The following is a 115,343-nucleotide window of genomic DNA, read 5'->3' on the forward strand; positions in this document are numbered from 1 at the left end:
CCGTCGTAGCAGGGCTCATCGCCGCGGTCATCGCTGATGGTCGTACGGATCAGCGGCGAGACCATGACCTCGTCAGCCTTCATCGCCTCTTCGATGGTTTTTGGCAACCGGGGCAACGTAGCCGGCTCGACCGGTTCCTTGATCTGGCCTGACTTCAAGAGATCTTGATAGGTTTCCTTGATGGCAGGACCAAGGGCGCCAAAAGTGGGCGGCACGAGGGCGCCGGCTTTCTTCAGCGCATCGGACTTGGAGCGAGCTGATCCTTCACCCTTCATCCCCTCTTTCGCGCCGGCATGACCGAACTTCATCCCCTTCGGCAAACTCTCCTGACAAAATCCGGAGACCACGGCAATCAACTTCACCCGGCGCTTTTTCGCGCCATACCATTCTGCAGCCCGCTCTTCGAGATCACCGCCCATTTCGCCGACGATGACAACCGCCTTCGTTTGCGGATCGTTTTCGAACATCTCGAGATAACTGACATAATCGGTTCCAGGATAGGCATCGCCGCCAATACCGATGGCCGTCGTGATCCCGTCGGCAAACTGAGAGCAGATCCAGATGATTTCGTTCGAGAGACCGCCGGACTTGGTGATGACACCGAACGATCCTTCGCGATAAAGCTTGGATAGAACAAGATTGTCGAACGCACCGCCAATCACGCCAAGCCGGCATGCTCCGGCGGAGATGATGCCAATGGATGAGGGACCGTTAAAGACCTTCCCCAACTTGCGCGCATGAGCGCCAAGAATCTTGGCATCTTTTTCCGGCACGCCCTCGGTGATCATTGAGACCACCTTGATATGAGAATCGTCCAGCGCCTCAATACCGCCCTTCATCGCACGGTCTGCGCCAATGTACACGAGACTGGTATTCAGGGTCGGATGGTGCTTGGTGGCTTCAGCAATGGACTTGTAGACCGGAATGGCGATCAGACCGCTGCCGTATGGGATCTCATTGCTCTTGCCGGCATCGGGTGGATAGACAAACGCCTCAACGTTGAGCGGACGTTTAATGAGATAACAGAACTCGGCCATGCGGCGGGCAGCGTTGACACCGGCTTGACCACCCTGGATCACCACACGGGTGTCTTTGTTTGCCAGAATACTCATCTCGGGATCTCCCCTTATCTTCGGTTGGTCATAGGCGGCAGGCTACTTCGCTTGGAGTGCCTTGTCGACAATGTCGGTGAGCGGTGTATTGCGGTCGAAGACATTGATGTCAAAGCCTTCTTCTTTCAACGCGCGCATCGCATCAAGCCCCTCTTTTTCCCGCGGCCCACCGCGACGCACCCAAATCTTTACGCTCTTCAACTTCCCTTCGGACTTCGCCTTCCTGAAGCCGTTGATGATCCCTCCGAACGTCTTCTTCACGTCGGTGAAATTGGCGATCGCACCACCAACGATGATGTTCCGGATTCCCGGCAGAGAACAGACCTTTTCCGTGAGGACCTCGACGGCCCAATCGGGTGGATCACCGGAGTATTCGGCATAGTTGGCCAACTTGCCGCCACGCGCCACGACCGCGTCGGAGTAGTACACGCTGGCACCACCGCCCGCCGGCAACATCGCTGTATCCCCACCAGGAATTTCTATAAATTTAACTGAGCCTTTAATCTTGCTGTCGACAGCCATCACCTCGAGCTCTTGCTTGGAATAGGCACGGCCAAATTCCGCCGCAAAAGCGAAGTTCCAGTCCGGATGTCTAAATTTGGCATCGCCGTCGAGCAATGTCACGGCATCAAGCGCCACCAGCTCTTCATCGGCGGCACGAAGGACGACCGGATTCACCTCGAGATACTGCGCATCTTCACTGTCGAAGCAGGCAAACATTTTTCCTGCAAACTCAGCCATCTTCTTCGTGAGCGGCCCGCCAAATCCTGCCTCTTTCGACAGTTTTTCGAGGGATTCAGGAGAAGGAGCTTGTCCGATCTCAAGACACAACCGCTTAACACGTTCCCAATTTGATTCGACTTCGATCCCGCCACAATTGGCAACCAGGATCTCACTGCCTTCGCGCGTTGATTTGACCGCGCAATAATACTCTTCCTTGTGCGGGATCATCTCAGAGACAATCACCTGAGTCACGGTGATGCTGCCGACCTGACGGCCAATCATCTCTTTAGTGGCAGCTTCAGCCGCCTTGAAGTCCAGATCGATCTTCACCAGCCCCAACTTGAAGCGCGACCCGAGAGCCTCGTGTGCCTTCGCAACAAGCTTGGACTTCTTCAACCACTCATTGGCTTGACCCAGCCTGGTCAACTCGTCTACGGAGGTGACGACCACATAGTTGGGAACACTGATTCCCCACTTCTTCATCAGCCCCATCCCGGGACCTTCCAGCACTTTCGCCATGATTGACGACTCCTTGGTGTGTGATAGGGCAGAGAAACGGAGCGGTAGAGTACCGAATTCTGCTGATTAGCTCAATCCTCCAAAAGGCCCAAGCTGCGAGCACAGAAGTCCTACCATAATGAGCACTGAAGATTCATCACCATAAATAATTGATAACGTTATTATTGTTTCCGACGCTTCAAGGTTTGGGGTTAGCGAGACTATTCAGGCCTTGTGGCGCGCCGACGCCCGTTTCGCTGGCATGTGGGACAGTAAAACGAACTTCGTTCGCCGATAGAACGACAGATCACAGCACCGCAGGCATTCGGGCAGGGCTCCCCGGCTTTGGCATACACCAGATGCCTGCGCTTGTACTGGCCTTCGGTCCCATCCGGCGCAAAATAATCCCGCACACTCGACCCACCCATGGCGATGGCTTCCCGTAACACCTCCCCCATGACTTGATGCAACCGCGTGATCGACTTCCCTGGAATCGAATTCGACGGCTGATTGGGATGGAGGCGGGAACGGAAGAGGATCTCATTTGCATAGATGTTGCCGATCCCTGCGATGACCTGTTGACGCATCAGGAGAGACTTTAGCCGACTCCGTGTCGCCCGGAGCACACGCAGGAATTGCTCATGACTAATCGTAAGGGGATCATGGCCGAACCGGCGAGCGACATATCGATCCAGTCCCGCCCAGTCAAGCAGCGATAAGCGACCAAACCGCCGCGGATTCCAATATCTGATATCAGGCTCACAACAACCATCGAGGTGCAGGATAAAGTGGGTATGTTGGGGGTGCTTGGTCAAGGTGGATCGGAACAGCAACAATCCGGTCATACCTAACTCTGCGACGAGAAATCTCGGCTCCTTGCCGCAGAGAAAGTGAAGAATCACGCTTTTCCCCTTCCGCTCGACCCCTGTAATTTTGGCCTGACGATACTGCTCCAGAGAAGGCAACCCTTCTCGCACGATGTCCTCACGGCCAATCCAGCAATCACGGACTGTAGCTCCGACGACCCGTTCGCGCAATTGACGCGCGGCGACTTCGGCTTCTGGCAATTCAGGCATCGAGCATTCTCGAGGTGGCAGAGAGAACCTACTGAAGGCAAATTACGCCATGGGGCCGAGGCAAAATGCAACTCCGACCTGAGATAGTCCAGGAGACATCAATTTGGATGACTATAACGAGAGCGTCCGGAGAGGGATGAGGAACTGACGAAGAAGGACAAATCGGAATGTCCCTGACAGCGCAGCTTCTAAGACGTTGATGAATTCACTTGGGTTTGCCGGCGGCGACAAACATCCTGAATCGTTTCTCGGAGGCGCGGCAACGGCATGCCGCCTGGACGCCTGGTCAACACAAGCTTCACCGCATCGGCATAGGCCATTCCCTCGACACAACATAGATAGGCAATTACCACTGACACCGACCGACCCATGCCAACCCGACAACACACCATCAACCGATTGTCTGCCATATGTGCCGCAATCCATTCCACAGCCTCATATAATGCAGACGCTGCCGGCTCACCAAACTCCTTGAGCGGAATCTTGGCATAGATAACCCGGGAGGGAACTGTCACATTTTGTTCTTCAGCCACCATGAGAACGGCGTTTACCTGGGGGGGAGGATTCCTGGCGTCATCGGCATTGCCGACCAGAAGACGTTTGTTTATCATGTGCATCGTGTCGTTAGTATAGGGGGCGCGTGCTTCCGGTCAAGTGAATCCTCGGAATTCGGACAAGGCGGTTGAACATCACTGAAGCCGGTGCGTATACTCAACTCCGCTATTCGAGGAGGAATTGATGGCTCACACGTCGCTTGAAGCGGTAGAAAAACGGCTGGCGAGTGTCCAGTGCGCAATCTGTAAGACCAATACCTTTGGCGTCGACCGGCGCACATTGCAGCCAGATGGGGAATGTCGGGCGGTCTGCTTGAAATGTCGGTACAATTTTCCCGTCTACACAGATATGGAGTTTTACCTTCGGACTCAACCGGATGTACCCTATCGCCTAAAAGAGATTTCTTGCCCAAACTGCCAGCATCGAGGCGTGACCTTGGACTTTCGGATCACCATGTCCGTCCGCGAGGCGATCTATTTCGTCACCTGCAACGCCTGCCAAACACAGTTCCCTGAACGCTCTTCATTGGAAGCGTTTGAGTAACCCTTCCGAGCGCAGTTTCATGTATACTAAGCTTATTATGAGCACCACACAAAAGCCAGACTCCCAGAAAAATCCTACTCCGGTCACTCAGACTGAAACGAAGCCCCGGAGGGAAATTCCGCTTATTTCAGTTCCAAACGATCGGGACATGATTGCAGCGGAAATGGCCGAACTCTTCGACGAAGATCGAGTATCCCATCAGCACGGTTCCTCAGAACCTGAGGCGGACTAGATCTTCACGCAGAGCGAACGATCTCCACGGTGCCGGACGAGATAATCCGGCCCACCATAGCCGGTCGCCCTTTTCGCTCCTTTCTGACAATGTCGCTCACCCGAATGATGGCCCCGCGATGCCAGCCATCAAAGGCAGTGTTCGACATTGAGCTTTCCTTGTCCTGGCGTCCAATCTCCGACCTCCCCGTTTGATCGCACAACCAAACCCGTTTTTCGCCTTTCATCACGCGCAACTCACTCACCACGCGGTGGTAGTCCGGATCTCGTGGCACGAGCGTTTTTCCGTCCTTGCGAAAAATCACATAGGAAAATTTGAGCGCATCCTTGATAAGTCCGACTCGTCGATCCACTTGGGCAATCCAGGCCGGATTCTCCCACTTCCGCTCTTCATGGCACCAATCGTCCGGCTTAACTAACGCAGAACAGGGCGCGTCATGGAGACAGGGAGCATAGACAGAACAGTGCCGCCCTGCCAGAAGGTTGTCTCGCACCTGGTGCAGTTCCCGAGAAGCAGGCCGCGTGGCTGGCTCGATAAGCATTAGACTCCCTTCAGGGGCCAAGTAATTCAGGAGTTCCCCTATCAACGCAGTCCGTTGTCCCACGGAATCCATACTCCCCACGAATAACTCTGATAGAAGATTCTGAACAATAATAAGCTGGTAACCATTCACGCCACCGCCGTCACGGATAGCGGAGGGCAGGGAACGTTCGAGGTTACACTCCACGGTGTTCAACGGTGGGATGGACTGATCCCGCTGCTGTTCGGAATACGCCCGCCAAATATCAGTAGACACCCTTAAGACATGAGGTGAACGATCAACGGCTATCATACGGAGGGTAGACGGCGGCCTCGCAGACTTTGAAAGGCACCAATCGAGCACTCCCAGGACGCCTGTTCCAGGCCCGCCACCGAGGTCCAATACTCGAAAATCCTGGTCCTGAGCGACGGGAAGCACCGGCTGCAGTTCGTCCAAGAGTATCTGCACTTTGGCGAGATTAACAGGCAGATAGTAGACCAAGTAACCGGCACACAACTGAGGGTCCTCGAAGTAAACCCTGCTTCCCACCTGCCCATTTCGTGTAAACATTTCTGAAAGTCCCGACACCGCCTTAATTATTGATTGGGATGGCCCCTCCGAGTGCTCAAGGAGATTTACTTTGGCCACCTTCGTGATAGCACTCAAAACTGCCGATGATAGTTGGTACATAGACGAACCCTCGGTTGACCCCCCCGAGCAGGCTGGGGTATTCTCATGAGAGAAGGAGCACTTCACATGACTGACCCTATTTTGCAAGCATATCTGGAAGTGGAGATGGCCATGGAGCGCTTCACGCTTGTCCTGCATGACCATGTCGATCATCTCCGTAAGACTGAAGCCCCTGGCTCAGACAAGCTGCACCGTATGGCCAACGGCACCAAAGCCATGCGCGATAGCGCATCGATTTACCTATCCTACGCCAAGTACGTTGCTCACGGGATGCCGGAAAGCCCTGATCTAGTCGAGGAGGATCTTCAGGGCTGAGGAGCCGCACTCAAGCATCTCCCTAAATACACAGGGCCCGTTCGGTATAACCGAACGGGCCCTGCTGTTTCTACCCTGACGTTACTTCTCGGCCTAAATGCTGCGCATGAAATGCCCCATGGCCTCATGGTCAGCAGCTGATGCGCCCATAACTTGTGAAATCGCAACGTTCGTGGACTTCTTTCCGGTCAGACCGGACTCGACTTCGTCCACGATCAATTCCACCGGCATGGACTGCCCACCGTACACTCTCGGGCCACCGATAATCTTGGCATTTGAGAAACCGTAAATAGCGGTTGCCACTTCTTTTGCTAACCATCCGACATAGTTGAATTCAGGCACAACAATTAATTTGGCCTTCCCGCAGAGTTTGCGCAACTCCTGAGTCGGGAATGGGCGGAGCGATCGGATCTTGATCAGTCCGATCTTAATGCCTTTTTCGGCGCAAATACGAACCGCTTCACGTGATTGAGCGGCCGCACTACCTGAAGCGATAATAACCGCCTCCGCATCATCCACATTCTCCGCCGTGAGTAGTCCACCCATGTACTGGTTGATGTATTTACGGGAACGCTCCACGGCAGCCCACACTTCCTGCTGCCACACCGCGTGAATGTTGTAGGCCATGAAATTGGACTTCTGAACGGGAGCATCGCGAGAGAGTCGTGCCGGAGGATTCTCAGCATCAAGCACCGGCACCGCCCCACGCCAAGGTTCGCGTGGGGGAAGCTTCATCCCACGATCTTGCATACGCACATAGCCACGAGCATGCGTCACAAAAAACCCATCGCAGCACACGCCGACGGGGAGGGTCACATCATTCTTCTCGCTGATAATAAACCCAGCCAACGTGAAGTCGTACATGTCCTGCTGATTTTCGGCATGGAACACAATCATGCCGCAATTGAGCAGATAAGAAACTTCGATATTGTCAGGTTGAATGGCCAACGGTGCGTTCACCACTCGGCAAGTGAACATGGCCACGACTGGCAACCGATGCCCCGGCCAAGAAGCAATCCCCTCCAGCCCTCTCAGCGTCCCTGGACCCGCCGTTGCAGTATAACACCGCACTCCCGCCCGTGACCCGCCGGCGATAGCCGCCATGACGCCGACCTCTTCTTCGCCACGGTAGTACTCCTTGACGTACCCTTCACCATACAACACACCGACCAACTGCATAGTTTCACTTTGAGGGGTAATGGGGTACGCAATGGCAAGATCGACGTTTGAGCGGCGAATAGCCTCTTTTGCGGCCTCGCTGCCAGTGATGAACTCCTTCGTGCGAGGAGCTTCCAGGAACATATACTCAGGAGTGACAACTTTCTGCCGCTTTGCATCCGCGTGCGGATCCTTCTTGGTCTCGGCCTTCGGAGCCGACACACTCGTAGTAGGGTCGCCCTCTGGATTGGTCTTTTGTTTGGGTTCCAATGCTTCGCTCATCGTTGCACCTCTTGACTGTATCGCCTTAGCCTAAAACCTTAGCCTTCCCGCTTCATCTGCTCAGCTGAGTGGCCAAATGTAGCCGCGCTGCCTGCGCCTGCAGCGGTAGGCATAAAGGTCATAGGATTCGTATGCGTCTTCCCATTATGGACCTTGGACTGAGTTCCGGTGAATCGCACGTTCTCGCCGTTATCCGGCAACTTAATGCCCATTTCCTCACGGACCTTCTTGAAGATTTGCGCTGTTCTCTTCAATTTCAACGTGTCCGAATCGCGAATTGTCAGCATGGCGTCCTCATGCCCCTGCTCAGCACAAATGGCCATGGTGCAGCAGTTCGTCCCTGCACGAATCATTTTCAGCGTAAGATTGGCATAGTGACAGTGAACGCCGATGAAAATACAGGCCTCAATCTTGTTGCCCCAGATCGTGAGATTGGGGTGATTGGGATTGATGACCTCTTCAGGGTCAATTTTGGGGTACTTGGGGCGATAATCCGGCATGGGAATAATCATCACCTCAGGGATCTGTGCCGCAATTTCCAATACAGCCTTCGCCTTCTCGACAGCATGGTTATTCCAAGCCCACAAGACGAGAGGTCCCGGAAAAATCGTTGCATTCGGGCTTGTCAGCATTTTCCGAGCCATCTCTTCAATCACTATGTCTTCGTTAGGTTCCAGCAGCCCATAGTACAGTCCTTCGCCTGGATCAGGCAGCGCGACCCCTAATTGAGCTGCTGATGGAGGATGGAATCCGGCTGGCCCCGGCACGATAATTCTCTCTCTTGTATCTTGCGTCATTCCCACGCCCACTCCCCTTTCTTACGCTTACCCGACTACTGGGCTCGCCAAGACCGCTGTCGTACTCTTATCGCTATATGTGATGTTATCGGTCAACGCAGCCATCGGTAATTGATCAATCATGATCATTTTAATAGCATTGTTCTTCGCCATGTTGTCGCAGACCCACACACATTGCGCGCATCCTTTACAACGATCTACAGCCACGTATGCAGACCCGTACTTAAAGCCCTTCTCTTTCCCCATCTCCTCGCTATACTGAATGGTATTAGCCTCAGGACAATACTGAGTACAGAGCTTACAGCTCTTCGAGGCACAAATTTCAACATCGATATGGGCGACTAAATACATTGGAACTCCTTCGTACTAAATCCTGGTTAGGCGCTCACAGTCGCACGGATTTCCGACCGTTTGACCGTCGGTGCAGCCCAACCGTGGTCGACTGCGTAGTTCCAGCCGGCCTGAATAACCGCGACATTCTTGTCGATCAACTCCTGCTTCTTTTTAAATTTTCGCTCGACGACACTGTCCAGGGCCGCGGTTCCTCCGGAGACCACAAATCCTTTACCAAGGAACCGATCCTTTACCGACTGCTCCAGCGCTTCAACAGTAGTCAACCCGGTGATCGCTCCGATGCAACCCATCAAGGCCATATTCGTGCACAAGTCCATGCCCGCCACTTCGAGGGATAGCTTAGTAGCGGGAAAATAGTAAAGCCTTGCACGACGCTCTTCTAACTCACGAGCCTGATCCCGATGAAGCTTCATCGGACCATCATTATTGATCAACGCGATGCCGTCTTCCTTCAATCCGAAGTAAAACGGCATCGTATACGATTTTCCGTGAGTAATGACCTGTGGATGGAAAATGATAATGATGTGCGGGAAGGTAATCTCTCCGATTTCGTAGATGGGCTCGTCTGATACTCGCACATAACTCTCCACCGGAGCCATGCGCTTTTCTGATCCGTAGAATGGAACTATCGTACTTTCCCCACCGGCATTAATCACCGCAGTACTCAGGATGTGCGAGCCGGTCACAACCCCCTGGCCACCCACACCCGCCATCCGAATGTTGAAACGTTTCGCCATGCTCAATCCTCCTTAAACGTTGCTCAGGCTTTCGGAAGCCCAGGAGCGGGAGCAGCCGGCTTCGGGAGAAATTCCTTGTAGCCATACCGTTCCGTAAGAAATTGCTTCGCCTCGTCGGTAATATATTCGGAGAACTGATAGCGATCGTTTTCAACGTTCTTCGCGTCTTCCATGACCTTGTCGGTCGGAATGGCATACTCAATGTTGCAGGACGTGTACGCCTGAATGTAAGTCGATCCCACCTCTCTGGCGATCAACACGGCTTTCTTAATGACGCTCTCAACACGGCGAGGATTGTTCGGCACCACCGTCGCGACGTAGGCGCAGCCCGCAACCTTCGCCATCTGCAGCATATCCATCTTCTCAAACTTCTTCCCCAACGGAGCCATCTTGAGCACGGCGCCGCGATTCGTCATGCCGCTCTCCTGCCCGCCGGTGTTCCCATACACTTCATTGTCTAGCATGATCGTGGTGAACCGTTCCTTACGGAACCAGGAGTGGAGGACCTGCTGAAATCCAATATCAGCCGTACCGCCGTCACCCGCCATGACAACCACATCTTTCGGCTTATCGCCAAAACGAAGGCGCAAGCCACGGGACAACCCGCTAGCCACACCATTCTGGTCACCATAGTTGCCGTAGACGAATGGGATGGCGGCTTGCGAAATCGCCAAGCGCCCGCAACCGGCTGTTCCAACAGTGATAGTATCTTCTGGATTGGGGAAGGCAATCATGGCGAGTCGGATAAAGAGGGTCATCGCACAACCGGCACACATGGGGTGCTCTTCAAGCACTTCTTTGAAGGAGCCCATCTGTGAAACGGACACCTTTTTGCCGAAAGGACCATGCTCAACCATGTCCCGATATTCTTTCGGCATGAACTTTTCAAAGCCGCTTGAAAACTTGACGTAATCAAGGCTCATAAGGACTCCCTCCCTTTTATAAGCTGAGGACTTTGTTCGGACCAACAACAGCGGCCAGAAAAAGCCAGGTGCAGATTATCTTGACGTCATATTGGACTAAACACCGAACTGTGCTCCTGACACGGAACGGAATGTTAGTCTTCTTACTTCGTGTAGTCGCCGAGTGTAACAAAGCCCGAAAAAATCTGTCAATCGCAACCAGCACGGCAAAAGCAAAAGATCCCATCACTTCAGGACAATGGCGAGTCTATAGAGTCCACAAAAGCATTGCAACTTTGCAGAAGGCCCACACCAGACGAAAGAAGGCCTAGTAGAGATACCCGTGCTAGGCCCTTGGCCCTAAATCCGCTTGAACGCGAAGATTTTACTCCTCTGCAAGTCCGATCTGTCACGCAATTCAGTTGCAGTTCACCCGAGAAGCGGGTAAACATTGTTGCTTAACGCGTTTCGGTCTACACTCCGCCTATGCCTATACGAGTACTGGTCCCGGGAGAAGAACATGGCGAGCAGCATGCGGGAGGGGTGCACAAGCGACCACCAATTCCGGATGGCTCGCTCAAGGCCGAGTGCCCAAAATTCATGAGCCATGGCCCCTGCGGAGGCGTCCGCAAAGGTGGATTCTGTGAGGTCTACCCGGAAATGACCTGTCCGTGGGTCACGCTCTACAATAAATTGAACGAACTGGGCCAGCTGGAGTGGATGAAGCAAGTCTGACAACAAGAAGGTGGGGGGAGCGGGTGACGGCGAAAGGCAGTAAAAAGCGGAAGCCAGCTAGGGCAACGACAAAGCTGGGATACAACGAGCGGCACGCCAAGAGTGGAATCTCTGCTCCTCTACCCGACATTGAGACATTCCCCAATCAATATAAGGGATACGAAATTACAATCGTCATCCCAGAGTACACAGCCATTTGCCCCAAGACCAACCTGCCGGACTTCGGAACTATCACCCTTCACTATAAACCAGACAAGCATTGCCTCGAGCTGAAGGCTCTCAAAACGTACATCCATGCCTACAGAAATGTAGGAATTTTCTACGAGAATGCCGTCAACCGCATCCTCCAGGACATCGTACGAGCCTGTCGACCCATCAAGGCCACGGTAACCGGTGAATTTGCTGCTCGTGGGGGACTGCGGAGCGTAATCGAAGCAAAATATCCGGCATAAATTGCCTACTCAACAGCCTCCACTTTACGCCGTCGACGGGCTACTTATCCCGCTTCACCTCATCACCAGCACACCCATCGCAACTATCCCAGTAACACTGCGGCAGCTCCCTGCGCGCTACGCATTACCAATGTTTCTCACTGAAACCGCCTAAAGTCCCACTCAAAATCCACCGACATCAGACAGTCAGGGTGCGGCATGGGTCGGCACAGGCTACCCGTGCGTCGCAACAAGGTCGCTATCGAGCAGGAAAAGGACACCGCCTTGCGCACGCACTCCATGGGAACAACCATCGTTCAGGCGGCGGTAGGGCTCTTCGTTGTGATATCGGGAACCAACGACATGTCGGTTCAAACCGCAGAAGCTATCCCCGCCTTTGCGCGGAAATACGCATTGAACTGCACGACATGCCACACGGCTCCACCACAGCTCAATACATTCGGTGAGCGGTTCCTTGAAAACGGCTATCAGCTTCCGGGAACCGAAGATGGAGGCATCACAGGAAAGAAGAATCTCGGCGACCTCAGCCTGGATGATTTTGCGAACTACACAGGTGTCCGGCTCCGTGGAAACGTCCTGCGCGCCCACAATTTCAAGCAGCAGAATCCGCCGAGGGCAGAATCCGGCACGGTCCAAAACAAGAGCGAGCTCGGATTTCCGGAAGTGTTCAGCCTATTCACCGCCGGCACATTGAGCAGAAATATCGGGTTTTTTGCCGAGCTGGAATCCAATCTCGAAGAAGGGGCAACAGGAATCGAGCGAGCCTTCATTACTTTCAACAATGTTGGAGGTGAGAATATCGCCAACATCCGCATCGGGAAACTCGATCCTTCGGCCGTATTCTCCTTTTCCACCCTCCGGCAACAACTCGAATTTATCGGTGAGAGCACAAATTCCTCCACCGATGCGGTCCAGCGGGCAGGGCTCTTCCCGCTTGCCACAGCCGCTAAATTCTACGGTCTGCGCGATCGCTCCGGAGCCGTCATTTCCCCCTATGCTCCCTCGCTCTACAACGCAGTGGCGGAAACCGGCATCGAAGTTCGCGGGCGTCCGTTCGGCGACTGGTTCATGTATCAGGTCGGTATGCTGAACGGCTCGAACGAGGGCTTTGGAGATTCCAACAAAGGCAAAGATTTTTATGGCGCCATCCGCCTTGATTACGCCCGCTCGGCCAACTTTTCAGCAAGCCTTTCGGGATTTGCCTATCTCGGAAACAGCAATGCCACCGTGTTCGACGGCACACGCACTGTCGATGTGAATTGGAATCGCTACGGCGCCGCCGCGCACCTACGCTACAAGATGCTGGATTTCCATGGGATGTACACACTGGATCGAATCAAGCATGTCCCAACAGCGGCCTTGAGCAATTTCGACACCACCGCCAGCGGAGTGACCGTCGCGCTGGATGCCTACGTCACGAACCGAACCCTGCTCTCGCTACGGTACGACAACATGGATGCCGGGGGAGATCTGACCCAGCGCACATCCCAGAGTTTCGCCGGCATGCAACTCAAGCACTACCTACGCTCGAATGTGGCCGTTTACGCCCGACACGACCTCAATTTGCGTCGTGCAGAAGAGGGCAATGCGGCAGCCCACAACCTGAGACATGCAGTTTTTGTGGGAATCGATATCTCTTACTAGACCGGGAAGAATCATGCATCGCCATGTACTCCGATATCTTGCGATCCTCATCGTGACGGGCTTCTGCGCCACGACCGCGCAGGCGCTACTGCCGAAGGACGGGCGGGATACCATTACAGAGGGGCATCGAATCTATGATCGGGCCTGCGCCTGGTGCCATGGCAGCGAAGGGAAAGGGGACGGGCCATCCGGCTGGTCCATCGGTCGCTACGCAGCCCCTCGTCCTCGCGACTTCACCGCGGAGAGCTACAAATTTCGAAGCACCCCCTCGGGTGAACTGCCCACGGATCAGGACCTTTTCAGAACCATCACACAGGGTATTCCCGGCTTCATGCCGTCGTACCGATCCTTGAACGAGCAGGAACGATGGCAGGTCATCGCCTATCTCAAATCGTTGAATCCGGCGTTCGAGCAGGAACAGCCGACGCCGATCGCGCTCCCCTCTCCGCCGCCCCTTCCCTCCGGGAATGGAATCACAAACGGCCGGGCGCTGTACGCCAAGTACGAGTGTCGGACCTGCCACGGGGACAACGGTGCAGGTGATGGACCGGAATCGAAGGCCGGGCACCTGCGGGACGCCCACAACCTTCCCATCACCGCCACGGACCTGACCGATCCATCCTCATTCAAAAACGGGGCGACGCCTCACGATCTCTATCGAAGCATCATGAGCGGACTCGACGGCACCCCCATGCCTGCCTATGCCGATCAATTTGCCGGACAGGAAGAAGCTACATGGGATCTGGTGTGGTACCTCCAGTCCCTATCAGGTCAGCCGGGGCGATAATTCGGCGCCATGAAGCACCCACATTTCATACAACCTGCGAATCGGACGCCCAACGAGGAAATGGAGATGCGGTACATGAAACCGATACTGCTGACCGTGACGCTGTGCTTGATGCTCGGCCAGAGCGCCCTCCTGAGAGCGGAATCTCCCGCCGGCACACTGGTGGGCCGAATCACCTATGCCGGCCCGATCGAATCAGGGCAGGTGGTCGCGGTCACACGCGATTCGTCGTTCTGCGGCGCCACCACCGCCATCCACACCGTGACGGTGAATGCGAAGACGCGAGGCCTTCAAGGTGCAGTCGTCAGCATCGACGGCGACACAGTCCCCATGGCCGATTCGCCACGCCGCCCGCTAGTCCTCACCAATACCCACTGTGCCTTCTCCCCTCGTATTGTCGCAGGTGAGGTTGGACAGCAACTGGAGATCCGCAACGACGACCCCGTCATGCATAACACCCACATTTCCATGGGGCCGAGAACCTTTGTGAACGTCGCCATGATCCCCGCGAGCCGACCGGTCGAAAAGCCGCTCAAGCAGCCAGGCATCTATCTAGTCAAATGCGATGCACACAAATTTATGCGCGCCACTGTGCTCGCCTTCACGCACCCCTTTTTTAGTGTCACAGACGACACCGGCGCGTTTCAGATTGCCCAACTCACCCCGGGAGAGCACGTTGTGAGGGTATGGCACGACACATTAGGAACGTTCCAACAACGAGTCACGATTCCAACCCGCGGCGAAGCCACCATCACGATCGAATACCCCGCTCATGTCGATGCCAATAAAAAATAGGACTGACTGGTTCTGCCGCCCCTGGCGCATCTGGCACGGGAACCTCCGCCTCCGTCTCAGCGTCGGAATGGCGGTCCTGATTACGATCGGCATGGCCGGTTTCGCGACCTTCCGGTTAATTGAAATCCGTCAGTCCATCGAACAGGCCACACAAGCTCGGGCGCTGGCGGTCAGCCGCACGTTTTCAATGGTGGGCGCCGCCGCCGTGTTGGACAATCTCTTTCGCATCCAAGAGGCGTTAGGTCGTTATGCCCAGGATTCGGAGATTCTGAGCATCCTCATCATCGATCCCGACAACATGATCGTCGCAGCGACGAATCCTCAGCAAATCGGACAGCAGCTGACGGATGAGACCCTCGCGCAGGCACACGAAACCAAGGCCGAGACCATTTCCCATGGCCAGACTATGGGCGGCGTGCCGACACTCCTAGTGGCCACGCCGCTCCTGAACGACCAGGACATCGCCGCCTGGGTGCGGATCGAGTTTTCCCTCGCGGCGATGCAGGAGGAACTCACCCGCGAAGCGCGCCGCCTCTTCCTCCTGTCAGTCTTATTCATGGGGGCCACGATTTCGGTCGCTCAACTCGGGATCAGGCGCATGTCCGGCCTGTTTCGAGAAACTGCCAAAAAGCTGCAGGAGACCCTCCATACCCTCCATTGCGTCTCGGAACAGGCGCCCTCCGGCGATGAGACATCCGATAACGGCAACTCCCCTGCCTCACCGTCCTGCAAGGGCGAACTGGAGCAAGTAGTCGATCTGGTTGAGACGACCACCACCCTGCTCACCACGCAGGCACAACGGCTCCAATCCTTCACCGACTCACTGGAGCAGGCTGTACGGGAACGAACCATCGAATTGCGGCAGGCAAAGGAGGCGGCCGAGGCGGCGAATCGTGCCAAATCACAATTCCTCGCGAATATGAGCCACGAAATCCGCACCCCGATGAACGGCGTACTGGGGATGACGGAACTCCTCCTCACTACAACGCTCACGCCGAAGCAACGTTCACTAGCTGACACCCTGCACCGGTCCGGCACCGGGCTCCTGGACATCATCAATCAGATTCTTGATTTCTCGAAGATCGAGGCCGGCAAACTGAAGTTGGAAATGATCGAGTTCGGCCTCAGACAGACGGTCGAAGATGCGGTGGATCTGTTTGCAGAAACCGCCGGTCGCAAACACCTCGAACTCACCTGTTTCGTGCCGCCGAACATCCCGGACACCGTGATCGGAGATCCTGTTCGGCTCCGGCAAATCCTTCTGAATCTCGTCGGCAACGCCATGAAGTTCACCCACACCGGCGACGTGGCCGTCACGCTCGAACTCATCACCCACACCACGACGAACCTGACGCTGAAATTCCGCGTCCGTGATACGGGAGTCGGCATTCCCGAAGCAGCACAAGCACGGCTGTTTCAGGCGTTCTCGCAAGCCGATAACTCCACCACACGGAAATTCGGTGGCACGGGGCTTGGCCTCGCGATTGTGAAACAACTCGCCCTCCTGATGGGAGGCGACGTCGGCGTCGACAGCGTGTCCGGCCAGGGATCCACCTTCTGGTTCACCGTCGAACTGGAACGCGCCGCCCAGCGTACGGCCGCCTCGGGAGCAACCGAAAGACCGTTAGACGGATTCTCCATCTTCATCGTCGATGACAATTCGACGAATCGGCAAATCCTTGAAACGCACTTGACCGCCTGGGGCGCCGCAGTGCTGTCCGCCACCTCCGGCCTGGAAGCGTTGGCGTTGCTCGATCGCCAATGCACCGCCCGGCGCAGAATCCATCTGGCCGTGCTGGACATTCACATGCCGGACATGGACGGCATTACGCTGGCTCGGACCATTAGAGAAGATGCGCGGCTTTCCGGCATGGGGCTCGTCGCGCTCAGTTCGGTCGACCAGGTCACAGATGAATCCCAGCGGTACCCGTCGCTCTTCAGTGCCTGGCTGAGAAAGCCGGTCCACCAGTCGTTGTTGAAAGATTGCCTCACACGCCTGTGCCACCACGTCCCGGCGACCGAGGCACCCGCGCCAACCCAGCCCGACGATCACGCCGTCCCATTCGCCGCCCACGTCCTGCTCGCGGAAGACAACCCCGTCAACCGCGAAGTGGCATTCACGATGCTGGAGCTACTTGGGTGCACCACCACCATGGTTGAAAACGGCCGGGAGGCGGTCGAGGCGCTCACGAATCGGCCATTCGACCTGGTGCTGATGGATTGCCACATGCCGGAAATGGACGGCCTGACCGCCACCGCCCTGATTCGTGAACAAGAAACGCAGGCCGCGCAGCCCCGGCACACGACCATCGTGGCCCTCACCGCAAATGCATTGGAAGGAGACCGCGAGCGGTGCCTCGCGGCAGGCATGGATGATTATCTGTCCAAGCCGTTTACATTGACCACGCTCAAGGAAGTGCTGCACCGCCGGCTTTCGATCAAGGGGCCCTCACGAACAACCGAACCCCTTCTGCGGTCGACACCGCAGGCACCGCCCCCACAGACGGCACCACCGACCGGACCCGCCGCGCCAGGCGACGACCATGTGGACCTCAATGCGTGGCAGGCGATCCGTGCTCGCCAACGACCCGGCCAGCCGGATCTTCTCCACAAAGCCCTCACATTGTATGTGCCCCATGCCGACGCCCAGCTTAGTCAGCTCCAGCAGGCCATGGCCGGCGCCGACATCCAGGCTGTAAAGACCATCGCTCACATGATGAAATCTTCAACGGCGCAGCTCGGCGCACCCCGACTGGCCGACCTGTACGCGAAAATCGAAACAACATGCCGGGCAGGCGCTGTGGACAATCTTCCCGATCTCTGCGGGCGTCTGATTCCTGAACACCGGGCGGTATGCGACCTGATGCGCGAAGAACTCAACCGGGCAGGACGGCCGGCGGCATGATGCACCACCGGAAGGACCAGTCGTGACGATGCGTCGGCTCCTGCAACAACTTAGGCAGAGCGTGCGGCGCGCAAGCAGGCAACTCGCGACCGACTCAGGCGACTCGAAAACCGAACGCCGGAAGATCCCGCCTTCAAACACGCCTACGTGCCTCGACGAAGGCCACGTACTCGACGCCGTCCTCTGCTCGCTCGACGAAGGCCTGTGCATCGTCGATACGCAATGGCACATCCTCAGACTGAATCCCCAGGCCGAGATCCTCTTCGGCGCCCCCGCCCGTGACCTGAAGGGACGCCCCGCGTATCAACTGATTGCTCCCGGCCCGGAGGAATTCCGCCACGAGTGCCTTGTAACCGACAACTCCGTTCCTCCGCTGCAATCCGGGCTCCCCTACGGGACCGACAATGGTCTCCTGCTCAGACAGGACGGCCAGTTGACGCCAATTTCTCTGACGATCACTCCGATGTCGCATGATGGCGTCGTGAACGGAGCCGTCCTGACGTTCCGGGATCTCACAGCCCAGAAGGAGGCGGAGTCACATCAGATCGAAAACTCCGCGTTACTCCGCCGCTTACAGACAGGCATGGTCGGGTTGGCGAGCAATCAGGCAATCTACCGTGGACAATTGTCCGAGGCCTTCCACCTCATCACCCGGGTCACGACACAGAGCCTCCGCGTCGCGCGGGTCAGCATCTGGTTTTATGCGCCGGACCATGCGGTCCTCCGGTGCGCGGACCTCTATGACCAACCGGGCGATCAACACTCACACGGCATCGAGCAACCCGCGGCCCTCTATCCACAGTACTTCTCATCGCTCGAGGCGGGAGAGATGATCGTCGCGAACGAGGCGCAGTCGGACCCGCGAACGGTGGAATTTGCAGCACACCATCTGCGGCCGCTGGGGATCACCTCCATGCTGAACGTGCCTATCCGCGCCGAGGGCATTCTCGTTGGGGCGCTGCACTGTGAACACATCGGAACGCCCAGAGTATGGACGACGGAGGAACAGCAGTTTGCGGCCTCAGTGGCGAACACCGTCTCGCTCGCCGTGGAGGCAGCGGATCGGCATAAGGCTGAAACCGAAACGAAACGTGCCGAACAATTTCTCGACTCGGTGATCGAAAACCTCCCCATCATGGTCTATGTAAAAGAAGCCGACCAGCTCCGGTTCACACGCTGGAATCGAGCCGCGGAAGAGCTCACAGGATTCAGTCGGGAACTCATCCTCGGCCGGACCAGCCATGATTTTTTCTGCAAAGAAGAGGCCGACCGCTTCACTCGTCATGATCGCGAGGCACTCCGCAGCGGCCGCCTCATCGAGGTGGCCTCAGAAGAAATTCACACCCAGCACCGGGGCGTACGACTGCTGCGCACCAAGAAACTGCCTGTCATGGATGAGCAGGGACGCCCCCGCTTCCTGCTCGGCATCGCCGAAGATATCACCGACCGGACCGCACACGAATCAATTCTGCACGAGAGCGAAAAAAAGTATCGCGAGCTGTTCGAGTCCTCGCGCGATGCCATCATGATTTTGTCGTCCCCGAACTGGAATTTCACGGCCTGCAACCCGGCGACCATTCAGCTCTTCGGGGCACGGGACGCCGAGCATTTCACGTCACTCGGACCGTGGGACGTCTCCCCCGAGCATCAGCCTGACGGCGAAGAATCGATGGTCAAGGCGCCGAAGATGATTGGGATAGCTCTGCAGGAAGGCTCTCACAACTTCGAGTGGTTGCACAAACGAGTCGGCGGTCCCAGCTTCCTGGCGAGCGTGCAGTTGACCCGCATCACGTTGAAAGGGCCCCCCGGACTGCAGGCGACGGTCCGCGACATTACCGAACAACGTCGCAGCGAAGCCGCACTGCAGGCCTATTCGACATTCCAGAAGGCCATGCTGGACAACGCCGGTCATGCGATCATCTCCTGCAAACCCGACGGCATGATCCAAGTCTTCAATCCGGCAGCGGAAGCCCTGCTGGGATACAGCGCCGACGAGTTGGTCGGCAAACAGACCCCGGGCATCTTCCACGACTTGGACGAAGTGGTCGCGCGGGCACGTCAATTTTCCAAGGAATTAGGCAGCACGATCGAACCGGGCTTCGACGTGTTCGTCGAAAAATGCCGGCGGAATCTCCCCAACGAGCACGAGTGGGCGTACGTGTGTAAGGATGGCACCAGGAAGACGGTACTGTTGAATGTCACGGCACTGCGGGAGGCGGATGGCCGGATCACCGGCTACCTCGGCATCGCCTCCGATATCACGCCGCTTAAGTTGGCGGCACAGGAGTTGGTTTCGGCCAAGGAAGCGGCCGAGGCGGCCAATGTGGCAAAGTCGAGGTTCCTGGCCAACATGAGCCACGAAATCCGCACGCCACTGAACGGCGTCCTCGGAATGACCGAACTGCTGCTGAGCACCAGCCTGTCGGCCAAACAACAGTCGCTGCTGGAAACCGTCCGCCGCTCAGGCGTGGCCCTCCTCGAAGTCATCAATGACATTCTGGATTTCTCCAAGATCGAAGCGGGAAAGCTTGAACTCGAGCAGGTGGAGTTCGGCCTGAGACAGGTCGTCGAGGAGGCAGTCGAACTGTTTGCCGGGTCGGCCGGCAACAAGAACCTGGAGTTGACCTACTTCATCCCCGCCGACGTGCCGGATAGTCTCGTGGGAGACCCTGTACGCCTGCGCCAAATTCTGCTCAACCTGATCGGCAACGCCATCAAGTTCACGACACAGGGGGAGGTGACGGTCGCGTTTGCGCTGGCAGAGCAACATGCGGACACCCTCACACTCGCTTGCCAGGTGCGCGATACCGGCATCGGCATTCCTGACGCCGCTCAGGCCCAACTGTTCACGGCGTTCACCCAGGCCGACGGCTCCACCACCCGGCGATTCGGCGGCACCGGGCTCGGCCTGGCGATCGTCAAACAACTGGTACAGCTGATGGGTGGTGAAGTCGGCCTGGTGAGTGCGCTCGGTCAGGGCACGACGTTCTCGTTCACATTCACTGTCAGGCTCGGGAGCTCTCAGGCCATATACCTTCCGCTCGCCGGACGGCAGATCCTGATCGTCGATGACACACGGACAAATCTGGAGATTCTGGCCACCCACCTGCGGAGTTGGGGAGCCACGGTCTTCACGGCGGAGTCTGCCGACGACGCGCTCCTCCAATTAGAGCACTTCCAGCACACGCAGCATCGAATCGACATGGCCATCCTCTACCTTCGAATGCCTGGGCGGGACGGCGTCGATCTCGCGCGTTCCATCAAACACCAGGCGGCTTATCAGAACCTCCCCCTGATCGCACTCAGCTCAGTGGAGCGTCTCTCGGACGACAGCGACGTGCCCCACCGGCTCTTTCACAGCTTCCTTCGCAAGCCGGTGCGACAGTCACTGCTCAAAGACCGCCTGACGCGAGTGCTCGGGGGGGCCGCCGGACCAGTGCCCCACAGCCCGGAGTCCGCGGCGACCCCGCGTCCGCGCGTCGACGCCCACATCCTCCTGGCCGAGGATAACCCCGTCAACCAGGATGTGGCGTCCTCCATGCTGGAGATGCTGGGATGTCGCATCACGATCGCACCCAACGGACGGGCCGCCGTCGAGGCAGCCACAACCGGCCGGTTCGACCTCATTCTCATGGATTGTCAGATGCCCGAGATGGATGGGTTCACTGCCACAGCAGCCATTCGCCGGCAAGAAGCGACAGCGAGCGACCGCCGCCATGTGCCCGTCATTGCGTTGACCGCCAATGCCATGGAAGGCGATCGCGCCCGTTGCCTGGCCGCCGGGATGGACGACTATCTCACCAAACCGTTTACCGTCGCGCAGCTACACGCCTTCCTCACACAATGGTTGACGCCACAGTCAGCCAAGGCGAGCGAGACCGACCAGGCCTCCTCCCCCCATACCACCGACGCCGACGAACCGGCCGCCACAGAGGAAGCACCGGTTTCGACAACCATCGACAAGACTGCCTGGGATGCGATTCTGTCGCTCCAACGCCCGGGACGGCCCGACATCTTAGCCCGCGTGCTGGCAACCTACTTGGATGATTCCCGCCTGCTGGTGGAACAGATTCGCTCCGCCGTGCAGTCACAGGATTCGGTCGCCCTTTCTCAGGCCGCCCACCGCTTGAAGTCCAGCAGCGCCCAGCTCGGCGTCCTGGCCACCGCCGCCCATTGCAAAGAATTGGAGACCCTTGGACGGCTTGCCAGGATCGACGAGGCTGCGCACCTTCTGTCGCAACTCATCGAAGCCCATCAGTTCGCCTGCGCCGCGATCACCTCGGAACTACGACAGCGCTCCGCCCGATAAACCAACCGCTCGACCGGCTCTCGCGACTTGCGAATGAACGTCGTCCGCGCTAGTCTGCACGCACTCATGGCTACCTATGCAATCGGCGATGTACAAGGCTGCTTTGCCTCGCTCAGACAGCTCACCAAGACGGTCGGATTCAATCCGGCAGAGGACCGTCTCTGGTTCGTGGGGGATCTCGTCAATCGCGGGCCGGACTCGCTTGGTGTCCTTCGCTATATCCGGGACCTCGGGCCGGCTGCGGTCACCGTGCTCGGCAATCACGACCTGTTCCTGCTTGCCGTGGCGACCGGCCTGACAACCTTTCGGCGCGACGATACGTTGACCCAAATCCTCGATGCCCAGGACTGCGACGAACTCACGGCCTGGCTCAGACAGCAGCCGTTGCTCTATCGGGAGGGCTCCTATGTACTGGTCCATGCGGGGCTCTTGCCGCACTGGACGATCGAGGAGGCCCAGCAATTCGCCATGGAGGCAGAAACGGCACTGCGGGGGGAACAGTTCAACACAACGCTCCGCGCCCTCCACCCCAGCGACCATTTACAATGGGCGCCCGATCTGAAAGGCCCGGTGCGCCTTGCCACCATCATCAAGGTGTTGACCCGGCTACGAACCTGCTCCGACAATGGCATCATGGAATCAACCTTCTCCGGCCCGCCGAAACTCACACCCCAGGGATTTCACCCCTGGTTCGATGTCCCAAACCGACGAAGTGCGACCGCCACGATTGTGTTCGGGCATTGGGCGGCGATGGGTCTTCATCTCACACCGAACCTGCTCGGACTGGACAGCGGCTGCGTGTATGGGCGACGGCTCACCGCGGTGCGACTGGAGGACCGGAAGGTCTTCCAAGTGCGTTGCGAGGAGACGCGTGGAGGCAAGTGAGCTGCCGGTCACGATCGATTGGCCCCGCTACAGTAGCAGGGCGCTGCCTACCTACCGATTCCTCCCGGGCCTGACTCCGCATCCACACCGCGATCCACTGGGGCATTCCTTCGCAGAGCCGGAGCCGCGCCCGCGCCCGTTTGAACACCACCAATGGTCGAACTCGGAGGACTATCTGCATGCGATCGATCTCTACAACTTTTTCTATTGGTGGGAAGCGCACGAAGTGTTCGAGGGTTTATGGCACGCGTGTGGACGCAAGACGACGGCGGGCAATTTCTTCCAAGCCCTCATCCAGTTCGCCGCCGCCCATCTCAAACGCGCACTCGGCAATGAAATAGCCGCGCACAACCTTGTCCGTAGCGGGCTCCTGCGCCTGCAGAACAGTCCCACTCCCTACATGGGGCTTGATACCGTCACATTCGCCGATGACGTCACAGTGTGGATGGAGGACAACAGCCGGCCAGGCGTGCGTATTCGATTGAGACACTATGGCAACGGGCCATCAGTGAACAAGACCCCCTGAGCAATTCATCGCTCCTGGTAGGGTCAGGAACGCCCTAGATGGTTCAAGCAGCTCAGCCGACGAGTCCGCGTTGAGAAGTAAACAGCACCGTCGCTGCTGGCAACGGTAGGGATTGATTCCATCCGGGATCGAAGTTGGGGGGAACGGCAACGGGCTAGTGATAACTTTCAGAATCGGACGGGAAGGTGCCCTGCTCAACCTCATCCTTGTACCGGCGGAGAGCCTGCAGAGCATCGACCTTGAGATGCGCGTAGGGTTTGACGAACTTCGGCACAAACTCATCGAATAGACCCAGCAGGTCATACAGCACCAACACCTGACCGTCGCAATGCGGGCCGGCCCCGATGCCGATCGTCGGAATCGTGAGTGCCTCCGTCACGGTCTTCGCCAACCCCGCAGGAATCGCTTCCAGCACGATCCCTACGGCCCCGGCAGCTTCCAACGCCTGCGCGTCTTCAAGCAGTTGCTGCGCCCGATCCTTGCCCTTCCCCTGAACCTTATACCCGCCGTACTGATGGACCGATTGGGGCGTCATCCCGAGGTGCCCCATCACCGGGACACCAATTTTCACGATCGCCGACACACGGTCCGCAACCGCAGCTCCCCCTTCCAGCTTCACGGCATGGGCTCCGGCCTGAATGAACCGGCCGGCGTTTCGAAGCGCCTCCTCCTGGCTGACCTGGTAAGACAGAAAGGGCATATCGCCGATGACCAACGACCGCTGAGCGGCTCCGGCTACAAGCTTCGTGTGGTACAGCATCTCCTCCATCGTGACGGAGAGGGTATTCGACTTGCCCTGTACCACCACCCCCAGGGAATCGCCCACCAGGATCACGTCAATCCCGGCCTGCTCGACCATGCGCGCAAACAACGCGTCGTACGCGGTGACAACCGCGATCTTCCGCCTGTCGCGCTTGCACTTCTGCAAGTCGGGAACGGTCATTACCCCAGCTCTGCTTTCGTGAGAATCTCCGGCAGCCGTTCCGTCGACTTGATCGCCATGATGTGCACTCCGTCGCAGTACGGCCGCACAGCTTTGATGGTGCGCACGGCAATCTCGACACCGACATCGAGTGCCCGCTTGTCCCCCGCCGCGCGCATTTCGTCGATCATGTCCTGCGGCACACAGACGCCGGGAATGTTGGCGTTCATGAATTCTGCCATCTTCGCGCTACGGAGCAACAGAATTCCGGCCAGCACCTTGACCTTGAATGGACGCACCGCCTCCATGAATTTCTTGAACTGCTCCGGCTGATAAATCGCCTGGGTTTGAAAGAACTCCGCGCCCGCCCGCACTTTGACCTCGAACTTGACCAACATCGGGCCGAGCGGATCGGCTTCGGGAGTCACGGCCCCGCCGATCGTAAAAGCGGTGGACCCGTCGAGCTTGTTGCCCGCATAGTCCTTCCCGTTATTCAATCCCGTGACCAGCTGCATGACTTGAACAGAATCCAGGTCGTACACCGGCTTGGCTTCTTTATGGTCGCCTACGGTGGGATAGTCTCCGGTCAGACAGAGGATGTTCCGGATGCCCAGAATGTGCGCCCCCATGAGATCGGATTGCATCGCGATCCGATTACGGTCCCGACAGGTCAGCTGCATCACCGGGTCATGCCCCAACTCATACAACACACGGCAGACCGGCAAGGACCCGGCACGCACGATCGCGGCCGTGTTGTCGGTGACGTTCACTCCATGCACACGTCCGACGAGCGCCTTGGCACTCTCGACCACATGGGTCAGGTTCGTGCCCTTCGGCGGATTATATTCCACCGTCACGGAAAATTGTCCCTGGGCCAATACGTCTTTGAGTCGCCGCGGCTCTCGGCTCATGCGAGTCTCCTATACATCTCGATCCTTACCTGCCCTTCTCCACTGTCGCAACGGACAAGCCGCTGGCTCCATACTGCGCACGCCTCGCGAGGGCCTACCGAGGCCGCGCGTGATGCGACGCGAGGAATATCGAGGTCCCGTCGGCGCCGGCGAGCAAATCAGCCGGCAGCCTCTCGATCAACCCTATTTCATCCCTGCCATTCTCTTAGCAGATTCAACCGTATTGTCGAGCAACATCGCAATCGTCATCGGTCCGACACCGCCGGGAACCGGACTGATCCACCCGGCCTTGTGGCTGACCGGCTCGAAATCCACGTCGCCGCAGAGCTTGCCGTCCGGCAGCTTGTTGGTGCCCACGTCGATCACGACCGCACCCTCTCGCACCATATCCGCCGTCACGAACTTGGCTTTCCCGATCGCCACCAACAGCAGATCGGCCTCACGGCAGACCGCCGCAAGGTCCTTCGTCTTCGAATGGCAAATCGTAACGGTGGCATTGCGTTGGAGCAACATCAGCGCCAACGGTTTGCCGACGATATTGCTCCGTCCGACGACCACGGCGCGCTTGCCTTCGATCGACACGCCGGTCGATTCGATCATCTTGATGACCCCCTTCGGCGTACAGGCTTCGAAGACCGGGTTGCCTTCGACCAACCGTCCGAAGTTGTAGGGGTGAAACCCGTCGGCATCCTTATTCGGCGAGACCGCCTCCAGTACCACGCGGCTCTCGATGTGCTTGGGCAGCGGCAGCTGGACCAAGATGCCGTGAATCTTCGGATCGGCGTTCTTCTTTTCGATCAATGCCAGCAGCTCTGCTTGCGTCGTGCTAGCCGGCAACTTGTGATCGTCCACATAGATCCCTGCCAATTCGCAGGCCTTCTGTTTATTCCTGACGTACACGTGCGACGCAGGATCGTCTCCCACCAAAATCGTCGCCAGTCCCGGCTTGACTCCTGTTTTGGCCAGCACCGCGGCCGACTCTACAGCCAGTCGTTCCCGGACTTGCTGTGCCAACGCTTTTCCATCGATAATTCGAGCTGCCACGATATCCTCCCTGGCCTGAATAGAATCAAAAAGTGTCGGCACCATAGCAGGCAATTTTTCAACAAGTCAACGCTGGCGGCTCCGCGTAGACCACCGACAACGCCCCGTTAGGAAGCGATATTCCACCGCTCCTCTCCTGTCGCAGCCACTTCGCAATCAGTCGCGCCTCCATGCACCGACCTGCGGCTTCCTTGACAGTCTCCGAGGCCCTTGGCTACGATGCATCTACAGAATCCTCTGTGCGACACCTTCGTTCATGAATTCCAGGACCATCCGCCACAACAGATTCACACGGCTACTGCGCCGCCGCCGTCTCGGTCTGGCGCTCGCTCTGGCCATTGGAATCCTGCTCCATCACCCCTGGGCCTGGGCGCTCCAAGTGAGCGGACTGGAGTCTCCGCATAGTTTTCTGGCCGACCCGGCGACGAGGTCCTATTACATTTCGAACATCAACGGGGAAGCCGACGCCCGGGATAACAATGGATTCATTACCAAGCTGAGCGACGACGGCCGGATCACCGCCTTCAAGTTCATTGAGGGCGGCCGTGGAGACGTCACGCTCCATGCCCCCAAGGGCATGGTGGTCGTCGATGACGTCCTCTACGTCACCGACCTGGATACCCTGCGCGCCTTCGACAAGACGACGAGTAAACCCCTCGCTACTCTGGCGCTCCCACGCCCCGCAGCCGGCGGCGCCGCCCAGTCCCTCACCGATGTGGCCTCCGATGGCCAAGGCCATCTCTACCTAGCCGACCAGGGCAGCAACGCGATCTACCGCGTGGATCTGGGGCCGACATTGACGTTGTCGTTGTATGTCTCTGGTGCCCACTTGGCCGGCCCCTCCGGAGTCGCCGTGCATCCCAAGACCGGGCATGTGGTGGTGGTCAGTTATGATTCCGGAAAGATTTTCGACATCACCCCGGAAGGTGCGCTCACAGAACTGGCATCGAACGGATTTTTTACCGCCCGATTCCAGAATCTCAGCGGCGTGGATTTCGACCGGTGGGGCAGCATGTATGTCTCGGATGGGACGAAGGGCAAGATCTGGCGCATGCTCCCGAACGGGAAATTCCAGGTGATCGCGGAATACCTGCCGGGCCCATCCGATGTGGGAATCGACCGAGTCAACCACCTGATTCTCGTCCCCTACCAAGACTCCAATGCCGCCGAGGTGAACGGCCTCGAATCGCCGACGGCTTCATCGGGTGATCGGGCCAAACGCACACTGGCGGACTATGGATTCGTCGAACCCAAGAAATCCGACAAGGAAGGATCTCCTCGCAAATGAGCCGATGTGTCTACTGCAAGCAACGCAAGGGCAAACGTTCCTGTCCCGCCCTCACCGGTTTGATCTGCAGCCAATGCTGCGGGGAACATCGACTGACGAGAATCTCCTGTCCTCCTGACTGCGACTATCTCGACACCGGGAGTGACTACCAGCAGAAGCGGTTGGGCGAGCAGTTTGCCCCGGTCCGGCGGGAGCTCTACCGGCAACTGAGTGTGGCGGGAGGCGAAAAGGCGGCCGCGCTGTTCAACCTCATCGAGGTCGTCACCTTCGGCTATTTCCACGACCGGCGAGACGGCCAGGATGCCGAAGTCTTTGCCGCCATCCAAGCCCTTCGTCGGACCTTGAGCCCCCTTCATGTGCCGTCGGCCCCGATGCCGGTGTTCGCGGAACGACTCAAGAAGGAATACGACACGTTCGTCAAACAACAGCCTCAACAGGTGAGTGATGCTGGTTCAGCCCCGGAAATTCTCGATCGCGCGGTCGCGATCCTCACAGAGTTTTCAGGCCAGGACTTTCAATCACGCCGCTTCCTGAACGGCATGATCGGCTACGTCAAAACCTTCCACCCCGAGATTGCAGAGCATCTGACCAAACAGCACGAAGCCGGCCGGATCGTGCTCCCGGGCCAACTGACCCCGCCCCCCCAGGAGCCGACCCATGTTCACGGCCCAGAGTGCCATCACCACCACCACTAAACCCGCATCTCGTCGGGCCGGCATCCGTCACTGCCCCGCCATGCTCGTCACCACCCGCTCCTATTAATTCCTGTACCTCCCTACGCTCATTTTCTCTTTAGTTTCGGCTGATTTGTACCGATACAGGCGTGCCAAGGCCTACGACTGCGCGAAAGAGCGCGGCCAGGCGAATCGCCACAACTAACTGAAACTCATGGGCTCTTTCGTTATGGATCTGCTGGCAAGTCTGCCCAAGGGAGATGCACTGGCCGAACCGGCATGGAACTCCCGTCACAGGGGAATTCTTTCGATCCTCTGGCTCCACGTGCTGAGCGTGCCGATGTTCGGTATCTACATGGAGGCAAGTCCCTCCCTCTATCTCGGGGGAGGAGGGCTCCTTGCCTTCATCGCCGTCGCCGCACGGCTTTCCGTTGTCCGCCGCCGTCTCCAATCTGCCATCGCCACCTGCGGGCTCATGACAGCTTCGGCCCTCCTGGTACACCTCTCCGGGGGTCAAATCGAACTGCACTTTCATTTTTTCGTGATGATGTCCGTCATCGTGCTGTACCAGGATTGGTTTCCGTTTCTCGTAGGGCTCCAATTTATCATCCTCGATCACGGGGTGGTGGGCACGCTCATGCCCGACATGGTGTACGGACATGCCCAAGGGCAAACACACCCCTGGACCTGGGCCTTGATCCATGGCGGTTTCATCCTGGCCGAATGTGCGGCCCTGCTCTACTTCTGGCGGGTCAATGAACTCGCACAAAATGAGGTCCGGCAAAGCGAGGCCAGAACTCGCATGATCATCGAAACCGCCCTCGACGCCGTGATCACGTCGGATGCCACGGGGACCATAACCGGGTGGAACACCCAGGCTGAGTTGATGTTTGACGTCCCACGGACCGAGGCGATCGGAAAATACCTGACCACCTACGTATCCGCCTCATACCCCTCAACTGAACCAGGCCCCATCACTCCGTACGCGGGGTTAGTCCCCGGAGCCATCCTCAACCGGCGTAGTGAAATGCTGGGCCACACCTGCCAGGGAACAAGTTTCCCCGTGGAAATCGCCATGAGCTGTCTGACCGTCGGCGGGACGCAGCAGTTCACCATTTTCGTGCAGGACATTTCCGAGCGAAAGCAACAGGAAGAGCGCCTCCATCGCGCGAAGGAGGCCGCCGAGGCTGCCAGCCTGGCCAAATCCCAATTCCTGGCCAACATGAGTCATGAAATTCGAACCCCCATGAACGGCGTCCTCGGCATGACCGAACTCCTCCTGACGACCCCGCTGAACGACAAACAACGCCGATACGCCGACACCGTACACAACTCGGGAACCAGCCTGTTGCACATCATCAATGACATTCTGGATTTCTCCAAGATCGAAGCCGGCCGCCTAGTCTTGGAATACATCCCCTTCGGTCTCCGTCAGATGCTCACCGAAACCATCGGGCTCTATCACGAACAGGCTCGAAAAAAGGGACTGACGCTGAGCGTGACCATTGCGCCGGAATCGCCGGACATGGTCCACGGCGATCCGCACCGGCTCCGTCAGATTCTGACCAACCTGGTCGGCAATGCCCTCAAATTCACCGAGACGGGAAATGTGGCGGTCTTCGTGCGACCGGACGATGGCGATCAGGGACGGGTGCGCATTGAGGTAACCGATACGGGCATCGGCATTCCGCTGCATGCTCAGGAAAAGATTTTCGACTCCTTCTCGCAGGCGGACGGATCGATGACGAGAAAATACGGCGGCACCGGACTTGGACTCGCCATCGTGAAGCAACTGGTCGGCATGATGGGCGGACAACTCGGCCTCACCAGCACACCCGGACAAGGCACGACCTTCTGGTTCACGATCTCCGTAGACAGGAGCGGCTCACCCGAGACGGAGTCGCAGCCGCACAGGTCCGATGAGACCACCCCCACGATGTCCACACGACAGCAACCAGACAACTAGAAGGAGATCCCTCACATGCATGTCGAGACTTGCGCTATCAAAACCGGCAGTTCCTTCTCTCCTGCGTCGCTCTCCACACTGGATTCGGAGGAAACCCTCGTCCTGCTCTTCGGAGCCCCGGACTTGATCGATACGCCGCATCGCATCCGCGAGGTCGTCGACGCCTGCCCCCGGAGTCACGTGATGGGCTGTTCGACGGCAGGCGAAATTCACGGATGCGAAATTTTTGATGACAGCATCGCCGTCGCCGCCGTGCGCTTCGACCACACCCCGATCCGCACGGCCCACGCGGCAGTGCACTCCCCAAACGATTCGTACGCCGCCGGACGCGCGATCGCCGCACAGCTCAGACAACCTTCGCTGCGAGGCGTCCTGGTCCTATCCGACGGCCTGAATGTCAACGGCAGCGAACTCGTGAAAGGACTCAATGACACGCTGGGAGAGGCCGTGGTTGTCACCGGCGGGCTGGCCGGCGATGGGACTCACTTCAAACGGACATGGGTGTTGAAAGATCGCACGCCCCAAAGCGGCTACGTGACCGCCGTCGGATTCTATGGCGACCACATCCGGCTTGGACATGGCTCGAAGGGGGGCTGGGATAAATTCGGCCCGGAACGCCAGGTCACCAAATCGATCGGCAACGTGCTCTATGAGCTGGACGGCCGCGCCGCACTGGGGCTCTACAAAGAATATCTGGGGGATCGTGCCTCCGGACTGCCCGCCACCGGGCTCCTGTTCCCTCTTGCCATCAGAACCTCGCAGGCAGAGGGGAAAGTCCTGGTCCGCACCATTCTGGCCGTGGACGAAGCCACCCAATCCATGACGTTTGCCGGAGACATTCCCGAAGGGGTCTTCGCGCAGCTGATGCGCGCGAATTTCGATCGGCTGATTCAGGGCGCATAGAGGTGGCTCCGGTTGGTTGGACAGTGTCGGCCCATTCTTAAGTGGCGCCTGGCGGATTGTTGACTACGCGGCGGTCTGCCGTGTCGTCAGATGGTCATAGTACACCTGGTCTGGTGTCTGACCGTCAAGGGCCTGATGCGGCCGGGTCTGATTATAGAACGTCAGATAGCGCGCCACCCCCTGATGCGCGGCCTCGACGGTGTCGTACGCGTGTAGATAGACCTCTTCGTATTTAATGCTCTTCCAGAGTCGTTCCACGAACACGTTGTCCCGCCAGCACCCTTTCCCGTCCATGCTGATCTGAATGCCGTGGTGGGTCAGCAGCCCCGTGAACTCCTGGCTCGTGAATTGGCACCCTTGATCGGTGTTGAAGATCTCGGGGCAGCCATACTGCGTAATCGCCTCCTGTACGGCCTCGAGACAGAAGTCCGTCGTCAACGTATTGGACAGCCGCCACGCCAAGACCCGACGACTCGCCCAGTCCAGCACCGCAAAGAGATACAGGAAGCCACGACGCATGGGAATATAGGTGATATCCGCCGCCCAGGCCTGATTCGGACGCGAGATGGTGAGATCCCGCAAGAGATAGGGGTAAATCTGATGGGCTGGATGCCGCCGGCTGAGCGACGGTTTGCGATACAGGGCCTCAATGCCCATGCGGCGCATCAGAGTGGCCACCTGGCGTCGGCCAATGGCGCGGCCCTCGCGTCGCAAGAGATCGCGCAGCATGCGCGCACCGGCAAAGGGATACTGGAGATGCAGCTCGTCAATCCGACGCATCAGCGCCAGCGTCGTCTCTGAAACCGGCATCGGCTGGTAGTACGCGGTCGAGCGGGCCAGCTTCAGCAGCTGGCATTGCCGCACAACCGGGAGGGGATGGGTTCGATCGATCATGGCTTTGCGCTCCGCAAGCCCGCCTTGGTGAGCGCCCCGGCTAAAAAATCATTCTCCAGGGCCAGCTGGCCGATCTTGGCGTGCAGGGTCTTGAGATCGGGCGTCTCTGCTGGCGGGTTCGCTCCGCCAAACACGTCCGCCGCCCGCGCCAGCAATTGCTGCTTCCATTCGGTGATCTGGGTGGGGTGAACCTGAAACTGCTCCGCTAAGTCGGCCAGGGTTTTGTCGCCTTTGACCGCCGCCAAGGCCACCTGCGCCTTAAACGTGGCCCCGTGATTCCGTCTCGTTCTCTTCATCGCCTCGCTCCTTTGTGTCGCCACCTCGCGGGGGCCTCGGTGAAGCCAGGCTACCACTTAGCACACTGTCCGAATTTCCGGAGCCCCTTCTCATCCGAAGCCGCGACGCTCACGTTCGATCACCACAACGGTTCACACGCCGATTCGCCGACGCTCTCCATCGCCATCAGCTGTGTCGGCCGGCGCCTGGTGCTTGGTGAGCGGACCGAAGAGGAAATCGAAGCCACACTGGAGATTCTGCCGAAAGGCAGCCGGCAAATCGGCTTCTACTCCTATGGCGAAATCTCGCCCTACAAGAGCGGCGCCTGCGACCTGCATAACCAAACCATGACGCTCACGACCATTGCCGAACACTAATATCCATGCATCCACTGCTTAAACGACAACTGAAGCGCATCGGGCTGGACGAGGCCACCGTGCCTACCTCGCTCGACGGCTGGCAACAGCTCCTCGAACGGGTGAGCCAGAGCTATCTGGAATCCGATCAAGGGCGCGAACTTCTGGAGCGCTCCATTGCCCTGTCGTCGCGAGAAATGCAGGAGCTGAATGAGCAACTCCGCCGCACATCGGAAAGCCAGCTCGCCGGGGAACGGGACAAATTGCAGACGGTCCTCCGCTCCATCGGCGACGGGCTCTGCGTGGTCGATGGACACTGGAATATCGTGCTGTTGAATCCCGAGGGCGAACGGCTGTGGGGTCTTACTGAAAAAGAGGTCGTCGGTCGCCAGCTGCACGACATGATTTCCTTGTCCTACGGCACGAAGCTGACGGAACCGATCTTCACCCAGATGCTGCTGGACGATACGACGCAGGGAGGCTCGTTCCGGACCGATGACGGGTTGCTGACCTCGATCACCGGGCATTCGTTTCCTGTGTCCTGTGTCCTGGCACCGATCGTTCAGGAGAACCGCTCGGCCGGGGCCGTGCTCGTGTTTCGCGACATTACGGAACGTAAACAGACCGAGGACATCCGTCGTCACACGGAGAGTTTGCTGCGGCGGCAACAGACCACTCTGCTTGAGCTGACGCGCAACAGCATCATTCAGAGCGGTGTCCTGGAACCGGCGTTGCAGGAAATTACCCGCGCGACGGCGATGACCCTCGGAGTGAGCCGGACCAGCATCTGGCTGCTGAGTGAAGACCACGGCTCAATCCGATGCAAAGATCTCTACGAATCGTCGGAGCACAGCCACTCCTCGGGAATTGAGCTCAAGTCGGCCAACTTTCCTGAATACTTCCGTGAATTGCTTTCCGAGCGCGTGATCGATGCCGCAGACGCCAGAAGCGACCCTCGCACACGTGAGTTCACCGCCTGCTATCTCGAGCCCCTCGGGATCGGCGCCATGCTGGATATTCCGATTCGCTTCAACGGAAAACTCGTGGGGGTGCTCTGCAATGAGCATATCGGCCCGCCTCGCCCCTGGATGCTGGAGGAACAGCAGTTCGGCCATGCGATCGCCTCCCTCGTCGCCCTGGCCCTCGAAGCCGTCGAACGGCTTCACGCAGAAGGAGCATTGCGCAAGAGCGAAGGCCGGACCAGACTGATCATCGACACTGCACTGAGCGCGGTGATCGGGATGGACGAGCGAGGCCTTATCATCGGCTGGAATACGCAGGCCGAGCAGATCTTCGGCTGGACCCGCCAGGAGGCCCTCGGCCGTGCGATGACAGACACCATCATTCCGCATGCGCACCGCGAGGCCCACCAACGCGGGCTTGAGCGGTTCCTCAAGACCGGTGACGGCCCGATCTTGAACAAACGAATCGAGATTACGGCGCTGCGACGCGACGGCACAGAGTTCCCGGTCGAGCTGGCCATTACCCCCCTCCGTATCGAAAATGCCTATACCTTCACCGCCTTCGTGGTGGATATTTCAGAACGAAAAGAGGCGGAAGAGGCCTTGCGCACGAGCGAAGCACGGTTGACGATGACCGTGCAGGGCTCGCACATCGGGATCTGGGACTGGAACCTCACCACAGGCGTGATCTATTTCTCTCCGCAATGGAAGAACCAGCTCGGCTACGACGACATCACGCTCCCCAATAACTTCGACGAGTGGCGGACGCGGATCCATCCTGACGACCAACCATTCGTGCAGGAAACCATCCAGACCTGTCTGGATGGCCAACGATCCCAGTTCGAACTTGAACATCGTCTTCGACATCGAGACGGCTCTTATCGATGGATCCTGTCCCGCGGCAGTCTGATTCGAGATGTTTATGGCGTAACCGCGCGCATGGTCGGCATCCACATCGATACCACCGACCGTAAACAGGCTGAGCAGGAGCTCCGTGCCGCGAAGGAAGCCGCAGAGGCCGCCAGCAAAGCGAAGAGCGAGTTTCTGGCCAATATGAGTCACGAAATCCGCACTCCCATGAACGGAGTATTGGGCACAACCGAACTGCTGCTCAACAGTGCGCTGACGGACAAACAGCGACATCTCGCGTCGACCGTGCATCGTTCCGGAAGAACGCTGCTGGCCATCATCAACGACATTCTGGACTTTTCAAAAATCGAAGCCGGGAAACTCGATTTGGAATGCGTCGACTTCGACCTGCAACCGGTGCTCGAAGAATCGCTCGAGCTGTTCGGCGAAGCGGCCCGTCGGAAACAGCTTCGCCTTTCTCAACACATCGACGACGCGGTCCCGCGCTACCTCAAGGGCGACCCGGTCCGGTTCCGCCAGATCCTCATGAATCTGCTGAGCAACGCGATGAAATTTACCGAAACAGGGGGCGTCTCGTTGAGCGCCGAGTATGTGGAAGGAACCACCACCCAGGCCCTGCTGCGCTTCGCCGTGACCGACACCGGCATCGGCATTCCGCCGGCGGCCAAGTCACGCATCTTCGACGCATTCTCTCAGGCGGACGGGTCGACCACCAGACGATACGGCGGGACCGGTCTCGGCCTTTCCATTGCCAAGCAGTTGGTCGGACTCATGGGTGGGACCATCACCGTGGAAAGCACACCGGGAAGCGGCTCCACCTTCGCGTTTACGACGCGGTTGGATCTGCAACCCCTGGGGTCGGGCCTCTCCACGAAGCTCGCGCCGTATATGCAATGGGCAGAGCCCCTTGTCTCGTCCGGACAGACGAGCGACACCCCATGCCCACACGCATCTGAGGCGGGAGCAGCAGCGCCGAGCCCCAAACAGAGCGGGCGAATTCTGTTGGCCGAAGACAGTCCTGTGAATCGCGAAGTTGCCGTCGGCATGTTGGAGCAACTGGGCTATGAAGTCGAGGTGGCGGAAAACGGCAGGCAGGCCCTCGCGGCCGCCGAGCGCGACCGTTTCGACATCGTGCTCATGGACTGCCAGATGCCTGAAATGGACGGGCTCACGGCCACCGGAGAAATTCGCCGTCGCGAAACAGCCTCCGGTCGGCGTCGGCTCCCCATCATAGCCTTGACGGCGCATGCCATGCAGGGGGACCGTGAACAATGCCTCACCGCCGGCATGGACGATTATCTGACTAAACCATTCACCCAGATGGAGTTGCATGGAATCGTCCGCAAATGGCTGAGTCACCATGAGCCCGCCTCGCAGGCCGTACAGCCGAACGCTGCAGCTCCCGGAACTCAATCCGTGCCACCCCGAGCCACGACTGAGCCGGCAGCGGACACCCTATCTGCATCGCCCGGCATGGACCTCAAGGCCCTGGAGGGCATCCGTGCGTTGCAACGTCCCAACCGGCCGAACGTGCTGGCCTCCGTGCTTCGCAAGTATCTCGACAATTCGCGAGAAAGCGTGGATGCACTACGTGACGCCATCCGCGCCAACGACCCGATGGCCCTGGAAGCAATGGCGCATCGCCTCAAATCAAGCAGCGCGCAACTCGGCGCCATTGCCGTAGCCGCCAGCTGCAAAGAACTCGAGGTCATGGGGAACCGAAAACAGCTCGTCGATGCCGACCGAATCTTTGCCCAGTTGGAATCCGACTATCGTGCCGCTTGTACCGTCTTTCGAAATGAGATCGCCAAGGAGAACCAGACATGAACCCGCTGATACCAGGACGAGCACCCTATGCACTGATTTCGGACGACGATATCATCATCCGTATGTTCGCTCGGGAGGCACTGGAGCAAGCCGGGTGGGTGGTCGAGGAGGCTCAAAACGGAATTGAAGCCTGCGAAATTTTTCAGAAGTGTCCGCCGGACGTGGTGCTGCTGGACGTCATGATGCCCGGGATGGACGGGTTCGCCACCTGCGCGGCATTACGCCGGCTGCCGGGTGGCGAACATACCCCCATTCTCATCATGACCGGACTGGACGACTTTGAGTCGATTACGAAAGCCTACGATGCCGGCGCGACCGATTTTATCGTCAAACCACTGAATGCGATGCTGTTGACCCACAGGATTCGCTATATGGTGCGCGCCGCCCAAGTCCTCCAGGAACTCCTGGAGAGTCAGGCCACCCTCACGCAAGCTCGCGATGCCGCAATTGAAGGCGCCCGACTCAAATCCGAATTTCTCGCCACCATGAGTCACGAAATTCGCACCCCGATGAACGGCGTCCTGGGCATGACAGATTGGTTGCTGGACACACCCCTTACCGCCGAACAGCTTGACTGCGCCCAGACGATCCGCTCATCGGGCGATGCCTTGATGGTCATCATCAACGACATTCTGGATTTCTCCAAAATCGAATCCGGGAAACTGTCCCTTGAACTGCTGGACTTCGACTTGCCCACATTTCTAGACCGTGTCCTGGCACTCTTTGGAGAACGAGCACAACGGAAGGGTTTGTTGCTGACTTCGCGGATCGCCGAGGACGTGCCAAGCGGCCTGTGTGGTGACCCGGCGAGACTGCAACAGATCCTCAGCAATTTGCTCGCGAACGCCATCAAGTTCAGTGAGCACGGATCCGTCTCCGTCCTGGTGGAACTCGATCAGCGACCAGCCGAACAAGGCCTTGAGTTTCCTGCGACCAGGTATGGCGAACTGTCGGCGCAGCAGGAGCGGGTGACGCATATCCGATTTTCCGTCTCGGACAATGGAATCGGAATTGAACCCAGCGCCTTTTCAAAATTATTCCAGCCGTTTGTGCAGGCTGACGGGTCCACCACCAGGAAATATGGCGGAACTGGGTTGGGACTGGCCATCTGCAAACAGCTTGTTGAATTGATGGGTGGGCATATCGGAGCGGAAAGCGAACCAGGGTCCGGTTCCGTCTTTCGATTCACCGTGCCGCTTCAACAACAATTACCGAACAGCCTCTCCACTAGACAGGCGGCCTGAGCACCAAGCCTCAAGGCTCCCATAGCACCTCATTTCCCCTCAGCCTATCAGCGCACCAATCATCACCTCATCACCACGCATGGGTGTATCTATTAAGATACTCGATGCGTGAATTCGATGATACGGTCGCGCGAAGTATGCCCGCCTATAATTGCTATCAGATTGAAATGCTTAGCTAAAGTGCATGGCTTAAACTTTGCTTTACTTCGTCCTGCGCACATAGTATACAAAGCGGTCGAAAAGATCTTCTTGGTAGCCTTCTTCAGCATGCATATGGCAGCTCTTACTTTTCTCGCTTAGTAGGCAAAACCCTACACCCAAGGATCACACCAGTGCATTGCCTGACATTCGACATCGAAGAACACTTTCAAGTTTCCCGTTTCGATTCCCCAATTCGTCGACGGCACTGGGGATCATTTGAAAGTCGAGTCACTCCAAACACCTGCAAGGTGCTGGATCTCCTCGCCCGCTACCAGACCAGGGCAACCTTCTTCGTCTTGGGATGGGTTGCGGAGCGTCATCCCGGGCTCATTAAGCAGATCGCCGAATGCGGCCATGAAATTGCCTCACATGGGTACGGCCATGAGCTGGTCACCGCCCAGACGCCTGAATTGTTTCGTGCAGACGTGAGAAAAGCCAAACAGATCCTGGAAGACCTTACGGGCTCTCCGGTCCAGGGCTATCGCGCGCCGGGCTTCACCATTACACGTGAAACGCTGTGGGCCTTGCCGATTCTGGCGGAGGAGGGTTACACCTACGACTCCAGCATCGTCCCGATCCGGCACGACCATTGCGGCCTGCCCGGGTCCGATCCCTGGCACCATCTGAGACAGACCTCTTCCGGCCCCATTTGGGAAATCCCCCCATCCACGGTGAACCTCGGCGGAGTGCGACTTCCCATTGCCGGTGGCAGCTACTTCCGGCTGCTCCCCTTCCCGGCGCTCTGCGGGCTGTTGCGACGGACTGAACAAAAAGGTCGTCCCCTGGTCATGTATTTCCATCCGTGGGAACTCGATCCTCTACAGCCGCACATGGAAGGACCGCTGCTCTCGCAATTCCTCCACTATCTCAACCTCGACAAGATGGAGTTCCGGATTTCTACATTAATGAATACGTTCCGATTCGGCCCCATCGCCGAACAGATCGATCTGTCGCCGATCATGCCTCTCGATCCGACGATCTTCCCAGCTCTTCCTCCTGCCGAAATCGCGCAAGACGTGGCGTAGTCACGTCGATACTTCCCACGCAGGCATTGCCCGACCCACCGGCAGCAGTGCACCATTGCTCACGCTGCGCCAAAGTAGGGATTGCAGTGTGTATGCGGTTTCAGTACGGTAGGGGTCGCCTGAACGAATCCAGCACAACGCCCTCACGGAGACTGACCATGCATCACGGGAGTAGGAACCGGCGACAGCAGTCGCCCAACACAACGGGCCTGGCATGGGCACTAGCCTGCATTATTTTATTACCCGCAGCGGCCGCCGGACAGAGCCTGGATGACACCGTGCAGTTCATCAGCGACATGGCCAATACTCACGGCTTTGTCAGGAGCCTGAGTTGCAGAAATCCGAAGGCGGGAAAACCGACGAAAATTACCGAGATCTACAGTGTCATTCCAACCGGAACCAAACTCGGCACGATCGAACTCAATCACGGACATGATGAGGTCAATACGGGCTTCACGCACTTCGATCTGCACGATATCGACACGATCGAGTATCAGGGCCAAGACACGAAAGAGAACAACCTGGTCCTGTATGGCGTCCGCATCACGTGCAAGAGCAGCGGCCCCTGCATCATGAAGACCAGTTTCTGTACCGGAGCCGTCACCGAACTCGAAGCACAGTTCCCTGAAGATACCTTGCTGTTTCGCTCCGCCTCTCATGCCGAGCGAATGACCAAGGCGCTCGCTCACTTCTTAGGGTTGGTCCGCGCCCAACAGCAGAACCAACCCTTCTGACCGATATCGGTCTGCTCCGGGCCGACACTCGTGAAGAGATCGGCCCGGACACACCGCTGTCTCACCTACTCAATAATCGTCACAGTCATTTCAACCCGATCGATCGGGTTGTCGCATGGCCCCTTATCCGCAGGACTCGGTGCGCCGGTCTGGCACATGACTCGCGGCAGCGCCACGATCTTGTCCGCCACCCCGATGCCTTTGACGACCTCGCCGAAGATCGTATATTTACGATCTAAGAACCGGGACTCCTCGACGACGACAAAAAACTGGGATCCTGCGCTGTCCGGATCCTGCGCCCGCGCCATGGATACCACGCCACGCTTGTGAGGGAGATCGCTAAACTCGGCTTTGACATTGTGCCCCGGGCCGCCCTGGCCATACGCCCCCTTCTTCAGCGAATCCTTTGTGTTGGGATCGCCTCCCTGGATCATGAATCCCGGGATCGCCCGGTGGAAAATCGTACCGTTATAGAACCCCGACTTGGCCAACTTGATGAAATTCTCGACATGCTTCGGGGCGACGTCCGGAAGAAACTTGATCTCGATATCGCCGAACTTCGTCTTGATGACCGCACGCGCGTTACTCGCACTGACAGATTCGCTTCCGGCCGGAGCGGCATCGGCGGCCAGGCCGATTCCCGCGATCCCGACTGTCATGAACAGACTCATCATTCCCGCGATTCTTAAACGATTGCTCCATCGCTGCTGCGCCATCACCATGCCTCCTTCTAGTCGGTCCGCGACCTCTTGCTCACGCCAACTGCGTCAACGCTTCCTTCGCCGCCATTTGCTCTGCTTCTTTCTTACTGCGACCACGCCCGATCCCTCGCATGACTCCCTGAATGGTCAGCTCGACCTCAAAGACTTTCTCATGATCAGGACCCGATTCCCGAACCGTCTCATACTGCGGCAAACTTTCATACCGTTTCTGACAGACCTCCTGCAGCTGCGTTTTGTAATCCTCCATTCCCGGCCGGGCCTGCTCAGCGCGCGTCGCCAGCAATTCCTCCTCCAGCACCTGCAAGGTGAATTTTCTGCTGGCCTCAAGCCCACCGTCCAGGTAGATGGCGGCAATCAGCGCTTCGAGCGCGTCGGCTAACAGCGAATGCTTCTCGCGCCCTTTCGAAAGTTCTTCGCCTTTCCCCAGACGCAACAGCCGACCCAGCTTCATGCGCCTGGCCGCCTTCGCGAGCGAAGCCTCGCTGACCAGATGCGCTTTGAGCTTGGAAAGCCCGCCCTCGTTGCTACCCGGAAACTCGGCCGCGAGATACTCGCTCATGACAAGCGAGAGCACCGCGTCGCCGAGAAACTCCAGGCGTTCGTTCTGGGTTCGATCTTTGCTGCGCCGTTCGTTTGAGTAGGACTTGTGAGTCAGAGCTTCTTCCAACAGACGAGGCTGATGGAAGCGGTAGCCGAGAAGGCGCTGGACCGCCTCAATTGACGTTGCCGGCGTCATACGACCTGACTCGCGCCCTGAAGTGGATTACTGAGCACACCGGCGAAAGAGCAGGCAGGCGTTCACCCCGCCAAAACCGAAGGAGTTTGAAAGGACCACCTGCGTCTGGACGGAACGCGCTGTATTGGGCACGTAGTCAAGATCACAGGCGGGATCGGGATGATCAAGGTTGATCGTGGGAGGCAAAATGCCATGGTGCAGCGCCAAAATGCTAAACACCGCCTCAATACCGCCGGCCGCACCCAAGAGGTGTCCCGTCATGGATTTCGTCGAACTGACAGGAATCCGGTAGGCTTGCTCCCCAAACACATGTTTGATGGCCTTGGTCTCGATGGCATCCGCCATGGTAGATGTGCCGTGGGCGTTGATATAACCGATGTCCGTCTTGGCCACACCCGCATCCTTCAATGCCATTTCCATACAACGGACCGCCCCCTCCCCTTCTTCAGGCGGGGCGGTAATGTGGTACGCGTCGCTGTTCATGGCGTACCCGATCACTTCGGCATAGATGCGGGCGCCACGCGCGCGGGCATGCTCAAGTTCTTCAAGCACCACCACGCCGGCCCCTTCACCCAATACGAACCCATCTCGATCCTTGTCGAACGGACGGCTGGCCTTCGTCGGGTCGTCATTTCTGAAAGAGAGGGCTTTCGCCGAGGCAAACCCTGCCACGCCGAGCGGCGTAATCGCCGCCTCAGCACCGCCGGCAATCATCACATCCGCATCGTCACGCTGAATGAGTCGATAGGCATCGCCGATACAGTGATTACCGGTGGCACAGGCCGTCACGGCGCAGGAGTTCGGCCCTTTGGCGCCGACCCGAATCGCCACCTGCCCGGAGGCGAGGTTGATGATCGTCATCGGGATGAAAAACGGAGAGACCCGCCCGGGGCCCTTTTCCCTGAGTACGTCGTGGTAATGTTCGATCGACCCCAGCCCGCCGATACCGGACCCGATGTAGACCCCGACCCTCGTGGCTTCTTCAGGCGCCACCTTGAGTTTCGCATCGTCCACCGCCAGCTGACTCGCCCCCACCGCATAGTGGATGAAGGTGTCCATCTTCTTGATTTCTTTTTTCTCGATGAACTGAGCCGGGTCGAAATCCTTCACCTCTCCGGCAATCTGCGCATCATAGCCGGTCGGATCGAATCGCGTGATTCGGCCGATCCCCGACTCTCCGGCGCACAGCGCTTTCCAGGTCTTCTCCACCCCGGTTCCAAGCGGAGTTACCAGTCCGAGACCGGTCACCACCACACGTCTGGCAGGTCGATCGTGCATACCTACGGTTCCGTTATGCCTTCTCTTTAATATAATCCAGCGCTTTGCCGACGGTGAGGATCTTCTCGGCATCCTCATCGGGGATCTCGATCTCGAACTCTTCTTCGAGAGCCATCACCAATTCGACCGTGTCGAGCGAATCGGCGCCCAAATCCTCGACGAAATGGGCCTCGAGCGTCACTTCTTCTTCCTCGACCCCCAACTGCTCGGCAATAATTTTCTTCACCCGTTCATCTACTGTTGCCATGGACTTGCCCACCTCCTTCCCCATCTTACTTGACCTCCACATTCCTCACCGGGAGATTCCGGATCGAGGACACCAACCCGGACACCCGACCTGACTCACTTATACCATGAGCATGCCACCGTTCACGTGCAACACTTGCCCCGTGATATACGACGCTGCATCCGACACCAGAAACCGAACCGCCGCCGCAATGTCGGAGGGAAGCCCCAGGCGTCCCAGCGGAATCTGCTTCTGCAACGCTTCCTTGACCTCCGGCGACAGCCCCTGGGTCATCGCCGTATCGATAAAGCCCGGCGCCACCGCATTCACCGTCACCGCACGGCTCGCATACTCACGCGCGACCGTCTTGGTAAACCCGATCACCGCCGCTTTGGACGCCGCATAATTCGCCTGTCCCACATTCCCCATCGCCCCGACGATCGAGGCAATGTTGACGATCCGCCCGTACCGTTGTTTCGTCATCGGGAGCAGGACCGCTTTCGTGCAATGAAAGGTCCCGTTCAAATTGACCTGCAGAACCAGGTTCCAATCTTCTTCTTTCATTCTAAGCAACAATCCATCACGGGTAATACCGGCGTTGTTGACTAGAATATCAATCTTCCCCCACTCCTGCATCACCTGATCGGCCATGGCCTTGGCATCATTCCAATCGGCCACGTTCACCTTCACACTGAGCGCCCGTCGCCCTAACTTCTGGATCGCCGCCACGGCCTCCTGCGAACGCGCCGGATCGAGGTCGGCAACCGCAATGTCTGCCCCATCTTCGGCCAACGCTTCTGCAATGGCCCGTCCGATCCCCTGGGCTCCACCGGTGACAATCGCCACTTTTCCCTGTAATGACATCAGCCTGCTCCCCGCAATCTCAACTCGTCTTACGCCTGACTGTTCACGCCCAGCATTGTGAGCGTCGCCTCCAGCGACTTCGGATCATTGACGTTGGCCGTGACAGCCCCCGGAAGAATCCTCTTCACCAACCCCGTCAGCACGGTTCCCGGCCCGATCTCGACGAAGGTCGTCACGCCGAGCTTGGCCATCGTCTGCACCGACTCTTCCCACCGCACCGATGACGGCAACTGCCGAACCAGTGAGGCCCGGATGTCTTCGGATCGTTGCAGGGCCGTTGCTTCAGCATTATTCACCAACGGCACGGTCAAATCACGCCAGACCACTCCACCGAACTCCCCTGCGAGTCGGTCTGCTGCCTTCTGCATGAGCGGCGTATGGACCGGGACACTGACCGGGAGTGGAATCGCCTTCTTACATCCCTTGGTTTTGGCAATCTCAATGGCCCGTTCGACGGCGGCCTTTTCTCCGGCGATGACGACTTGGCCGGGAGAATTAAAATTCGCGGCCGCCACCACACCGACCGAAGCGGCCTCCTGACAGACCGCCTTGACCACGGCCGCAGAAAGCCCCAGTAGCGCGGCGACGAGTCCGGTTCCAGGCGGAACCGCTTCTGACATATAGCGTCCTCGCTTCTGCACGAGGGCCACCGCATCTCGAAACGACACCCCGCCGGCCGCATAGACCGCCGAATATTCACCGAGACTATGCCCTGCCACAGCCACCGGCTTCAACCCGGCCGGCTCCAATGCCTTGAGCGCCGCCGCGCTACTCACCAGCAACGCCGGCTGGGTATTCTCCGTCAAATTCAACCGTTCAGCCGGACCTTCAAAACAGAGCTGGGCGACGTCGTATCCAAGAATCGAGGAGGCCTCATCGTAGACCGCCTTGACCGCCGGAGACGCCTCGTAAAACCCGCGCCCCATTCCTACAGACTGCGACCCCTGTCCGGGGAACAAAAACCCAATTTGTGACGCCATCATAGCCGCGTAAGGTATCGTAGAAACCACGCTCAATGTCAACGGGAAAAAGCTGAACGAGCCCCGCGCGTCAGTAGCGACCGACCGACCCCGACCAGGCGTTTCCCGACTACCAGCGGACCAATGCGGAGGCCCAGGTTAGTCCCGCCCCGAAGGCGCCGAACATCACCAACTGCCCCTCTTTGACCCGTCCATCCCGCACCGCTTCATCCAGGGCGATGGGAATCGACGCGGCGGAGGTGTTGCCGTATCGATCCATATTCAACACCACTTTTTCCAGCGGCAGATTCAGGCGGTCGGCAACCGCTTTAATGATCCGTAAGTTTGCCTGATGGGGGATATAGACATCGAGTTCATCGACCGACAGGTGATGCGCCGCAAGTGTCTCCCGCGCCACTTCCTCAAGAGTCCGCACCGCCACCTTGAACGTTTCATTGCCCTTCATCTTAATGTACTGCGAGCGCTCGCTCACCATGGCCTCTGACGGGGGAATGCGCGTTCCACCACCGGGCACCACGATCAAATCAGAGAGGCTTCCATCCGAATGCAAGTGAGTGGAGAGCACCCCGCGCTCACCTTCCGATGCACTCACGACCGCCGCACCAGCGCCGTCCCCGAACAGAATACAGGTGTTGCGATCCGTCCAATCCGTGATCGTCGACATCACTTCCGACCCTACGACCAGAATATGCCGCATACCGGTTCGAATATAGGCATCGGCCACACCAAGCGCGTAGACGAATCCGCAGCAGGCGGCAGACACATCACAAGCCGCTGCGCGGGTCGCTCCTAGCCGGTGCTGGAGCAGGCAGGCAGTGGAGGGTAACGGCATATCCCCCGTGCAGGTGGCCAGGAGGATCATGTCGAGTTCATCGGCGGAAATGCCTGCGGCTTTCAAGGCGCGTTCCGCGGCAATCAGGCCCAAGTCGGAACAGGCCTGCCCCTCGGCGGCAATGCGACGTTCGCGAATGCCCGTGCGCTCGCGAATCCACTCATCGGACGTCGCGACCAGCTTCTCCAAATCGGCATTGGTCATCACCCGTTCAGGGGCATAGGACCCGGTTCCGGTGATTCGCGCTCGTATCACGCCTGCTTCCCTTCCGGTCGTTCGTCCTGGTGCCGTCTCAGGCTTTCTTCAATGTCACGCTGGATCAATTCGTCCAGCCTGGTCTCGGCTAAGCCCTTCGCGCGGCGAATCGCATTCTTGATCGCTTTGGCTGATGAACGGCCATGGCAGATCATAGTGGTCCCATTCACTCCGAGCAGAGGCGCCCCCCCGAACTCGGCATAATCGATCTTCCGTTTCAGATTCAGCAACGGCTTCGCAATCAGCGGATAGGCTAATCGCCCGAGCCAGGAGCCGGATATCTCCTTCATCAACAACTTCTTGATGACGTCCGCAACCCCTTCGGAGATCTTGAGCGCCACATTACCGATGAATCCATCGCAGACCACCACATCGGCATTGCCGCTGTACACTTCCCGTCCCTCGATGTTGCCGATGAAATTCAGCGGACTGGCCTTCAGCAGTTTAAAGGCTTCTTTGGTGACCTCGTTGCCCTTGCTGTCTTCCTCGCCGATGCTCAAGAGCCCTATGCGCGGATTCTGCTTGGCGTACACGTGCTTGGCGAACTCGTTCCCCATCAGGGCGAATTGCTCAAGATGCTGTGCCGTGCAGTCGACATTCGCGCCGACATCGAGCATCACCGCGCTGCCCGTCAAGGTGGGCAGCATGGTGGCGATCGCCGGGCGTTCCACACCTTTGATCAATCCGAGCACAAAAAACGAGGCAACCATGCTCGCGCCGGTATTCCCCGGACTCACCACCGCATCGGCTTCACCGGATTTCACCAACTCCGTCGCCACCCAGATGGACGAGTCACGCTTCTTCCGTGCCACGGTCGCCGGCGACTCGTGCATCTCCACCACCTGCGGGGCATGGTGGATCGTGATCCGCGTATCGGTGCAATTAAGTTTTTGACATGCGGCGGCCAGCTCATCCTGCTTGCCGACCAGAATGATCCCGACACCCAGTTCTTGCGCGGCTTGCATCGCGCCTTCAATGACCGGGGCCGGTCCGTGGTCTCCGCCCATCGCATCGACGGCAATCTTCATGTGCGGTTAGCGGTCCACGGATAGAGATGTGAAGAATCGTGTAGAGACGCCTTGCCGGCTAGGACCTGAACGGCCTCACGCATGACATAGCGTCGGATCGTGATCACGGTGCGCAATTGTACCCGAATCACGTCTGGAAAATAAAACTCGGCTAGCTTTCCTCGACGACGATGACGGCCTTCCCTTTGTAGGTCCCGCAATTCATGCACGTATAGTGCGGCAGCTTTAATTCGTGACATTGCGGGCACAGCGAAAACCCAGGGGGAACCAGCCTGGTCTTGGCCGTTCGCCGCATATCTCGCCGGGACCGTGAATGTTTGTGTTTTGGATTTGCCATGACGACTCCTTACAACGGGTACATGCCCGGTTAACAGACTATGCGTTTCCACCCTTGGATAGGCGCCCCCGCAGCACACGAAAGGGACTCGGCCCTTGCTCCGGCGGGCAGCCACAGCGACGCTCATTGAGATTCTGGCCGCACTGCGGACAGAGACCAAGGCAATCTTCCCGACATAACGGCTGCATCGGAGCAGCCAGGATCATCTGCTCGCGCACCATTGGCACCAGGTCGAGGTGTTCGCCCTGATACAGATAGACTTCGTCCGCCTCTTCCGCCTCTTCAACAGGCTCAACCGGCTGGGCACCGCGTCTCGGCCCTCTCCGGCCCTGTTCCGCCGGAGCCGGCTTGGTCGCCAGGCCCGCCTGCGGAAGATACTCAGCATAGAGATTCACAAAGAGCGGATCGGAATATTCCGTGAGGCAGCGGACACACTGACGGATCGCCGTCCCTTCCAACGTGCCGGTCACCGTGATCGGACCGTCGTGTTGGACAAGTTCCAGTTGAATCGTAAGCGGCCCCTCACACTTCTCTTCCGGCTCATCCAAGCCGAGTTCAGGCCCCGTGGCCGTGCACGACAGAGACAGTCCTTCTGGGGCGATATCGACAATCGCTGGCTTGAGCGTATCCATCAGCACCGTCATGACGGGAAGAGCCGCCTCCGAACAGAGCGGGAGACAGACTGCCCGGCTACTTGATCCAAGACTCACCAAAACCTATCCCTCGCCCTATCGCTCTTCAGCGAAACTAACCAAGGCGATCTGGCGCGCCCGCTTTACCGCCACCGTCAACACGCGCTGGTGCTGCAGGCAATTTCCGGAAATGCGGCGTGGGACGATTCGTCCGCGCTCAGTCAGAAAATTCCGCAACAGGCCGACATCCTTGAAGTCAATCGGCGCCTTATCGACACAAAACCGGCACGGCTTGCGGCGCTGAAAAAACCGACCGCCTCCGCCCCCGCCATTCCCGCGATCTCCTCGTTCCATACTCGCCTCCGTCTGCTACAGCTGTTCGTCTTCGTAAGAAGGTTCTTCGTGTAGGCCGCCGCTCTCGCCTCCTGCCTCGCCCCGCTTCGGTAGGAAGGTCACGCCTTGGGCCACGACTTCATGTTTACTGCGTTTCTGTCCGTCTTCGGTCTCCCAGCGTCGCTGCTGGAGCCGGCCATCGATAATGACGCCGTTGCCCTTGCTGAGATACTGCCCGCAATGTTCCGCCTGTTTCCCGAACACCACGATGTCGATGAAACAGACTTCTTCCTTGAGTTCATCCCCCTGCTTAAACCGCCGGCTTGTCGCCAACCCGAAGCTGGCAACCGGCGTTCCGCTGGGCGTATAACGCAACTCGGGATTGCGGGTCAGGTTCCCGACCAGAATGACTTTATTGAACCCCGCCAACGGTGGCTCCTTGTGGTGCGACCACGGGGGCACCTCTGGGCGGAGCAGGCTCCTGCTCCAACTTCACGGTCAGAAATTTAATGATCGAATCTTCAAGCCGGTAGGCGCGTTCGAGCTCAGCGATGACCGCTCCGGGCCCCTTGAAGTAGAAGTAGACATAGGTGCCCTTGCGCTCGCGCTTGATCTCGTAGGCGAGTTTCTTGCGGCCCCAATTCTCGGCCCGCTCGAGCGAGGCTCCGTTCTTGGTCACGGTGCCCTTCATTTTTTCAATCAACGCAGTGGTTTCTTCGTCGCTTAAGGTCGGACGAATGATAAACAGGGACTCGTAGAGTTCCATGCAGAATCCTCCTGGGCATCGGCCCCCATTCACAGATGGGAGCGAGGTGTAGGTACGCCGGACAAGCCGGGACGAGCTGGCGAAGGTAGCACAGCTTCAAAGAATGTGTCAAACAGGTGGGCGGCTTTTCCCGCGATGCCGAGACCGGCACGCCCCAATGCGAGGGCCCACATCCTGTGGCCTGCCGTCGCAGGAAGCAACAGCACAGGAACCATGCGGTGGCTTCGCGATGACACCCAGGCTCACAATTTTTTCTTGAACTGCGGGGGTGCGTGAGGCGGGAGTGACGGACGAGGGCCAGGCGTGCCGGATGGAGGACGCGCTGCGCCGAAGCCGCCATACCCACCATACCAGCCGAACCCGAGCGGCCCGTAGGGACCGCCATAATACCCGAGCGGATGTCCCCAATAGCCGGGACCATATCCAATCCCATACCCGGGCCCGTATCCGGGACCGGGCCAGTAGGAATAGGACTGACTGCCGGCATAGCCGGGATCCACCAGAAAATCACTCTGTGCCAACCGCTCCGCCTGATGGACTGATTGCGCACAACCCGCCAGGAGCAGGATGACGCAGAGCACGATGAACCCGGGCACGAATCGAGTCATGGCTGCGTCCTCAACGACTGACCACGTCACGCTCCTTCATTCAGACACAGACGCTCGCATCGAATCAATATTTCTTCTGAAATTGCGGCGGCGCATTGGCCGGTGGTGTCGGACGTGGTGCGGGTGCGTTCGACTGCTGACTGCCGATGCCATAGCCGCCCCCATACCACCCATAGCCGGAACCATAGTAGCCGAACGGATTCCACCAGAATCCAGGGCCGTTCCAATAGGACGGTGATTCGGGATAACCGGGATTCATGTGGGCGCCCACAGATCCAAGACGCTCTCCCTGGTGAAACGATTGCGCACAGGCCGTCAGGAGCAACAGAGCGCTTGCGACGAAGAGGGAACCGATCGATCGCGTCATGGCTGCACCTCCTAAAAATGATAGGACAGGCCCACAAAGAGTTGATGTGCCCGATAGGTCGCATCAAAGCCGCCGACCGGTCCGAACGCCCCGCCGAAACGAAACGTAGAGTCCGTATATTTGTATTCGGTGAACAACGCCACCTTCGGCGTGACGAATGCTCGAATTCCGACGAGGACATTCCCGCCGACCGACACTTGCGTATCACTCTCCGTGGTCGAGGAGCGGCCGAGTCGCGCGACAAGCAACGCCGGCCCCCCGCCGATATAGGGCTGCCAGGTCACGCCGGGATAGCGCAACACCACATGGGCACCGATGTTGGTTACGGAGAGATGGGTCCCCGGCACATCGTCGAGGTTCTTGATATGCGGGGTACTGTGCGAGACGTCCAGCTCAATCCCGAACAATCCATGGCCGGGAAAGACACCCAGCTTGCCTCCGAAGGCAGGGCTTGTTTTTAGATTGAAATTCGGAGCATCCAGACCAGCCAGGGTCCCGCTCCCTCGGACATTCCGGAGGGGATCGGCAAAGTTTGCCCCAAGCTGCGCGGCCACATACCATTCAGCGCGGATCGGTGAGGGAGAGCACAATAGAAGCACGAAGCCCAACAACCCGGCACTCAACCTGCTGCACACAAACCTAGTCCACACCATGGTGCTGACTCCATGGGCGAGGCCTATCTGGATCTTATCAGGCAATCTGCGCGGCAGACTGGACAACTTTGGTGTGAGCGAACGAGGGATGTCCAATGCGTCACGGACGGAACGCTATTCGCTCGGGTGCTGGGATGTTGAGAGAGTTATTTCGATCTCCTGCTACGGCTCATTGCGGGCGGAGGAATTATAGAGCAGGTACAATGCGATCCCGCCGGCCACGGCAATGCCCACCCCCGCCAGAGCACGTGTACCGAAACTCAGCGGCCCCACGACAAACTCCGCTGCACGAGGCAATGCCACCGTCGCGATAATGACCAGCAGTAACGCAAGCAGATGAATCCAGAGGTAGATGGGTTCGCCGGGTTTTCGCATAAATCAGCGTGACGCTTCACGCAGTGTACGAACTCTGGCCCCATTATTCCACTGTAGAACAAGGGGCGTCAGGAGCGCAGGCCTGAGGCTCAATCGAGTGTGAACCGCTTCGTCTCTTCAAGGTGCTTGCTCAGGTAGGGCATGAAGGGCGTGCCGCCGGTGCCGACAGCGGTGGGATTGCTGGCGTGCGACTGGTGTTGCCGGAAGATATACCGCTCGGCGTACCCGATGTGAATGTCTCGAAACTGCGCGAGTAAATCCACACAAGTACAAAAGGCTTTCCATAGATCAGGATGCGTCGCTTTGCGATCGCGCGCATAGCCGTAGAGCAACGGGCGCTGCTGCTCATCCGTGCGTGCTTCGAGCGCCGCCAGAAACGTCCGGTGGCGCGGAGGCATATAGTCACGCATCTCCACGAGGTACTGCGTCAGCGGGTCGTCCGCATGAGGGATTCCAAGGCCGGCATCCAGCGCCGGCACAATCGAGCTTTGCGAGCCGGTTTCCCCGCGGAATTGTTGAGGTCGCTGCGCGTAGTCCGCGACCCCTTCGTAGACGACTCCCTGAGGCAATGACGGGCTGTTCTTCCAGCCATGGATATAGGGCCGCACGCGGCTGTAATAGATGTACGGATCACAACGCTCGGGCATGCGAAGCAGCGTCTCCCGCATCGCTTCCTGCGCGGCTGCCAGCGCATGGAGTCCTTGCAACACATCGTCGGGCTTATTGGCTCGCGCAGCATTGTGAGCTTGAACCAATCCCACCAACCCCGGTCCTGCCTTCGCCTCAATGTCGATATGGATCAGGACAAACCATTCTTCATCCAGGCCCCCAAGAAAGTTCTGCAGGAGCACCACGTTGCCCAACTCAATGGGCTTCTGCGGATCGAGGCGCCGCCAGTTGTGCAGGGCATAGGAAGCATAGGACAGCACGGGCGGCCGGCCGAGCTGTTGCGCAACGGCACACCACGGCAGGGCCAGACTGGCCGGGATGAGTGACGCGGGGTGGTCGGGATCTTCCCAGACAAATGCGTGACCGACAAAGGAGAGGGTGCGCATCGCGCAACGAAAGACATCGAGGCCCCAGTCATCTGCCACCGGCCCCATGACCTCTCGATGGTCATTGACGAAAGATCGAAACTGTCGCGCCGTCAGGAATTTTGGAAGCTCCGCGCCGATCTGATTCAAGATCGGCTCATCCGGGAGCTGCGCCAACGGATCTGTCGCCGGAAGGAACCCGCGGTCAGGTGAAAGATCGAACTGCGCAAGTGAGAGAAGCTGATGGCTAGATGTCGTCATGGTCGCTTCCACGGGAGACGCACACAATTCACTCTACCACAGTGCAACGATTTCCAGCGCAGCACCGCACTGCGCCCGGCTCGAGTGAATCCACCGGGGGACTGAAAGGCAGTTCTTGACAGGAGCTCTAACTCGGGCGCTCGCCGCCCTCGGCTTTTTCCCGCACGTTGAATTGATTCATCGCCGTGGCGACATCGCGGTTGAGGAGCAATTCGAGGGCATCGACGGCTCGCTCCAGGCAGGGGACATAGATCGCCCGCTCTTCAGGTGAAACCTGTTCCAGCACGTAGTCGGCCGTATCCTGCCTTGGTGCCGGACGACCGACGCCGATCTTCAGCCGCACGAACTTCGGCGTGCCCAATGCTTCAATGACAGATTTGATGCCGTTGTGGCCGCCGCTGCCGCCGTCTTGCCTGATCCGCAAACGACCCGGTTCTAGATCCAGATCGTCCTGCACGACCACCAGGGCTTCCGGAGTCAGGCCTAGTTCGCGGAGGAGTCCCTTGAGGGGAGGACCACTGAGATTCATCCAGTCGAGGGTACTGGCGAGTTCGACGAGTTTGGAACCGGCGCGACCCGAGCCTCGCTGGGCCGCGCCTTTCCTGGTGAGCCGTATCGACCAACGCGCGGCCGCCCGTTCGATCACCCAACAACCGATATTATGCCGTGTGTCGGCATAGTCGGCTCCGGGATTGCCCAATCCAACGAGCAGGCGCAACGCAACTACTTCTTCTTTTCCGCTTCCTTCTTCGCAGGCGCTGCTCCGGCCTTGGGCGCGGCAGCCCCAGCCTTCGCGTCTCCCGCCTTGCCGGCCTCCGCACCCGCCGCTCCTTCAGCCACCGCTTTGCCCTTCACCGCCACTTCGGGCTCCTTGGCCCCCTCAGCGCCAGGTGCTCCGGCTGTGAGCAACGCTTCGAGCTTGGCATCGGTCATCGGCGCAGCCACACTCACGACCATGTGCTCGAGGTCATCCAAAAACCGCAACCCCTCGGTCTTCGGAATGTCCTTCAGGTGGATGCCCTGGTTGATTTGGAGCTGCGATGCATCGACCTCGATGAAATCGGGCAGGACAGACGGGAGACATTCGATGTGCAGCTGACGCAACACATGATGCAGCACCCCGCCTTCTTTCAGCCCAAGCGGCTGACCACCGGTCAAGTGCACCGGCACTTTGACGCGAATCGGCTTATCCATCGCCACTTCAAAAAAATCCGCGTGCAGGACGCTGCCCGTAATCGGATCGACCTGGAACTCCCGCAGCAACGCAGTACGCTTGGCCTTGCTCTTCGCGCCGTTGATGGCGAGGGAAATGAGCGCGGTGGATCCGGCTTGAGAGCGCAGAATTTTCACCAACTCATCGGGCTTGACTGAGAGCAGGAGACATTCCCCCTGCCCGTACAACACGGCCGGGACCCGACCTGCACGACGAAGTTGACGCGCGGGACCCTTGCCCCCACCCTCTCTGCTTTCAACGGTTAAATCGAATTTCATAATACTCCTCCTCGACCAGTCGCTCGACGCGGACGGCCTACACGAATAACGAACTTACTGATTCATCTTCATGGATACGTCGAATAGCTTCCCCGAAGAGAGGCGCCACCGACAACACCTTGAGTTTCGGACACTTCTGTTCCTTGCCACGCAGGGGAATCGAATCGGTCACCAGCACTTCCGTCAGACCGGACTGTTGGAGCCGCTCCAATGCGGGCCCCGATAACACGCCATGTGAACAACCGGCCCACACCTCACGCGCGCCTTTATCCAGGCAGGCCTGGGCGCCCTGCACGATCGTTCCTGCGGTATCGATCATATCGTCGAGGAGCAAGGCGCTCTTTCCCTGCACATCGCCGATGATATTCATCACCTGCGCCTGATTCGGTCCTTCGCGGCGCTTGTCGATAATGGCGAGGTTGGTCTGTAACCGTTTGGCAAACGCCCGGGCGCGCTCCACCCCTCCGGCATCCGGCGACACGACGACCAGATCTGCAATCTTCCGTTTCGTAATGTAGTCCATCAGAACAGGCAAGGCGTAGAGGTTGTCGACCGGAATATTGAAAAAACCTTGGATCTGGCTCGCATGGAGATCCATCGTCAACACCCGGTCGGCGCCGGCGGTGGTAATGATGTCTGCGACCAGTTTCGCGGAGATCGGCACACGCGGCTGATCCTTGCGGTCCTGCCTGGCGTAACCGAAATAGGGAATCACCGCCGTGATGCGGTTGGCGGACGAGCGTTTCAAAGCATCGATCATGATGAGCATTTCCATGATCGAGTCGTTCACCGGAGCACAGCAGGATTGGACGAGAAACACGTCCGCCCCACGGACATTCTCTTCTACACGAACCCGGATTTCCCCGTCGCTGAACGAGGATACCGTAGCCGCGCCGAGGGGCAGGTCGAGATACGAGCAAATCGCCCGCGCAAGCGCAGGATTGGCGCCGCCCGAAAAGAGCTTGAGTTCCCTGTTCATTCCACCCCTTCGATGCCGTACGAGGCGATGCCGATGCTGTAACGGTGCTTGTCGAATTCGTAAAAAAAAACGGTGGGCACGGACAGGACCCGCTGTGAGCCCCGCTGACCTCGCGCACTTGTCAGGACAAGAGGACGCCTACCCAAGCACAGCACAATAGCGAAAACGCTGGGAAGTTGTCAACCAATCTGCGGCAGGCGAAGCGTCCACCGTGCGATGTGGGTGGGGCGCTCAGCCACCTTTTGATAGATCGTGGCCTTGCCCTCTCTGGCCTTGCCCTTGAGGACTACGGTCTCAAGACTCAGACCGCGCTCGTGACCGGAGTACCCGCCGCCGGTACGGCGTAGGCCTTCATCTTCGGGTCAAGGGCAAACACAGAGGCAGCCCGCTCCGCATCGGCCTGCCCGGGAAATACCCCGAACATCGTGGCACCGCTCCCGGACAACAGGGCCACTTCAGCTCCCTGACTCAGCAATTGGCTCTTAATCTGGGCCAATACCGGATACTGCAAAAAAACGGGCGCCTCAAAATCATTCTCTACCAGGGGAATGATCTCGGACCAATCCACTGCAGCACGGCTGCCCAGTTGCTGCAATGCCGGAGAGAGAGGACGCACCCCCGCCCTGGTGGCAGACAGCTGCTGATAGGCCCACCTTGTTTCAACAGGAAAACCGGGATTCACCAGCACGATCCAGCGAGTGCCCGTCATCTGCATTGATCGCACCTGTTCACCTCGACCGGTGACGCAGGCGGCGGGCCCCATAAAAAAGAACGGCACGTCACTTCCCAGCTGTTGCCCCAACTCCGCCATCTGCTCAATCGGCCAGTTCAATCCCAACAGGCGAGTCAAGCCAAGAATGGTTGCCGCCGCGTCGCTGCTGCCGCCCCCCAAGCCGGCCCCCAGCGGGATGCGTTTGGTCAGGCTGATCGACAGATCGACGGGTCGATCGATTCGCGCCAACACGAGCTGCGCGGCTCGATAGACAAGATTACTCTGATCGGCCGCCAGTGCGGCATGGTCGCAGCGCAAGGCAATACGGGAGGTCGTGCCGGGCTGGACGGTAAGAGTCAGCTCATCGTCGAGTCCGACCGTGTGCATCAGCGACCAGATCGCGTGAAAGCCGTCAGGACGCCGTTCAAGCACGCGGAGGATCAGATTCACTTTCGCAGGAGTCAGAACACGCAGGCTGGTAGAGTTCACTCGCAGATTACTGGGCGGCGCTAATCCCGGCCTCCTTTGATTTCGTATTTTTCGAGACGGTACCGGAACGACCGGGTATTCAACCGCAACAACCGCGCGGCTCGCTTCTTGACCCACTGACTCCGTTCGAGCGCTTTCAACAGCAGATCCTTCTCGATCGTGTTGATGAGCCCTTCCAGGTCCAGGCCATCTTCAGGCAACTCAGACGGCAGGGCCTGCTGATTGCTCACCGGCTTGTGGAGCCATCCGCGAATATCCGCATCCGTCACCGACGATCCCGTTGTGAAGGCCACGACACGTTCGACGACGTTCTCCAATTCCCGAACGTTGCCTCGCCACTCATGCGCCAACAGCACGCGCATGGCCTCCTGGCTCATCGTCGGCACTGGTTTACCACTTTCTTTGGCAAATTTCTCCAGGAAATGTTGGCTCAACAACGGAATGTCGCCGGTCCGCATGCGCAACGGGGGAAGCTTGATCGGGATTACATCCAGCCGGTAGTACAGATCTTCCCGGAAGGCGCCCTCTGCGACGGCTTTCTCCAAATCACGGTTCGTGGCCGCGACGATGCGGACATCCACCTTCACATCCTGGGTCCCGCCCACCCGTCGGAACTCACGCTCCTGAATCACCCGCAGCAGCTTCACCTGGATGGCCGGTGTCGTATCGCCGATCTCATCGAGGAAGATCGTCCCGCCGTTCGCCACCTCGAACAGACCGGCTTTATTGGAGATCGCCCCGGTGAACGAACCCTTCATGTGGCCGAATAGTTCACTTTCAAGCAGAGTTTCCGGTACCGCGCTGCAGTTCACCGTCACGAACGGCATGGAAGCGCGCGCACTGTTGAAGTGGATCGCCCGAGCGACCAACTCTTTGCCGGTCCCGCTTTCCCCGCCGATCAACACATTGCTTTTCGAATCGGCCACCTTCTTGATGACGTCATAGACCTTCTGCATCGCCTCGCTCTGACCGATGATCCGAGAGAACGACGACTGGCTGGCCAGCTCCCGCTTCAGGAGCATATTCTCCGTCGATAATCGGCGCCGCTCGATCGCGTTGCGGATAATCAGTTGCACTTCATCGACCTGGAACGGCTTGGTGAGATAGTCGTAGGCGCCGTGCTTCATCGCCTCGACCGCCGAGTCGGCGGACGCAAAGGCCGTGATCATCAGCACCACGGTGTCCGGAGACGCAGCCTTGACGGCCTTCAGCACCTCGAGCCCGCCCACTCTGGGCATCTTGAGGTCGGTGATCACGAGATCGAAAATTTCCTTCTGCACTTGCGCGATCGCTTCATCCCCGTCCGAGGCCACGGTCACGGCATATCCGGCGCGCTTGAGCATGATGCTCAACACATCGCGCAAGCCCTGCTCATCATCGACGACTAAAATCTTTTCCACGGTTCCCTTCCTTCATGCCGGAGCCGGACACCCGTCTCTGCGGACTGCGGGAGACACACGACGAACCGTGCCCCGTGCCCGACCTCGCTCTCGACCTTGATCCACCCCTCGTGCAACTCCACAATGCGATGAACCTGGGCCAGCCCCAACCCGGAGCCTTCTTTTTTCGTCGTAAAAAACGGCAGAAAGATCTTGTCGAAATTCTGTTTGAGAATGCCTTCCCCGTTATCCTGGAACGCGATTTCGATGACGTCGGATCGGCGACCACCGACCTCCACCCGCCGCACTCCGGTGGCGATCGTCAGCGTCCCTCCGGCGGACATCGCATCGAAGGCGTTGGTGGCTAAATTCCAGAAGACCTGCTTCAGCTGGTCTTGATCGACCTGTGCCATGAGTTGGTTCGGCGCCATGCGGGAGACGATGGTGATGCCGGTTCGAGACCGCGCTTCATGTTGGATCAGATCCAATGTATCGGCAAGGACTTTGTTCAAATCGTGCTCGGCCAAATTCAACGCGGGGGGGCGGGCATATTGCAGAAACTCGGTGATGATATTGTCGAGCCGCTTGGCTTCCCGAATCGCGATATCCATCAAGCGCTGACTGGTGTCGTCTGACCCGACATCCTGCCGCAGCATCTGCATCGCCCCCGCAAGCGCGCCGAGCGGATTGCGGATTTCATGCGCCATGCCCGCCGACATTTCACCGAGATTGGCCAGCCATTCCCGCCGGCGCATCTCCTGCTCCAAGTAGCGGAGTTGCGTTAGATCCTTGAATACACAGACCAGGCCGCGCTGCGTGCCCTGTTCATGTAGCGGAGATACCGTCATTCCAAGTACCAAGCGGCTGCCGTCCGCATGCGAACATTCCACTTCAAATCGCAAGGGAGAGAGGGACGTCAAGGCGGCTTCCTCGGAGGGGGTACCGGGGTGCCAATTGAAGACATCCCGCCAGAGGCGCCCCTGCACGTCGGCAAAGGCATAGCCGGTGACTTCATGCGCCGCGGGGTTGAAGGACGTGATCCGCCCCTCCTCATCGGTCGTGAACACCCCGCTGCTGATACTTCGCACGATACTCTCGTGAAACACCTGCAGCCGGTTGAGCCCCTGTTCCTTCTCGCGCAACGACTGATCCGCATGACGAAGCTGGTCCGCCAACACTCCGCTTAAAAATCCCACCACCAGAAATGCCAACCCGTAGACCCCGAAGGTTTGCAGTGTCTCGGCGCCTTCCAGCCGGCTCGCAGGCAGCCAGCCGGAGGCATGCAGCAGCCCGAAATATTGGACCGCCGTGACCAGACCGAAGAGGAGCGTGCAACCGGCGCCGGTGACCAGCCCCACGCGTCGATGCGGGACGAGACTGGCGACGGTCACCGTAATGACATAGAGCACCGCAAAGGGACTTTCGATCCCCCCGGTCCTCGCGACCAGGACAGTCTCCAGGACAAAATCCAGCCCCACCTGCACCCATGTAAACGCCGTGAGCGCAGCGGGGGCGCTCAGCCGTCTCAGTAAGAGCGCGTAGGCGATGGTGGTGGCATAGGTGAGGATGATCAGGGCGGAGAAGGTCGGCACCAGTTCGCCGCGAGTGGACTGAAACGCCAGGGACAGCCCCAGCATCAGCGTCACCACGACCACACGAAGCCCCATGAGCCAATGGAGTCTGGTCTTCAGCTCAGGCATCGAGCGCTCGCCCGGCGACGTCCGGTACGGATCTGTCAGTGGCGATGTCTGGGAGGTCGAGCTGGAGGACGGCTCAGCACCGGTGGTTCGAACTGGAAGGGTCGAGGACAGCATGGGGGGCGCGTTGCCCTGATGGATGTGCAGCGCATGGCCCGTTTCGAAGATCGGACCATGCGCCGGAGAACGGACGCGACGGTGCAGCGTCGCTATTGGATGGCCTGCGCCATCGTGAAGATCGGAAGATACATCGCAATGACGATAAATCCGATGATGGTACCCAACACCACCATCATGATCGGTTCGAGCAGCGAGGTCAGCGTCTCGACCGCCTGATCGACTTCGTCCTCATAAAAGTCGGCGATCTTGCCCAGCATGGCATCGAGCGCGCCGGTGGACTCGCCGACCGCGATCATGTGCGTGACCATCTTGGGAAACACGTTACACTTGGCCAACGGTTCGGAGATCGTTTTTCCGCCGCTGATGCTCACCCGAGCATTCATCAGCGCTTCCTCGATCACCTTGTTGCCGGAGGTCTTGGCGCAAATGCTCAACCCCTCGAGCAACGGCACACCGCTGGTGATCAAGGTTCCCAGGGTGCGGGTAAACTTCGCGACGGAGGCTTTTCTGATCAGATCTCCGACAATCGGAACCTTGAGCAACAGCCGGTCGATCACCACACGCCCATTCACGGTGGCATAGTACCGCTTGATCGCAATGGCCGCGGCCACCATGGCCCCGCCCATGGCATACCAGTAGCTCTGGAAAAAATTACTCACGTTGATCACGATCTGGGTCGGACCAGGCAATCCGACTTTTCCGCCCGACATTTCCAGAAACATCTGGGCAAACACGGGAATGACCCACACCATCAAGACACTGATGATGATGACGGCCACCCCGACGATCGCGGTGGGATAGACCATGGCCGACTTGATCTGCCCCTTCAGCTTCATCGCCTTTTCGATGTGCTTGGCCAGACGAGTCAGAATCGTATCGAGCAGACCGCCGACCTCACCGGCATGGATCATATTCACATAGAGGTCGTCGAACACTTTCGGGTGTCGCTTCAACGCATCGGAGAATGTGGATCCTGCTTCCACGCTGTTTTTCACATCGCCGACCGTTTCTCGCAGCACTTTATTTTCGGACTGGGTGGAGAGAATATCGAGACATTGGATCAGGGGCAATCCGGCATTGATCATTGTGCCGAATTGACGGGTGAAGACCACGAGATCCTTGTCGGTCAGGCCGCTCCCCAGGCTAAACTTGAACTTTCCGCCCATGCCCGACTTTTCTTCCAGGCTGGTCACGACGACCTGCTGCTTGCGAAGCTGGTCCACCGCCTCATCTCGGGTCTTGGCGGTGAGCTCCCCCTTCTTCACAGCACCCTGGCGGTTCCGTCCGACATAGGCGAATGTACTCATAACGCGGTTTCCACTCCTTTGAACACCAGGCAGGATACGTACGGATGCAGCGGAAAACTATGATCGAAGTCTATAAGACGACCTAAAAACTGTCAAACGAATGCACGAAAGCGGACCCGCAGAAGAACATGAAAGAAGCGGCACCCAAAGCGGCGGCGCGCTATACCTGGCTGGACGTGATGCGGCAATAGCCGCGGGAGAGATAGTGCAGGCCGGACATCAGGGTCACCCCGCCCATGAGATACAGGAGCGGGTCAAGCGTGGCAAGATCAAGACGGCGAGAGGCAAAAAAGATAATGGCCACCAGCGTCGCGAGCTGAACCAAGGTGGTGCCCTTCCCCAGTACAGTCGGCGAAATATCGACCTGGGTATGGGTGAAATGGGCAACGGCCGCCCCCAGCATCAACATCAAATCACGGCTGACCACCAGAATCGTGAGCCAAAGCGGGACGAGATGCATCACGGAGAGCGTAATAAACCCCGTGGTCAGCATGAGTTTATCCGCCAGGGGATCCAGGACTTCTCCGAGTCTGGTCCGCTGATCGGCCACACGCGCGATGATTCCATCAAGCGCATCCGTCAATCCGGCAATGAAGAGCGTCGCCAGCGCATAGTCGAATTGCTCATAGTTGAGCAACCCCACATACACCGGGATCAACAGGATGCGCAGCATCGTCAGACTGTTGGGAACGTTCATGTTCATCGAAACAGCTGGTGTTTGAATCGGCCCCTCGACTGGCGAACGATGTCACGCGAATCGCGCATCATAGAAACCCCTGGAGAACCTTGTCAACGACGGTTGCACTCCGGAAGGGAGGTCCCTATAATCGAGACGCGTAAGACGCTCCCAGCAGATGATAGACGGAGGTTTGTATGAGTGGACTCCCCCTCCTCTTTAAGAAAGAGGGCTTAATCGAACGGCATCAAGTCGAGGGGATCGACCCGAGCGACCGATATTTTAATCGAGCGGTGCTCGTCAGTCGTGTGGCGGCGGGCTATACGGGGAAAGTCACCTATGAGGCCTATGCTGTCGAAGGCTCCGCTCACTCCACCACGGGTGCTGCCGTCAAGGCCGTCGTCGAGAAGTTGATGGGAGTCGGGTTTACCCGATTGCGCACTCGCCTGAACTTCAAGGGCAACCGCTACCTGGCCGAAAAAGAAACCTGGACCGACTATCCGGACCTGCCAGCCTAATCTCCCAGAAATTCCCGGCAAATCAGATCGTGAATGAGCGGACGGAATGTCTTGATCCGTTCATTTTTCCTCGTCGGATGTACCCGGTTGGACAGCAGCACTACCTCCAATTCCTTAACCGAATCAATCCATAGCGAAGTCCCGGTATAGCCGAGATGCCCGAATGATTCGGGCGTGAAGCGCGTTCCGGAAGAAGACGGGGCTGACGGCGTATCCCACCCCAAAGCCCAGCCGGCATTCGGTATTCCCTGCTGACGGGTCGTAAACAGGGTGACGAGGTCAGGCTGTAGCAATCCCGTCTTCCCGCGCCGGCCATCCATCCACGCCTTCGCCACCGCGAGTACCGCGCGCGCCGTGCCGAACAACCCGGCATGGCCGGCCACACCGCCCAGAGCAAAGGCATTCTCGTCGTGCACTTCGCCGCACAACATGCGTCCCCTCCAAGGATCGTCTTCAGTCGGAGCGATCGCATGTGATTCCAATGAGGCGGCAGGCATGGCCTGCGACTCGCGCGGGACGTACGCAAGCGGCTGTGCCTCCAGCGGGCGATAGATCTGGTTGTTGCAAAATTGGTCCAGCGACTCACCTGCCAGCCGCTCCACCGCCCATCCCAGCAGCATGAACCCCAGGTCGCTATACAGACTGCGAGAGCCTCGTTCATAGACCAACGCTTCTTGTGCGATATACCCCAGCACTGCCTCGCGCGCCGCCGTACGTCCCGGAAATCCGGCCTGTCCTGCCTCAAGCGAAGCCAGCCGCTCGTAATAAGGTCGCCACCCGGGAAGCCCTGAGCTATGCGTGAGCAATTGATGAATAGAGGCCGCCCCCGCTGCACTGCCCTGCAGCGCAATCAAGATGCGATCGATCCGATCATCCAGCGTCAGCTTGCCGCGCTGCATCAGCAACAGCAACGCCGTGGTGGTCGCCAGCACCTTGGTCAAAGAGGCCAGGTCGTAGCAGGTGTGGATCGTCACCCCCTCGCCCGGAATCTGCGGGGACAGGCGGCCGACAGCACCTTCATAGATCAACGTTCCTCGCAATCGGACAGCCAACACCGCGCCGGGAAAGGCGCCGTCGTCGACGGCTGCCTGTAGGGCAGCCTGAAGGGGATTTGTTGTGGCCATGAATACGCGCCTACGTGTGATGCACAGGGAGATGGAGGGAGAACGGAAGGGCGGAGCCCCCTTGGTAGCCCCCGCTCGCAGGCGGAGATGGACGCCCAAGGGAGTGCAGAATGCTCAACGCGCCGTGCTTGATTCGCCGGTTAACTTCCCTTCGACCGAAGCCGCATCCGACTGATACGCGTCGCTTTCTTCCACTTCCAACATACGTTCAAACGATCGCAGGGTTGAACGGAATCGCTCCACCATCATCAGACGCTGTTTCTGGAGATCCGCGAGACCACGTTGCATGTCGGAGAGACTCACCCGCGCCTGCCGGATGATCTCACTCGCCTTCAGCTCCGCTTCCTTCACAATCAGGTCGGACTCGCGCTGCGCAGACCGTTTCACATCCTCGGCCAACGTCTGGGCTGAGACCAAGGTATTCGAGAGCGTCGTCTCCGTGCGTCGCAAGTCGGTGACCTGCTGCTCGGTTGCGGTCAGCTTTTCACGAAGCGCACTGTTCTCTCGATTCAAGTTCTCGACGGTCAATGCCAGCTCCTCGAGGAACCGGTTCACTTCGTCCCGGTCATAACCCCGGAACTTGACCTGAAAGACCATCTGCTGAATGTCGATGGGAGTGATTTTCATACGACACCTCTTCCCCGACGGTTAATGCATCCGCACGGCGATATCCCGTAACGATTGAACCACGGCATATTGCAAAAAGACAAGAATCAGAATCGCGATCATCGGCGACAGATCCATGCCCATGCGCCATCCTACCAGCCGACGGATCGGCGTGAGCACGGGCTCCGTCGCGCGCTCCAAAAACTGCACGATCGGGTTCCACGGATCCGGATTGACCCACGAAATCAACGCGCGGGCGATGATGACCCACATGTACAGCCACAACACCGTATCCAACACCGTGGCAGTCCCCTGCAGCACATTGCTCATCACAAACATCAGCGTCCCAACTCCTGTGAACGTTTTGTGGCCGCCTCGACGGCCGCCATCAGACAGCTCCGCAGCCCACCGGCCTCCAATTGATATAACCCGGCAATCGTGGTGCCGCCCGGCGACGCCACTTGGTCTTTCAACTTGGCCGGATGTTCGCCCTGCTCCAAAACCATCCGCGCAGCTCCCAGGACCGTCTGCGCAGCCAGGAGTTCCGCGGTCGCCCGCGGTAAGCCCATCCGGACGCCGCCGTCGGCCAATGCTTCAATCGCGACGAATACATAGGCGGGTCCGCTTCCGCTCAGACCGGTCACCGCATCCATGAGTCGTTCCTCGACCGACACGACCGACCCGACCGCCTCAAATAATGTCCGCACCGCAGCCAGATCGTCAGATTGGAGATCAGGCTGACAGGTCAACGCCGTCACTCCTTCTCGCACGAGGGCCGGCGTGTTGGGCATCGCCCGTACGATTCCTCTGGGCGTCACGATCCGCTCGCGAATCCAGGCGGTCGTCACACCGGCGGCGATGGAGACGACCAATTTCCCGGCGCAGGCCTGCCCCGCATCACTGAGCACCGCCGGCATCGCCTGCGGTTTCACCGCGAGAACCACCAGATCGGCCTCCCGAACAGCCTTCGCATTCTCATCGCCGACGCGAATGCCGAAGCGCGATTTCAACGCATCGCGACGCGCGGCGACCGGATCCGTCGCGCAAATGAACGCAGGCTCACAGGCCCCCGCGGCCAGCAGCCCGCCGATCAGGGCCTCCGCCATTTGCCCGCCTCCGAGGAATGCAATCGGTTTTGTCAGCATCGAACTACTCACCTCGCGCTCCGAAAATCGCCGTTCCGACTCGCACGTACGTCGCCCCCTCCTCAATCGCAACGGGATAGTCGTGCGACATGCCCATCGAGAGTTCCTGCATATTAATGTTCCTGTGCCCCCGCGCTGTCAATGTCTGAGCGAGGGTCCGGAGTTGTCGAAAGTAGGGACGCGCGTCTTCCGCCGTCGGAGTGGGTGGGGGAATGGCCATGAGGCCGCGAATATCCAGATGCTCAAGCCCGTTCAGGGATTCCAGGGCCGCCCCCAGTGTCGTCGACTCAAATCCTCCCTTGCTGGCTTCTCCAGCAAGATTCACTTCCAGCAGAACACGTTGCCGCAGCCCCGCGGCCTTCGCCTGTCGGTCGATCTCTTCCGCCAGGGCGAGACTATCGACGGAATGAATCGTCTCAAATCGCCCGATGACCGATTTCACCTTGCGCCGTTGCAGGCTGCCGATAAAGTGCCACACGACCCCTTCGCGCCCTAACGTGTCGATTTTCGGCAAGGCCTCCTGGAGACGGTTTTCTCCAAGATGTCGGATGCCGGCGTCCACTGCCTGACGCAATCGTTCAACTGACACGGTCTTGGACGCGGCGATGAGACGAACAGACTCCGGCGGGCGCCCCGCACGGGCGGCCGCACGTTGCATTTCGTCGAACACCGTTCGAACCCGGTCCGCAATCGTTCCCAGCGCTGCATCCATCCTGCCGCCTTGCGGATTGCTCCACGTGTACTATCACCCGATGCCGCCGTGAAGACGCAATAGGACAGGCTCCGGGAATGAAGTCCGTAACGAGTCGATCTCAACCCGGCCGGCGAGGCAGGAGAGCAATGCCACTCACCATCGTCGCCTTGACCACGCCTTCGCGACGATAACTATAAAATCGCTCGGGCTGACAGATGGTACAGGCATCAACCGTGGCGACCCGCTCTGCGGCCAACCCGTCAGCCAACGCTTGCCGGCGCACAAAGGCGCGCAGATCCAGATGCGCCTTCTGGCTACTCACCGGTTTCACGACAGATCGCCACTCGGGAAAGACCTCCCGCAGTCGCGCAAGGACCGGCTCATCCACTTCGTAACAGCAGGAACCAGCGGAAGGACCGATCGCCATCTGCAGCCGATCCACGGTCGCCCCGAACCGGCTCACCATCAAGGCCACCGTCTTCGGCACAATACCGGCCACCGCACCCCGCCAGCCTGCATGGATCGCCGCAACCACCCGTCGCTCCGGATCGTGCAGGAGCACAGGCACGCAATCCGCGGTCCGCACGGTCACCATCAGCCCCGGCTGATCGGTCACCAACGCGTCCCAGCCTCCTTCGAAAGCGTCGCCCTCCTCGACCGGCCGATCGACGATCAGCGCATCCGTCCCGTGAACCTGTTTGACGGACAGAATGACGCTCGCGCCCCGCTCGCGATGCAGAGCCCCTGGCACAGCGGCACGACCCGGTGTCACCGAGACGGACGACAACCGGGTGCCGAAAAAATGTTCCACCCCATCCGCAGGCGTCGCAAACGACGGCGCGGTGATGACCTCTGACACCATCCCCGTTCCAGACCTCGCAGTGACCGATACCGCTCCGTGCTCAGTCGGCCTGCTTCCGTAGGAAGGTCGGCACATCCCATTCGTCATCGCCGACCACCGCGATCCGCTCCACGGCTTCCCGGGTCTCGCCCATGCGGCGAAGGAAGGTCGGACGATCCAGGTCTTTATGAGGCCGATCCGATCCCGCGGCATGCACGCCGGTCAGCACCTGTTGCGCCGGGCGTCCATTGGGGGTCCGCGCCGCGGGACGTTCGGCCGTGACGGTCGGTCGCGCAGTCGCTTGTTCTTCGCGCTCGAAGCCGGTCGCAATCACGGTCACGATCAGATCATCACCGATCTCAGGATTGATGACCTGTCCGACGATGATGTTCGCTTCGGCATCCGCCGCATGCTGAACGATCGAGGCCGCTTCTTCCACTTCATGCAGCGACATATTCGGGCCGCCTGTGATATTCAGCAGCACTCCACGGGCACCTTCGACACTGCCCTCTTCCAACAAGGGACTGCAAATCGCCTTCTGCGCCGCTTCCTGCGCCCGGTTGGCGCCGCGTCCGATGCCCATCCCCATCACCGCGCGCCCCGTGTGGGCCATGATGGTCCGCACATCGGCGAAATCCACGTTGACCAACCCGATGGTCGTAATCACGTCCGCAATGCCCTGGATCGCCTGACGCAGCACATCGTCCGCCACCTTGAACGCATCCAGCAACGGGGTGGCCTTGTCCACGATTCCCAGCAACCGTTGGTTCGGGATAATCAGGAGCGTATCGACATGCCTCCCGAGATCGCGAATGCCTTCCTCGGCGTGGCTCATCCGCCGGTGTCCTTCATACTGGAAGGGTTTGGTCACGACCGCGACGGTCAGGATGCCCAGTTCACGCGCAATGCTGGCCACGATCGGAGCCGCGCCCGTCCCGGTGCCGCCGCCCATGCCGGCGGTGACAAACACCATGTCGGCGCCGACCAGACTCTCGCGAATCTCATCTTTACTTTCCAACGCGGCGTCGCGTCCCACTTCAGGCTTGGCACCGGCGCCGAGGCCGCGAGTCCGTTCCGGACCGATCTGAATCTTATACGACGCCTGGGACCGCTCGAGTGCCTGCACATCCGTATTCGCGGCCACGAAATCGACCCGGCACAATCCGCCGGTGATCATCGTATTGACGGCGTTGCACCCCGCTCCTCCGACACCGATCACTTTGATGCGAACGGGCGATTGCGGCTCCTCTTGAAATGAAAACATCGTGGCACCTCCCTTGACGATGGTGCGGACGTGGTCTTAAGCCGTCCGCAAAAGTTAGAAAAACTCGAACATCCACGATCGCATGCGATCGAACACTTTCCCCAACCCTTTGCCATGACGGATGCCGGCGGCCTCCAAGTTGTCGGCATGTTGACGTGCATGCAACAACAGCCCAACACCGGTCGCGTGCATCGGGTTGCTGACGATATCGCGCAGCCCACCGATGCCCGTCGGCATGCCGCGACGAGCGGGCAGATTCAGGCCTCGCTCGGCAGCATCCGGCATCCCTTCCAATAATGAGGTTCCGCCCGTGATCACCACGCCGGCACCGAGCATGCCTTCATAGCCGGCTCGCACGATTTCGCGTTTCACCAGATCGAACATCTCCTCGACGCGCGGTTCGAGAATCTCCGCGATATCACGGCGCGTGAATTGCCGCGGCGGCCGATCGCCGACCGACGGCACTTCCACCATTTGATGCCCATGCACCAGCTCGGTCCTGGCAATCCCATGTTGCACTTTGATTTTCTCGGCGTCGGTTTGCGAGGTGAGCAGACCGATTGCCAGATCTTTGGTCAAATTCTGGCCGCCGATCGGGAGCACCGCCGTGTGCCGGATGCTGCCGTCGAGGAAGATCGCCAGGTCGGTCGTGCCGCCGCCCAGATCCACCATGGCGACTCCCAACTCCCGCTCTTCGGCGCTCAGGACGGCTTCGCTTGACGCGAGGGGCTGCAGGATAATGTCCACGACGTCGAGCCCGGCCCGGTTCACACTCTTGATGATGTTTTGCGCCGACGTTACCGCGCCGGTGATGACATGGACGTTGACCTCCAGCCGGTTGCCGGACATGCCCAGGGGCTCGCGCACGCCTTCCTGATCGTCGACCATGAATTCGCGCGGTAACACGTGCAGAATGCGGCGCTCGTGAGGAATCACGGCAAGAGTTCGCGCACTCTCCACCGCACGGCTGATGTCGTCGCGCGTGACTTCCTGTTTCTTGAGGGCCACGACGCCCTTGAGGTTTTCTCCTGAGATATGACTACCGGCGATGCCCGTATAGACCGAATTGATCTGCACGGCCGCCATGAGCTCCGCTTCCTCAACCGCCTTCTTGATCGACTCCACCGTACTCTCAATATTGACCACCACACCCTTGCGAAGCCCGCGCGAGGGGCAGGAGCCGACGCCGATGATATTCAGCGGGCCCTCCTCCGGCACTTCGGCGACAATCGCACAGATCTTGGTGGTCCCGATGTCGAGTCCGACCAGGATATGATCCCGCTTAGACACTCGGCTCACCCCCTTCCCCGAACAATGACGCGGTCGGCAAAGCGAAGATCGATTTCATTCGCCCTGGCGCCCTCGCCGTCAAAGGCCACATCACGCAGTGCGGGCCGCATTTTGAGAAACCGGTACCATTGCTGATTCATCGACGACTCACTGAATTGAAACGTCACACCCTGGACCTCGACTACCAGATTATTGAGATTCCCCACATTGATATCCGGCCGTCCTCCGGTCGTCTGTCCGACCATGCGGGCCAGGGCCGCGCCGACCTGCACGGGGCGACGATCGTCCGGTTTTCCCTGCACCAGCCGCTTGCCGTCGACACCGGATAACATCGGTAGGGTCGGATCATCCGCCGACCCGAGATGCGCCAGCAAGAACCCGTCCGAATCGGCCAGGAGATTCTCCGCCAGCGTGCGTACCACGACCGCAGGTTCCCGCTCAACGATGTCGATATGAATTTCATGTAAGGGCTTCAGCACCACCGTCGCATCCTTGATCCAGGGATGGGTCTTGATCCGGTCGGCCAACCAGGACGGGTTAATGGAGTAGAGCGCGGTATCAGGCTTCAACGCCAATCTCCCGATCACTTCTTTCCTCGTCACATGGTGCAACCCGCTCACCGACACGGAGCGCACCAGAAACCATTCCCGCGTCAGAGGTCCCACTTCCCGCGCCAGGACAAACAAGCCCGAACAACCGCCGACCAGCACAGTCACTGTGGCGACCACCCGCAAGGTAATCAGCAGGCCCCGCCCCAGCCTGGACCAGTACCCGCCCGTCTCACCGGCCCGATGGCGGCCCAGCGCGGATTCCGAACGGGCATTCGCCCGCGGGTTCACTTTGACCGGGCGTACCTTGCGCCACCGCAGCGACATCGCTACCTCACGGCTCGAAATGATCCGACTCCGGCCCGCCCGAGCGCGGACTGGAGAATCCGCTCCGTCAAGGCGTCGTACGACAATCCGGCCTTCCCCGCCGCCATCGGCAGCAGACTCGTCTCCGTCATTCCCGGCACGGTGTTGATCTCAAGCACAAACGGCTTGCCCTTGGGCGTGATACGGAAATCGACCCGGGCTGCCCCGCTGCATCCCAAGGCCTGATAGGTCCGGATTGCCAGTTGCTTGATCTGCCGAGTGACTGCGGCCGGGAGCGGCGCCGGGCACAGGTACTGGGTTCGACCTTTCTCATACTTGGCCGAGAAGTCATAAAATCCATCCGGCGCCACGATCTCCACGGCCGGCAACCCGGTCACCACCCCGTCGGGGCCGCCCAACAGCGACACCGTGACCTCATGTCCCGGGATAAACGCCTCGACCATCGCTTCTTCGTCATACCGGTGCGCCACACGAAGCGCCTCTTTCCATTGCGACGGCTTCCGGACAATGGTCACTCCGATCGTGGATCCCTGGCTCGCCGGCTTGACGACCACCGGCAACTTCAACTTACAGGTGCTCAGCACTCGATTCAGACTAGGAGCCGTGCCGCGAAACACCACCGTCCCGCGCGGGACCGGAATGCCCTGAGCGGCCAATTCCGTCTTGGTCACCACCTTATGCATCCCAATGGCACTGGCCCGGACACCGGAACCCGTATAGGGAATGCCGAGGGTCTCCAAAAATCCCTGAATCGCGCCGTCTTCGCCTCCCGGTCCGTGCAACGCCAGAAACCCGATCTCAACCGCCTGCTCCTGCAGCGTCTTGGACAGATCCGGACCGACATCGATGGCCACCGCGTCGTAGCCGCTTCGCACCAGCGAGCGATACACAGCCTCCCCGGTCTTCAGCGACACTTCCCGTTCAGACGATTGACCGCCCATCAAGACCCCGATTTTCGAACGTGTCAGCGGCTTCCGTTCCGTCACATCCACTCCCTTCATCGATCCGCGTCAGGCCTCACCGACCACCTTCAGTTCCAATTCCAGCTTCACGCCGGACACTTTTTTCACGGCCGCCCGAACCTTCCTGATCAACGCCAGCACATCGGCCGCGCGCGCATGACCCACGTTCACCATGAAGTTCGCGTGTTTTTCCGAAACCTGCGCATCTCCGATGCGGGCCCCCTTCAGGCCCGCCGCGTCCACCAGGCGGCCTGCGGAGTCCTGCGGAGGGTTCTTAAACACACACCCGGCACTCGGCAACGTGAGCGGCTGAGTATTCTTGCGATACTGAAGATACTCCTTCACTGTCTTTTCAATCCGGTCGTGATCGCCGGGCCTCAACTGCACCCAGACTCCCGCCACGATGCCGCGCGGCAGATGCGCCCGTCGATAACTGAACGGAATATCCGCGGCGGGAATATCCACCACCCGGCCGCGAGGATCCACCATCCGGACGGCCTTGACGGACTCCTTCATTTCGCCCAAGCGCGTGCCTGCATTCATCACGACGCACCCCGCCACGGTCCCGGGAATCCCAACGCCCCATTCCAAGCCGGCGAGCGACCGTCGAATGGCATATCCAATCAACGTCGGCATGCCCACGCCCCCTTCTGCATAGAGCACGTGGTCCGGTTCCTGGCGGATGGCTTTGAATTGCCGCAGGCTAACCACGATCCCGCGGATGCCCCCGTCACGAACGAGCAGATTGGTCCCCCCCACCACAAAGACCGGAATGTGTTCCGCACGAGCCTGTGCCACCACCCGGCAAAGGTCCTCCACATCGGCCGGCTCCACCAGCACTTCCGCCGGGCCACCGATGTGGAATGAAGTATAGGCCTGCAGCGAGGCCTCGTACGTGATTGTTCCACGAACCCCTTCAAGAATACGCGCCCAGTCTTTCCTGGTTCTTGCCGCATGATCTTTGCCCGCCACACGTGACACGGTTGTTCGCCTCGTCGCCCCCTAAGCCGGCAATCGCTCAAGAATCGCCAATCCCGTTTTCCAGATATCCCCTGCGCCAAGGGTAATCACAAGATCCCCGGATTTCAGGGTCGGCAGCACCTGCTCCGCCAGGGTGTCCTTGCGCTCCACGAAAGTGGCCGAAGGATGCCCGGCCGCCTGCACCGCCTCCACCAGCTTCGCGCCGGACACGCCGGGAATGGGCTGTTCACCCGCCGCATAAATTTCCGTCATGAAGAGCGCATCCGCCTGGTCGAACGCATGGGAAAATTCCTGCATCAAATCGCGAGAACGGCTGTAGCGATGCGGCTGGAACAGCACGACGACGCGTCGATCCCACCCTTGCTTCGCGGCGGCGATCGTGGCCCGCACCTCGGTCGGATGATGCCCATAGTCGTCCACCACCATGATGCCGGCCTTCTCTCCGCGCAGATGGAAACGCCGCTCCACCCCGCTGAACGCCGCGAGGCCTTTCCGGATCAGATCGACCGGAATATCCAACTCCATGCCGATGGCAATCGCCACCAAGGAATTCGACACATTGTGAATGCCGGGAATGGACAACCGGAACGGACCGAGGTTGCGTCCGCGGAAGAACACCCGGAACTCAGACCCCCATTGCCGCAGGCTGATATCGGTGGCGCGAAAGTCGGGAACATGGCCGGGGTGTTCGTGCAGACCGTAGGTCTGATAGCGCTTCACTACGCGCGGCAGTAGATTTCGTAACCGTTCATCGTCGGAGGACAACACGGCCAGGCCGTAGAACGGCACCTTGTTCACGAATTCCAGAAAACTGTCGTTCAGCTTCTCCATGGTCCCGTAGTGGTCCAGGTGCTCACGGTCGATATTGGTGACGGCGGCAATGGTCGGTGCGAGGCGCAGAAACGACCCGTCACTTTCATCCGCTTCCGCAATGAGTAGATCACCGCGCCCCAGCCGTGCATGGCTCCCAAGGGCATTCACCTTTCCGCCGATCACCATGGTGGGGTCCAATCCGCCCTGTGCGAGGACATTGGCCACCATCGAGGTCGTCGTCGTCTTTCCATGAGCGCCGGCGATCGCCACGCCGAACTTGAGTCGCATCAGCTCCGCCAGCATCTCCGCACGCGGGATGACCGGGATCTGCCGCGCTTTCGCCGCCACCACTTCAGGGTTGGTCGCCGCCACCGCGGAAGAGATTACGACCACCTGCGCGTCACCGATATTGGACTCATGGTGGCCGATCGCGATGCGCCCCCCTAGTTCCTCAAGCCGGCGCGTCGTTTCCGACTGACTGAGGTCCGAGCCGCTGACCTTATACCCGAGCGTCAACAACACCTCAGCGATGCCGCTCATCCCGGATCCACCGATGCCCACTAAATGAATATGTTGTGTCTTTCTGAACATCGCCGTCCGCCTTAGCTCCTGTCCTCGAAATGATCGCTGCCCACTGCTCCTATCCTGTTGCTGTGTCTCCCGCTCTCGTTGTTCATAGGGCGCGAGCGCTGTCGCTGGCCTCATGGCGCCTCCTTATGACGTCGTAACACTCACGAACGATGGTTTCTGCCGCATCACTACGCCGCATATTCCAACTCTGTTCACTCATGGTCTGAAGCCGATGCGGCTCCTTCAAAATCTGCGTGACGGTTTGCGCCAGTCCGGGCCCGGTCAATTCCGCTTGCGGCAGGAGCACTGCGCCGCCCGCCTTGGCCATGACCTCGGCATTCCGCAGTTGATGGTTGTAGATCGCCGTCGGCAGCGGAATCAGAATCGCCGCCTTTCCGCAGACGGTGAGCTCGGCAATCGTCATGGCTCCGGCCCTCGCGACCACAAGATCGGCGCCTCGCAGCACCGTGGGCATGTCGTAAAGAAAGGACACCACCTGCGCGGGCATTCCAGCCTGTTCATACGCGGCCACGACTCTGGCGTGATCCGCCTCACCCGTTTGATGGGTGATGGTGAGCTGGCCCTTCATGGAGCGAAGCAACGGCAAGGCCTCGATCACCGCCGAGTTGATGGCCTTCGCACCCTGACTGCCGCCGAAGATCAACAGGTGTCGAGCGGTGCGTGCCTCCGCTTGCCCCGCATCCGGAGCGGCAGATTCCACAAACGCCTGCCGAACTGGTGTCCCCACTACGCTGGTCTTGCATCGATCGAAAAATGTCACCGTCGATTCGAAGGCCAGGAACACCCGCTGCACGAACGGCGCAACCGCCTTGTTCGCCATGCCGGGATAGGCGTTCGGCTCGAGAATCACACCGGGGATCCGCCGTAGAAACGCCGCCAAGAGCATCGCCGGACTGGTGTACCCGCCGACGCCGAACACGAGATCGGCACTCTGCTTCTTGAGGATCCCCAGTGATTGCCATAAACTTTTTGGCAGGGTGATCAGGGCCTTCAGGATCTCCAGCAGACTCTTGCCCATCAAAGGATTGGCATCGATGCACTGCAAGGGAAAACCTTCGTGGGCCAGCACTTTGCGTTCGATTCCACGCGTCGTGCCGACAAACAGAATCCGGGTGGATGGATCGCGCTTCAAAAACTCGCGCGCGACGGCAATGGCCGGATACAGATGGCCCCCCGTTCCGCCTGCCGCAATCACCACATTCATTCCGTCACCACCCCGCGCTTGCGCACCACCCGCGGCCCACTGCTGTCCTGCCCGCCCTGCCGGTCGCGTGAAATGCTCAACAGAATCCCCACGCCGAACAAATTGGCCATCAATGAGGAGCCGCCGTAGCTGACAAAGGGCAGGGTCAAGCCTTTGGTCGGAAGCAGTCCGGTGACCACTCCGGCATTGACCAAGGCCTGCATGCCGACGAGGAGCGTGATGCCCATTGCCAGGTGCCGACCGAACGGGTTGCGAGCCCGCCTCGCGATCTGAAAGCCCTTGATGACGAACAGACCGAACAGCAGCACGATGGTCACGGTGCCCATCAGCCCCAATTCTTCGCCGACCAGGGCCAGCACAAAGTCGGTATGCGCTTCCGGCAAGAAAAACAACTTCTGCTTCCCTTCGCCCAGCCCCACACCGAACGGGCCGCCGCTGCCGAACGCCAGAAAGGATTGATGGATTTGATATCCGGAACCGGTCGGATCTTTGGCCCCGTACAGATATTCGATCACTCGTCGACGCCGATAAGGAGACCCCAGAATCAAGGCCGCCACCGTCGGCAGCGCACAGAGCGCCAGGAGGCCCAGGTGTTTGATTCGCGCCCCTGCCAGGAACAGCATCGCCACGACCACCAGGCCCATCACCACGACCGTTCCCAGATCGGGCTCCAGCAAAACCAAGCCGCTCAGCAACCCCAACACGATCAGCGGCGGTAAGAGGCCTCGAGAAAAATTGGTGATCTGATCCTGCTTCTTGGTCAGGTAGGCCGCGATGTATATGGCCACCGCGTACTTCGCCAGCTCGGCCGGCTGAATGTTGAGCGGACCGAGGTGCAGCCATCGCCGCGCCCCCTTGGCCACGCTGCCGAACGACGGAACGAGCACCAACATCAGCAGCACCGTCGTCCCGAACAGCAGCGGAATCGCTAACTTTTTCCATATGGTGTAGTCGATCTTCGAAATGAGATGCATCACCAAGAGGCCGGCGCCCAACCAGGCCAACTGGCGCTTCAGGAAGTACCAGGGGTCGTGAAACCGATTCCCCGCGACCACCGCGCTGGCACTGAACACCATGACCACTCCCACCAGGGCAAGAATGAGCGTCACGGCCAGCAGGGCCGGATCGACCGGCACGCGTTTGGTCGCCCGCTGGGTCGAGGTCGACCAGGGCAACATCAGTGTTCCGAGCGCATACTGTGCCATCGATCAGCTGTCGTTCCTCCCACACGGCTTCCGCCTTACGCCGGCAGCCCTTGTACCAGGGCCTTAAACTGCCGGCCCCGGTCTTGATAATCCGCGAACATGTCGAAACTGGCGCAGGCCGGCGAGAGTAAGACCACCTCACCGGGCTGCGCCTCGCGAGCAGCAAGCTCCACGGCGTCGCGGAGGGTCGCTGCAGGACGACACCGGTCAAAATCTCCCATCGCATCCTGAATACGGCCGGCTGCCTCTCCGATCAGAATCAGCCCTTTCACCCGTTCCCGTATTGCCCCTTCGAGGCGGGAAAAGTCACCGCCCTTGTCGCGGCCGCCGGCGATCAACCAGATCGGCTGGTCGATTCCTTCGAGCGCCTTCAACACCGCATCGACATTGGTGCCTTTGGAGTCGTTCACGAAGCGAACCCCGCGACGCTCGCGCACCACCTCCAGGGCATGTTCCAGCCCGGGGAAGGATCGCAGCACGGCACGAATGGCCTCGATTGAACAGCCACAGAGCAGCGCATACGTCACCGCCGCCATCACATTTTCGACGTTATGGAGGCCGATCAGCCGCATGTCGCTCCGGCGACAGATTTCCTCCCGCCGCCCCCGAACCGTCGTCACGATCAGATCGCCGTCCAACACCGTCGCTCCCGCCACCCCCGACACCGTGGCACCGCTGCGGCTGAAGCCCAGGACGGTGCCCTTGGTACGCCCGCGAAGCGCAGCCACGCGCGCATCATCGAGATTGAACAGCGAATAGTCGCCGGCCGTTTGGTTGGCGAAGATGTTCGCCTTCGCCGCCACATAGTCATCCACCGAGGCATAGCGGTCCATATGGTCCAAGGTCACATTCAAAATCGCAGCAATCCAGGGATGGAACTGCTCAGTCGTCTCAAGTTGGAAACTGGAGACTTCCAGCACCACATACTCATAGGGTACGACCGTCCCCGCCTTCGCCTGCACAGAAGACAAGGCCGCCTCGCTGGCCGCTATCCCGAGATTCCCGCCGACGAAGGCGCGCTTTCCGCTCTCCTGTAGAAATTTGCCGATCAGCGTCACCGTCGTGCTCTTCCCGTTGGTCCCGGTCACGGCCACCACCGGCGCCGTCAAAAAGCGGGACGCCAATTCCAGCTCCCCGATGACCCGGACCCCGCGGGCCCTCACCCGATTGAGCGCATCCAGTTGAGTCGGCACACCCGGGCTGATCACGACAAGATCAGCCCCTTCGAGTGCGGACTCGTACTGCGCCCCCACCTTCACCGCGATACTCGACCGGTCCACCTGCGACAGGATGACGGTCAGTTCCTGCGCCTCCTTCCGGTCGGCCAGGGTGACTCGGGCCCCGAGATGGTTCAACAGGCGTGCCGCGCCCACTCCGCTTCGGGCTAGTCCGACAACCGTGACTTGGAGATCTTTTACGTTCACTGCTGTTCGCCTACCGTAATTTGAGCGTGCTCAAGCTGAGCAACGCCAGCAAAATGGCAATGATCCACAGACGCACCACGACCTTCGGCTCGTCCCACCCCTTCATCTCGAAGTGATGGTGAATGGGCGCCATATTGAAGATGCGTTTCCCCCGGAGCTTATAGGATCCCACCTGCAGGATGACCGACAACGCTTCGATGACGAATACGCCGCCGACCAGGAGCAACAGCAGTTCGTGCTTGCTGATCACGGCCACAGTACCGAGGGCTGCCCCCAACGGGAGCGAGCCCACGTCGCCCATGAAGACGGAGGCCGGATAGGTGTTGAACCACAAAAAGCCCAGACTGGATCCCAAAATGGCTCCGGTGAAGATGGCGATTTCTCCCGCGCCTTCGATGTAGGGGATAAGCAAATATTCGGCCATCACACGGTTCCCGGTCACATAGGCCACGATCGTATACGCCAGCGAGGCGATCATGACCGGACCGATCGCCAGCCCATCGAGCCCGTCCGTCAAATTGACGGCGTTGGAGCTGCCGACAATGACAAGAATGACGAACACAATGTAGAACCAGCCGAGGTCCGGCGTGAAAAATTTAAAGAACGGCACGCTGAGTTTCGTCGTATAGCTGGGCAACGTGTAGAGAAAGACGCCGATGGTCAGCGCGACCAGAATCTGGCAGGTGAATTTTTGTGCCGCCGAGAGGCCTTTCGATTGGCGCTTGATGAACTTGAGATAGTCATCCGCAAACCCGATCGCGCCGAAGCCCACCGTCGCCACCACGACCAGCCACACGTACCGGTTGGTCATGTCGGCCCACAGCAACGTGGACAACACTACCGCAAAGATAATGAGTATCCCACCCATGGTCGGCGTGCCGCTTTTGGCCAAATGCCGCTTCGGTCCATCGTCGCGAATCTGCTGGCCGAGCTTGATCTCCTGCAATTTTCGGATGACCCAGGGGGCCATCACAAACGCGATCAAAAACGCCGTGACCGCCGCATAGATAATCCGGAAGCTCTGGTACCGAAAAACGTTCAGGAATGAAAACTGTGTGTGAAGGGGGTATAGCCAGTTGTATAACATCCTACGGCATCTTTGCCCGCATGGATCAGCGGGCCCTAAAGTTCCTCTGTATGTGCCTGCCGACTAGCAGGCCTTTCGCGCGACCCGGCGCATTCCCGTCAGGGCGTCCACCACTTGCTCCATACGCATCCCGCGCGAGGCCTTGACCAGCACCACGTCGCCTTGCCGAACCATCCGTGCCAGGGCAACGGCTGCCGCCGCCGCATCGGGCAACTCCGTGATGCTATCGGACGCCATCCCGGCCTGCCGGGCTCCTTCGGCCAATTCTCGTCCCAATACACCACAGGCGAGCAGATGTCCGATTCCTTGCGCGGCCAGAAACGCTCCGACCTCCCGGTGCATCCGCTTGCTGTCCGTGCCCAGCTCCAGCATGTCGCCCAGCGCCGCAATCGACCGTTTTCCCCGACCGAGCTCCGCCAGCAGTTGAACGGCCGCTTTCATCGAGGCCGGATTGGCGTTGTAGCAATCGTTAATCACCTGCACCCCATGGGACATGCTGATCTGCGATCGCATCGCGGCCGGCCGAAATTTGGCCAAACCTTCGGCAATGGCCGTTCCCGATAAGCCCAACGCATACCCGACCGCAGCCGCGGCGAGGGCATTGCTCACATTGTGTTGCCCCTGCGTCCGGATGCGAATTTCAGTCTGACGACTCTTTCCCGGCACCACCAGGCCGAACACCGTTCCACCCTTTTCATCGACCCGAATATTGACGGCGCGGATTGCTGCCTTGGGAGACACCCCGAACGCCACGACCCGGCACTGCGCCCGGGCCGCGAGATAATCGAAATATTCATCATCGGCGTTCAACACCACCGCCCCGTCCTGCGGCAAATGGTCGAGCAACTCGGCCTTGGCCTGCGCAGACCCTTCCATACTGCCGAAAAACTCCAAATGGTCCGGGCCGATGTTGGTAATCACGCCAATCGTCGGTCTCGCGATTTCACACAGCCGGGCGGTCTGCCCCTGCTGATCCACCCCCATTTCAATGACGGCGGCCTGATGGCGCGGCGCCAACTGAAACAGAGTCTGCGGGACTCCGATCCGATTATTGAGGTTGCCCTCGGTCTTGAGCGTTTTCCAGCGCTGTGCAACCACCTGGGCGACCATTTCCTTCGTCGTCGTCTTGCCGTTGCTCCCCGTGATGGCAATGACCGGAATGGGAAACCGGTTTCGATAATGCGTGGCCAGCCGTTGATAGGACTCCAGCGTATCTCTCACCCCGAGCAGCATGGGTACGCCGGTACGTTTCGGCGCCGGCGGCAGGCGATAGTCCTCCTGCACGATGGCACAGACCGCCCCCTGGGCCAACACCTTCGGCACGAAGGTATGCGCGTCAAACCGCTCGCCCTGAAATGCGATGAAGAGATCGCCTTTGCGCACCAACCGCGAATCAGTCACCACACGACGAATGCGTTGTTTCAAGTCCTGAGGCGTGACGCCGGCCGGCGGTCTGACACTCAAGACCTCACAGATTTCCTCGACCGTAAACAGCGCCATCACACCGCGATTCCCATGCTCCCGCATGCGTTCCCTCGCTCAGGCTCCGGATCGGAGCGCGCCGATCGCGTCGCGCGCCACTTCCCGATCGTCGAAGTGATGTTTCGTGGTTCCCACGATCTGATAATCTTCGTGACCTTTCCCCGCGATCAGCACCATGTCCCCGGTCTTCGCCTCACGAATGGCCGCCTCGATGGCCTCCCGACGGTCTGCAACCATGCGATAGCGAACATGACCCCGGTCCGCCAGCGCCTCCTTGACCCCGACCTCGACCTCGCGCAGGATCGCAGCAGGATCTTCGGTACGCGGGTTATCCGATGTCAAAATCACCACATCACTATACTGCACAGCTGCACGTCCCATTTTGGGGCGTTTGGTCCGGTCACGGTCCCCGCCACACCCGAAGACAGTGATGATGCGCCCCGTGCGAAGCGCCTGGGCTGCGGTCAACAACCGAACCAGCGCGTCTTCGGTATGCGCATAGTCCACCACCACGGAAAAGTTCTGACCGGCCTCGACCAATTCGAACCGCCCCGGCACGTTCGTGACCGTCTCGACAGCGGACCGTACCTGCTCCAGCGTCAGCCCTTCATGCAACACCACTCCGATGGCAGCCAGGAGGTTCGACACATTATGCTCTCCGACCAGACGGCTCTTGATCGGGCAGGTCCCGACGGGACTGCGCAACGTAAAACTGGTGCCGGCCGGCGAAAGCCTCACGCCTTCGGGGTAAATATCCGCTTCCCGGTGAAGGCCGTAGGTCCAAACGGGAACGGTGGAGGCCGCTTGAATTCGCGCGCCCCATGGATCATCCACATTGATGATCGCCCGCTTCCGCTGCTTCACCGCGCCCGTCCTTCCTAACTCGACGAAGAGTTTCAGCTTCGCCTGGAAATACCGTTCCATGTCGAGATGAAAGTCGAGGTGGTCCTGCGTGAGATTCGTAAAGACGGCGACATCGAACTCGGATCCGGCAGTCCGATCCAAAGCTAACGCATGCGACGAGACCTCCATCACCACCGTATCCAACCTCGCATCGCGCATTCGTGCAAATAATTTCTGCAACTCCAACGCGCCAGGCGTCGTATGCGAAGCTGGAATCGATTCCTTCCCGACGAGATAGGCGACCGTCCCGATCAGTCCGACCTGGCGCTGCGCTGCTTCCAACATGGTTTTGACGACATAGGTCGTCGTGGTCTTCCCATTGGTGCCCGTGACTCCGATCATCCTCAACGCAGCTGACGGATCGCCATAGAACCGGCTGCCGAGGACCCCCAATGCCGCGCGCGAGTCCTGCACGCGAATGCAAGGAATCGCACCGACGTCGCCGCTTCGCTGCACCACGACGGCCGCCGCCCCCGCCGCGACCACAGGGTCGAGAAACTGATGGCCATCGACGCGCTCTCCCTGTACAGCCACGAAGAGGGACCCGGGTCCCACCTTCCGCGAATCGTCAGTCAAGTCGGCAATGGTCACGCGCTGGTCTCCGTTCCGTTCCAGCACTCCGAGACGCCCATGAATCGGACTGATCAATTCATCGAGTGTCATATCAGGACTCAAGGCCGGCCATGGCTAACTTGACCGGCTCATCCACTGCCACGCCCAGATAGTTGAGTACCTGCTCACCGACCCGACGGAATACCGGCGCAGCCACGACGCCGCCCCAGCCTTCACCGCGCGGCTCGTCGATCACGACGATCATCGCCAGTCGCGGATCTTCCGCCGGCACATACCCGAGAAACGACCCGACCAGCAGCGTGGAGGAATAGGCGCCGGTGCGGGGATCAACCTTTTGAGCCGTACCGGTCTTGCCGGCCACCCGGAAGCCCGGGATCGCCGCTTTGCCGCCGGTGCCGTTCGTGACCACTCCCTCCATCAACGTCGTCAGTGTCCTCGCCGTATCGGCAGAAATGACTCGCCGCTTCGCTTGCGGCATGGTCTGCGCCACCAATTGCCCCTTGGCGTTACGGATCTCTGAGACCACGAAGGGCTTCATCAACACGCCCCCGTTCGCAATAGCTGAGACGGCTGTGACCATCTGCAGCGGCGTCACGCCGACCTCTTGTCCCATCGAAATCGAAGCCAGAGAACGCTTGCCCCACTGGCGCGGTCCCCGCAGCAACCCCACGGCTTCCCCGGGCAAATCGATGCCGGTCTTGTCGCCGAACCCGAAGTCTTTGAGATAATCGAATACCCGCCACTCACCCAAGGCCATGCCGACCTTCGCCGCGCCGATATTGCTCGACTTCTGAATCATCTGCGCGAAGGTCATCCAGCCGGTTTTTTCGTGATCGTGAATCACGGTGTTGGCGATCGAGAGTTGCCCGTTCTCTCCATAGATCATGCTCCCGGGCGTCATCACCTTCTCTTCGAGCGCCGCTGCCGCGATCACCGTCTTCATGGTGGACCCAGGCTCATACGTGTCCGTCAGGGCGCGGTTGCGCCACCGGTCCGGAGCCAGCGCGCGGACCGTGTTGGGGTCGAATCGTGGGCTGACCGCCATAGCCAACACGGCCCCGGTTTTCGGGTCCATGACAATGATCGTGCCTGACTTGGCATTCGATCGACTCACGGCCTCATCCAGCTCTTTCTCAGCGATGTACTGAATCACTTCGTCGACGGTGAGGGTCAGACTGTGCCCGGCTGCCGCGCCCTCCTCATTGAGTCCTTTCGGGAATACGGCGCGTCCCAACGCATCACGCTGCAACACCACCGCCCGCTTTTCACCACGCAGATATTGCTCGTAACGCAGCTCCACGCCTTCCAACCCACGATCGTCCATGCCGGCAAAGCCCAGCACGTGCGACAACAGCGGCCCCTTGGGATAGAAGCGGCGCCCTTCCATCACAACCCCGACTCCATCGAGAGCAAGTCGTTCAAGCCGCCGCCCCTGCTCCGGCTCAAGCTTTCGCGCCAGCCACACAAAATGCTTTTCCTGCTTCAGTTTCTTTTCGAGCTCCGTCGCTTTGACGTGCAAGATCGGCGAGAGATTGCGCGCCGTCGCACCGGGATTCCCGAGGGAAGCCGGAACTCCGAATACGGACGGCACGTCCATGTTCATCGCCAGCACCTTGCTGTTTCGATCGTAGATCGTCCCCCGCGCGCCTTCCAGCGTGACATTTTTCTGATGCTGTCGATCGGCCTTCACGGTCAGCTCCGCCGACTGCATCACCTGGAGATTCACGAGACGGACAATGACCAGCATAAACGCGACCACCAGCCCGCAGGCCACCACAATACGGCGACTGCGAAAAGGGGGCGAAGCCACTATCGCGCTCTCCGCGTTACGATGTTTTTGGCGATCCGCACCTCACCCTCCGCAACGACGGGATTGGTCGGCGCTTCCGGCTCGATATTGATGACGACGACCTGGCCCTTCTCCGGCTGCATCATCCCCAACTTGTCGCTGGCCAGACGCGCAATCCGCTCAGGTGCCGTGAGGCCGGAGATCTTCACGCGCAATTCATCGCGCTCCCGCTCCAGGAGGACCTTCTGCGCCTTCAGCCGTTCGATGTGGTAGCCGATGCGAACGATGTCCACCCGCTCCCACACAAAGAGCAACACCAGCGACGTGACCGCGGCAAACGCGACGGCTTTCATTTCACATACTCCTTGGAGATCCGCTCCACGACTCGCAACTTTGCGCTCCGTGACCGCGGGTTTCGGCTACGCTCGCTTTCCGAGGCGATGACCGGTTTTTTCGTCAACACCCTGACCGACGCTTCGGGGCCGTTCGCCAGCGACCGAAACGTATGCTTCACGATCCTGTCTTCGAGCGAATGAAACGAGACGGCACAGACACGCCCGCCCGGCGCCAGAATGTCCACCGCATCCCGGAGCGCCGGCTCCAACACGTCCAACTCACGATTCACGGCAATCCGCAACGCCTGAAAGGTGCGCGTGGCGCAATGAATTCGTCCGTGCCGATACGAAGCCGGCACCGCGCGTCCCACCACTGCCGCCAACTGCCAGGTTGTTCCGATCACCCCCTGCATCCGGGCCTGCACGATCGCGCGGGCAATTCTGCGCGAGTACCGCTCCTCACCGAGCTGATAGATCAGATCGGCCAACTCGGTCTCGGGCAGATCGCGAACCAGGTCTGCAGCCGTGCGTCCCTCGCGCTGATCCATGCGCATATCCAGCGGGCCGTCTTCCCGAAAACTGAAACCGCGCTCCGCACGATCGAGCTGAGGCGAGGACACGCCCAGATCGAAAATCACGCCATCCACCCGCGACACCCCGCTCCCCATGATCAACGCTTTCAGGTCGCAGAAATTTCCGTGTCGGAAATGCACCCGATGCGCGACCTCTCGCAGACGCATTTGCGACTCCGCGAGTGCCGCGGCATCGCGATCAATCCCCACAAAGATGCCATCTGGAGCGGTGCGATCGAGGAGACGAGCAGCGAGCCCTGCATATCCAAGAGTGCAGTCCACGTAAACACCACCTGGTTTACACTGCAACCAGAACAAGATCTCTTCGACTAAAACCGGCTCATGGGAATCGCGAGCAGAATCTATTTCCATTTCCACCCACTTTACCCCACTCATTGGGTGGAGTATACACCCAACCAAATGACTGTCAACAGAATTAACCCCTATTTATCAAGAATATTGTTCAGTTTAGACACATGTCTAATTTGGCCGGAATTTGCAGGAAAGTTATCCACATTTGTGGACAAGTCTGTGGGAAACTCGCCCACCTGACAATTATCTTCGGGCAAGTTTCTGTCAGGGGAAAATGGGGATCATCAAAAAATCAGATGGATGAAATACCTGCATTTCGGTGGTCGCTCGGGCCGAAATGCAGGCAGAAACGGAAGGACTCGCCGCTATGGATAAAGTCGATACAACATCCGCGGAAAGGGAATCGTTTCCCGCACGTGATCGAGCCCACAAATCCAGGCCACGGCACGCTCAATACCCATTCCAAACCCCGCATGCGGAACCGAGCCGAACCGGCGAAGGTCGAGATACCATTGAAACGCCTCAACCGGTAGATGGTGCTCCTGAATGCGTCCCAAGAGTTTTTCGTGAGAATGGATGCGTTGGCCACCGCCGATGATTTCTCCATAGCCTTCCGGCGCCAGCACATCCATACAGAGGGCCAGATCAGGCCGCTCCGGATCCGTCTCCATATAAAATGCTTTCAAGGCCGCAGGGTATCGATGCACGATCACCGGCCGATCGAATTCATTGGACAGAATCGTCTCATCATCGGCGCCAAAATCGTCACCAGGCTTGGCAGGATTTCCTTTCCGCTGCAGAATATCGATGGCTTCTTCGTAGGTAATACGAGGAAACGGCGCCGTCACACACTCCAGCTTCACGAGATCCCGTTCAAGCAGGAGCAGCTCGGCACGACGCCCCTTCAGCACCGCCGCCACAATATGAGACAGGAACTGTTCAGCCAGATCCATCATATCGGGCAATTGCGCAAAGGCCACCTCCGGCTCCACCATCCAAAATTCCATTAAATGCCGGCGCGTCTTGGACTTTTCCGCGCGAAAGGTCGGACCGAAGCAATACACCTTTCCAAACGCCGCGGCTGTGGCCTCACTATAGAGTTGCCCGCTCTGAGTCAAATAGGCCGTCTCATCGAAGTATGGCGTTTGAAATAAGGTGGTCGTGCCCTCACAGGCATTCGGCGTAAAAATCGGCGCGTCGACCAGCGTAAAGCCACGATCGTCGAAAAAGTTCCGACAGGCTCGAATAATTTCATGGCGAATGCGAAGCACGGCATGCTGTCGGCTGGAACGCAACCAGAGATGGCGATGCTCCATCAAGAATCCCGTGCCGTGTTCTTTCGGTTGGATGGGAAAAGGCTCCGCTACCTGCAACACTTCAAGACGCAGCACGTCGAGCTCATACCCGCCCGGCGCACGCGCATCCTGCCGTAACGTGCCGGTGAGGACGAGACTGGACTCCTGGGTGAGTTCCGCCGATCGAGCAAACTGTGCATCACCCACCGTCGCTTTGCTCACGACCGCCTGAATGTCCCCGGTTCCATCTCGCACGATCAGAAAATGGAGCTTGCCCTTGTCTCGACGACTGCGGAGCCACCCCCGAATCGTCACATCCTGTCCGGCATGGGCGGCCGCTTCATCGATATACATCACAGGCATGGGTCATCCTATCCAAATAGAGGTGCGCTGGAGAGGTCTACGGCCGGAGGGTAACGAACAGTCGCGGGCTTTTCAAGCGCATCACAAATCCCCCCTTTCGTTGACACAATGTCATGCCAGGGGCATCATCACATCATGATGCACACCACATTGCTCCACCATCCCCGATCACGTACACCGCTACTCGCCGCGCTTCTCCTGCTGGGCCTGTTGCCCTCCGCACTGGCAGGTGAATTCCGAACCGACAACCCGTTAAACCGGCCCGGAAAAATCTATTGGTGCCCGGACCGCACGGCAGACAAGCGGATCACCGCCACTCCCGATGCAGGCTGTACGGCCCTGTACGATGAGGAACGCGACGCGAAGAAACCGGAGAAACTGGACCCGTCTGATCATGACGCCTCCACTCCGAAGGAGCCGCTCAAGATCGTCGACATCCAAAATGAAGCGTCGAAGTTTACCCGCGAATATCGAGAATTTCTGGAATGCTGCGCCGGCGAGTTCGATTCCGTCGAACGCATCGACGAACTCCTGGACCAGTCGAACCACATTCTGATGTCGGTGCAACAAAAAGGCATCTACAACAGTGCGGGCTTCGGCGTGGGAAGCGGAGCAGGAGGACTCGGCGGCGGCCCGGGTCAATCGCCGAAACTCGGCACCTTTGCCCGCCAGTGGACACTCAGCGAGATCGTCGGAACCGTCGCGATCGCTCGGGACGACCTCACGAAAATCAAGACGCGCATCAAGGCTCTGGGTGAGCGATTCGAGAAGCTCGATTCATTGGACTATGAGCAGCGCGGGAGAGAAGCGCGGCGCATCGACGAGGAACGCGAAGCCATTGCTCATGACGTTCGGGCCAAGAGGCCACCGGCCTCAGCACCGACAGGCATGGACATCCAGGACACCACCATCCCGACCAGAATCGGCGGAGACATCGAGAACACCCATTTGAATCGATCCCTCAATCCAAGCTTCGGCGCCGACATCGGAGCCACGGTGTCGCCATACAGCAACGTCAACGAATCTCTGCGACCCCGCAGAGGGGAAGACCTCAAAGACAGTACCTTACCGGACCGGGTGGGCACTCACACCCAGGACAGTACCCTGCCGAATGCATTCGGCTTCGACATCAATTCAGCGCAAAACGCCGAACGCTCGTCGTCGGTGCAGACGCGGGGCGTCGGCGCCGAAATCGGCGACTCCTCCCTCAATAACCAGTCACGCCGGTAGACTCGCGCCGGCCGAATCTACGCCCGGTTACTCCTTAGGAAAGACCGACGGAAGCGCCTCCCAATGCGCCCCTCCGTCCGTGCTCCGGTACAATCCACTGCCGTTTGTGCCGGCGTAGAACAGCTGTGGATCCAGCGCGCTCTGCGCAAGCGACCGGATATTGGTGGTCGCCAACCCCTCGTTCAATGCCACCCAACTCGTTCCGCCATCCTCGCTCCGGTGGATGCCATCCCGGGCTGCCACATACATCACTCCGGACCGCGCACGATCGAGTACCATCGACACGATCATCTGATCCTGCAACGATTCGCCGATACGTACCCAGGAAACGGCGCCGTCGGTGGTTTTATAGAGCCCGGCCAGGGTCGCAGCATAGACCGTCTCCGTCGTGAATGGATCGACCTGCACCGACGTGACGCTCAGTGCGCGCGATGTTTTCACCATCCCCTCCGGCACCAAACCATGATTCACCTGCTGCCAATGCGCCCCTTGATTCACCGACTTGTAGACGCCGCCGCTGGTGCCGGCATAGAGCACGGATGATCTCGTGGGATCCATGCCCAGCGTGACCACCATCAACACTTCCTTCATTCCGTCCATCCGCTTCGTCCACCGCTCACCGGCATTCTTCGATTCGAACACCCCCATGGTCGTAGCCAGAAAGATATGAGTATCGTCTGCGGGGTCGAAGACAAATTGGTTCACGACTGAGGAAATCGTGGCGTCGTCGAGCCCGCCACGTATGGACGTCCAGCGCTGCCCCCCGTCGTAACTTTTATAGACGGCGTCGCCCTTCGTGCCCGCATAAATCGTCGCGGGATAGGCCGGATCAATCGCCATCGCAATCACGCGCGAGTGGCTCATCCCCTTCGAGAGATTGCTCCAGGTCTTGCCGCCGTCACGCGATTTGTAAATGTAGTCGTTCGTGGCGATGTAGAGAATGTCAGGATTGGTCGGGTGCAGTTGAATGACGACGATCGGGTCGCTGCCGGTGCATCCGCTGAGAGACAGCGCGGCCAGAAAAAGGAGCGCGAGGAATTGCTTCATGCAACTCGCGCGCTGCACTCTTTCCAGGATGCTCAAACGGGCCATCCAACAAGGCCGCAGAGAGGATTGGTTGCTGAGGCGTGCTGTCCTGCACGTTGAGGCAACCAATCGACCGAGAACGCCGTTGGGGGCCCGTTTCAGCATCCGGGGCTAGCGGTAGTTGGTGAATTGAAGATCAATCCCAAAATCCTTCCCCTTGAGGAAGGCAATCGCCGTCTGCAGATCATCTTTACTCTTGCTGATCACGCGCACCTGCTCGCCTTGAATTTGCGCCTGCACCTTTATCTTGGACTCTTTCACGGCCTTGGTGATTTCCTTGGCCTTCTCCGATGAGATACCGCTTTGAATCTTGATCACCTGCCGGACTGTAGCGCCGAGCGCCTCCTCGATTTTGCCGTACTCGAACGCCTTCAACGAGACCCCGCGCTTCACACACTTGGTCTTAATAATTTCAATGACCGCATTGAGCTTGTACTCGTCGTCGGAGAGCACCACTAGTTCCTTTTCTTTCTCCTTCAGCGTCAGCTCGGTCTTTGAATCTTTGAAATCGAAGCGTTGCTTGATTTCCTTCGTCGCCTGATCGACGACGTTCTTCATCTCCTGCATATTCACTTCCGACACCACATCAAACGACGATTGGTCCGCCACGATCCCCTCCTCCTGCTGTTTCGTCAGGTCTTCCGCCCTAACAGCACCCTCCGTCAGGCGGCAATTTAAACCCGCGCTCATCATGCCGGTGAATCGCCGTCTGCACGCGACCGGCCGATCCACCGCCGGCCCTGGCCATCACTTCACTGCTGCTGAACGGCCGCTTCAAAATCACATACCCATACCACTGCTTCATGCTGTCGCTCAAGACGACCAGGCCCAACATCGCGACCACCGCCACCAGCACGGCATCGAGATACAATGCAAAGGCCTGCCCCGCCGCAAGTGTCGCCGCCTTCGCCAAAAACATCCAAAACATCTCATATGAGCCAGCCAGCGTAATGCCTCCCACGAACAACATCGGCAGAGCCGTCACCCAGAGATAGGGCGACTTCCACATTTTGATCAACACCGTCGTGCCGATACAGAGCGCGAGCGTGCCCAGCAATTGATTGGCTGCGCCGAACATGGGCCAGATAGTCGAAATGCTGCCCGTCCCGATCAGATAGGCCCACGACCCCACCACAAAGGCGCTGCTCAATAGAACGCCCGGCCACCAGTTCATCTGTCGAAACGGCGCATACACCCGCCCGGCCATTTCCTGAATGAGATACCTGGCCACACGGGTCCCCGTATCGATGGTCGTCAGAATGAACAGCGCCTCGAACACGAGGGCGAATTGATACCAATAGGCCATCAGCCCGGCCATGCCGGGCAGCGCCGAAAAGATGGAGGCCATGCCCACTGCCAACGACACCGCCCCTCCCGGCCGCCCCGCCACATTCACTTCAACCAGCTGCGACAACTCCGCGATGCGGGAAGGCGCAAAACCCATCGCCGTCAACGTCTCGGCCGGCAACATGGTGTTGATCGCCAGGTAATCGCCGGGGATCAGCACCGACGCCGCAATCAACGCCATCACGCCGACGAAGCTTTCCAGCAACATCGCCGCATAGCCCACCACTGCCTGCGACTCCTGCTCGATCATCTTCGGTGTCGTGCCGGAGGACACCAGCGCATGAAAGCCGGACACGGCCCCGCAGGCAATCGTAATAAAGAGAAACGGAAACAACGTGCCGGGAATAATCGGCCCGCCGCCATTGGCGAAGGCAGTCACACGGGGCATTTCAATGGTCGGCGCCATGAGGATGACCCCGAAGCCGAGCAGAAACACCACGCCGAGCTTCATGAACGTGGAGAGATAGCCACGCGGCACCAACAACATCCAGCCCGGCAACACCGAGGCCAGGAATCCATACCCCGCCAGCAGCCAGACCAGCGCCGGCTTCTCGAACTCGAAGAGCCAGGCAAGAGACGACTGTCCGACCACACGCCCGAAGAGCACCGCCGCCACCAACAGCACCACCCCGATCACCGACACTTCAGCCACCGCGCCGGGGCGAAACTTCTGGAGATAGAAACCCATGATGAACCCGATGGGAATCGTCATGGCGATGGTGAACGTACCCCAGGCATTGTGGTAGAGCGCATTCACCACCGCGAAACCCAGTCCCGCCAATGCCACGACGACAATAAAGAGTACCGCCACCGCCGTCGCCGTCCCGGTGATGGAGCCCAGTTCGTCATGGGCGATTTCAGGCAATGAACGGCCGTTGCGTCGCATCGAAGCGACGAGGATGATGAAGTCCTGCACCGCCCCCGCCAGCACCGCGCCGATCACGAGCCAGAGAAAACCGGGAAGAAAACCGAACTGCGCCGCCAACACCGGTCCCAGCAACGGCCCGGCTCCGGCAATCGCCGCAAAGTGATGGCCGAACAAGACGACTCGGTTGGTGGGGTGGAAATTGACGCCGTCATTCAAACGCACGGCCGGGGTCAAGCGGGCATTGTCCAGTTGCACCACGTGCCGAGCCAGCCAACGACCGTAGAAGCGATAGGCCAACACATAGATACAGGCCGCCGCCACGACCAACCAGAGACCATTTACTTTTTCCTGGGGATTGACGACGCCTGTAACATGGGCGAGGGCGACAGCGGCAAGAATAGAGAGGAGCGCCCAGAGCACACGAGTAGCTATTTTCATGCGCGGCATACTAACAACCCACCTGTCGCTTGTAAATCGAGCGTCTTCCCGCTATTTTCCTATGCTCTGGCGAGTTGAGGGGGCATTCAACCGGTATTGTAGCCCTGGACTTACACTGCGGAGAGGTAACCATGCCTTCGGCCAAAGAACAGATCGCCAAGGTTCTTCAGGATCAGCCAGACGACAGGTCTTACGATGAGATTCTACGAGAGTTGGCCTTCGCTCGAATGGTCGAGAGGGGGCTTGCTGACTCCGATGCCGGGAAAACGATCAGCCACGAAGAGATGGGACGCCGCATCAAGACATGGCAGAAGTGATCTGGACGGCTGAAGCCGAACATAGCTGCACGACATCCACCAGTTCATCGCGCAAGATAATCCCCTCGCCGCAACTCACGCCGTTGAAACGCTCTACCAGAAAACAGAGATCTTGAGAGAGTTCCCCGAATCAGGCTACCGGTACTGGCAACGACCGGACCGGCACATCCGCATTCTTCTTCATGGACACTACCGAATCGCCTACGTGATCAAAGATTCAGGAGCGATCGCGTCCTCGGCGTTTTCCACGGCGCACTCAGCATTGATCGCTATTTGCTGTAACAAACCTGTCAGACCTTTCTGGTTTTCATACGCAATCGGGCGCGGATAGCCCGCCCGGACAAGCACCCAGAAGCGGTGCAGTTTTCCTGACCGCTGCCGAGGCAGGTCGCCCGAACCAGCTCGCCATACTCTGGCAAAGAGCCGCAATGACTCAGCCGCGCGCCAGGTGTCGTCGGAGTCGTCATTTGGCATACCATTTGACGACAGAGGCGACACGTGATACCGTTCCGCCATGAATCCGATACCGGTCATCCCACGCCACCTTGCCCTAGATAAACTCCTGGAAAAGAAATCCTACTTCCTTCTCGGCCCTCGCCAGACCGGGAAAAGCTTCCTTATCGGCCAGAGCCTCAAAGGTGCCCGCGTCTATGATCTCTTGGACAACTCGATGTATCTCGCCCTCAGCCACCGTCCACAACGACTGGCTGAAGAAATCACGCCCAAGGATCGCGTGGTCGTTATCGATGAAATTCAACGGCTGCCTGCGTTGCTGAATGAGGTCCATCGCCTCATCGAACAACGAGGCATCCACTTCCTCCTGACCGGGTCCAGCGCAAGGAAACTCCGCCATGGAGGGGTGAACCTATTAGGCGGACGGGCCAGAACCAAATATCTGCATCCCCTCACCTATCGAGAATTGGGCGAGCACTTTAACCTGGACACCTTCATTTCGCACGGAGGGCTGCCGTCCATCTATTTTTCTGACGACCCGCGCGCCGATCTTGGTGCCTATGCCGGGTCCTATCTGCAACAGGAAATCGTCGCAGAAGGCGCGACCAGGAACATCGCAGCCTTCAGCCGATTTCTCAAAGTGGCCGCCTACTGCAATGCCACCATCGTCAATTTCACGAACGTCGCCACGGATGCCCAGGTGCCGCGCACAACCGTCTACGAGTACTTTGAAATCCTGAAAGACACCCTTGTGTTGCATGAGCTACCGGCATGGCGCGAGACCAAAAAACGCAAACCCCTGGCCTCATCGAAATACTATTTCTTCGACATCGGCGTCGTGGCGGCCATTCAAGAACGTCGCTATCGGCGGGGCACGCCGGAATACGGCGAGGCCATGGAAACATACGTCATGCACGAATTGAAGAGCTACACGGATTATGTTTCAGGAGAACCACTGGCTTATTGGAGATCAAAGTCAGGGTTTGAGGTGGATTACATCCTCGGCGACCATACCGCCATTGAGTTGAAAGCCAGCGAGAACGTTGCCGCCAACGATCTCAAATCGCTGAAGGCGTTGGCGGAGGAAGGAAAGTTAAAACGTTATCTCTGCGTCAGTCTGGAAGCTCGCCGCCGACAGGTGGGCGAAGTGACGATCTTGCCGGTGAGGGAGTTTCTGGACAACCTCTGGGATGGGGCTTACTCCTAACTTTCCCTCAGAGTCGAAAGATCTTCTATCAGCAGAGGAGCCAACAATGAACGACATCACGAGGCAGGGCCTGTCAGATTTTCTGTGTGTGAGGCGGGTTAGTTTCACGCCACACTCGGATTGAACCGCTCTGCATACAGGATGGCGAATTGATTCATCGCCGCCTTCCAGTCCCGCGTCGCCCGGCTCCAGCCGGCCGTAATATTGCGCAGCGCCAGCCACAGCAATTTGGTCGCCGCTTCGTCGGTCGGGAAGTGACCGCGCGTCTTGATGATCTTGCGCAGCCGCATGTGCACCGACTCAATGGCATTGGTCGTGTAGAGGATCCGCCGCACCTCCGGGGGGAACGCAAAGAAGGGCGTCACGTGGTTCCAGGCCCGTCGCCACAGGCCGCGAATGGGCGCATACTTGGTCCCCCACGGACCGGCCTCGAACGCGTCCAGCGCGGCGTGAGCCGCCGCCTCGGTCGGCGCGGTGTAGATCGGCCGGATTGCGGCGGCCACCGCCTGGCGGTCCTTCCAGCTCACGTAGTCCAGTGAATTGCGGATCAGGTGCACGATGCAGGTTTGCACGGTGGTCTGTGGAAACACCGTGCCAATCGCCTCGGCGAGCCCCTTTAAACCATCCACCACCGCGATGAGCACGTCCATGACCCCACGGGTGCGCAGCTCGTTGAACACCTTCAGCCAGAACTTTGCCCCTTCGGTCTGCTCGATCCACAGCCCCAGGATCTCCCGCGTCCCATCGGCGCGCACGCCCAGCGCGAGATACACCGCCTTGTTCCGCACCACCGCGTCTTCACGGATCTTCACCCGCAACGCATCGAAGAACACGACGGGGTACAGCGGCTCCAGGGGCCGACTCTGCCAGGCCGTCACCTCGGCCAGCACGGCCTCGCTCACGGTGCTGATGAAGTCGGGCGAGACCTCCACCGCATACATCTCGGACAGGTAGCCCTGGATCTCCCGGACGGTCATCCCCCGAGCATACAAGGCGATGATCTTGTCATCAAAGCCCGTGAAGCGCCGCTCGTGTTTGCCGATTAACTGCGGCTCGAAGGTCCCGCTCCGATCCCGCGGCACCTCGAGCCGCACTGCCCCCTCGTCGGTGAGTACGGTCTTCGGCGTCGTGCCGTTGCGGTGGTTGCCACGGGGCGCGCCGGGGGCCTGCTCCGTCCCCAGGTGATGCGTCAGCTCCGCCCCCAGGGCACGCTCCAGCACCGCCTTCTTCAGGCCCCGGAACAGAGTCTCAAATTGTGCCGGCGTCAGCGGCCCAGGCACCAACTGGTCCAACAATTCCTGGCTTACCGGCAGCGCCGGGGCGAGGTCCTTCGTCGTGTTCGTCTTGCGAGGCATCGAGGCTCCTTTCAGCCACACTATGCCTCACACACAAAATTTCGGACAAGTCCCACGAGGCACTCCCCATTATATAAGGCAGGCGAAAGAACCGTGGGCAACCTGGTCGATCTCCTGTGCTCGCGCAACGCGCGGCCTCAGAAGGCCCTCGTTGGACGCGCGCAGTGGGAGATCAACCAGGCCGCCCATGCAGGCAAATGAACACGTGCGGGCTCAATAAGCATGAGATCTCACTCAAAGGCTTCGGCAGAAAAACCTCCCTCTGAATTGCGGTCATGCAGCCATATATTCACATCCCCATATCTATCTCCAACAACTTCCCCAATCTTTCTAATGAGTGAGATTGCCGAGTCCATCAACCTTTCGCAGCTCCCATGCTCCAGCATATATAATCGAGACTCACGCGGTGCGAGCTGCCGTTCGACTTCGATATGTGTCTCAACTTTGGGATGCACAAGTGAATGTCGTAGCTCTTCCTCGCTCTCAACGATAAACTTTAACTCGGGGCAATTGGTTTCCAGTAGAGGCGGATATTGTTTCCCGATCGCGATCTTAGGGTACTTGTGTAGCTTATCTCGAAGACCCAGAGTTCTCTGCCTTTCCGTTTGCTCATCCCACTCGCTCAGCCAGATCTTTTCGTCCTTGGTCAAAGCACTACCTTTTAACTTTTGAATATCCCAGGATAATGCATTTAGATAACCTTCCAGGAGAAAGAATGCCGATCTAACTGTCGCACGCAAGAGAGCCTCTTCTCTCTTGGTGCTCTCCTTCGTATCCTTCTTGTGCCTGGCTTTCTTCGCATCACACGCAGCATTCCATAATAACCCCATATCCTCAAAAAGCCGCGCTTCCAGAACTGTCCACGGAACCTCCCTCCCACCACATTTACTTACTCCGTTAATATCTATGCCAATTCTGCCGTGCGGTGGAAGCTTCACAAAAAGAGGACATGCTTTCTCATAACGGCTAAACAGATGTTCCTGCATGTACCATTTGGGCACCCATAGAATCTTTCCTGGCTGATCGGAAGCCATCTGGAGTATCTCATCATAAGCTGAGAGGTCTCCCTTCGCTCCTATCCACTCTTTGATAGAAGCGAGTCTCCGTTGTAGATCGGAGTAAAAAACCCTGAGAGCAGCTTTCGACAGATTAGGAATGTTCTCAAGGGACAAATTCATTTGCTCATATCCAGAATCATCCAGTCCGTTACTAAGAACATAGATGGCCCGGTACTCTCTGTATGCCCGTTGAGCCTTTTCTTTCAGATGTGTAACTCTCCGCTGTGCTGGTTTGTTTTTCATACGCCTGGCATTGCATCTTATTCTTTCTCCTCGAATCGGGAAAGAGCCCCTCGCGATGGCTAATTCATACCGCCGGCTCATTCCTGCTGTTCCTGTAGCCTTGCGCTTTCCCCTCGCTTCCGGCATATAGACCCCATGCCCACTCTGATCCTGTTTCCTTGGTCACCATTCTGCACCACGGTGCGGCGTTTTCTGGGAAGGCACGGCATTTTGTTCCGTCGGCGCAACATCCCCTTTCACAAGCGGGCTTCCATCATCAGAGCCACGAACGGGCTTGGCCACACGGTGCCCTGTAGCCCGACGTTCTCTACCGTGCCTATCTGACATGAACACCGGGACACATCGTTGGTCCGGAGCCCGGCGATCATGCACATCTTCATGCTTAAGGGCCGATGTGTCTGCCAACTTTGTTATACTTGCCTCCACCATGCCGCCCGACATGCCTTCACAGCCGTCCGGGAGAGAACGCCGCGAATTTTATCGCATCACCGTGCTTCTGCCCATCTGCATTCGGCACGAGACCGACGACACGGTAGGTGAGTGCACTGAGAAATCGGTCAACCTCAGTGGCGGCGGTGTCGGCGTGACGGTCACTGAGAGTTACACACCCGGTGAAGTCCTTTCCCTCACACTGCTGCTCCCCGAGCAAGTTCCCTTCACATCTTCTATCGAGGTACTGCGGCTTGATCCCCTTCCGGTCCCAGGCGGTGCGTACCGCCTCCACGCCCGCTTCGTCAGGATGACCACCCAGAATCGGGAGCTGCTGATCAGATACATCGTGCGTTTTCAGCGCGACCACCTGCAGGAACACTATTCCGTCTGAAGCGCAGAGAAGGCTTGGCGGCTTGGCAGCCCCCGCACACGAGGGCAGAGATGTTCATTGGGAGTGCCGCTCGCCCGGTCTTGGGCGACACTTCGACTCGTCCCGGTTTGCTTCTTCCATCCATGACAGGTGATCATGTCCCCATGCGTGGACTCAAATGGTTTCTCGGCCTGTTGGTTGCGCTGGCGACAATCGGTGCGCTGTATCAGATCGTCGGGATGGTGCTCGATCGGAAACAGCATCCGCCCATCGGCCGGCTTATCGACATCGGCGGTCATCGACTCCATCTCTACTGCATAGGGCAGGGCAGTCCGACGGTCGTGCTGGAAGCAGCCGCTCCCGGCTGGTCGCTCTACTGGAGCACGGTGCAACCGGAGGTGGCACAAGTCACGCGCGTCTGCGCCTACGATCGCGCTGGCCTCGGCTGGAGTGAGCGTGGCCCGTTGCCCCGCACCGGCCGGCGGCTGGCGCGAGAGCTTCATCAGTTGCTGAGCCGCGGGGGCATCCCCGGCCCCTACATTCTCGTGGGCCATTCGCTCGGCGGCTTCGTCACCCGGCTCTACCGCGAAGAACATCCCCTGGAGGTCGTCGGTATGGTGCTGGTCGATGCGGGACATGAATCGGAAATGCGCCAGGCCGAATTTCGATCTTTCGCCAACGCCGGCAAATCGATGCTCCCCGTCATTCGCGCCATGACGATGCTAGGCATTCCACGCCTGATGGCCTCGTATGACCAACTGCCACCGCTGTTGACCGGACAGGAAGAGAAGGTACCCACGGAGATTCGACCAATGCTACGTGCAGGTTGGCTGCGGACCGGCTATTTCTCAACGTTGACTGATGAAAGCGATGCGCTGATTGAAACCCTGGAACAGGTGCGCCACACCGGTTCACTCGGCGATCTTCCGTTGGTCGTCGTCACCGCAACCGGCCCCCTGTGGTGGCCGGACATGCCCGGCCAGGTGAACCCTGCCAAGTTCAGAAAAATGTGGCTGGATCTACAGCAGAATTTAACAACACTCTCCTCCAACAGTCGCCAGGTGTTTGCCGACCAGAGCAGTCATTTCGTTCAATTCGATCAGCCGACGCTCATCAGCGAGACCATTCGTCAGATGGTCATTGCCACCCGCCTGGCATCACGTACCAAATAGACATGAACCTATGCACGCGCGCGAGGAGGAAATTTTTGCGGCGTGATAGTTACCGGCGCACGGGCTCGTAGATCTGGTAGCGCCCGATGCTGGTTACGAGTCGCACCCGGTTTTGCGCGATCAACGGCTTGTAAAATCCGGCCCATCGGCCGTACTCCCCGACCACGAGATAGTCCGGCCTGCTTTCCAACGGATCGTACGTGACGGCCTTCGCCTCTCCCTGTTCGCGCCGGATAATCTCAACCAGGGCGCGGGGCGGGGCATAGGTATAGGGTCGATGCAGGAATAGAAACAGTTCGCTGTCATAGGTCTCGATCACTGCCGTCGGCGGCGTAGCCGTATTCAGGTAGTGCGTCACCGCAAACAGGTCACGATCGTCCTCACGCGCGCGAAACGCATAGCGCTCCTGCACAGCAACCCACCCCATCATCACCAGGAGCATGACGACGACGACCGCCTTGATTCCCTGCCTCGTCACATGCCTGCTTCGCAGGAGGCCGGTCAGAGTCCTCGTCAGGAACGCCACATCGAATCCTCTGGTGAAATCGTGAAAGAGCGCTGCCGTGAAGGGCGCCGCAAGAAACAACCCGGGCAGGGCATAGCGCGGTTCACCGGCGCTGAGAAACGCAAACCAGGCCAACCAACTCCCTGCCAGCAGCAGCAGCATGGTCTGCACCGTCTGTTCGACAGAAACCTTGGCAACGGAACCGGAAGTTCCACCTACACGCCAGGCCGCATAGGCAAGCCCGAGCGGATACTCCGGCCACGACACGAACAGGTATCGGATCGTCTCAAGACGAATGGACGGCACAAATACCAACGCAATCGCTTCTGTCATTCCGTCTACGGGCGGATGCGGCATGATGTGGCCTGCCAACAGCCAATCCTTGACATACAGAAGAAGCCGGCACCCACCCCATGAACCGATCATGGCGACGGCCAGCCGGCCGACAACCGACCAGTCCCCGCGAAGGCTCATGACCACCATGGTCCCGGCAATGGAGGCGACGAGAAACGGCGCGACCTGCGCCTTGGTCATCCACGCCAGCGCCCAGCATCCAATCGTAGCGACCTGCCAGAGCGGACGGTGCGTGCTCCGGAGAAAGCAGACATACCCGGCCAGGAGGAAGCACAAGAGTGGCATCTCGCCCAGCACTTGTCGACCAATATACAGGGGATGGATCGACCACTTCAGAGGCACAAGGAGCAGCAGCGCCAAGGCGGCAATCGCGATAGATCGACCGTAGAGGCGACGGGCCAACGCATAGAGCAGCAGGAAGGCGCCGAGGGTATAGAGCAATCCCACCAGTCTCGTCTGCCAGACACCGACGCCGAACAGTGTGAAACTTGCCGCCACCGAGGCCACCACCGGAAAATGCGCCGCCAATGAGGGCGGCGCCGGCTCACCGCGTAGCAGGCACCCGTAATGCCCCAGCTCGACCCATGTGCGAGCGACACAGACTGTCCAGCCTTCGTCGAACCACAGCGGAGGGAAACTCTCGATATGTATCAGGCCGCTGCCGAACACGAACAAGAATAAGAATCCGGCAACCACTCCGTCCACAACCGATGAAGCGGAGTCGAGCCGTTCGACCACGGAACCGGCCGCAGGTGAGGCACCGGCCGCCACGGAGTCGAACTCGTTAGGGCGTGCATCATGACCGTCGTCAGGCGGTAACGGAATGTGAGAGGCGCTAGGCATAGCGGATGAAGTTCTAGCAGGCTGCGAAAAACTCGATCATTGCGCAATATACGACGATCAACTCATGCGCGGTGTCGATATGACAATGACCCGCAGGATGCGAAAAAAGTCCGTCCAGCAAGGCCGCAAGTAGCGAAGAGGCGAATCGTTCATTCGTACCCGCCCACCCCGAGCCTGCCAAGACAGGCTCTTGTCCCGTGGCCGTACGGTGAGCCTCTGAGGTTCACGACGCGCGGAATAACCCGCGTCACGTTTGTGAACGCCGCCGAGACGGTGAGGCGGCCGTGTCTTGCGAGAACGCCGCTGGCGGACTTTTTCCGCGTCCTGCCAGAAACGGACCGGTCGTCGAAGCATCGCGGAGCACGACATCCTCCGCTCCTTCCTTTTTAGGCCGAGGTCGGTTGCCTGGTGAGGGTCGGCTCCGACACTCCAACCTCCTGCCCCAGTACGGCTGCGGTTGGAATGAGAAACGGCGCGCATCGATAGACCGCCACGGTCACAGGTCCCTCGCCATGGCGCGCCAGAAGGGCGGCCCTAAGAGCCGGCCAATCTCCGAATCGCTGCGCATGGGGGAACATGGACGTTAGGTCCTGCCCATGCAAGCCTGGCGACAACACCATGAGGTGATGCTGCTTCCGGCGGATTAATTGGGCCACCGTCCTCAGTTTCTCAAGGGGCCGATCGAGATCGGCCAGGCGAAAATGGCTGAGCCGTCTGGCAATGCGCGACCAGAGCGGACTGTCTACGGGAAACAATTCATGGGTGCCCATGCCGAGAGGACAGGCGGCAATGACCACCCGGGAGACTTCTCCTGTCGCCTGCTCAACCGGCCACATTCCTCGATCCTGCGCAAACTGCCAGCTTGTGTCGAAGGGATACATGTCCGCCACCACGACCTCCGCTTCCGGACACATCGGCACGGCGTAGAGCCGCTGCGCTGCGCGGACGCCTGCTTCATGCGCCTGAACGACATCCCCCGCGAACAGACCGCAGATGGCGCGATGGCGATTGAGGGTGACATTGACAATACCATCGAGCCCGACCCGTCGTGCCACGGCGACCATATCCTGCCGTAACTCCGTCTGGATGGACCCGCCGCGCTCGTGCGAACCGCGCAGATAGTCGTGCATCATCCGCGTGGTCTCCACGCCACAGACGGCCGGGAGTATGATCTTGGCGCCACCGGAAAACCCCGCCACCGGATGGGGATAGATGCAGCCCACGCCGATCTTGACCTCGCTCTCCATCACCCGTCGATTGATATGGAGCGGGAGCCCGGCAGGCGACCGGCCACAATTCACCAGATCGCCCCGACTGTCATGGGCCAGGACCTTCACCGCCGATGACAGCCCGGATCCGACCTTCTTGGCCCTCTCGTCGGCCGAGGCAGGCGGGTGCGTACCGCCCGCCAACATCACCGTAATGTCGTGCGCAGGGATCCCCCCGCTCGTCAACTCCTCCACGAGGAGTGGAAGCAGATCGGCACCCGGCGTCGGCCTCGTCAGATCGTCGACCATGATCACGGCATTGCGCTTGCCCCTGGCAATCTCAGACAACCTGCGCGTCCCGATCGGCCGAGAGAGGCACTCCCGCATGGCCTCCACCGTCAGCGCCGGTTCATCCCGGGGACCGATTTCGATCAGCTTCCACGACGCGGGGAAGTCGATCGTCAAGTCTTCATCCCCGAACCATGCTTTGGTGCGCAACTGCATCCTGGTCATGACTTGGGCCCCATCGCCGCAGACCCGGCGCTTTGCGGATCCGCTCGGCGAGGGACAGGCCGTTTCGACATCACACCCGTCATCAGCTCCCAGAGGAATCCGGCCGCCTGACATTTTTCTCCAAGCCAAAACACCCAGAATTGTCGCCTGGACTGAAACCCCTTCCCGTCAAATGGGCCGATGAGCTTGGTCCACAGGGCCTGGAACCAGCGGGGATCTGTCCTCCGCCCTCCCTTCCCCCACAACAGGCTATCCTGCGGCACGACCCCGCTCTGGTCGCAACGCATCACTAGAAAAAGCCTTGCGATACCGACTCCCCGTTGAAACGAATGGCGCAGATGCTGCCCGACCGCCGCTCGCCGCAGATGCTGTACCTGGCTGGGCACGTAGACCATCCTGGCCCCTCGTTTCCGCAGTCTCCACATCAATTCCCAGTCCTCCCCGGAACCCCCGAAGCAGGGGTTGAACACATGCCCATCCTCCTGCTGACATCGCGCCAGCCACTCCCTTCGAATCATCAGATTCCCGCTGTTGCCGACCAATCCTCCGTGATCCATCTGTTCCCGTTCGGGAAAGGGATTACGGCGACGGATCGCGTCCAGCAGCGGATCGGTCTCCTGGAACGTGCCCCCCGACGCTGCGGCATCGCAGCGATCGAGGGCCCCGACCAGCCGTTCCAGCCAATCCGCCGGTGGAATCACGTCGTCATCCGCAAACGCGATCACGTCACCTGAGGATCTGGCAATGCCCTCATTTCTAGCCCATACCACGCCGCGTCGGAATTCATCGACGACGATAACAATCTCATCCGGCGGCCTGGTCTGCCGTTCCAACGCAGTCCGGCACAGTGCCAACGAGTCTCGCCCCACCGTGGGAACGATGACTGAGATCTTGTGTCGATCCAAAGGCATAGACCACCTAACTCCAAGCTGCGGCTTTGAGTCGCAGCAACACCGGTGCGAGGTACCGGAACAGCCGTTCCCCTGTCAGGCGGAACGCGCCCGGCAGACTGCTCACCATGAGTTCGATTTCTTCGACCCGCACAAGCCCAAGCCGGAAGACGCCACCCCAGTACAGGACTGTCCCCACCACCGCCCCGACAAGAATTGAGAGCAGCGGAGGCGTCACCCATGCCGCAACCAGAGCGATAGCCAGGGCCGTGCCCATCGACAACAGCAGCCATCTGAACAGATGAGCCTGCTCAAAGACTTGAACCCGCCGCCGATGCAGCATCCAGACATATCCCACTGCCACCAAGGCAAACGAGATGGACGTGGCCATCGCCGCACCTGCAGCGCCCCAGAGCGGAATCAAGCCGCCACAGAGCCCCACATCCACCAGCACGATCATCCCGATGAGGCGGACCAAATGTCCCCCCTCCCCGCCCGCTTGAATGACCGGCCACAACACACGCGCCACCGCGTAACACAAGGCCCCCGGAACCAACAGGCGCAATCCCAGAGCGGCATCGGCAAAACGAGGGCCAAAGTAGACTGTCACGATCTGTTCGCCCAGGACTGCGACCAACAGGAGTAGGAACGTCGTCCCCACCAACACATATCGCACCAGCCGGCCGACCAACTGGCTCACCTCATCCACCCGCTGTTCCGCCCACAGGCGCGCCGTCGCCTGCAACATGACGCCTTCGACCGCAATCGGAATGAACCAGACGAATTGCGACCATTGAATCGCCGCCGCGTAGAGACCTGCCTGCGCCTCGCCGGCAAGGTGCCGAACCAGAATCACATCCAACGAGCAGAGGGCCATATTAAGCACCGAAAACAGCATGGCCGGCAGCCCGAAGCGCAACAAAGGTCCGGTCACTGAGGAGACAGTCCGACCGGACTCCCGGCATTCGCTCCCGCTCAATACCTTCAGTACCGCCCTGAGACAGGCCATGGCCACAAAGAGATTAGCCGTCAATAACCCGGCAAACACGCCGGTCACTCCCAAACCGGCCGTGGCCGCCAGCACGCCCAACAGGCCTGCCGATACCACGCCGATCATGCCTGGGATCGCCGCACGCGCCTCATGTCGAAGACCGTGGAGTACACCGCGCGCATAAAACCACACCTGGTCGAACATCAACACGCCGACGATCACCAACGCGATAGGCAGGGCCGCCGTCCCGGCCGGAGCAGTCGTCCCGACCACCAGGCCCACCACGACACTCACCGACAGCAGGCCTACCGCATTGATCAACGCACCCGCGTGCGCCACGGCCCGGCACCAGGCCACGTCCTCCGGTCGCTCCGCGATACGTTTCGTCATGGTCTGCATCATGCCGACATTGGCGAATTGAGAGGCGAGCAACAGGAGGGCCATGTAATAGGCATACTGTCCGTAACCTTCGATGCCGAGCATGCGGGCGAGGATCGGCAACACCAAGGCCGAGGTGGCCATTTTCACCACCGACCAACTGCCGATGGATAGGATACCTTTAGAAACCGCTTGCGCCGACATGAATCTTGTTTCCGATCGACCGCAGAGGCCTCATGGAGGAGACGAGACGAACGCCTGAACGATCAGGCCGCAAATCGCTCGTACTGTTCTTGATGCGCCGCCAGGGCCTTGGAAGTTTCGTAGGTCTCTCGCACGTAGTCGTAGGCGGCCCGCCCCTTCTCCAGGGGGTTATCGGCAAGCAAGTGTCGAATGGCCGACGCATAGTCGTCGTCTGTCACCTGCTTGCCGAACCGGCTGGCGAACTCGTCCGGGTCGACCCGGCTGATGATGGGACACCCATAAGCCGCCGCTTCCAGAAACGTCAAGGGAAGGCCCTCGCGCACCGCCGTGCTCACAAAAATCCACGTGTCCGACAGAATCCGGTGCATCCGCTCCGGCTCGCGAAAACGATTGATCAGCCCCGGCATTTCCAGGTTCGGCACATCACGAAATCTCCGACGCAATTGAGCATCGAAACCGGATTCGGCCGAGGCACTCCCCTGCCCTACCGCCACAAACCGATACTCCGGGAACTGCGCGGCCAATTCCAGGAACAACCAGGGGCGTTTGCGCTTATCCCAGCGCGCCACAAAGGTGATCGTAGGGCGTGCGCTTTTCTGCGGCAACGACGCGGGGACGTCGATAAGGTTGGGCAACAACGTCGGAAGAACCGACAGGCCATACAGCCGCTTCACCTTCTCCTTCAGAAAATGGGCCGGACAGAACACTGCATCCGCTCGCCGCACGGCCCGCCGCACCAGCAACCCGGACTCGGTGAAGTAGTTGAGAGGCGTCAACAGGCGGCGCATCGGGGTCGCGTAACGGAATTCAACCCACCAGTCGCTCAACTCGCGCGGGTCGCGGCTCGTTACCAGGTGGGCGCGGCGTGGGTGGAGACGTTGCGCCAGATAGGTCAGGACGGTCGGATCCTGCGAATGGAAAATATCGGCAGTGGATTCACGAATCAAACGGCAGGCCGCAACGACGTTCCGTGGTGAAAAACTCCGGATCTCCACCCCACTGATCGTTTCACTCGGCTGTTGTCCCTGTCGCCCGGGAACAATGACGCTGACCCGATGGCCGGAGCGCACGAGACTCTCGGCCAATTTCCTGGACATGCTCCCGAATCCGCCGTAGATCCCCCAGTCGAAATACTGGCTCGTCAGAATGCATACATGCGGCCGCGCCTTCATGCCCGTGGCTCCCGCTGCCACCCGCCACCGGCATCCGCAGTGGAGCGACCGGCCACCGACCTGGCTGCCGGCGCGGGTGCCATCACCCTCGCACACAATTCGAGGTACCTGGTCGCGAGCGCGGGCCACCCGAATCGGAGCGCCCGCCGGCGATTCTCCGCACCCATCCGTCGTCGCAGATCGTCCGCCGGCAGCAATTCCCGCAAGGCGCGCACCAGCGCCGGCACATCGGCCCAGGGCACGATTTCGCCGTTCTCCCCCTTCGTCACTAACTCCGCGGTTCCTCCCGTGTCGGTCACAATGACCGGCAACCCGGACGCCATCGCCTCCAACAACGCAATCGACATGCCCTCCTGCTCGGACGGCAACACGAACACATCCGCCTCCTGGTACACAGCCGGCATCCGGTCCCGCGCAACGAATCCCTTGAAGGTCACAGAGTCTGCCACTTGGAGACGGTCCGCCGATTCCCGTAAGGCGGTCTCGGCATCGCCGGTACCCACGAATAGCAGCCGTAGCGGCTGCTCGCAGGTGGCCCGCAATTGCGCGAACGCTTCCAACAGATGATGCTGTCCTTTGCGCTCGATCAAACGCGCGACGCAGACAATCGTGAATGGCCGCTTGGATTCCAGGTGGATGGGAGTGAACAGAGTCGTATCGACCCCATTGGGAATCGTCACCAGCGGCAGGCCCGGCAGCGTGCGATGCGCTAAGGCTTCCTGCTCCGCACTAATGGCCGTCACGGCTTCCGCATGCCGCCAGATCCGTTTGATCAACGGCGTCAGCACCGGATACAGGTACGCATAGCGCGCCTCGAAGCCGGGCACGTCGGGCCCTTGGAGCGACAGCACGTACGGCACACCGTGGGTCAAGCGCAGCAGATAACTGATCGCCCCCGCCGGCACTCCGGCAAAGGCAAAGCTAACATCGTACCGATGGGCGCGCAGCAGACGCTGCGCCATGCGCAGACCGCGCCAGCTGTACCGCATCAACTCACGATTGGTCGCATGGTGGATGTTCCGATTGTCGACGGGAACTTTATAGATCGTGATCCGCTCCGCAAACCGCTCGGTCTCATACCTCGCTTTGGTCCGTGAAGAAGTCACCAGGTCCACAACCACATCCCGATGCGACGCCATCTCCTGCAACAGGTGATAGTTCACCACGCCGGTGCCGCCGCCCAGCGGAGGAAACTCATTATCGAACATGAGAATGCGAATGGCGGCTATCTCCTCGTCACCCGACGGGCCACGTAGAGAGGGCGCCGTTTGACCTCGTCGGAAATCCGGCCGATGTACTCGCCGATGACCCCGATCGTCACCAGTTGAATGCCTGCGAGAAAGAAGATGGAGACGACCAGTGTGGTAAAGCCGGGCACGCCGGTGCCTAGCGTGAACTTCTTGACTAGATAGAACAGCGCTACAAGGAACGACAGGAACGACACGGTGAACCCCAGGAGGGTAATGATGCGTAGCGGCATATGGCTGAAGGAGATCAGCCCGTCCAGCGCGAGATAGAGGAGCTTCCTGAACGTATACTTGGGCGCCCCCGCATGGCGGGCGTGGCGTTCATAGGGCACGCCGATTTGTTTGAACCCCACCCAACTACGAATCCCCCTGACAAAACGATTGCGCTCCGGCATGCGCACCAGGAGGTCCACCACCCGCCGGTCCATGACACAAAAATCTCCGGCGTCCAACGGGATGTCGATATTGGCCACCCGCTGCAGCAGGCGATAAAACCCGGCATAGGCCAATCGCTTCCCCCACCACTCTTTACGCTCGGTCCGGATGGCATAGACGACTTCCCAGCCCTCCCGCCACTTGGCCAGAAAGGTGTGCAACACCTCAGGGGGATCCTGCAGATCGGCGTCCATAATGCAGACGACTCGTCCGCGGCACTGCTCAAGCCCGGCACTGATCGCCACCTGATGCCCGAAATTCCGCGCAAACTCCACGATGACGATCCGTTGATCCTCGGCCTCCATCCTTCGCAAGATGTCCGGACTCTGGTCCTGACTGCCGTCGTCCACCAGAACGATTTCATACTCCATTCCCAGATTCACCAACGCCCTGGTGAGGCGGCCATGCAACGTGGGGAGGTTCTCCGCCTCATTGAACACCGGAATGATCACGGACAGCTCAGGTCGCCCGGTCGATGGCTCCGCCTGTCCCATCATGGCCGCGAAGTTTGCCGGTGTGAGGGCATGTCTCTCGCCGTCGGAGGCACGTTCAAGCGCCGAAGCCAAGACGCGACAAAATCGCAAGGCCTCGGCCGGGTCCTCCAGAGGCGGCAGCATTCGGTCGCCTACCCGATCCGCGCTGGTCACAGTCTTACGCTCCTGCACAGCCGGTGGGGCTGGAGGAGCGCGCTTATATGGTGGTTGCATGGTTTTCCCTACAATGTCAGGCCTTCGGTCTCCCGACAGCCGCGCTGCCGGTCGGCACAAGGAATCTCCAACCACATAAGTGTAGCAAGAGAATCGTTTTCATCCAGTTCACGCTATAAAGCGCAAAAAATGGTTTGGATAGGCAACAAACATCGTCCCGTGACGAGGCAGGTGTAGGAAAAAGGGCGGGTATTTTTGTGTGAAATGGACGACGGCCGGAATACAGATCAGGGGGCAGGAACTGGAGGCTCTTCGCCCTTTGGGAGCATGGCAAGGCACGCCAACCCAATGGCAATCCAGACAAATTCCCGAAAGCGCCGCAACAGGGCAAAGGTGATTCCGGTCACATCTCCATATCCGAAAGCCGTCAGCAGCAAGAGATTGCCGGCGTCCTGCGCGCCTAAGCTACCCGGGATGAAGAAGGTGCCCCCTTTGATCAGCACCGCGAGGGCTCCGATTGCCAGCGCCGACAACACTGTCACCGGTTGGCCCAGACAGAGGATCATGACGAAGACTTCCAGCGCTTCCGCGAGCCATCCCAGGAGAAACAGCCCGGTCGAAAGGAGAAAGGCGAAGCGCTGCGTCGCATAAAATCCGGCGATGGTGCGATCCAAGTCGAGCAGTTGTTGCTCACGCGATTCCAAATAGTGGATGCGCAGGCCGAGGCGCCGCAGCATCTTCAGGATCCACCCGAACATGCCCTGGCGTTGCACCACCACGAAGGCTCCGATGCCGAACACGAGCAACCCCACACTCACCAACCCTGCCGTGATGGTCTGGCCGGCCGATCCGCATAGCCCGTGGCAACGCGGCACCAAAGAGAACACCAAGGGCTTATTGCGCCAGTACTTGCCCAAGGGCACGGACTTGTCGGGCAACACCCAGCGCGAGTTGAACGCCATCGCCTGAACTGGCACTTCGTCAGAGCAGCGCTGCAAGTTTCTGCCACATCTGCGTACAGAGCTGTTTGGCAAAAATGACGGGAGGGCTTTCTCGCCAATACCAGACGCGTTCGGGGTGCCTGTCAAAGTCAATCAAGTCCGAATTCCAATCGCCAGAATAAGCGAATCCAATAGCGTGCATGCCGAGCGATAGTCCCGCCAACCCCACCACTACATACTTCAGCCAGACCCTCTGGTGAATTCGGTCGAGGGCGGGGCCCAGTAAGAAACAGAGGAACGGGGTGCTATCCGCCAGAAGCCTTGGACCATAGCAAAGCCCTCCCCACCAGCTCCCAAGCATTGCCACAGGAACGAGCAAGAAAAGGGGCGCCAGGCTCAGATACTTCAGAAGCACCTGTTCCGGTTCTCTCCAGACCACCACCATGCCAGCCAGCGCACAAAGAAAAATCGGGGAGTAGATGAACAGCCCGCGTGCTGGGGAAAAGAGCACGCCTGCAAGCCCTTCAAACAGGGGTGTGTTGAACCAGGAAAGATGGTGTCCGACCAAGGAAGAGGGACTGACCACGGTCGCACCAAATCCTGTCTGAAGAGGTGAGCCAAAGTGCACTGCGTTGTACCACAGAAACAATAGTAGAGGAGGAACACCGGCAATCATGAAACCAATACACTGACCACGATGCTTATGCACAATATACAGTACGATTGGCACGGCCATGACAAGATTCAGTGGGCGACACATAACCGCAACCCCAAGCGGAAGCCCCGCCCACGCACTAAAGACCGGAGTTTCCACGCCCCTCACCAAGCAGTACAGCGTGAGCGAGAGAAAGAGTTGGCTCGGCCCATGCTGCCACAAGGCCTGACTATTAAGACTCAGGCAGTTCGTTCCGAAGGCATAGACGAACGCGACAAACCATGCTACGCGCGGCCTCGTCACGCGGCGTAACGCGAGAAACAAGATGAGCACCGACAACGCCATGATGAGCACAGCTGCTCGTTTTTCCAGGTCGAACATCCCAGCGCCAGCTCCTTTGAGCACCGGAATAACATACACCGGCAGGGCAAGGATGGCTCCCCACGGTGGGTAGCTTGAAACCAGGTGACCATTGACAAGCCGTACGAAGTATTGATCCTCATATAGATGGATCGTCGAGGCCCACTCATCAAGATAGAAATCGTGGTCCGTGAGGAGGCTTACAGGGAGAAAACGTGCAGGGAACGTATCGCCCGTTTCGAAGGTATGCCCATTGGAGTAATACACAGTCACCGCCCCTAGGAATAGCAGCAGCGGAGACTGCATTCCTTCGAAAGTCGACCTGGCGCCCCGTCTTTCCTCCAACCAGGCTTTGCTTAACGTGAGTGCAAAGCAGAGGGCAAGCCAGTTTCTCAGAGAAGTGGCGTGGACATGAATGGGGCCAACTTGCACATCGTAGCCTCCCTGCATGAGGAACAGGACAAGGACATTGGCACAGGTCACATACCATAGCACCAGGATGCAGCTCTCGAAACGAGAGGGTGCCTGGGCATCGGTTGGAGCAACACGCTGTAGGAGTTGGCGAAACGTCACAATTTGGACTCAGTCAGGTTTTCCTGTCATTGATCTTCCAGTGGATGAGGCACTGACTTAGTGCCTCACAGCGGACAAGCAGCGACCAACCACCGCCGCGGCCCTTGCGGGATCAGCTAGATCTCTACGAACACAATTCCGTCAAGGATGCCAGGTATCCCATTTCGATACGCTTCCTTGACCAGCGGCGAGACCGCCGATCGGTCCCCTTGCGCATTCGCATTGGCACTGACCCAGGTTAAAAAGAATGAGCATGCGCTTAAGAAGTCACCAGGCTGCTGTATCCACGAGAGAGAAACATGCCAGTCTTCTGGCTGGTGATCGTCCGGCGATGCTCTTCTGTGTTTCCGTAGCCCGGCGGTGATGGATAGAGCAAGGTAGACGCCCGCGCAAAGGGCCACGATGCCCCACTCACCATATCGATGGATACTCGTGATCAAACGTTTCTCCCTCACATGAACTACTGACTCACCTGTACCACAGTGCCTCCACCGGTCATCTGAGGTGAAGGGCGTAGGACAACCATACCAAGACAAAGGTGACGCCGCTGTAGATGTAATAGAACCCGTGCATCGGAACTGTCACGGCCGAAAACAACACACCCCTTCGGCGGAGAAAAAAAACAAACAGGTCACGGTTCAGAAGCAGAAAGATGCTTGCTAGAAAAAGACACCCGTAGGCCAGCGGGGGAAAAACCGGGGTCAAGGGCAGCATCGCCAGGAAGAGTCCTGCCACTGCGGCACTGGCTCGATGCGATAATTTTAAATTGAGGTCGTTGACCAATCCCTGCCGCTCGTGAATAAGCCGAGACCAGGGAATGGCACGATACAGGATCTCCGCGCGTAAGAGCGACTTCCACCGCCACTCCTTCAAATGAGTTGCCTGAAGACCTTTGTCCAGCCAGATCCGATACCCCAGGCGATGCATGCGGTCTCCCAGCTCAATATCCTCGATGGATGGCGTGGGATATTTCTCTTGGTCAAACCCACCGACGTTCACAAAGACATCTTTACGGATAGCCCCACATCCCCCCCAAAACGTGGTGGCCCGGTTATTCGCCTGCTGGTGCACATAATGATGCAGCAGATTTTTGTATTGCGAGAGAAAATTCTTAGCCGGCGGGCTGTCATCGTATGACCCGAAGACCGCTGCCAGTTCAGTATCCTCGATAAACCTTGCAACCACCCGATTGAGCACATCGTTATGCACCACCACGTCGGCGTCCACAAACAAGAGAATCTGTCCGGTTGCCAACTTCACTCCTGTGTTACGAGCCGCGCCGGGGCCACTCGGACCTGGACAATGCGCCACCAGAGCACCGTGCGCTTGCGCAATCGCAACGGAATTGTCCGTTGATCCATTGTCGACGACGATCAACTCATACTCACGATACGACGAGCGCTGAATTCCTGCCAGACATTGACCCAGACACCAGCCGCCATTGTATACAGGGACGACGACTGACAGAAAATTCTTGTTACCCATCTCGCTCCCCGTCTTGGCTTGCTTATTTTCTGCTGGAAAACACCACAACGTTGAAATACGGACCGACCACATACAGGATCAACCGTAGAACAGGAATTTGTTTGGCCACATTGTAGATGGCAAGCTGCATGCGCTGAAAAGGAGAAAAGTACTGGGCTTCTTCGCAGGAGATAGACGGGAGCAGAATTCGATGGTTGGTAAACAGGCACTTATTCAACAGTCTTCTCAATTCCATGAATGACAAGACTTTGATATTTTCATAAGAAATCCCCTTCACGAGCTTGACGTAGCCGTTCATCCACCTTCTTGGTAAAAATCCCACTCCCCACACACGGACATGAGGCTCCGGGGTCAGACTAAAACGATTGGGAGTTGCCAGGAAGAGCATTCCCTGCTTCGTCATCACGCGACGACACTCCGCCAGAGTGCTTTCTTGACTTCTCACATGCTCGAGCACATCTTCGGCTAAGATGATGTCAAATCTTGTGCCCGGAAATGGAAGATACTCGGCACAGCAGCAGACCAAAGGTACATTCATCTTGAGCTCTTCCAGCCTTTTCCTCGCCACGACCAGCCAACGAAACGCAATATCTGCGCCAACTACATGGTCGTATTTTCGTTTTGCAGCCACGAGAAATCCGCCGGTTCCGCACCCGATCTCCAGTACTCTATTAAACCCGCGGAGCTTCTCGGTCTCAGCTAAGGACTCAATCAAGCTCAGACATTCAGCCCCCTTTTCAACTAAAGCGGCCGTGCGTCTAATGAATCGTTCGGCGCGATCCTCCGACACTTCTGGCGTCATCTTCCAATAGAGACGGACCAATCCCATAAAGTCGAGCTTGTGGTACTGCTCGGCTAAATGCCCGGCCTTCTTGTGATCATCTTCAAAATCAATATAGGGATCAGGGAACACACGAAAATCGGGAATGCCCAGGATGACAGGGTATTTCTTGGAACATGCCGAGCAAGCATACTCACTTTCTTGAAAACTAAGTACCCCCTTGCACGTTGGGCAACAGAACTCCTCAACCTGCAACATAACTTTCACCTCCTGTTTCTATACTTTCACGCAAACCATGCTTTGGTCGCCCGCATCGCCCGCCGGACGCCTAAGTACAGATCCATCCCTCTCGTGTCGAGCGATTCCATCAACCACTGCGAAGAGAGGTAATACATATCCACCCTGGGAAGCAGAGCCGAATCCGCCTCTGACGTGACTTTTCCTAAGATCGTTGAACAGGCCCCGGTGAAATGCTCCTTCGCGAGATCGACCACCCACGAGGCATACTTCCCGTAGGGATAGGCAAATACCTCTACGTCCCCGCCCAATCGCTCCTGGATCGTCTGTTTCGACTCTCGCATCTCCCGCGCCGCTTCATGACGCGTCACGCAGGCCAAGTCAGGATGCGTCACCGTATGGGAGCCAAACTCGATGTGATGCCGCGCCATTTCCTCGATCTGTGTCCAGGAGAGCAACAACTGCTCACCGACCGGAGATACATGACCAGGCCAGGAATTCTGTTTACCGCAATATCCGGTAATCAGAAAGACTGTTGCTGTAAAACCGAGTTCTTCTAGAACAGGAAAGGCTTCCCGATACACGGTTTCATAGCCGTCATCGAACGTCACCACGCAGGTCCGTTCACGAAAGGGCTGTCCATCTCGCACCAGCCTCGCCGCCTCTGCCAGAGACAGCGTCTGAAACCCCTGCTGATGCAGCCACTCCATCTGCCGCCGAAAGATTGATGGAGTAGTCGAGATCACAGACCCGCTGGAATCCAGCGAATGGTAGGTGAGGATGGGAAGCCGGTATGGAGTCATCTGGCCCTTTTGATCAATGGAGAAGCACCGTTGCTTCCCACGATCCGCAGTCTCCTCAGCCGTAGAGACATAGCCTCATGGGCTTCGACTGTTCGCCGTAGAAAACCTCGCGAAGTGTCTATCTTCTCTCGTGGCTTGGCAACGAAATACGCGCCATTCGTACTAAACCTGGAATCGGCCAATTCGATCGTAAAGCCAGATGATATGCCGATAGTGTGCCGTTGAAGCCAGCAGCGTCGTCGAAGAGAAGCCGTCACTCCTCGACACATTCTCCTCCGGCGACCAGGTGGAACCCCTGTCGGTTGAGCAGCGGTAGTTGATTTCACTGTTGCCGGGGTCCCGCGATCGTGCCATGCAAGGTGGACAAGCCCCCCGCGACAATTAAAGAACTGTGCTGGGAATCGCCTGGCGCATTCGAAAGGCGGAGGTTCGGCTCCCAGGTCTCTCTCCCGTCGATGGAGCGCAGTAGATGTTCACCATCACTGGAATCCAAATTCATTCAACCACTTCGCAAGCAGGACGCCGGTCAGCTGATTACCGATCCGGTTCATGTGACTGTCCGGATAGAAATACAATCGCTCGGCAGAATGGCTTTTCTGGTACGCACGAAACTCCGGCAACAAATCCAGGATGGCCACGTGTTTCTCGGCGGCCCAGTCAGCGAGGAAGCGCTGTGGCCTGTCGAGGTCCAGCGCCTCATCGTTGATCCGGTAAGCCTCCTTCCATTTCGCCAGTTCCCAATCGTAAATCTGCATGCTCCTCGGCTGGACCAGCAGCAGCATTTCGGCGTTGTTTTGCCGACACCATTGATGGATGTCGTCCAAGGCAGTCCGCGTGCGGGCAAAGGCCTCAACCGTTTCGGGAGGCGGCTGGCGCAGGTGGACTTTGGCAAATTCCCAGAGCCAGCGGTCGACAGCGTTGAGGCCAGGATTGCTGCGATTTTGCGGCGCAACAAATGTATTCTGCAAATACCACAGCACCTGGGCCAACCGCTGGGCCAGGAGGGAGGTGCGCTTGAGTTTTTCAATCGCTTCTCGAGCTGGCGAGCTACGCTCGGTGCCGTCCAGCGAACGCCTGACCATCAAACCGTCCTTGATGGTAAACTGTTTCTTGAACCCACCCATCTGGACGTCCGTGAAGTCGTTGCCGACGAAAAGCGATACGATCACGAGACGCGGCGCATAGGTTCCGCCGTATTGACGCAGCCAGTGTAGTTGGTCGGTGGTGCCGGTGCCGGGAATACCGGCCTTGATCACGCGGATGGCCTCCGATCGCAACTGTTCTTCCGCAAGGTAGAGATAAGTCTCCGGCAATTCGACGCCCCAGCCAAACGCAAACGAATCGCCGAGTGCCAGGATGCGACCTCGCGTGTCGGGCACGGGACTCGGCCGGTCACGGAGTCCCTCGGAATTGATGGCGACAGTCACATTCCACTCGCGGGTGAAATGCCGACGGGTGACATTCGGCTTGAGCGACACCTGGTCGTAGGGATCGAGCTGATAGATGTCCATGGACAGCGGTGAATCGTTCTGGGCAACCAATCGCAGAATCGCTTCGCAGAAGATCAGACTTAACGCCAGAGAGCCTAGAAGGAGTGAGAGATTAACCAGAAGGCTTTTCCAACGATATCTCATGAGCGCTGACCGCCTTGCTTGCGAATCAAGCATTTCGCGTTGTGAAGCAAAATTTATACCATGGCATGTTCGGCCCGTTTCCGCTCGCCGATCCGACTGATGAGCGCCAGATACCGATCGAGATGCTCTTCTTCGGTCCACTGCTTCCGATAGGCCTCATGACCTCGTTTCCCCAGCTCTGCCTTCAGCTCAGGATTCGTACGCAGCGACTCGATCGCATCGCCCAGTTCATGGCCATTCCGGTAAAGGAGCCCGCCCCCGCTCGTTGTCACCAGTTCCGACAACGCGCCAATGTCTCTCGCAATCACGGGCGTCTTAAACGAGAAGGCCTCCGCGACCACCTGGCCAAAGGTCTCGTAGCAGAGCGACGGCACGATCACCGCGACCGCATGGGCATATAGTTGCCGTAACCGCTCGAATGGCAGGGCCCCAAGAAATGTCACGCGCGGACTGTCCTGGGCGAGGCGTTTTAGCTCAGACTCATATTGACCGGTCCCTGCCACCAGAAGATCGGCCTGGTCTTGCTGTGCAAAAAATGGAATTACCTCTTGCAGCCCCTTGAGCTTTTCCAAGCGTCCGACATAGAGGAAATATGGCAGCTGACCATCCGGCAGGGAAGCGGGCAAGAATTCGCCGCGCTCTTGTTCTGCCTGCCGGCTGGGAACGAACATCGGTATCACCGTCTTCTCAACATTCAGCCCCATATGTCTGTGTGCATCGGCGGCAAATTGGCTGGGCGAGATCACCGCGTCGAGCTGCCTGAGCGCACGATCCATTATGCCGGTGTAGCGCCAGAGTTGCGGGGGCTTCCGACAGGACAACTGGCACATCAGGCAGCTCGGCTTCGTGCAGGCCTCCTGGTTGAACTTAAAGAGCACATGCGTCGGACACAGCAACCAATACTCATGCGTCGTGTACAGCTTGATCGCACAGCCATATTCGAGGACTTTCGGCCCTCCGACAAGCGACACATTATGGTAATGGATCACGTCGAACCGGCCCTCGGTAAGAATCCGCTTGATCTTTCCGGCCTTCAAACCGGGAATGCCCAATTGCTGGGTCAGGAGCGGCGACAGGATGCCGGCCTTGCTCTTGAGGCTGTGCAACGTAATGCGAGGGTGGTTTGGCCACTCGCCGACCGGCTCTGTGGCATGCTGCGCGTAATAGGCATCGCGGCAATGAATCACGTCCACGGAATGGCCTCGCTCCGCCAGCAGATTGGAGAAGCGATACACAAACATGCCGTCCCCGCCAAAACTATAGGGGGGATAAAATGTCGTGACCATGCAGAACCGCAGCGACGGCCCCATCAACGAACCTCATTGAGCACCCGTTCAAAGAGAGCTGCCGTGGACTGTGCCGCCAGCTCCCACGTAAATAACTTTGCCCGTTCGAGCCCAGCCAGGCTCATACGATCCCTGATCGACTCGCTGCTCAGCACGTCGCGAAGAAGCGTCACCAGCACATCCGGACGACTCGGATCAAAAAACAAGCCGACCTGCCCCACCACTTCCGGCAGAGAGCCCCGGTCGCTGGCAATCACCGGAGCTCCGCAGGCCATAGCTTCTACCGCAGGAAGCCCGAATCCCTCTTCCAGAGAAGGCAGCACCAACGCCCGAGCGAGGTTGTAGAGCACCGCGAGTTCGCTGTCGGGCACAAACCCTGTAAACAGCACGCGGGCAGAGAGACCTCGCTGTTCGATGTCCGCCTTCAATTCCGCATAATGGGAAAAAAACACATCGCCCTTGTAATCCCCCACCAACACGAGCTTGTGATCTGCGAAACGGGGGTCTTCCATGAGCCGATGAAACGCATCGACCAGCACCCCTAAATTTTTGTGCGGGCTGATGCCCCCGACATAGATTAGAAACGGTTCCCCGGATCTCAATCCATATTT

Annotated in this window: 105 protein-coding genes and 4 pseudogenes (2 of these 109 only partly in view); 27 read left to right on the forward strand and 82 right to left on the reverse strand. The window is 58.9% G+C overall.

The features are described 5' to 3' along the window. From NSND_RS09785 to NSND_RS09810, 5 genes are all read right to left on the reverse strand, one after another. On the reverse strand, nt 1-1,112 hold the 5' portion of the coding sequence (locus NSND_RS09785) for a citrate/2-methylcitrate synthase (RefSeq protein WP_080878834.1). The gene continues 709 nt to the left of window position 1, outside the view; 1,112 of the gene's 1,821 nt are visible here — the first part of the coding sequence; it begins with the start codon at nt 1,110-1,112; its stop codon lies beyond the left edge, outside the window. A gap of 42 nt (nt 1,113-1,154) precedes the next feature. After that, nucleotides 1,155-2,354 (reverse strand): ATP citrate lyase citrate-binding domain-containing protein, encoded by a 1,200-nt coding sequence (locus NSND_RS09790; RefSeq protein ID WP_080878835.1) that lies wholly within the window; start codon nt 2,352-2,354, stop codon nt 1,155-1,157. A 200-nt stretch (nt 2,355-2,554) separates the two neighbouring features. Next, nucleotides 2,555-3,409, reverse strand: a complete 855-nt coding sequence (gene mutM, locus NSND_RS09795) for a bifunctional DNA-formamidopyrimidine glycosylase/DNA-(apurinic or apyrimidinic site) lyase (RefSeq protein ID WP_080878836.1) — start codon at nt 3,407-3,409, stop codon at nt 2,555-2,557. Between the two features lie 188 nt (nt 3,410-3,597). Beyond that, nucleotides 3,598-4,020, reverse strand: a complete 423-nt coding sequence (locus NSND_RS09800; RefSeq protein WP_159450726.1) for a protein-tyrosine phosphatase family protein — start codon at nt 4,018-4,020, stop codon at nt 3,598-3,600. A 723-nt stretch (nt 4,021-4,743) separates the two neighbouring features. After that, a complete protein-coding gene (locus NSND_RS09810; RefSeq protein WP_080878839.1) occupies nt 4,744-6,102 on the reverse strand; it encodes a small ribosomal subunit Rsm22 family protein in 1,359 nt (452 codons plus the stop codon). Between NSND_RS09810 and NSND_RS09815 the strand changes: the two genes are divergently transcribed. Then, complete coding sequence (locus tag NSND_RS09815) at nt 6,016-6,264, forward strand: hypothetical protein (RefSeq protein ID WP_080878840.1); 249 nt, start codon at nt 6,016-6,018, stop codon at nt 6,262-6,264. The two genes, NSND_RS09810 and NSND_RS09815, sit on opposite strands and share 87 nt — an antisense overlap. Nucleotides 6,265-6,357: 93 nt before the next feature. On the opposite strand, the gene NSND_RS09820 is transcribed toward NSND_RS09815, so the two are convergent. The 4 genes from NSND_RS09820 to NSND_RS09840 all read right to left on the reverse strand — a co-directional run bounded on the left by NSND_RS09820 (nt 6,358) and on the right by NSND_RS09840 (nt 10,515). Further along, a complete protein-coding gene (locus NSND_RS09820) occupies nt 6,358-7,704 on the reverse strand; it encodes a transketolase C-terminal domain-containing protein (RefSeq protein ID WP_080878841.1) in 1,347 nt (448 codons plus the stop codon). A 38-nt stretch (nt 7,705-7,742) separates the two neighbouring features. After that, a complete protein-coding gene (locus NSND_RS09825; protein WP_235000218.1) occupies nt 7,743-8,501 on the reverse strand; it encodes a carbon monoxide dehydrogenase beta subunit family protein in 759 nt (252 codons plus the stop codon). A gap of 377 nt (nt 8,502-8,878) precedes the next feature. Then, nucleotides 8,879-9,592 carry a 2-oxoacid:acceptor oxidoreductase family protein gene (locus NSND_RS09835; RefSeq protein WP_080878843.1) on the reverse strand — a complete coding sequence of 238 codons (714 nt, stop codon included), beginning with the start codon at nt 9,590-9,592 and terminating at the stop codon, nt 8,879-8,881. Between the two features lie 23 nt (nt 9,593-9,615). After that, a complete protein-coding gene (locus NSND_RS09840; RefSeq protein ID WP_013247415.1) occupies nt 9,616-10,515 on the reverse strand; it encodes a thiamine pyrophosphate-dependent enzyme in 900 nt (299 codons plus the stop codon). Nucleotides 10,516-10,980: 465 nt separating this feature from the next. Here NSND_RS09840 and NSND_RS09845 point away from each other — a divergent pair, with 465 nt between their 5' ends. The 9 genes from NSND_RS09845 to NSND_RS09880 all read left to right on the forward strand — a co-directional run bounded on the left by NSND_RS09845 (nt 10,981) and on the right by NSND_RS09880 (nt 23,532). Then, nucleotides 10,981-11,229 carry a methylenetetrahydrofolate reductase C-terminal domain-containing protein gene (locus NSND_RS09845; protein WP_013247414.1) on the forward strand — a complete coding sequence of 83 codons (249 nt, stop codon included), beginning with the start codon at nt 10,981-10,983 and terminating at the stop codon, nt 11,227-11,229. A gap of 23 nt (nt 11,230-11,252) precedes the next feature. Next, on the forward strand, nt 11,253-11,681 hold the full coding sequence (queF, locus tag NSND_RS09850) for a preQ(1) synthase (protein WP_080878844.1): 429 nt from the start codon (nt 11,253-11,255) through the stop codon (nt 11,679-11,681). A gap of 198 nt (nt 11,682-11,879) precedes the next feature. Then, entirely contained in the window at nt 11,880-13,325 is a 1,446-nt protein-coding gene (locus NSND_RS09855) for a hypothetical protein (protein ID WP_143833493.1), read from the forward strand. 13 nt (nt 13,326-13,338) lie between these two features. Continuing rightward, a complete protein-coding gene (locus tag NSND_RS09860) occupies nt 13,339-14,112 on the forward strand; it encodes a c-type cytochrome (RefSeq protein WP_159450728.1) in 774 nt (257 codons plus the stop codon). A gap of 75 nt (nt 14,113-14,187) precedes the next feature. Continuing rightward, complete coding sequence (locus NSND_RS20945) at nt 14,188-14,907, forward strand: cupredoxin domain-containing protein (RefSeq protein ID WP_143833494.1); 720 nt, start codon at nt 14,188-14,190, stop codon at nt 14,905-14,907. Beyond that, nucleotides 14,885-17,812 carry a hybrid sensor histidine kinase/response regulator gene (locus NSND_RS09865; protein ID WP_080878847.1) on the forward strand — a complete coding sequence of 976 codons (2,928 nt, stop codon included), beginning with the start codon at nt 14,885-14,887 and terminating at the stop codon, nt 17,810-17,812. Before NSND_RS20945 ends, NSND_RS09865 begins: the two co-directional genes overlap by 23 nt. Before the next feature lie 28 nt (nt 17,813-17,840). Continuing rightward, nucleotides 17,841-22,121 carry a PAS domain S-box protein gene (locus NSND_RS09870; protein ID WP_080878848.1) on the forward strand — a complete coding sequence of 1,427 codons (4,281 nt, stop codon included), beginning with the start codon at nt 17,841-17,843 and terminating at the stop codon, nt 22,119-22,121. A gap of 66 nt (nt 22,122-22,187) precedes the next feature. Next, nucleotides 22,188-23,006, forward strand: a complete 819-nt coding sequence (locus NSND_RS09875) for a symmetrical bis(5'-nucleosyl)-tetraphosphatase (protein WP_080878849.1) — start codon at nt 22,188-22,190, stop codon at nt 23,004-23,006. Beyond that, entirely contained in the window at nt 22,993-23,532 is a 540-nt protein-coding gene (locus tag NSND_RS09880) for a DUF309 domain-containing protein (protein WP_159450729.1), read from the forward strand. Before NSND_RS09875 ends, NSND_RS09880 begins: the two co-directional genes overlap by 14 nt. Before the next feature lie 154 nt (nt 23,533-23,686). Here the strand turns inward: NSND_RS09880 and panB are convergent, their stop codons facing one another. The 3 genes from panB to folD all read right to left on the reverse strand — a co-directional run bounded on the left by panB (nt 23,687) and on the right by folD (nt 26,409). Then, nucleotides 23,687-24,475, reverse strand: a complete 789-nt coding sequence (gene panB / locus NSND_RS09885; protein ID WP_080878851.1) for a 3-methyl-2-oxobutanoate hydroxymethyltransferase — start codon at nt 24,473-24,475, stop codon at nt 23,687-23,689. Continuing rightward, entirely contained in the window at nt 24,475-25,365 is an 891-nt protein-coding gene (locus NSND_RS09890) for a methylenetetrahydrofolate reductase (RefSeq protein WP_080878852.1), read from the reverse strand. The genes panB and NSND_RS09890 overlap by 1 nt, the downstream gene beginning before the upstream one ends. A 183-nt stretch (nt 25,366-25,548) precedes the next feature. Further along, a complete protein-coding gene (gene folD / locus NSND_RS09895) occupies nt 25,549-26,409 on the reverse strand; it encodes a bifunctional methylenetetrahydrofolate dehydrogenase/methenyltetrahydrofolate cyclohydrolase FolD (RefSeq protein WP_143833496.1) in 861 nt (286 codons plus the stop codon). Nucleotides 26,410-26,665: 256 nt separating this feature from the next. Here folD and NSND_RS09900 point away from each other — a divergent pair, with 256 nt between their 5' ends. From NSND_RS09900 to NSND_RS09915, 4 genes are all read left to right on the forward strand, one after another. Beyond that, nucleotides 26,666-27,697, forward strand: coding sequence for an NHL repeat-containing protein (locus NSND_RS09900; RefSeq protein WP_080878854.1), 1,032 nt, complete (start codon nt 26,666-26,668; stop codon nt 27,695-27,697). Then, nucleotides 27,694-28,392: a hypothetical protein gene (locus NSND_RS09905; RefSeq protein WP_080878855.1), complete on the forward strand. Its 699-nt coding sequence runs from the start codon at nt 27,694-27,696 to the stop codon at nt 28,390-28,392. The genes NSND_RS09900 and NSND_RS09905 overlap by 4 nt, the downstream gene beginning before the upstream one ends. 193 nt (nt 28,393-28,585) lie before the next feature. Further along, nucleotides 28,586-30,337 (forward strand): hybrid sensor histidine kinase/response regulator, encoded by a 1,752-nt coding sequence (locus NSND_RS09910; RefSeq protein WP_080878856.1) that lies wholly within the window; start codon nt 28,586-28,588, stop codon nt 30,335-30,337. A 15-nt stretch (nt 30,338-30,352) separates the two neighbouring features. After that, nucleotides 30,353-31,240 carry an FIST signal transduction protein gene (locus NSND_RS09915; RefSeq protein WP_235000219.1) on the forward strand — a complete coding sequence of 296 codons (888 nt, stop codon included), beginning with the start codon at nt 30,353-30,355 and terminating at the stop codon, nt 31,238-31,240. A 63-nt stretch (nt 31,241-31,303) separates the two neighbouring features. Here the strand turns inward: NSND_RS09915 and NSND_RS09920 are convergent. Further along, nucleotides 31,304-32,430 (reverse strand): IS3 family transposase gene (locus NSND_RS09920; protein WP_369974229.1). Its coding sequence is split into 2 segments (ribosomal slippage): nt 31,304-32,172 and nt 32,172-32,430, totalling 1,128 coding nucleotides; the frame shifts between segments, so codons are not numbered across the junction. A gap of 147 nt (nt 32,431-32,577) precedes the next feature. Between NSND_RS09920 and NSND_RS20950 the strand changes: the two are divergent. From NSND_RS20950 to NSND_RS09945, 5 genes and pseudogenes are all read left to right on the forward strand, one after another. Further along, nucleotides 32,578-32,787: pseudogene (locus NSND_RS20950) on the forward strand (FIST C-terminal domain-containing protein); the annotation flags it as partial. Between the two features lie 5 nt (nt 32,788-32,792). Beyond that, nucleotides 32,793-36,425, forward strand: coding sequence for a PAS domain S-box protein (locus tag NSND_RS09930; protein WP_080878858.1), 3,633 nt, complete (start codon nt 32,793-32,795; stop codon nt 36,423-36,425). Then, a complete protein-coding gene (locus tag NSND_RS09935) occupies nt 36,422-37,669 on the forward strand; it encodes an ATP-binding protein (RefSeq protein ID WP_080878859.1) in 1,248 nt (415 codons plus the stop codon). Before NSND_RS09930 ends, NSND_RS09935 begins: the two co-directional genes overlap by 4 nt. Before the next feature lie 332 nt (nt 37,670-38,001). After that, nucleotides 38,002-38,895: an XrtA system polysaccharide deacetylase gene (locus NSND_RS09940; protein WP_080878860.1), complete on the forward strand. Its 894-nt coding sequence runs from the start codon at nt 38,002-38,004 to the stop codon at nt 38,893-38,895. A gap of 158 nt (nt 38,896-39,053) precedes the next feature. Beyond that, nucleotides 39,054-39,629: a hypothetical protein gene (locus tag NSND_RS09945; RefSeq protein ID WP_080878861.1), complete on the forward strand. Its 576-nt coding sequence runs from the start codon at nt 39,054-39,056 to the stop codon at nt 39,627-39,629. 65 nt (nt 39,630-39,694) lie between these two features. Here NSND_RS09945 and NSND_RS09950 read toward each other — a convergent pair whose 3' ends face one another. From NSND_RS09950 to NSND_RS10075, 26 genes and pseudogenes are all read right to left on the reverse strand, one after another. Continuing rightward, nucleotides 39,695-40,261, reverse strand: coding sequence for a peptidylprolyl isomerase (locus tag NSND_RS09950; protein WP_369974245.1), 567 nt, complete (start codon nt 40,259-40,261; stop codon nt 39,695-39,697). 121 nt (nt 40,262-40,382) lie between these two features. Then, entirely contained in the window at nt 40,383-41,087 is a 705-nt protein-coding gene (rnc, locus tag NSND_RS09955; RefSeq protein ID WP_080878862.1) for a ribonuclease III, read from the reverse strand. Nucleotides 41,088-41,114: 27 nt separating this feature from the next. Further along, a complete protein-coding gene (gene fabF, locus NSND_RS09960) occupies nt 41,115-42,365 on the reverse strand; it encodes a beta-ketoacyl-ACP synthase II (RefSeq protein ID WP_080878863.1) in 1,251 nt (416 codons plus the stop codon). 13 nt (nt 42,366-42,378) lie between these two features. Then, complete coding sequence (acpP, locus tag NSND_RS09965) at nt 42,379-42,612, reverse strand: acyl carrier protein (protein WP_013247391.1); 234 nt, start codon at nt 42,610-42,612, stop codon at nt 42,379-42,381. 99 nt (nt 42,613-42,711) lie between these two features. Further along, a complete protein-coding gene (fabG, locus tag NSND_RS09970; RefSeq protein ID WP_080878864.1) occupies nt 42,712-43,455 on the reverse strand; it encodes a 3-oxoacyl-[acyl-carrier-protein] reductase in 744 nt (247 codons plus the stop codon). A 29-nt stretch (nt 43,456-43,484) separates the two neighbouring features. Continuing rightward, nucleotides 43,485-44,438 carry an ACP S-malonyltransferase gene (fabD, locus tag NSND_RS09975; RefSeq protein ID WP_235000222.1) on the reverse strand — a complete coding sequence of 318 codons (954 nt, stop codon included), beginning with the start codon at nt 44,436-44,438 and terminating at the stop codon, nt 43,485-43,487. Nucleotides 44,439-44,544: 106 nt separating this feature from the next. Beyond that, nucleotides 44,545-45,522 (reverse strand): beta-ketoacyl-ACP synthase III, encoded by a 978-nt coding sequence (locus tag NSND_RS09980; protein ID WP_080878865.1) that lies wholly within the window; start codon nt 45,520-45,522, stop codon nt 44,545-44,547. After that, the gene (plsX, locus tag NSND_RS09985) at nt 45,519-46,550 is read right to left on the reverse strand and encodes a phosphate acyltransferase PlsX (RefSeq protein WP_080878866.1); all 1,032 of its coding nucleotides are present in this window, start codon (nt 46,548-46,550) and stop codon (nt 45,519-45,521) included. The genes NSND_RS09980 and plsX overlap by 4 nt, the downstream gene beginning before the upstream one ends. A 151-nt stretch (nt 46,551-46,701) precedes the next feature. After that, complete coding sequence (rpmF, locus tag NSND_RS09990; protein WP_080878867.1) at nt 46,702-46,887, reverse strand: 50S ribosomal protein L32; 186 nt, start codon at nt 46,885-46,887, stop codon at nt 46,702-46,704. A 38-nt stretch (nt 46,888-46,925) separates the two neighbouring features. Further along, the gene (locus NSND_RS09995) at nt 46,926-47,597 is read right to left on the reverse strand and encodes a YceD family protein (RefSeq protein ID WP_143833497.1); all 672 of its coding nucleotides are present in this window, start codon (nt 47,595-47,597) and stop codon (nt 46,926-46,928) included. A gap of 18 nt (nt 47,598-47,615) precedes the next feature. Further along, nucleotides 47,616-47,870, reverse strand: a pseudogene (gene rpsR, locus NSND_RS10000) (30S ribosomal protein S18); the annotation flags it as partial. 18 nt (nt 47,871-47,888) lie between these two features. Further along, nucleotides 47,889-48,281: a single-stranded DNA-binding protein gene (locus NSND_RS10005; protein WP_013247383.1), complete on the reverse strand. Its 393-nt coding sequence runs from the start codon at nt 48,279-48,281 to the stop codon at nt 47,889-47,891. Next, on the reverse strand, nt 48,265-48,618 hold the full coding sequence (rpsF, locus tag NSND_RS10010) for a 30S ribosomal protein S6 (RefSeq protein WP_013247382.1): 354 nt from the start codon (nt 48,616-48,618) through the stop codon (nt 48,265-48,267). The genes NSND_RS10005 and rpsF overlap by 17 nt, the downstream gene beginning before the upstream one ends. Before the next feature lie 242 nt (nt 48,619-48,860). Continuing rightward, a complete protein-coding gene (locus tag NSND_RS10015) occupies nt 48,861-49,226 on the reverse strand; it encodes a hypothetical protein (protein ID WP_080878869.1) in 366 nt (121 codons plus the stop codon). A 64-nt stretch (nt 49,227-49,290) separates the two neighbouring features. Then, a complete protein-coding gene (locus NSND_RS10020; RefSeq protein WP_080878870.1) occupies nt 49,291-49,593 on the reverse strand; it encodes a hypothetical protein in 303 nt (100 codons plus the stop codon). 11 nt (nt 49,594-49,604) lie between these two features. Beyond that, nucleotides 49,605-50,246 carry an outer membrane protein gene (locus tag NSND_RS10025; protein ID WP_080878871.1) on the reverse strand — a complete coding sequence of 214 codons (642 nt, stop codon included), beginning with the start codon at nt 50,244-50,246 and terminating at the stop codon, nt 49,605-49,607. A 162-nt stretch (nt 50,247-50,408) separates the two neighbouring features. Beyond that, a complete protein-coding gene (locus NSND_RS10030; protein WP_080878872.1) occupies nt 50,409-50,621 on the reverse strand; it encodes a hypothetical protein in 213 nt (70 codons plus the stop codon). 89 nt (nt 50,622-50,710) lie between these two features. Next, nucleotides 50,711-51,916 (reverse strand): PrnB family protein, encoded by a 1,206-nt coding sequence (locus NSND_RS10035; protein ID WP_080878873.1) that lies wholly within the window; start codon nt 51,914-51,916, stop codon nt 50,711-50,713. 127 nt (nt 51,917-52,043) lie between these two features. Beyond that, complete coding sequence (gene pth / locus NSND_RS10040) at nt 52,044-52,634, reverse strand: aminoacyl-tRNA hydrolase (protein WP_080878874.1); 591 nt, start codon at nt 52,632-52,634, stop codon at nt 52,044-52,046. Nucleotides 52,635-52,639: 5 nt separating this feature from the next. Continuing rightward, on the reverse strand, nt 52,640-53,407 hold the full coding sequence (locus tag NSND_RS10045) for a 50S ribosomal protein L25 (RefSeq protein ID WP_080878875.1): 768 nt from the start codon (nt 53,405-53,407) through the stop codon (nt 52,640-52,642). Nucleotides 53,408-53,444: 37 nt separating this feature from the next. Next, complete coding sequence (locus NSND_RS10050) at nt 53,445-54,386, reverse strand: ribose-phosphate diphosphokinase (RefSeq protein ID WP_080878876.1); 942 nt, start codon at nt 54,384-54,386, stop codon at nt 53,445-53,447. A gap of 301 nt (nt 54,387-54,687) precedes the next feature. Continuing rightward, the gene (ispE, locus tag NSND_RS10055) at nt 54,688-55,587 is read right to left on the reverse strand and encodes a 4-(cytidine 5'-diphospho)-2-C-methyl-D-erythritol kinase (protein ID WP_159450730.1); all 900 of its coding nucleotides are present in this window, start codon (nt 55,585-55,587) and stop codon (nt 54,688-54,690) included. A gap of 20 nt (nt 55,588-55,607) precedes the next feature. Next, nucleotides 55,608-56,987 carry a sigma-54-dependent transcriptional regulator gene (locus NSND_RS10060; protein WP_080878878.1) on the reverse strand — a complete coding sequence of 460 codons (1,380 nt, stop codon included), beginning with the start codon at nt 56,985-56,987 and terminating at the stop codon, nt 55,608-55,610. Then, on the reverse strand, nt 56,972-58,666 hold the full coding sequence (locus NSND_RS10065; protein ID WP_159450731.1) for an ATP-binding protein: 1,695 nt from the start codon (nt 58,664-58,666) through the stop codon (nt 56,972-56,974). The genes NSND_RS10060 and NSND_RS10065 overlap by 16 nt, the downstream gene beginning before the upstream one ends. Nucleotides 58,667-58,872: 206 nt before the next feature. Beyond that, nucleotides 58,873-60,090 (reverse strand): type II secretion system F family protein, encoded by a 1,218-nt coding sequence (locus NSND_RS10070; protein WP_080878880.1) that lies wholly within the window; start codon nt 60,088-60,090, stop codon nt 58,873-58,875. Nucleotides 60,091-60,250: 160 nt separating this feature from the next. Beyond that, nucleotides 60,251-60,793, reverse strand: coding sequence for a CDP-alcohol phosphatidyltransferase family protein (locus NSND_RS10075; RefSeq protein ID WP_080878881.1), 543 nt, complete (start codon nt 60,791-60,793; stop codon nt 60,251-60,253). Between the two features lie 170 nt (nt 60,794-60,963). Here NSND_RS10075 and NSND_RS10080 point away from each other — a divergent pair, with 170 nt between their 5' ends. Continuing rightward, the gene (locus NSND_RS10080) at nt 60,964-61,284 is read left to right on the forward strand and encodes a hypothetical protein (protein ID WP_080878882.1); all 321 of its coding nucleotides are present in this window, start codon (nt 60,964-60,966) and stop codon (nt 61,282-61,284) included. On the opposite strand, the gene NSND_RS10085 is transcribed toward NSND_RS10080, so the two are convergent. The 22 genes from NSND_RS10085 to asnS all read right to left on the reverse strand — a co-directional run bounded on the left by NSND_RS10085 (nt 61,281) and on the right by asnS (nt 85,014). After that, a complete protein-coding gene (locus tag NSND_RS10085; RefSeq protein ID WP_080878883.1) occupies nt 61,281-62,408 on the reverse strand; it encodes a serine hydrolase domain-containing protein in 1,128 nt (375 codons plus the stop codon). The two genes, NSND_RS10080 and NSND_RS10085, sit on opposite strands and share 4 nt — an antisense overlap. Nucleotides 62,409-62,522: 114 nt before the next feature. After that, a complete protein-coding gene (locus tag NSND_RS10090) occupies nt 62,523-63,035 on the reverse strand; it encodes a DivIVA domain-containing protein (RefSeq protein WP_080878884.1) in 513 nt (170 codons plus the stop codon). 21 nt (nt 63,036-63,056) lie between these two features. Next, nucleotides 63,057-63,353 (reverse strand): YggT family protein, encoded by a 297-nt coding sequence (locus NSND_RS10095; RefSeq protein ID WP_080878885.1) that lies wholly within the window; start codon nt 63,351-63,353, stop codon nt 63,057-63,059. After that, entirely contained in the window at nt 63,353-64,159 is an 807-nt protein-coding gene (gene proC / locus NSND_RS10100) for a pyrroline-5-carboxylate reductase (RefSeq protein WP_080878886.1), read from the reverse strand. The genes NSND_RS10095 and proC overlap by 1 nt, the downstream gene beginning before the upstream one ends. 4 nt (nt 64,160-64,163) lie before the next feature. Then, nucleotides 64,164-64,871: a YggS family pyridoxal phosphate-dependent enzyme gene (locus NSND_RS10105; protein WP_080878887.1), complete on the reverse strand. Its 708-nt coding sequence runs from the start codon at nt 64,869-64,871 to the stop codon at nt 64,164-64,166. 100 nt (nt 64,872-64,971) lie between these two features. After that, nucleotides 64,972-65,715: a peptidoglycan editing factor PgeF gene (gene pgeF, locus NSND_RS10110; RefSeq protein ID WP_159450733.1), complete on the reverse strand. Its 744-nt coding sequence runs from the start codon at nt 65,713-65,715 to the stop codon at nt 64,972-64,974. 40 nt (nt 65,716-65,755) lie between these two features. Then, nucleotides 65,756-66,958, reverse strand: a complete 1,203-nt coding sequence (ftsZ, locus tag NSND_RS10115) for a cell division protein FtsZ (RefSeq protein WP_080878889.1) — start codon at nt 66,956-66,958, stop codon at nt 65,756-65,758. A gap of 54 nt (nt 66,959-67,012) precedes the next feature. Then, the gene (ftsA, locus tag NSND_RS10120) at nt 67,013-68,257 is read right to left on the reverse strand and encodes a cell division protein FtsA (RefSeq protein ID WP_013247359.1); all 1,245 of its coding nucleotides are present in this window, start codon (nt 68,255-68,257) and stop codon (nt 67,013-67,015) included. Next, nucleotides 68,254-69,123 carry a cell division protein FtsQ/DivIB gene (locus NSND_RS10125; RefSeq protein WP_080878890.1) on the reverse strand — a complete coding sequence of 290 codons (870 nt, stop codon included), beginning with the start codon at nt 69,121-69,123 and terminating at the stop codon, nt 68,254-68,256. Before NSND_RS10125 ends, ftsA begins: the two co-directional genes overlap by 4 nt. Nucleotides 69,124-69,125: 2 nt before the next feature. Beyond that, the gene (locus NSND_RS10130; protein ID WP_080878891.1) at nt 69,126-70,124 is read right to left on the reverse strand and encodes a D-alanine--D-alanine ligase family protein; all 999 of its coding nucleotides are present in this window, start codon (nt 70,122-70,124) and stop codon (nt 69,126-69,128) included. Nucleotides 70,125-70,133: 9 nt separating this feature from the next. Continuing rightward, complete coding sequence (murB, locus tag NSND_RS10135; protein ID WP_080878892.1) at nt 70,134-71,066, reverse strand: UDP-N-acetylmuramate dehydrogenase; 933 nt, start codon at nt 71,064-71,066, stop codon at nt 70,134-70,136. A 21-nt stretch (nt 71,067-71,087) separates the two neighbouring features. Continuing rightward, nucleotides 71,088-72,470, reverse strand: a complete 1,383-nt coding sequence (murC, locus tag NSND_RS10140) for a UDP-N-acetylmuramate--L-alanine ligase (protein WP_080878893.1) — start codon at nt 72,468-72,470, stop codon at nt 71,088-71,090. 82 nt (nt 72,471-72,552) lie between these two features. Next, complete coding sequence (gene murG / locus NSND_RS10145; protein ID WP_080878894.1) at nt 72,553-73,674, reverse strand: undecaprenyldiphospho-muramoylpentapeptide beta-N-acetylglucosaminyltransferase; 1,122 nt, start codon at nt 73,672-73,674, stop codon at nt 72,553-72,555. Beyond that, the gene (ftsW, locus tag NSND_RS10150; RefSeq protein ID WP_080880853.1) at nt 73,671-74,852 is read right to left on the reverse strand and encodes a putative lipid II flippase FtsW; all 1,182 of its coding nucleotides are present in this window, start codon (nt 74,850-74,852) and stop codon (nt 73,671-73,673) included. The genes murG and ftsW overlap by 4 nt, the downstream gene beginning before the upstream one ends. Before the next feature lie 62 nt (nt 74,853-74,914). After that, nucleotides 74,915-76,303 (reverse strand): UDP-N-acetylmuramoyl-L-alanine--D-glutamate ligase, encoded by a 1,389-nt coding sequence (gene murD / locus NSND_RS10155; protein ID WP_080878895.1) that lies wholly within the window; start codon nt 76,301-76,303, stop codon nt 74,915-74,917. Nucleotides 76,304-76,313: 10 nt separating this feature from the next. Continuing rightward, nucleotides 76,314-77,390 (reverse strand): phospho-N-acetylmuramoyl-pentapeptide-transferase, encoded by a 1,077-nt coding sequence (gene mraY, locus NSND_RS10160; protein ID WP_013247351.1) that lies wholly within the window; start codon nt 77,388-77,390, stop codon nt 76,314-76,316. 63 nt (nt 77,391-77,453) lie between these two features. Beyond that, nucleotides 77,454-78,917, reverse strand: coding sequence for a UDP-N-acetylmuramoyl-tripeptide--D-alanyl-D-alanine ligase (gene murF, locus NSND_RS10165; protein ID WP_080878896.1), 1,464 nt, complete (start codon nt 78,915-78,917; stop codon nt 77,454-77,456). Between the two features lie 12 nt (nt 78,918-78,929). Continuing rightward, the gene (locus NSND_RS10170; RefSeq protein WP_080878897.1) at nt 78,930-80,438 is read right to left on the reverse strand and encodes a UDP-N-acetylmuramoyl-L-alanyl-D-glutamate--2,6-diaminopimelate ligase; all 1,509 of its coding nucleotides are present in this window, start codon (nt 80,436-80,438) and stop codon (nt 78,930-78,932) included. Between the two features lies 1 nt (nt 80,439). Further along, nucleotides 80,440-82,158 (reverse strand): peptidoglycan D,D-transpeptidase FtsI family protein, encoded by a 1,719-nt coding sequence (locus NSND_RS10175; protein ID WP_080878898.1) that lies wholly within the window; start codon nt 82,156-82,158, stop codon nt 80,440-80,442. After that, a complete protein-coding gene (locus NSND_RS10180; RefSeq protein ID WP_080878899.1) occupies nt 82,158-82,490 on the reverse strand; it encodes an FtsB/FtsL family cell division protein in 333 nt (110 codons plus the stop codon). Before NSND_RS10180 ends, NSND_RS10175 begins: the two co-directional genes overlap by 1 nt. Continuing rightward, nucleotides 82,487-83,416: a 16S rRNA (cytosine(1402)-N(4))-methyltransferase RsmH gene (gene rsmH, locus NSND_RS10185; RefSeq protein ID WP_080878900.1), complete on the reverse strand. Its 930-nt coding sequence runs from the start codon at nt 83,414-83,416 to the stop codon at nt 82,487-82,489. The genes NSND_RS10180 and rsmH overlap by 4 nt, the downstream gene beginning before the upstream one ends. Before the next feature lie 305 nt (nt 83,417-83,721). Beyond that, the gene (gene asnS, locus NSND_RS10190; protein WP_080878901.1) at nt 83,722-85,014 is read right to left on the reverse strand and encodes an asparagine--tRNA ligase; all 1,293 of its coding nucleotides are present in this window, start codon (nt 85,012-85,014) and stop codon (nt 83,722-83,724) included. Nucleotides 85,015-85,149: 135 nt separating this feature from the next. On the opposite strand from asnS, the gene NSND_RS10195 reads away from it, so the two are divergent. Continuing rightward, a complete protein-coding gene (locus tag NSND_RS10195; protein ID WP_080878902.1) occupies nt 85,150-86,244 on the forward strand; it encodes a hypothetical protein in 1,095 nt (364 codons plus the stop codon). A 27-nt stretch (nt 86,245-86,271) separates the two neighbouring features. Here NSND_RS10195 and NSND_RS10200 read toward each other — a convergent pair whose 3' ends face one another. From NSND_RS10200 to NSND_RS10210, 3 genes are all read right to left on the reverse strand, one after another. Next, entirely contained in the window at nt 86,272-87,291 is a 1,020-nt protein-coding gene (locus tag NSND_RS10200; protein WP_159450734.1) for a WD40/YVTN/BNR-like repeat-containing protein, read from the reverse strand. A 150-nt stretch (nt 87,292-87,441) separates the two neighbouring features. Next, a complete protein-coding gene (locus NSND_RS10205) occupies nt 87,442-87,939 on the reverse strand; it encodes a YajQ family cyclic di-GMP-binding protein (protein ID WP_041186949.1) in 498 nt (165 codons plus the stop codon). A gap of 37 nt (nt 87,940-87,976) precedes the next feature. After that, on the reverse strand, nt 87,977-89,983 hold the full coding sequence (locus tag NSND_RS10210; RefSeq protein ID WP_080880854.1) for a carbon starvation CstA family protein: 2,007 nt from the start codon (nt 89,981-89,983) through the stop codon (nt 87,977-87,979). A gap of 131 nt (nt 89,984-90,114) precedes the next feature. Between NSND_RS10210 and NSND_RS10215 the strand changes: the two genes are divergently transcribed. Both NSND_RS10215 and NSND_RS22125 read left to right on the forward strand, forming a co-directional pair. Then, the gene (locus NSND_RS10215) at nt 90,115-90,300 is read left to right on the forward strand and encodes a hypothetical protein (protein WP_080878904.1); all 186 of its coding nucleotides are present in this window, start codon (nt 90,115-90,117) and stop codon (nt 90,298-90,300) included. A 46-nt stretch (nt 90,301-90,346) separates the two neighbouring features. Beyond that, nucleotides 90,347-90,463, forward strand: a pseudogene (locus NSND_RS22125) (type II toxin-antitoxin system RelE/ParE family toxin); the annotation flags it as partial. Between the two features lie 38 nt (nt 90,464-90,501). On the opposite strand, the gene NSND_RS21665 reads toward NSND_RS22125, so the two are convergent. Next, nucleotides 90,502-90,834 (reverse strand): hypothetical protein, encoded by a 333-nt coding sequence (locus NSND_RS21665; protein WP_235000223.1) that lies wholly within the window; start codon nt 90,832-90,834, stop codon nt 90,502-90,504. Between NSND_RS21665 and NSND_RS10225 the strand changes: the two genes are divergently transcribed. Further along, entirely contained in the window at nt 90,815-91,960 is a 1,146-nt protein-coding gene (locus NSND_RS10225; protein ID WP_080878905.1) for an ATP-binding protein, read from the forward strand. The genes NSND_RS21665 and NSND_RS10225 overlap by 20 nt on opposite strands. Before the next feature lie 104 nt (nt 91,961-92,064). Here NSND_RS10225 and NSND_RS10230 read toward each other — a convergent pair whose 3' ends face one another. Both NSND_RS10230 and NSND_RS10235 read right to left on the reverse strand, forming a co-directional pair. Then, entirely contained in the window at nt 92,065-93,315 is a 1,251-nt protein-coding gene (locus tag NSND_RS10230; protein WP_080877471.1) for an IS256 family transposase, read from the reverse strand. A gap of 230 nt (nt 93,316-93,545) precedes the next feature. Then, the gene (locus tag NSND_RS10235) at nt 93,546-94,697 is read right to left on the reverse strand and encodes a hypothetical protein (protein ID WP_143833499.1); all 1,152 of its coding nucleotides are present in this window, start codon (nt 94,695-94,697) and stop codon (nt 93,546-93,548) included. 358 nt (nt 94,698-95,055) lie between these two features. On the opposite strand from NSND_RS10235, the gene NSND_RS10240 reads away from it, so the two are divergent. Both NSND_RS10240 and NSND_RS10245 read left to right on the forward strand, forming a co-directional pair. Then, the gene (locus NSND_RS10240) at nt 95,056-95,439 is read left to right on the forward strand and encodes a flagellar brake protein (protein WP_159450735.1); all 384 of its coding nucleotides are present in this window, start codon (nt 95,056-95,058) and stop codon (nt 95,437-95,439) included. A 143-nt stretch (nt 95,440-95,582) separates the two neighbouring features. Then, entirely contained in the window at nt 95,583-96,590 is a 1,008-nt protein-coding gene (locus NSND_RS10245) for an alpha/beta fold hydrolase (RefSeq protein ID WP_159450736.1), read from the forward strand. A gap of 49 nt (nt 96,591-96,639) precedes the next feature. Here the strand turns inward: NSND_RS10245 and NSND_RS10250 are convergent, their stop codons facing one another. From NSND_RS10250 to NSND_RS21265, 8 genes are all read right to left on the reverse strand, one after another. After that, entirely contained in the window at nt 96,640-98,220 is a 1,581-nt protein-coding gene (locus NSND_RS10250) for a glycosyltransferase family 39 protein (protein ID WP_159450737.1), read from the reverse strand. A 458-nt stretch (nt 98,221-98,678) separates the two neighbouring features. Beyond that, nucleotides 98,679-100,013, reverse strand: a complete 1,335-nt coding sequence (locus NSND_RS10255) for a lactate racemase domain-containing protein (protein WP_159450738.1) — start codon at nt 100,011-100,013, stop codon at nt 98,679-98,681. Further along, nucleotides 100,010-100,924, reverse strand: coding sequence for a glycosyltransferase family 2 protein (locus tag NSND_RS10260; protein WP_080878911.1), 915 nt, complete (start codon nt 100,922-100,924; stop codon nt 100,010-100,012). Before NSND_RS10260 ends, NSND_RS10255 begins: the two co-directional genes overlap by 4 nt. A gap of 7 nt (nt 100,925-100,931) precedes the next feature. Then, the gene (locus NSND_RS10265; RefSeq protein ID WP_080878912.1) at nt 100,932-102,476 is read right to left on the reverse strand and encodes an oligosaccharide flippase family protein; all 1,545 of its coding nucleotides are present in this window, start codon (nt 102,474-102,476) and stop codon (nt 100,932-100,934) included. Between the two features lie 62 nt (nt 102,477-102,538). Next, nucleotides 102,539-103,648, reverse strand: a complete 1,110-nt coding sequence (locus NSND_RS10270; protein ID WP_080878913.1) for a glycosyltransferase family 4 protein — start codon at nt 103,646-103,648, stop codon at nt 102,539-102,541. Then, entirely contained in the window at nt 103,645-104,856 is a 1,212-nt protein-coding gene (locus tag NSND_RS10275) for a glycosyltransferase family 4 protein (protein WP_143833500.1), read from the reverse strand. Before NSND_RS10275 ends, NSND_RS10270 begins: the two co-directional genes overlap by 4 nt. A 17-nt stretch (nt 104,857-104,873) precedes the next feature. Beyond that, the gene (locus NSND_RS10280) at nt 104,874-106,037 is read right to left on the reverse strand and encodes a glycosyltransferase (protein ID WP_080878915.1); all 1,164 of its coding nucleotides are present in this window, start codon (nt 106,035-106,037) and stop codon (nt 104,874-104,876) included. Between the two features lie 227 nt (nt 106,038-106,264). Beyond that, on the reverse strand, nt 106,265-106,864 hold the full coding sequence (locus NSND_RS21265; protein ID WP_235000224.1) for a lysylphosphatidylglycerol synthase domain-containing protein: 600 nt from the start codon (nt 106,862-106,864) through the stop codon (nt 106,265-106,267). Between NSND_RS21265 and NSND_RS20955 the strand changes: the two are divergent. Further along, nucleotides 106,821-106,943, forward strand: a pseudogene (locus NSND_RS20955) (IS30 family transposase); the annotation flags it as partial. The gene NSND_RS21265 and the pseudogene NSND_RS20955 sit on opposite strands and share 44 nt — an antisense overlap. A gap of 15 nt (nt 106,944-106,958) precedes the next feature. Here the strand turns inward: NSND_RS20955 and NSND_RS10290 are convergent. From NSND_RS10290 to NSND_RS10325, 7 genes are all read right to left on the reverse strand, one after another. Further along, nucleotides 106,959-108,506 (reverse strand): glycosyltransferase family 39 protein, encoded by a 1,548-nt coding sequence (locus NSND_RS10290; RefSeq protein ID WP_080878917.1) that lies wholly within the window; start codon nt 108,504-108,506, stop codon nt 106,959-106,961. Between the two features lie 495 nt (nt 108,507-109,001). Beyond that, nucleotides 109,002-109,991, reverse strand: a complete 990-nt coding sequence (locus NSND_RS10300; protein WP_159450740.1) for a glycosyltransferase family 2 protein — start codon at nt 109,989-109,991, stop codon at nt 109,002-109,004. 22 nt (nt 109,992-110,013) lie between these two features. Beyond that, nucleotides 110,014-111,030: a methyltransferase domain-containing protein gene (locus NSND_RS10305; RefSeq protein ID WP_080878920.1), complete on the reverse strand. Its 1,017-nt coding sequence runs from the start codon at nt 111,028-111,030 to the stop codon at nt 110,014-110,016. Nucleotides 111,031-111,056: 26 nt separating this feature from the next. Continuing rightward, nucleotides 111,057-111,812 (reverse strand): polysaccharide deacetylase family protein, encoded by a 756-nt coding sequence (locus NSND_RS10310; RefSeq protein ID WP_080878921.1) that lies wholly within the window; start codon nt 111,810-111,812, stop codon nt 111,057-111,059. A 479-nt stretch (nt 111,813-112,291) separates the two neighbouring features. After that, a complete protein-coding gene (locus NSND_RS10315; RefSeq protein ID WP_159450741.1) occupies nt 112,292-113,446 on the reverse strand; it encodes an SGNH/GDSL hydrolase family protein in 1,155 nt (384 codons plus the stop codon). 53 nt (nt 113,447-113,499) lie between these two features. Further along, the gene (locus tag NSND_RS10320) at nt 113,500-114,756 is read right to left on the reverse strand and encodes a glycosyltransferase family 4 protein (RefSeq protein ID WP_080878923.1); all 1,257 of its coding nucleotides are present in this window, start codon (nt 114,754-114,756) and stop codon (nt 113,500-113,502) included. Then, a protein-coding gene (locus NSND_RS10325; protein WP_159450742.1) for a glycosyltransferase family 4 protein crosses the window boundary here: on the reverse strand, nt 114,756-115,343 show its final stretch. 618 nt of this gene lie beyond the right edge of the window; only the last 588 of its 1,206 coding nucleotides appear in the window; the start codon falls outside the window, past its right edge — the gene reads right to left on this strand; its stop codon occupies nt 114,756-114,758. The genes NSND_RS10320 and NSND_RS10325 overlap by 1 nt, the downstream gene beginning before the upstream one ends.

Source organism: Nitrospira sp. ND1 (assembly GCF_900170025.1).
GTDB lineage: Bacteria > Nitrospirota > Nitrospiria > Nitrospirales > Nitrospiraceae > Nitrospira_A.

Excerpts from the sequence above, each read along its gene's own strand:
- NSND_RS09790 (WP_080878835.1), bottom strand. The coding sequence starts at position 2,354 with ATGGCGAAAGTGCTGGAAGGTCCCGGGATGGGGCTGATGAAGAAGTGG.
- mutM (WP_080878836.1), bottom strand. The coding sequence starts at position 3,409 with ATGCCTGAATTGCCAGAAGCCGAAGTCGCCGCGCGTCAATTGCGCGAA.
- NSND_RS09800 (WP_159450726.1), bottom strand. The coding sequence starts at position 4,020 with ATGATAAACAAACGTCTTCTGGTCGGCAATGCCGATGACGCCAGGAAT.
- NSND_RS09815 (WP_080878840.1), top strand. The coding sequence starts at position 6,016 with ATGACTGACCCTATTTTGCAAGCATATCTGGAAGTGGAGATGGCCATG.
- NSND_RS09810 (WP_080878839.1), bottom strand. The coding sequence starts at position 6,102 with ATGATCGACATGGTCATGCAGGACAAGCGTGAAGCGCTCCATGGCCAT.
- NSND_RS09820 (WP_080878841.1), bottom strand. The coding sequence starts at position 7,704 with ATGAGCGAAGCATTGGAACCCAAACAAAAGACCAATCCAGAGGGCGAC.
- NSND_RS09825 (WP_235000218.1), bottom strand. The coding sequence starts at position 8,501 with ATGACGCAAGATACAAGAGAGAGAATTATCGTGCCGGGGCCAGCCGGA.
- NSND_RS09835 (WP_080878843.1), bottom strand. The coding sequence starts at position 9,592 with ATGGCGAAACGTTTCAACATTCGGATGGCGGGTGTGGGTGGCCAGGGG.
- NSND_RS09840 (WP_013247415.1), bottom strand. The coding sequence starts at position 10,515 with ATGAGCCTTGATTACGTCAAGTTTTCAAGCGGCTTTGAAAAGTTCATG.
- NSND_RS09845 (WP_013247414.1), top strand. The coding sequence starts at position 10,981 with ATGCCTATACGAGTACTGGTCCCGGGAGAAGAACATGGCGAGCAGCAT.
- NSND_RS09855 (WP_143833493.1), top strand. The coding sequence starts at position 11,880 with ATGGGTCGGCACAGGCTACCCGTGCGTCGCAACAAGGTCGCTATCGAG.
- NSND_RS09860 (WP_159450728.1), top strand. The coding sequence starts at position 13,339 with ATGCATCGCCATGTACTCCGATATCTTGCGATCCTCATCGTGACGGGC.
- NSND_RS20945 (WP_143833494.1), top strand. The coding sequence starts at position 14,188 with ATGAAACCGATACTGCTGACCGTGACGCTGTGCTTGATGCTCGGCCAG.
- NSND_RS09865 (WP_080878847.1), top strand. The coding sequence starts at position 14,885 with ATGTCGATGCCAATAAAAAATAGGACTGACTGGTTCTGCCGCCCCTGG.
- NSND_RS09870 (WP_080878848.1), top strand. The coding sequence starts at position 17,841 with ATGCGTCGGCTCCTGCAACAACTTAGGCAGAGCGTGCGGCGCGCAAGC.
- NSND_RS09875 (WP_080878849.1), top strand. The coding sequence starts at position 22,188 with ATGGCTACCTATGCAATCGGCGATGTACAAGGCTGCTTTGCCTCGCTC.
- panB (WP_080878851.1), bottom strand. The coding sequence starts at position 24,475 with ATGACCGTTCCCGACTTGCAGAAGTGCAAGCGCGACAGGCGGAAGATC.
- NSND_RS09890 (WP_080878852.1), bottom strand. The coding sequence starts at position 25,365 with ATGAGCCGAGAGCCGCGGCGACTCAAAGACGTATTGGCCCAGGGACAA.
- NSND_RS09900 (WP_080878854.1), top strand. The coding sequence starts at position 26,666 with ATGAATTCCAGGACCATCCGCCACAACAGATTCACACGGCTACTGCGC.
- NSND_RS09905 (WP_080878855.1), top strand. The coding sequence starts at position 27,694 with ATGAGCCGATGTGTCTACTGCAAGCAACGCAAGGGCAAACGTTCCTGT.
- NSND_RS09910 (WP_080878856.1), top strand. The coding sequence starts at position 28,586 with ATGGGCTCTTTCGTTATGGATCTGCTGGCAAGTCTGCCCAAGGGAGAT.
- NSND_RS09915 (WP_235000219.1), top strand. The coding sequence starts at position 30,353 with ATGCATGTCGAGACTTGCGCTATCAAAACCGGCAGTTCCTTCTCTCCT.
- NSND_RS09930 (WP_080878858.1), top strand. The coding sequence starts at position 32,793 with ATGCATCCACTGCTTAAACGACAACTGAAGCGCATCGGGCTGGACGAG.
- NSND_RS09935 (WP_080878859.1), top strand. The coding sequence starts at position 36,422 with ATGAACCCGCTGATACCAGGACGAGCACCCTATGCACTGATTTCGGAC.
- NSND_RS09945 (WP_080878861.1), top strand. The coding sequence starts at position 39,054 with ATGCATCACGGGAGTAGGAACCGGCGACAGCAGTCGCCCAACACAACG.
- rnc (WP_080878862.1), bottom strand. The coding sequence starts at position 41,087 with ATGACGCCGGCAACGTCAATTGAGGCGGTCCAGCGCCTTCTCGGCTAC.
- fabF (WP_080878863.1), bottom strand. The coding sequence starts at position 42,365 with ATGCACGATCGACCTGCCAGACGTGTGGTGGTGACCGGTCTCGGACTG.
- acpP (WP_013247391.1), bottom strand. The coding sequence starts at position 42,612 with ATGGCAACAGTAGATGAACGGGTGAAGAAAATTATTGCCGAGCAGTTG.
- fabG (WP_080878864.1), bottom strand. The coding sequence starts at position 43,455 with ATGTCATTACAGGGAAAAGTGGCGATTGTCACCGGTGGAGCCCAGGGG.
- fabD (WP_235000222.1), bottom strand. The coding sequence starts at position 44,438 with ATGATGGCGTCACAAATTGGGTTTTTGTTCCCCGGACAGGGGTCGCAG.
- plsX (WP_080878866.1), bottom strand. The coding sequence starts at position 46,550 with ATGAAGATTGCCGTCGATGCGATGGGCGGAGACCACGGACCGGCCCCG.
- rpmF (WP_080878867.1), bottom strand. The coding sequence starts at position 46,887 with ATGGCAAATCCAAAACACAAACATTCACGGTCCCGGCGAGATATGCGG.
- rpsF (WP_013247382.1), bottom strand. The coding sequence starts at position 48,618 with ATGGAACTCTACGAGTCCCTGTTTATCATTCGTCCGACCTTAAGCGAC.
- NSND_RS10015 (WP_080878869.1), bottom strand. The coding sequence starts at position 49,226 with ATGACTCGATTCGTGCCCGGGTTCATCGTGCTCTGCGTCATCCTGCTC.
- NSND_RS10020 (WP_080878870.1), bottom strand. The coding sequence starts at position 49,593 with ATGACGCGATCGATCGGTTCCCTCTTCGTCGCAAGCGCTCTGTTGCTC.
- NSND_RS10025 (WP_080878871.1), bottom strand. The coding sequence starts at position 50,246 with ATGGTGTGGACTAGGTTTGTGTGCAGCAGGTTGAGTGCCGGGTTGTTG.
- NSND_RS10030 (WP_080878872.1), bottom strand. The coding sequence starts at position 50,621 with ATGCGAAAACCCGGCGAACCCATCTACCTCTGGATTCATCTGCTTGCG.
- NSND_RS10035 (WP_080878873.1), bottom strand. The coding sequence starts at position 51,916 with ATGACGACATCTAGCCATCAGCTTCTCTCACTTGCGCAGTTCGATCTT.
- NSND_RS10045 (WP_080878875.1), bottom strand. The coding sequence starts at position 53,407 with ATGAAATTCGATTTAACCGTTGAAAGCAGAGAGGGTGGGGGCAAGGGT.
- NSND_RS10050 (WP_080878876.1), bottom strand. The coding sequence starts at position 54,386 with ATGAACAGGGAACTCAAGCTCTTTTCGGGCGGCGCCAATCCTGCGCTT.
- NSND_RS10065 (WP_159450731.1), bottom strand. The coding sequence starts at position 58,666 with ATGCCTGAGCTGAAGACCAGACTCCATTGGCTCATGGGGCTTCGTGTG.
- NSND_RS10070 (WP_080878880.1), bottom strand. The coding sequence starts at position 60,090 with ATGAGTACATTCGCCTATGTCGGACGGAACCGCCAGGGTGCTGTGAAG.
- NSND_RS10075 (WP_080878881.1), bottom strand. The coding sequence starts at position 60,793 with ATGAACATGAACGTTCCCAACAGTCTGACGATGCTGCGCATCCTGTTG.
- NSND_RS10080 (WP_080878882.1), top strand. The coding sequence starts at position 60,964 with ATGAGTGGACTCCCCCTCCTCTTTAAGAAAGAGGGCTTAATCGAACGG.
- NSND_RS10085 (WP_080878883.1), bottom strand. The coding sequence starts at position 62,408 with ATGGCCACAACAAATCCCCTTCAGGCTGCCCTACAGGCAGCCGTCGAC.
- NSND_RS10090 (WP_080878884.1), bottom strand. The coding sequence starts at position 63,035 with ATGAAAATCACTCCCATCGACATTCAGCAGATGGTCTTTCAGGTCAAG.
- NSND_RS10095 (WP_080878885.1), bottom strand. The coding sequence starts at position 63,353 with ATGTTTGTGATGAGCAATGTGCTGCAGGGGACTGCCACGGTGTTGGAT.
- proC (WP_080878886.1), bottom strand. The coding sequence starts at position 64,159 with ATGCTGACAAAACCGATTGCATTCCTCGGAGGCGGGCAAATGGCGGAG.
- NSND_RS10105 (WP_080878887.1), bottom strand. The coding sequence starts at position 64,871 with ATGGATGCAGCGCTGGGAACGATTGCGGACCGGGTTCGAACGGTGTTC.
- pgeF (WP_159450733.1), bottom strand. The coding sequence starts at position 65,715 with ATGGTGTCAGAGGTCATCACCGCGCCGTCGTTTGCGACGCCTGCGGAT.
- ftsZ (WP_080878889.1), bottom strand. The coding sequence starts at position 66,958 with ATGTTTTCATTTCAAGAGGAGCCGCAATCGCCCGTTCGCATCAAAGTG.
- NSND_RS10125 (WP_080878890.1), bottom strand. The coding sequence starts at position 69,123 with ATGTCGCTGCGGTGGCGCAAGGTACGCCCGGTCAAAGTGAACCCGCGG.
- NSND_RS10130 (WP_080878891.1), bottom strand. The coding sequence starts at position 70,124 with ATGAAGGGAGTGGATGTGACGGAACGGAAGCCGCTGACACGTTCGAAA.
- murC (WP_080878893.1), bottom strand. The coding sequence starts at position 72,470 with ATGTTCAGAAAGACACAACATATTCATTTAGTGGGCATCGGTGGATCC.
- murG (WP_080878894.1), bottom strand. The coding sequence starts at position 73,674 with ATGAATGTGGTGATTGCGGCAGGCGGAACGGGGGGCCATCTGTATCCG.
- ftsW (WP_080880853.1), bottom strand. The coding sequence starts at position 74,852 with ATGTTGCCCTGGTCGACCTCGACCCAGCGGGCGACCAAACGCGTGCCG.
- mraY (WP_013247351.1), bottom strand. The coding sequence starts at position 77,390 with ATGTTATACAACTGGCTATACCCCCTTCACACACAGTTTTCATTCCTG.
- murF (WP_080878896.1), bottom strand. The coding sequence starts at position 78,917 with ATGCGGGAGCATGGGAATCGCGGTGTGATGGCGCTGTTTACGGTCGAG.
- NSND_RS10170 (WP_080878897.1), bottom strand. The coding sequence starts at position 80,438 with ATGACACTCGATGAATTGATCAGTCCGATTCATGGGCGTCTCGGAGTG.
- NSND_RS10180 (WP_080878899.1), bottom strand. The coding sequence starts at position 82,490 with ATGAAAGCCGTCGCGTTTGCCGCGGTCACGTCGCTGGTGTTGCTCTTT.
- rsmH (WP_080878900.1), bottom strand. The coding sequence starts at position 83,416 with ATGGAAATAGATTCTGCTCGCGATTCCCATGAGCCGGTTTTAGTCGAA.
- asnS (WP_080878901.1), bottom strand. The coding sequence starts at position 85,014 with ATGCCTGTGATGTATATCGATGAAGCGGCCGCCCATGCCGGACAGGAT.
- NSND_RS10195 (WP_080878902.1), top strand. The coding sequence starts at position 85,150 with ATGATGCACACCACATTGCTCCACCATCCCCGATCACGTACACCGCTA.
- NSND_RS10200 (WP_159450734.1), bottom strand. The coding sequence starts at position 87,291 with ATGAAGCAATTCCTCGCGCTCCTTTTTCTGGCCGCGCTGTCTCTCAGC.
- NSND_RS10210 (WP_080880854.1), bottom strand. The coding sequence starts at position 89,983 with ATGAAAATAGCTACTCGTGTGCTCTGGGCGCTCCTCTCTATTCTTGCC.
- NSND_RS10215 (WP_080878904.1), top strand. The coding sequence starts at position 90,115 with ATGCCTTCGGCCAAAGAACAGATCGCCAAGGTTCTTCAGGATCAGCCA.
- NSND_RS10225 (WP_080878905.1), top strand. The coding sequence starts at position 90,815 with ATGAATCCGATACCGGTCATCCCACGCCACCTTGCCCTAGATAAACTC.
- NSND_RS21665 (WP_235000223.1), bottom strand. The coding sequence starts at position 90,834 with ATGACCGGTATCGGATTCATGGCGGAACGGTATCACGTGTCGCCTCTG.
- NSND_RS10230 (WP_080877471.1), bottom strand. The coding sequence starts at position 93,315 with ATGCCTCGCAAGACGAACACGACGAAGGACCTCGCCCCGGCGCTGCCG.
- NSND_RS10235 (WP_143833499.1), bottom strand. The coding sequence starts at position 94,697 with ATGAGCCGGCGGTATGAATTAGCCATCGCGAGGGGCTCTTTCCCGATT.
- NSND_RS10240 (WP_159450735.1), top strand. The coding sequence starts at position 95,056 with ATGCCTTCACAGCCGTCCGGGAGAGAACGCCGCGAATTTTATCGCATC.
- NSND_RS10245 (WP_159450736.1), top strand. The coding sequence starts at position 95,583 with ATGCGTGGACTCAAATGGTTTCTCGGCCTGTTGGTTGCGCTGGCGACA.
- NSND_RS10255 (WP_159450738.1), bottom strand. The coding sequence starts at position 100,013 with ATGACCAGGATGCAGTTGCGCACCAAAGCATGGTTCGGGGATGAAGAC.
- NSND_RS10260 (WP_080878911.1), bottom strand. The coding sequence starts at position 100,924 with ATGCCTTTGGATCGACACAAGATCTCAGTCATCGTTCCCACGGTGGGG.
- NSND_RS10265 (WP_080878912.1), bottom strand. The coding sequence starts at position 102,476 with ATGTCGGCGCAAGCGGTTTCTAAAGGTATCCTATCCATCGGCAGTTGG.
- NSND_RS10270 (WP_080878913.1), bottom strand. The coding sequence starts at position 103,648 with ATGAAGGCGCGGCCGCATGTATGCATTCTGACGAGCCAGTATTTCGAC.
- NSND_RS10275 (WP_143833500.1), bottom strand. The coding sequence starts at position 104,856 with ATGTTCGATAATGAGTTTCCTCCGCTGGGCGGCGGCACCGGCGTGGTG.
- NSND_RS10280 (WP_080878915.1), bottom strand. The coding sequence starts at position 106,037 with ATGCAACCACCATATAAGCGCGCTCCTCCAGCCCCACCGGCTGTGCAG.
- NSND_RS10300 (WP_159450740.1), bottom strand. The coding sequence starts at position 109,991 with ATGGGTAACAAGAATTTTCTGTCAGTCGTCGTCCCTGTATACAATGGC.
- NSND_RS10305 (WP_080878920.1), bottom strand. The coding sequence starts at position 111,030 with ATGTTGCAGGTTGAGGAGTTCTGTTGCCCAACGTGCAAGGGGGTACTT.
- NSND_RS10310 (WP_080878921.1), bottom strand. The coding sequence starts at position 111,812 with ATGACTCCATACCGGCTTCCCATCCTCACCTACCATTCGCTGGATTCC.
- NSND_RS10315 (WP_159450741.1), bottom strand. The coding sequence starts at position 113,446 with ATGAGATATCGTTGGAAAAGCCTTCTGGTTAATCTCTCACTCCTTCTA.
- NSND_RS10320 (WP_080878923.1), bottom strand. The coding sequence starts at position 114,756 with ATGGGGCCGTCGCTGCGGTTCTGCATGGTCACGACATTTTATCCCCCC.